Below are 81415 nucleotides of genomic sequence, written 5' to 3'. Positions count from 1 at the left end.
GCCAAGCCACCACTCAGCATCCGGACGGCCTTGCCACTCAGCATCCCGAAAGCCCCGCCCCTGAGAGACCAGGTGGCCAAGCCACTCAGCCTCCCGACCGCCTCGCCACCACGCGGCCCGACAGCCTCGCCGCGGACCGACCGGGCGGCCTCGCCACCAGCCGGCCAGGTGGCCAAGCCACCACTCAGCATCCGGACGGCCTTGCCACTCAGCATCCCGAAAGCCCCGCCCCTGAGAGACCAGGTGGCCAAGCCACTCAGCCTCCCGATCGCCTCGCCGCCACCCCGCGGCCCGACCGCCTCGCCGCCACCCCGCGGCGGCCCGACGGCCTCGCCACCGCTCGCCCAGGTGGCTATGCCGCTCAACGTCCGGACGGCCTTGCCACTGAGTGGTCAGGTGGCCTTGCCACTGGGCGTTCCGACGGTGTGTCCTTGCTCGCCGTCGCGGCCGATGACCGGCGTCTCGGCGTGCTCGTGCGCACCGGGGTCGAGGACCTCGAGGCGTTGCGCCACACCGACGGGTCCGACGTGTACTACGCCGCGGGGAGTCCCTGGTACCTGACGCTCTTCGGCCGTGACTCGCTGTGGGCGGCCCGCCTCGCGTTGCCGCTCGGACCGGCGGTCGCGGCCGGCACGCTGCGTGCCCTGGCCCAACGGCAGGGCGCGCGGCACGATCCGGACACCGACGAGGAGCCCGGCAAGATTCTGCATGAGGTCAGGCCACCTGACGCCTCGTACCATCTGCCGCCCGTCTACTACGGCACCGTCGACGCGACCGCGCTCTGGGTGAGCACGCTCGCCGACGCTTGGCGCTGGGGGCTGCCACCCGCCGAGGTAGAACCGCTACTGCCGAACGTGGAGCGGGCCCTGGCCTGGCTGGGCGGGCACGAGGGCTTCATCGCGTACCGGGCCAACGGCAAAGGCCTGACCAATCACGGCTGGAAGGACTCCGGCGACGGCGTCCAGCACGCCGACGGGCGCATCGCCGAAGGTCCGCTGGCGCTGAGCGAGGTCCAGGGATACGCGTACCGGGCCGCCGTGGACGGCGCGGCCCTGCTCGACGCGTTCGGCCGCCCCGGCGCCGCACGCTGGCGGGCGTGGGCGGCCGAGCTGGCCGAGCGCTTCCGCAAGGCGTTCTGGTGCCCGGGCGGCTACCCGGCGATCGCCCTGGACGGCGCGGGCGCGCAGGTGGACAGCATCGCGTCGAACATGGGCCACCTGCTCGGCACGGGCCTGCTCAACGCCGACGAGAGCCGCACGGTCGCCGGGCACGTCGCGGCGCTCGCCTCGCCGTTCGGGCTGCGCACGGTGTCGCCGGCCTCCGCCGGGTACAACCCGCTGTCCTATCATCTCGGCTCGGTCTGGCCGCACGACACCGCGATCACGCTGCTGGGGCTGGCCCGCGACGGGCACCCGGCCGAGGCCGCACGGCTGGTGCGGGCGCTGCTGGCCGCGGGCGAGCGCTTCGGGTTCCGGCTGCCGGAGTTGTACGGCGGGGACGAAGCGGCCACCGCGTACCCGGCCGCGTGCCGTCCCCAGGCGTGGTCGGCGGCCGCGGGGCCGGCGCTGCTGACGGCGCTGCTCGGCCTCGACCCGGACATTCCCGCGGGCCGGATCGCGCTGCGCCCCCTGGCCCCGTCCCCCGTCGGCGCCTACCGCGTCAGTGGCCTGACCATCGCCGGCGCCGAACTGGACGTGTCAGTCACCGCCGACGGCTCGGTCACCGTCCACAGTGCACCGCCGGGCGTTGAGGTGCTCAGGTAGCCGACACGTCGCACTCGTACCAGGTGCCGGGCTGGCCCCCGGGTTCGGCCGGGCCGACCGGGACGAACCCGTTCTTGGTCAGGACCTTCTGCGACGCGACGTTCGGGTGCGAGGTGCCCGCCCGCAGCGTGCGCAGCCCGTGCTGGGCCGCCGCCAGCCGGCACAGCTCCCGGACCGCCGCGGTCGCCACGCCACGGCCGGCGACGTGCTGCGCGACCCGGTACCCGAGATCCGCACGCCGCGCTTCGATGTTGTACAGATTGAACCGTCCGAGTACCGAGCCGTCCTCGGCGACGAGCACGTAGTACGCACAGACACCGGCATCCTGCTCGGCCAGCGACTCGGCGTACCGGTCGGCGAACTGCTCGAAGAAGTCGTCGCCGCGATCGGAGATCGACGCCGCGAAGTAGGCGCGGTTCGCCGACTCGAAGGCCAGGACGGCCGGGGCATGACCGGCGTTCAGCCGCTCCAGTTCGGGCACGGCCCGACCTTACCGACGTCGCCCGCCGTGGTCACCGCAATTACAGCGCCGGCCGCGTCCGGCGCGAAGTACCGCCGCGGTAGCGTGGGCCGGTGCTGGAGAGCGTCGATGCGTCGGCCGACCGGATCTTCGGGTGGCTGCGGCAGCACGCGCCTGGCACGGCCGCGACGCTCGAGCCGCCCGCGGGCCCGGACGCGGCGGCAGCACGCGCCTGGCACGGCCGCGACGCTCGAGCCGCCCGCGGGCCCGGACGCGCTCGATGCGGCCGAGCGCGAAGTCGGCACGGCGTTCCCGGACGACGTGCGGCGGTGGTACGGCCGGGCCGACGGCATGGAGTGGACGTACCCGTGGCGCGGGGCGCTGATCCCGTCGTTCCACCGGCCGTACCCGCTGGCCATGGCCCTCGACATCCGCAACATGATGCTCGAGGTCGCCGCGCAGTTCCCCCAGGAGCGGCCGCCGAGTGCGGTCGCCGGTGAGCCGAGCGCGATCTGGCAGCCGTCGTTCCTGCCCATCGCCGCCGACACCGGCGCGGTGAAGCTCTTCGTCGACCTGCGCGACGGGGAGCGGCGTGGCTGCGTCATGGAGTACGACAAGGTCTTCGCGTGTCAGGGCCGGGCTTCCTGGCCGGGCGTCGCGGCGATGCTCGCCGACGTGGCCGGGGCGCTGGTGCACGACCGGGTCGCCGGCGGCTACCGGCCGCACGTCGACGAACAACGCTGCCTGCATTGGCGGTACCCGGAAGGGCTCTGGCTCGGCCGCGACGCCGGCCTCTACACCCCCGGGCTGGCCCGCGACCTCGCCGAGCTGGCCGACGTCAGCCCTTGCGCAGCGCGTCGGCGAGCAGTTCGACGAGGTGCTTGCCCGGCTTGTCGGCCAGGTCGGCGGCCTGCGTACGGCACGAGAAGCCGTCGGCCAGGAAGACGTCCCCGGGCTCGGCCTTGTCGAGGGCCGGGAGCAGCTGCTGCTCGGCGACCTGGACCGACACCTCGTAGTGGCCGCGCTCGACGCCGAAGTTGCCGGCCAGGCCGCAGCAGCCGCCGAGCCGCGTGACGGTCGCGCCGGTCGCCTTGAGCAGCTTGGCGTCGGCCTCCCAGCCCATGACTGCGTGGTGGTGGCAGTGCGGCTGGGCCACGACCCGCACGCCTTCGAGGGAGGGCGGGGTCCAGCCGGGCGTACGGGCGAGCAGCTCGGCGACGGTGACCGTGGCGGCGCTGACGGCCCGGGCGGCGTCGGTGTCGAGCAGTTCCACGAGGTCGCTGCGCAGCACGCCGGTGCACGAGGGTTCGAGGCCGACGATCGGCACGCCGCGCTCGACGGCGTCGGTCAGCTTGGCGACGGTCGAGCCCAGGATGCGCTTGGCCGCGTCGAGCTGGCCGGTGGAGATCCAGGTGAGGCCGCAGCAGGTGGACTCGCTGGTCAGCTCGGGCGCGTAGCCGGCGGCGGTGAGCACCTCGACGGCGGCCTTCGCGATGTCCGGGGCGAAGTGGTCGGTGAAGCTGTCCACGAACAGCAGGACCGGCTTGCCCTCGAAGGCGCGGCCACGGTACCAACGCCGGAACGTCTGGCGCGCAAAGGCGGGAATCGAGCGGCGCGAGTCGACGCCGGCGGCGAACAGCGCCAGGTTGCGCAGTCCGGGCGCCGTCGTGAGCGCATTGGCGAGGCGCGGCAGCCGGGACGCCAGCCGCGACCACATGGGCAGGCGACCCAGCGAGTAGTGCGAGCGCGGGCGGACCCGGCCCTTGTAGCTCTGGTGCAGTACCTCGGCCTTGTAGGCGGCCATGTCGATGCCGGTCGGGCAGTCCGACGCGCAGCCCTTGCACGACAGGCACAGGTCCAGGGCGTCGTGGACGGCGGGGGCGCGCCAGTCGGGGGCCAGGTCGCCGTCGAGCATCTCCTGCAGCACGCGGGCCCGGCCGCGGGTGGAGTCCTTCTCGGTACGGGTGGCCAGGAACGACGGGCACATCACGCCGCCGAGCGCGGTGGTGTCGGCCCGGCACTTGCCGACGCCGGTGCAGCGGTGCACGGCCTGGTTGAAGTCGCCGTGGTCCGAGTGGTACCCAAACGCGAGCTTCTGCTTGACCGGGCGCGCGGCGGCGACCCGCACGTCGGCGTCGACCGGATCGGGGTCGACGAGCACGCCGGGGTTGAGCAGGTTCCCGGGGTCGAAGGCGTGCTTGACCGCGCGGAAGAGGCCCATCGCCTCGGCCGAGTACATGCGGGGCAGCAGCTCGCTGCGCGCCCGGCCGTCGCCGTGCTCGCCGGAGAGCGAGCCGCCGTAGCCGACCACCAGGTCGGCCGCGTCCTCCAGGAACGCCCGGAACTTCCCGGGTCCGCCCGGCCGGTCCAGCGGGAAGTCGAGCCGGACGTGGATGCAGCCGTCGGCGAGGTGGCCGTACGGCATGGCGGTGAGCCCGTGCCGCTCCACCAGCACGTCGAAGTCGCGCAGGTAGTCGCCGATGCGCGCCGGCGGCACGGCCGCGTCCTCCCAGCCCGCGTGGGCGGGAAGCCCGGACGGGGCGCGCCCGGCCAGCCCGACGCCGTCCTCGCGGATCCGCCACAGCGGCGCGGCCTGCGCGGTGTCCTCGACCACGAGCGCGTCGACGGCCCCGGCCCCGGCGGCCAGGCGGCGGGCACGGTCGCGGCACTCGTCGAGGTCGTCGCCGGCGATCTCCACGAACAGCCACGAGGCCCCGCCCGGCAGCGGCGGCACGGCGTCCGCGCCGCGGCGGGTGCGCACGACCTCGACCAGGCGCGAGTCGATGCCCTCGCAGGCGGTCGGGGTGAAGCCGAGGATCGCGGGCACGGCGTCACCGGCCGAGCCGAAGTCGGGGTACCCCAGCACCACGAGCAACCGGTGGGCGGGGTCGGCCACCAGCCGTACCGTCGCCTCGGTCACCACCGCCAGGGTGCCCTCGCTGCCCACGAGCAGCCCGGTCAGGTCGAAGCCGCGCTCGGGCAGCAGATGCTCGATGGCGTACCCGGACACCTGCCGCGGGAACGTGGCGAACTCGGTCCGCGCGACGGCAAGATTGCCCTGCACGACGGCCTGAAGGGTGTCGGCGATCGCCTTGGCCCCCTCCAGGGTGGGGCGGCCGCGCTCGTCGCGCCCGGTCGACAGCCGCTCGCCGTCGATCGTGAGCGCGTCCAGCCCGACGACGTTGTCCGAGGTCCGGCCGTACCCGAGGGTGCGCGCCCCGCACGAGTTGTTCCCGATCATCCCGCCGATCGTGCACCGCGTGTGCGTGGACGGATCGGGCCCGAAGCGCAGCGCGTGCGGGCGGGCCGCGGCCTGCAGGGTGGCGTGCACGGCGCCGGCCTGGACCCGCGCCGTGCGGGTGCCGGGGTCGACCGCGAGCACCTTGTCCAGGTACCGGCTGAAGTCGAGCACGACGCCGCGGCCGATGGCGTTGCCGGCGACGGAGGTACCCGCGCCGCGGGCGGTGATGGGCACGCCCAGCGCCCGGCACACCTCCAGCGTCGCCGCGACCTCCTCCTCGGAGCGGGGCCGCACGATGGCCTTCGGCACGACCCGGTACAGCGAGGCGTCGCTGGCGTAGGCGGAACGGTGGGCCGCATCGGTGAGCACGTCGCCGACCCCGGCCCGGCCGAGGCGAGTCACCAGATCATCAGCAATGTCGGCCGTCATGTCCCTGCCACTCGCTCGTGAGCCGGACCGCGTTCGGCCTCTTCGCCGCCCCCGGAACGCTCGTTGGAGATCCCCGCAATCGTAGACGCCCACCCGAACGGGGCCACCTACCACCTACTTCGCGACTGTTGCGACTTTCGTCCAATTTTAGGCGATTCTTGAACGCGTCACCGCCTCGCGCCCGCCGCAGCCACAGCGCGGCAGCGGCGACGGCCACCGGTCCGGCACGGTGTGGTCGAGCCCGATCCGGGTCGGCACGGTGGCGACCGACGCCAATCGGCGACTTCACGGCGCCCGTCACGATTCCGGCGGGCCTGGAGACGGGTCAGCACCGGGTCGTCGCACAGGGCGTGGCGCCGGACGGCACGGCCCGCGCGATGGGTATGGCGGTGACCGTGCGCGCACGGTCGCACGGGTTGGCGGTGCACGGCCCGGACGGGCGCAGATGACGCTGACCGGCCTGGCCCTAGCGGCGTCAGCTCTGGCCGGTGTACCGGTAGACGCTGAACACGTAGTCCGGGCAGACGAGCTGGCAGGCGGTGCATCCGGTGCAGCCCTCGTGCAGCAGTGGGTACCGGTAACCCAGCTCGTTCACCTCGCTCGACATCGCCAGGACGTTGGGTGGGCACGCCGCGATGCACAGCTCGCAGCCTTTGCATTTGTCGGTGTCGATGACGAGCGTGCCTCGGGTGGTGCGGTTCACGGGTCGCTCCCTTCCACGACGTTCGCGACGTCGTCCCAGCCCTCGTCGTGCTCGTGCGCGCGGCCGGGCCCGTGTGCGGTCCCGTGCTCTCCATCGTCTGTGGCCGGGAAGACGCCGCGGCGGTGTAGGGCGGCTATCGCGTTCTCGGCGGTCAGGTGAATGTGGGCCAGGGCCGCCTCCCCCGCCGCGACCGGGCGGCCGCCCCGCAGTGCCATGTACTCGGCGTGCAGCGCTGCCCGTTCGTCGGCCAGGTTGTCGTCGATGGCGAAGCGGGCCGCTACCGGGACCAGGCCCGAGAAGGTGCGCAGCAAGGCCCTCAAGTGGTTGCCGCCGCCGGCTACGTTCACGACTCGGCGGAACTCGCGCGCCAGGGACTCGAACTCGTCCGGGTCGTCGCAGCCGGCCAGGGCCTCGTCGAGTTTGCCCAGCGCCTCGATGACCTCCGGGTCGCGCCGGCGGGCGACGCGGCGGTTGGTCAGGGCGCTCAGCATGCCGTACAGCTGGAACGCCTCCCGGACCGTGCCGTCGTCGAACTCGGCCACGAACGCGCGTTTGTAGTGTGCGCGCTCGACCAGCCCGTCGCGCTCGAGCTGGATGAGGCCCTCGCGCACCGGTACGCGGCTCACGCCCAGCTCCTCGGCGATGGCGTCGAGGTCGAGGCGCTCCCCGCTCTTCAGCTCGCCGGCGAAGAGGCGGCCGAGCACGTAGGCGGCTACGGCCTCGCTGGTGTTGGCCCGTTCGAGTTTCACGGCTTGATGATTTCACCGAGACGGTACGTCTGCTCCATCGTGTCCTGCTGATACGACGGGCCCTCGGCCGTGGGGACGAACCAGCCGGTCGGGCACATGGTGAGGATCTCCACGAGCGAGAAGCCACCGCCGGCGAGCTGGGTTTCGAAAGCCTTTCGGAGCATGCGTTTCGTCTGCAGTACCGCACCGGCCGTCGAAACCGCGCCCCGCGCGACGTAGCCGACGCCGCGCAGCCCGGCGACCAGGTCGGCGACCGGGATCGGGTAGCCGTGGGTCAGCGGGTCGCGGCCCTCGATGCTGGTCTTCGTGCGCTGGCCGAGGACCGTCGTCGCGGTCTGCTGGCCGCCGGTGTCGCCGAAGACGCCGTTGTTGAGCATCACGCAGGTGATGTTCTCGCCGCGCGCGGCGGCGTGGAGTACCTCCTGCAGGCCCTCGTTGGCCATGTCGCCGTCGCCCTGCAGCGTGAACACGGCCACGCCGGGACGCACGCGCTTGATGCCGGTCGCGCACGCGGGCGCACGGCCGTGCAGGCACTGCAGCACGTCGACGTCCATGATGCGCACGAAGCTGCCGTAGCAGCCGTGGCCCACGACGCCGATGGTCCGCTGCACGATGTCGAGCTCCTGCAGTACCTCCAGAAGGATCCGCAGCGCGACGGGCTCGCCGCAGCCGGGGCACAGCGAGTGCTCCCCGAGAATGAGGCTGGGCTTGAAGTCGGCGACCTGCTTCGCGCCGTGACCGGGCGGTTGGGTGGTGTCGATTGTCACAGGGCCTCCAGGATGCGGCGGCGGATCACGGGGGCGTCCAGCAGCGGGCCGTACGACAGCCCCGACTCGGCGATGCTGACCCCGCCGATGAACCGGACCACGCCGCGGTCGTGGGCGTGGATGCGCACGTCGTCGAGCATCTGCCCGCCGTTGAGCTCGAACACCAGCACGCGCTTGGCGGTGCGGGTCGCCGCGGCGAGGGCATCGCCGGGGAACGGCCAGAGGGTCACGGGCCGGAACCACCCGATGTCGTACCCGTCCTGCCGCAGCTCGGCCACGACGTGCTCGACGAACTTCGCGGCCGAGCCGAACGAGACGACGACCGTCTCCCCGGGCTCCGGCGACTGCTCGTGGCGGGCTTCCAGCTCCCCGATGCGGTCGAACTTCTCGGCGATCGCGCGCCAGTGCCCGTCCGGCCCAGGCCCGGGCGCGGTGGCCTTGCCCATCGCCCACGTCCACACCTGCCGGCTGTGCCCGGTGCCGCCGCCGGTGCCGTCGAGCGCCCAGTCCTTCGGCGGCAGCGGCCCGAAGTCGCGGCGCCCGACCTCCACACCGACGCGCGTCTGGGCCAGGAGCGGGTCTGCGTACAGTACAACCGGCGCCCGATGCTTGTCCGCGAGGTGGAAGAGCAACTGGGTGTGCTCGACCGCCTCGGGGATGTCCTTGGGCGCCAGGGTGATGGTCCGGTAGTCGCCCCAGCCGCCGCCCCGCGTGGCCTGGAAGTAGTCCTGCTGGTTGCGGGCCAGGTTGAACACGACGAACGGGGTCTCGTTCAGGGCGGCCTCGGCGATCGCCTCCTGCATGAGCGCGATGCCCTGACCGCACGACCCGGTGGCCGCGCGCGCCCCGGCCGCGGCGGCGCCGAGGGTCATGTTGACGCCCTCGATCTCGCTCTCGGCGTTGAGGCACACACCTCCGGCCGCGGGCATTCGCTGCGACATCTGCTCCAGCAGACCGGTGAAGGGCGACATGGGGTACCCGGCGAAGAACCGGCACCCCGCGACGATCGCGGCCTCGGCGATGGCCGCGGAGCCTTCGAGCAGTTCCAGCGTCATGCGGCAACCCCCTCCAGGGCCCGGGCGCCGGCCTCGAGCGCGCGGGCGTTGGCCGCGGCGTGCTGTCGGCGGTACGGCGGCAAGAGCTCTTCCATCGCCGACACCAGCGCGGCGGCGGCGACCAGGCCGGTCAGCGCGTTGTACGCCCCCAGCAGCACGAACCCCGACGCGTTCGGCGCCTCGACGCCTTTCGCGGTGGCCATGGCGTCGACGGCGAACACGCGCAGGTCCGGGCGGAACGCCTCCGGGTCGACCAGCGGCGTGTTCGCCAGGACCAGCGCCCCGGTGCGCAGCCGTTCCTCGACGCCCTCGCTGTACCGGTGGTGGGCGAAGACGGCCGACCACGCCGACGGGAGGATGGGCAGCGCCTTGAGCGGGGCGTCGCCGATGACGACGCCGGCCTTGGAGGGGCCGCCGCGCATTTCGCCGCCGTAGTCGGCGGCGAGCATCGCGTACCGGCCCTCGCGGGTGGCGGCGAGGGCCAGGGTCTTGGCGAGCAGCTGGATGCCCTGGCCGCCGATGCCCGTGACGAGCACTTCACGCTCCACGCGCGCCTCTTCTCGATCTCATGCCCGGTCGCGCCTTGTCGCGCGCCCGTTCACACCTTTTGCGCCCCCGCCTCGGGCCGGCCGTTCCGGTCGCGCCGTTTCGCGCGCCGCGTTCCAGCCGCCCTTGCCGGTCGCACCCGACGCGCCGCAGTCTTCGTTGCTCACCGGACCGGCCATCCCGCGATCTCTGCCATCCCGGGCGGCCCCCTCGTCTCCGCCCGCGATCCGACCTTGACGCGGTTTGAATATTGAATACAAAATCTAATCCGAGCGTCAAGGGAGGCCGCGAATGCTGGCACTGGTCCTGCACGGCTTCGGCGACGCGGCCGTCGAGGAAGTTCCCGACCCCGTGCCCGGCCCGGGCGAGGTCGTCATCGACGTGACCTGCGTCCAGCCGAGCGTCACCGAATGCATGCTGCTGGCCGGCGAGCCGATCGCCATGCACAACGTCCTCGCCGCGCGCCTCGCCGCCGGCCCGACCCGCTTCGGCGGCCACGAGTTCGCCGGCGTGATCAGCGCCGCCGGCCCACCGATTCCGACAAATACCCCGCCAGGCGAAAAATCCGATAAGTCGCGGCGCGGAGCGCCCGACTTATCGTGCCAACCCGGCGACCTGGTCACAGCCGTCGAGACCGCCGCCTGCGGAAGATGCGCCGCCTGCCGCCGCGACCGCCCCGACGCCTGCCCAAGCCCGAGTGTCCTCGGATTCACCGGACCCGGCGCCTTCGCCGAGCGGGTCGTCGTGCCCGCGCGGACCGTCGTGCGCGTCCCGGGCGGAGTGTCCGCGGCCCAGGCCGCGGCCGTCCAGCCCCTGGCCGGCGCGATCCACGGCCACGCCGTCGCGGCCGTTCGGCCCGGCGACACCGTGCTCGTCATCGGCGCCGGGGTCATGGGCGTGCTGCACACGCAGGTCGCACGGCTCGGCAACGCCGGACAGATCATCGTCACCGGGCGCAGTGCGGCCAAGCTCGAGCTCGCGCGGCACGCCGGGGCCGACCTCGTGCTCGATGCGACCCGCGAGGACGTGGTCGCCCGGGTGCTGGAGGCGACCGAGGGCATCGGCGCCGACGTGGTGTTCGAGTGCGCGGGCGAGTTCGAGCAGGCGGCCCGCGGCGTCCGGCGCGGTGGCACGATCGTCATGGTGTCCGTGCTGCCGAACCACGCCCCGGCCCCGCTCGCCCTGCTGCGCGAGCGGTCGGTCGCGCTGCTGCACCCGCGCTCGGGCGCCGGCGGGTACGCGCCGGGCAGCAGCGTCTTCGAGCACGCGCTGCGCCTGGTGCGCCGCGGCGACGTCGAGCTGCAGGGGCTGATCAGCCACCGGCTCAAAGGTATCGAGGCGCTGCCGGAGGCCTTGGAGATCACGCGGTACAAACACCGGTACGGCGCTCTCGGGCCGGCCCAGGTGGACCTCGCATGAGCGGTCCGGAGCGAAGCGGAGGGGCCGTGATCAATAAGCGCAGCCGTTCGGGCTCAGGCCGACGCCGGAGCGAAGCGGAGGTGGCGGCATGAGCCTGCTGATCGGCGACATCGTCACCACGGCGGCGCTGACGGTGCCGGGTGCGACGGCCGCCACCCTCGGGGCCGACGAGCTGACCTTCCGCGAGCTCGACGCGCGCGCCGACCGCGCCGCCAACGCGCTCGCCGGGCTGGGCGTGGGCCGCGGCGACACGGTGCTGTGGTGCGTGACGCCGACGCTGCGCTCGGTGGAGGTGTTCGTCGCCTGCGCGCGGCTCGGGGCGCTCTTCGCGCCCATGAACCCCGGCCTGCCCGGCGAGGAGCGCGACCGTATCCGGTCCTACGTGGACCCGAAGGTCGTGCTGTCCGATGTGGACTTCTCCGCGGCCGTGCTGCGACCGTCCACGCTGGACGGCGGCGCGCCCGGGTTCGCGCGGGTCCCGCTCGACGACCGGGACGCGCACATCCTGTACCTCACCAGCGGCAGCACCGGCGCGCCGAAGGGAGCCCTGGTCAGCCACCGGGCCAGCTGGCTGCGCGCGGCCCCGGGCGGCGGCACGTTCACCAGCGGCCTGCGCGGCGACGGCGGCGTGGTGTGCACGTTCCCGCTGTACCACTACGGCGGCTGGCACTACGTCATGGAGGCCTGGCAGCACCGCACCGCGGTACACCTGGTCCGCCGGGCCGACGCCGCCGACATGATCGACGTCGTGGAGCGCCGCCGGCCCTCCGCGCTGTACTGCATCCCGGCCGTCTGGGAGCGCCTGCTCGACCCCGAGCACCGCCGCGCCGACCTGCGTTCGCTGCACCACGCCGACACCGGCACGTCGGCCGTCGCCGCCGACCTCGTGCCGCGCATCAAGTCGCGACTGCCGGGCACGACGACCACCATCCTGTACGGCTCGACCGAGGCCGGTCGCATGGCCGCCCTGCACGACTGGGAGCTCGAGCGCCGCCCCGGCAGCGTCGGGCGGCCCGCGACCCCGAACGCGCTGTGGCTCGGCGACGACGCCGAGGTGTGCACGAGCGGCCCGGCGGTCATGAACGGCTACCTGGGCGCCGGGCCCCTCGACGGCGTGTACCGCTCCGGCGACGTCGGCCGCCTCGACGAGGACGGGTACCTCTACCTGACCGGCCGCACGCGCGAGGTGATCCGCACCGGCGGGGAGTCGGTGGGCCCGGCCGAGGTCGAGCACGCGCTGCGCGGCCTGCCGGGCGTGCTGGACCTGGCCGTCGTCGGCGTGCCCGACCCGCGCTGGGGCGAGGTGGTCTGCGCGGTACTCGTCGTGCCGCCCGGCGCCGAACCGCCGGCGGTGGCCGACGTCCGCGCGCACGTGGCCGGCCGCCTGGCGTCGTACAAGCAGCCGCGGCGGGTGTCCATCGTGGACGCCATCCCGCGCACCGCGGCGACGGGCCAGATCCAGCGCACGCGCCTGCGCGGGCTAGTGCTCGGCGACTGAGAACGAGGCCAGGCCGGCCACGTACTCCGGCACGAACTCCGGGTTCCAGCGCGCGAAGTACACCGCCGTCGACAGGTTGTGCACGGCGTGGCCGAGCCGGACCCGGGCCGGCCAGTCGTCCGGGAGCGGCAGCACCGCGTGGTACGCGGCCAGGAAGGCCGGGCGGCCCTCGGGGTAGGCGGCGAAGATGTGCTCGTCCAGCTTGCCGAAGTCGAGGAACCGGTCGGCCCAGCGGCCGTGCTCGAAGTCGAGGACGCACTCGATCCGCCCGTCGCGGAGCAGGAGGTTCGGGCGCCACAGGTCGCCGTGGACGAGGGACGGGGCGGCATCGACCGGTACCGCCGAGATCGCCCGGTGCAGGGCCGCTCCGGTGCGCTCCAGAAGGTCGGGCGGCAGTACACCAGGTGCCTTGGCCAGCTGCTCGTCGACCCGCGCGCGCAGGAACGTGCGCACGTCGGGGTACGACGAGCGGCCGAGGACGTCACCGAACCGCGGGCCGGTGCACGCGTGGATGCGGCCGACCACGGTGCCGAGCTCGGCCGCGAACGCCAGCCGGGCCTCGGCCGGCATCGCGTCCCAGGCCCCGTCCGCGGGCGTGCCGGCCCGGAACTCCTGCACGAGCAGCGGCCCGCCGACGAACGAGCTGAACGGCAGCAGGGCCCGGAACCGCACCACCGGCACGCCTCCGTCGGCGGCGTGGCGGGTCGCGGCGATGAGGCGGCGCATGTGCTCGGGATCGGGGTTGCGGACCGGCGTCTTGGCCAGCAGCGGCCCCTCGTCGGTCTCGGCGACCCACTGGCGGCTGGTGTACCCGGCCTCGAGCGGCCGCACGTCGGCGACCACGAGTCCCGGGCAGGCCTCCAGCAGCGCCGAGCGCACGGCGTCGAGTCCGATCGTCACCGGGCCATGGTAGGCGGTGTCCATAACGTTCCGTGACGCCGGACGCGCGGCCGTGGGCTCCGGGCCACCCCCGGACTTGCGGCCGCGCGCCGGGCGTGGAGGATTGGCCCCGACACATCCGGCGGGAAGGAGCCCCCATGCAGGTCGGCGACGTGGTCGAGGACTTCGAGCTGCCCGACGAGACCGGCGGTCCGCGCCGGCTCAGCACGCTGCTGGAGCAGGGCCCGGTCGTGCTGTTCTTCTACCCCGCCGCGCTCAGCGCCGGCTGCACCAAGGAGGCCTGCCACTTCCGCGACACGGCCGCGGAGCTGCGCGAGGCGGGCGCCCAGCCGGTCGGCATCAGCGGCGACGAGGTCGAGCGCCAGGCCCAGTTCGCGGCCAAGCACAGCCTCGGCTACCCGCTGCTGGCCGACCCGGCCGGCGCCGTCCGCGAGCAGTTCGGCGTCAAGCGCGCGTTCGGCCTGATCCCGACCAAGCGCGCGACATTCGTCATCGACACCGACCGCCGCGTGCTGGCCGTGGTCCGCAGCGAGATCCGCATGGACGCCCACGCCGACAAGGCCCTCGAGGCCCTGCGGGCCAGAACGAAATCCTAGAAGCTCCGGGCTACCGCGGCGTCCGTCGCCGGTCCGGACCGTAACTCCCGTGGCCTCACCGTCCGCCGTTGGGAACGGCGGACGGTGCCGCGCGACCGCGGAGGCGGTCGCGCAGCTGGGACTTGGCGACCTTGCCGCCCGACCCGCGCGGCAGGTCGTCGACGATCTCCAGGCGCTCGGGCCAGTTCTCGCGCGACACCCCGCGGGCGTCGAGATGCCCGCGCAGGTCGTCGAGGTCCAGGGCCGCCCCGGCCCGCAGCACCACGAACGCGCACACCCGCTCGCCGAACGTCGGGTCGGGCACCGCGACCGCCGCCACCATGGCCACCGCCGGATGCGTGCCCACCTGGTCCTCGACGGCCGCGGCCGAGATGTTCTTCCCGCCGCGGATGATGAAGTCGGACTTGCGGTCGACCACCCGCAGGTACCCGTCGGCGTCGACGGTGCAGATGTCGCCGGTCAGCATCCAGCCGTCCGGGGTGAAAAGCCGCTCGTTGGCCTCGGGGTCGTTGAAGTACCCCAGACAGGTCGCCGGCCCCGCGCACGCCGCCTGCCCCGGCCCGCCGGCCGCGGTGACGTCGGTCCCGTCCTCGGCGAAGAGCCGGACCCGCATCCCGTCGATGACCTTCCCGGCGGTGCGCAGCCGCTGCTCGACGGTGTCGGTGACCGACGTCCGCGACAGCGCCCCGGTCTCGTTGGAGCCGAAGAACTGCAGCACCCTCGCGCCGGTACGCCGCTCGAACTCCGCCGCCCGCTCGAACGGCACCGCCTCGCCCCCGGTGAACATGCACCGCAGCGACGACAGGTCCACCTGCTCCAGCACCGGCGAGTTGAGCATCATGATGAACTGGGTGCTGACGCAGCACACCACGGTCACCCGCTCCCGCTCGATGAGCCGCAGCGCCTCGTCGGCGCCGAAGCGCGGCATGACGACCGTCGGGGCGCCCAGTATCGTCGGGGTGAAGTTGGCGGTCCACTGCGCGAAGCCGTACGGCGCCGGGATGAGCGTGAGGAACACGTCGTCGCCGTTGAGATCGCCGCACTCCCGCGCGAGCTCGTGGTAGTAGAACCAGCGGTTCTGGTTGTGCACCACGCACTTCGGCATGCCGGTCGTCCCGGACGTCGAGTTGAGCAGGTGGATGTCCCCGAGCCCCAGCTCCCGCCCGGGAAGCTCCCGGCCCGGCTCGGCCGAGACGTCGTCGATGACGAGGTGCGTCCCGATCCCGAGCCCGTCGATCAGCCCGGCCACCGGTTCGCCGCGGTGCGACTCCAGGCTCACCAAGGCCGAGGCGCCGCCCACGGTCAGCAGGTGCCGCACCTCCAGCCGCGCCGCCCGCGGCCCGATCGCGACCACGACCACGCCGGCCTTCATCGCCGCGAGGTACACCACGTGCACCGCCACCCCGTCGGGCAGCAGCACCCCGACGCGCGCGCCCCGCTCGAGGCCCGCATCCACCAGCCGCAGCGCGAAGGCGGACGACCACGTGTCGAACTGGCGCCACGTCATCCGATCGTCGCCGGCAATGAACGCGAGGCCGCCGGGGTTCCCGGCCGCGTGCCGCCGCACGACGTCCGGCAGCGTCTTGTCGCCCCACCGCCCGACATCTCCGAGCCGGTCCGCGACGTACCGTTCGTGAACGCTGCCGGCCGCCGGAGCCGTACCGGGTGGGAAGTGCACGAGCCGACCCCTCTCGCATCTACCAAACAAGCGCTTGGTTGTGCCATTCTGTGTCGGTCGGAGAGACGGTGTCAAGGCGGGAGAGCGCGCGCGTGGACGACATCTGGCTGGCCCCGATCGGTGAACCCCTGGATCTGGTGGTAACGGCGGGACTGCCACCGGTACCGCTGCCGGATCAATGCCATGTCGAGCAGCTCATCTGGCACGGCGACCCGCTCACGGACCCGCTGCGCGCGCACGTCACGGCGCGGAGCACGGACACGGTCACGCTGCGCATCGGCGCCGCCGGCCGGATCGTCGCCGACGTGCGCATCCGCCGCGGCCCGGCCCGCACGCCGAGGCCCCACGCCCTGCTGGACCCGCACCCGGAGCCGGGGGTGGCGTACACGCGCCTGTTCCCGGTCACGAAGGACGTGACGACGGACCACGTGCCCGACGCCGAGCCGGTGCTGAGCACCCCGTCGATGATCGCGTTCATGGAGGACACCGCGGCCGACATCCTGCGCGCGCGCTTCGCCCCGTCGACGGCGTCGCTCGGCACCTGGATCGGCGTGCGGCACACGGGCCCGGCCCGCACCGGGCAGACCGTGACCGTGACGGCGGTTCTGGCCGAGACGCGCGGCCGCCGGTACCTCTTCGACGTCCGCGCCACCGTCGACGGCCACGAGATCGGCGCCGGCCAGGTGGCCCAGACCCTGATCAGCGTCGCCCGATGAACCCGGCGCCGATGCAACGAATCGGCGGCCCGGCTTCGTGAAGGTCATGTGCGAGGCGAATCGCTCACCTTCGAGGAGTTCCTGGCCGCGCGGCTGCCGGCCCTGAGCCGCTACGCGACGGCGCTCGCCGGCGACCCCGACACCGGCGCCGACGTGCTGCAGGACGTCCTGCTCAAGGCCCAGCCGCGGTGGTCGCGCATCGCGGCGCTGGAGGAGCCCGAGGCCTACGTGCGCCGGATGGTGATCAACGAGCTCGTCTCCGCGCGCCGGCGGATCCTGGCCCGGCGGCGAAGGGAGTCCACGCACGTGCCGGCGCCCGTCGCCGACGGCAGCGACCAGCGCGCCGACCGCGACGCGCTCGTGCGGCTCGTGAGGGCCCTGCCGGCCCGGCAGCGGGCGGATGGCTGCCGGCGGGCTTCGGCGCGACCACCCTGGGGACCGTCGTCGACGGGGCCCGGGCGGTCTCGACGGAGCGGATCTGGACCCGCCCGCAGCGGCCGGACGAGCTGCGGACACCGTTCGTGTCGCTGACGAGCGGCTGGTCGGACACGTACGCCCCGCATTCGGAGGCGGCGCGCACCGAACGCGTCGACATCGGCGGGGTGACCGGCGAGCTGCAGGAGTTCGCCGACGACGGCGGGGTGCTGCTGGGCTGGCAGCCGGCCGACGGCCCACGGCTGTCGGTGTCGGTGGGCATCGGCGACGCCGGGCGGGACCGTGACGTCGCCGTCCGGGTCGCGCGGTCGCTGCGGCGGGACCCGGGCACGTTCGCCGTGGGCCCCCGCCCCGGCTGGACGCCGGAGCTGTTCGCGGGCGGCCCGTGGATGTACACCCTCTCCGCCGCGGATCTCCGGTGGACCCAGAGCGTGCTCATCAACGCCGGCGCCGCCCAGCTGTCCGCCTACGCCGGGCCGGGGGTGCGGCCGTACTTCGACACCGCCACCGCGACGCCGGTCGACGTGGCCGGCGGCCGGGCCTGGCTCGACGGGGCCGGCCAGGCGCTCTTCGCCGAGGCCCTGGGCGGGCGCAACGTCCAGCTCAGCACCACCAGCCAGGGCGTCGACCTGGCCCGGGTCGCGCGCGAGCTCGACTTCGGCCCCGTGCCCGACATGACCTGGTACGGCGGCCGCTGAGGGTCAGGGCGCGGCGAAGCGGCGAGCGGCGTCGGCGCGCAGGGCGGCCTTGTCCACCTTGCCACCGGTACCGAGCGGCAGTCCCGGCAGTTCGACGAGGTGCTCGGGCCAGTTCTGCTTGCCGACCCCGCCCGCGTCGAGGTGGGTGCGCAGGTCGTCCAGGGTGAGCGGGCCGCGGGTCACGACGTAGGCGCAGGCCCGCTCGCCGAGCACCGGGTCGGGCGCGGCGACGACCGCGACCGCCGCCACCGCCGGGTGCCCGGCGACCGCCTCCTCCACGACGAGGGCGCTCACGTTGTGGCCGCCGCGGATGATGAAGTCGGCGATACGGCCGGTGATGGAGAGGTACCCGTCGGCGTCGATCGTGCCGACGTCGCCGGTGAGCAGACGGCCGTCGGGGCGGAAGAGGACGGCGTTGGCGGCTTCGTCGTCGAGGTACCCGGGGGTGCATCCCGGCCCGGCGACCGAGATCTGCCCCTCGCCGACCAGCTCCAGGCGCATAGCCGGGATCGGGCGGCCCGCGGTCGTCAGGCGGCGCTCCGGCGGATCGTCCACCGTGGTCACCGAGATCGGTCCGGCCTCGTTGGAGCCGTAGAACTGCAGCACCTTGCCGCCGGTGCGCTCCTCGAACTCGCGGGCCCGGGCCAGCGGCACCCGCTCGCCGCCGGTGAACATCACGCGCAGCGAGGACAGGTCGGCCGCGGCGAAGCGCGGGGAGTTCAGCAGCATGATGAACTGGGCCGTCACCGCGCACAGGACCGTCACCCGGTGCCGCTCGATCAGCCGCAGGGTCTCGTCCGCGTCGAACTCGGCGGTCAGGACGGTCGGGTAGCCGTACATCGCGGGCACGACGTGGGCGCTCCACAGGCCGAAGCCGTAGGGGGCGGGCAGCACGCTGGCGAAGACCTCGTCCGGGCCGAGCCGGGCCGCGGCGTGGGCCAGCGGGCCGAAGTACTTGCGGTTGTTCAGCGTCTGGCGGACCACCTTCGGCCGGCCCGTCGTGCCCGAGGTGGAGTTGAGGAAGAAGATGTCGTCGGGCCCGAGCCCGGGGCCCGGGAGCCCCTCGGCCGGCAGCTTGTCGAGGTCCAGGACGATGTGGCGGTGAGCGCCGCACGCCGCGGCGATGTCCGCGCCCGGGCGGCCCCGGTGCTCCACGCGGGTGGCCAGGGCGGCGCCGGTCTTCTCCAGCAGGTGGCGGATCTCCGCGTCGCCCGCCCGCGGGCCGATGCCGACCGTGACCAGGCCGGCCTTCTGCGCGGCCAGGTACGCGACGTGGGTCAGCGCCCCGCCGGTCAGCAGCACCGCCAGCCGGTCCCCCGGTGCGAAGCCGGCGTCCACATAGGACCGGGCCAGGCGGGAGGACCGGTCGTCGTACTCGGCCCAGGTGAAGGTGCCCTCCGGGGCGTGGAAGGCCACCCCCGAGTTGCGCGCCACGTAGTCGGCGATCGTCGCCCGGGAATAGTCAGACACCGGCTCCCCCGTCCAGGCGCAGCACCGCTCCGGTGGCGAACCGCGCCTCGGCCGAGCCCAGGTACGCGATGGCCGCCGCGACCTCCGCCGGATCGGCCACCGGCGGGTCGACCAGCGCCCCGCCGAGCGCCGCGAGCCGGGGATGCGGGTTCGGTACCGCCGCGAGCCCGGCCCGCAGCGGCGTGTCCACGGACCCGGGGCACACGCACGTGACCCGGACCCCCGAGGGCGCCAGCTCCACCGCGAGGGAGCGGGTCAGCGACACCACCCCGCCCTTCGCGGCCGAATAGGCGGCGCTGTACCGCCAGCCGCGCACCCCCGCGAGCGAGGCCACGTTGACGATCGCGCCCCGCGCGGCGACGAGGGCGTCGAGCGCGGCCCGCGCGACCAGGAACGTGCCGGTGAGGTTGATGCCGATGATGCGCTCCCACTCGGTAAGCGTCACCTCGGACGTGTGCTGGTAGGAGGCGACCCCGGCGACGTTGGCCACCAGGTCGAGCCGGCCGCCCCAGGCCACCGCGGCCGCGACCGCCGCGGCGACCGCGGCCTCGTCGCGCACGTCGCAGTCCAGCGGCAGCACGTCGTCGGCCGGCGCGACGGGGGCCACGTCGAGGGCCGCGACCCGGGCCCCCTCCCGCAGCAGCCGCCGCACGGTCGCCGCGCCGATGCCGGAGGCGGCCCCGGTGACCAGGGCGACGCTCCCGGCGTACCGGTGTGCGCTCACGAGGACGAGTCGCGCATCGAGCGGGCGTCGTGCCCGGCCAGGGAGTCGCGGCCGACCTCGGCGTTGTGGGCGTGGGCGACGTGGTGCAGGCCGAACACCGAGTCCATCCCGGCCCGCAGGCCCATGAGGTCCTCGGCCTGGTTCACCGCCTTCTTCGTCAGCGCCAGTCCCAGCCGCGGCATGGCCGCGATGCGGGCCGCGATGTCCATCGTGGACGACTCCAGGTCGGCCCGGGGCACGACGCGGTTCACCATGCCCAGCGCCAGGGCCCGCCCGGCCGGGACGCGCTCGCCGAGGAACAGGAACTCCTTGGCGTAGCGGGGGCCCATGACCCACGGGTGCGCGAAGTACTCGACGCCGGGGATGCCCATCCGCACCACCGGGTCGGCGAAGAACGCGTTGTCGGCGGCGACAATGAGGTCGCAGCACCAGGCGAGCATGAGCCCGCCGGCGATGCAGGCGCCCTGCACCATCGCGATGGTGGGCTTCGGCAGCTCGCGCCAGCGGCGGCACATGCCGAGGTAGACCTCGGACTCGCGGGCGTACCGGCTCTCGGCGCCCTCCTTGCCGACGTGGTCCCACCACAGGCCCGCACGCCGGTCGAAGCTGGTGTCGACGTCGCGGCCGGGGGTGCCGATGTCGTGGCCGGCGGAGAAGTGCTCGCCCGCGCCGGCCAGGACGATCACCTTGACGTCGTCGTCGGCGGCGGCGCGGTAGAAGGCGTCGTCGAGCGCGTACGTCATCTGCGAGTTCTGGGCGTTGCGGTACTGCGGCCGGTGCATCGTCACCACCGCGACGGGGCCTTCGGTGCGGTACAGAACGACGTCTTCGCTCATTGGACGTCCTCCAAAAGGGATGTGGCGAGGCGGTCGAGGCGGGTTCCGGTGTCGGCGAGGGACTCCAGGGCCCAGGCGCGTTTGAGGTACCGGTGCAGCTCGTACTCGACCGTGTAGCCGATCGCGCCGTGGCACTGCACCGCATGCCGCCCGGCGTCGTGGGCGGCCTCGGCGGCGAGCACGACCGCGGCGTCGACCGCGCGGTCCGCGTCCACGTCGTGCTCGACGGCCCAGGCGGCGGCCAGCACCTCGGGCGCGGCGAACTCGAGGCCGAGCAGGGCGTCGGCGAGGTGGTGCTTGACGGCCTGGAAGCGGCCGACGGGGGCGCCGAACTGGTGGCGCTGCCCGACGTAGGCGACGGTGAGGTCGAGCATCCGCCGCCCCAGCCCGACGAGCTCGGCCGCGAGCGCGAGCCCGGCCCGCCGCCGCGCGGCGCGGACCAGCCCCGGGTCCTCGGTCAGGATGTCGGCGCCGGTGGACACGACCGCGTCGAGGTGGGGGTCCACGGTGGACACCGGGGCCCCGGCCGCCGCCCCGATCCGGGCGACGTCCCCGTCCAGGTGCAGGATCCAGTCGGCCTTGGCCCCGAACGGGGTCAGGCCGCCCGGGCCGGCCAGCGCGATGCGGGACCCGCCGGTGCCCCGCGGATCGCCGAGCGCGGCCAGCAGCGGGCCGGCGACGAACGCCGTCGCGGAGAAGGGCGCGTCGATCGCCGCGTACCCGGCCGCCTCCAGTACCCCCACGAAGTCGGTCGCGGTGAGCCCGAGGTCGGCGAAGACATCCATCGCGACAAGGGCGTCCCAGTCGCCGGCGGCCAGGGGCGCCCGGACCGCGTCGGCGAGGGCGAGCTGCTCGTCAGTGGGCGCGAATCGCATCGGCAGGCCTATCGGGGCAGGCCGAGCACGCGCTCGGCGACGATGTTGCGCTGGATCTCGTTTGTGCCCGCGTAGATCGGGCCGGCGAGGGAGAACTGGTAGCCGCGGGTCCAGGGCGAGTCGAGCAGCGCCTCCGCGCCCAGCAGCTCCAGCGCCACCTCGTGCAGGTCGATGTCCAGCTGCGACCAGTAGAGCTTGTTGAGGCTGGCCCGGGCCCCGGGCGGGCGGCCCTCGACCAGGCCGGTGACCTGGTGCAGCGTGAAGTGGCGGTACGCGCGGGCGCGCAGCCACGCCCGGGTGACCCGCTCCCGGGTCGCCGGCCGCAGCCGCTCCTTGCGCGCGGCCGCCAGGGCGATGAGCCGCTCGGCGGCGTGCAGGAACCGGCCCGGGGAGCGCAGCGTCAGGCCGCGCTCCGAGCCGGTGGTCGCCATCGCCACCTTCCAGCCCTGGTGTACGCCACCGAGCACGGCGGAGTCGGGGATGTACACGTCGTCGAGGAACACCTCGGCGAAGCCCTCGTCGCCGTCGAGCCGGCCGAACCCGCGCACCGTCACGCCCTCGGCGTCGAGGGGGACGAGGAAGTACGTGAGGCCGCGGTGGCGGGGCGCGTCCGGGTCGGTGCGGAACAGACCGAACAGGTGCGTGCAGAACGCCCCGCGGGTCGTCCACGTCTTCTGCCCGGTCAGCCGCCAGCCGCCGTCGGCGCGCACCGCCCGGCTGGCGATCGCGGCGAGGTCGCTGCCGGCGCCGGGCTCGGACCAGCCCTGGGCCCACAGGTCCCGCGCGGCGGCCATCCGCGGCAGCAGGGTGTCGCGCTGCTCGTCGGTGCCGAACTCGAACAGGGTCGGGGCGAGCAGGAAGATGCCGTTCTGGGTGACCCGCTGCGGGGCGCCGGCGGCGTAGTACTCCTCCTCGAAGACGAGCCACTCCCACAGCGACGCGTCGCGGCCCCCGTAGGCGGCGGGCCACGACACCACCGACCAGCGCGCCTCGAACAGCCGCCGCTCCCACTCCAGGTGCGCGGCGAAGCCCGCGCGGGTGTCGCCGGAGGGCAGCGGCTCGGCGGGCACGTTCGCGCGCAGCCACTCGCGGGCCTCGGCGCGCAACGCCGCCTCGGCGGGCGTGTCCGTCAGGTCCACCGCGGTCATCGGCCGAACTCGTCCCGCACCCGGTCGGCGACGCCCGTGAGGTTCAGCTCGAAGGTGAAGCCCTGCTCGTACCGGTAGCTGCGCTTCGGATCCCACGGGTCGATTCCGTTGAGGGACTCCTTGGCCGCCCGGATCACGTTGGGGTCCTTGGCCGCGATGTCGTGGGCGACCTCGAGGGCCGCGGCCCGCAGCCCGGCGCGCGGCACGACCCGCAGGACCGACCCGAAGGCGTGCAGCTCGGCGGCGGTCGCGGTCGCGGAGGTGTACATCATCGCGCGCATCTTGTGCTGCGGGACGAGCCGGGACAGGTGGGTCGCGGCGCCGAGCGCGCCCCGGTCGACCTCGGGCAGCCCGAACGTGGCGTCCTCGGACGCGACGATGATGTCGGCGTTGCCGCACAGGCCGATGCCGCCGCCGAGGCAGAAGCCCTGCACAGCCGCGACGACCGGCACCGGGCAGTCGTAGACGGCGGCGAACGCGGCCGCGCAGCCCTTGTTGACCTGCACGAGGGCGCCGAAGTCCCGGGCCGCCTGCAGCTCCTTGATGTCGACGCCGGCGTTGAAGCCGCGGCCCTCGGCGCGCAGCACCACGGCCCGCACCGCCGGGTCGGCGCCGGCCGCGTCGAGCGCGGCGGCGAGGTCGAACCAGCCCTTGACCGGCAGCGCGTTCACCGGTGGGTTGTCCATGACGATCTCGGCGACGCCGCGCTCGTCCACTGTGGACTCAATCATCGTTCCTCATCCGTAGCGAAGGTCGCCCAGCCGTACACGGCGACGGTGCCGTCCTGTTTGGTGCAGGTCATCTCGACGTCGAGCTCGCCGGGGCGGCGGGCGGCGACGGTGCCGTCGCAGGTGACCGTGTCGCCGGGGAACACCCGGGCGGCGAAGCGGACCCGGAACGCGCGCACGTTCTCGGCGCCGAACCGGTCGGTGGCCCAGGTGGCCAGGAACCCGGCCTGGAGCATGCCCAGCGACAGCGGGGCGGGTAGCCCGGCCGCGCGTGCGAACGTCTCGTCGTGGTGGATCGGGTTGAAGTCGCCGGACGCGCCCTGGTACCGCACCAGGTCCGTGCGCGTCAGCGGCCCGATCACGAGCGCACTCATGCCGCCACCTCCGCTTCGCTCCGGCGTCGGCATGAGTGACAACTGAGCTTATGATGAGCGGCCACTCCGCTTCGCTCCGTACCGCTCATGCGGTCTCGACCCCCGTCAGCCTCGCGGTGGCGACGAGCCGGCCGGTCTCGTCGCGGAACTCGGTCACCATGACGGCGAACGCGAGCGGCCCCGAGCGGCCCTCCTTGCGGGTCACCGACTCGATCCGGGACACGCCGGTGAGCCGGTCGCCGGCGCGCGGCGGCGGCCCGTGGAACACGAACTCCTGCTCGGCGTGCAGCCCCCGCTGCTGGTCCATGGCGACCGTGGCCCACGGGTCGGCCGCGCCCGACTGCCAGAAGAACGCGGTGGTGAGGAACGTCGGCGGCACGACCGGGTCCTCGGTGTCCAGATAGGACGGGTCGGCCGAGCGGGTCGCCCGGGCGAACTCGCGGATCTTGCCCCGCTCGATGTCGAGGGTGAACGGCTCGCCGGTGCGTCCGGCGGCGCTGTCGTCAACCATGGCAAACCCCTACGGATGCTGACTGCTGACCGAGACGACCTCGCCGGTCATGTACGTGCTGTAGTCACTGGCCAGGAAGACGATCACGTTGGCCACCTCCCACGGCTCGGCCGGCCGCCCGAACGCCTCGCGCCCGGCCAGCTCCGCGAGCAGCTCCTCGGTGGTGACCCTGGCCAGGTGCGGGTGCATCGCGAGGCTGGGCGCCACGGCGTTGACCCGCACCCCGGCCTTGGCCGCCTCGATGGCGGACACCCGGGTGAGCGCCATGACCCCGGCCTTGGCCGCGGCGTAGTGCGCCTGGCCCTCCTGGGCCCGCCAGCCGATGACCGAGGCGTTGTTGACCACCACGCCCCGGCCGCGCGGCATCATGTGCCGCAGCGCCGCCCGGGTGCAGCGGAAGGTGCCGGTGAGGGTGACGTCGAGGACCGCCGACCACTGCTCGTCGGTCATGTCGACGATGTTCGCGGTGCCGCCCAGCCCGGCGTTGTTCACGAGCACGTCGAGGCCGCCGAGGCGCTCGGTCACGGTGGCGAAGAGCCGCTGGACCTGGGCCTCGTCGGTGACGTCACACGGGACCGCGAACGCGGCCGCACCCAGGCGCTCGGCGGCCTCGGCGAGGCGCCGCTCGTGCCGGTCGCTGATCGCGACGGTGGCGCCTTCCTCCACGCAACGCTCCGCGGTCGCGAACCCGATGCCGGTCCCGGCGGCGGCGGTGACGAGCACCGTGCGGCCGGCGAGCAGGCCGTGGGCAGGGGTTTTCTCCACCATGCGATCACTCTACCAAGCGCTTGTTTGGTTTGCTGCCGCCGGCCGCGTCCGGCGAGACCCCGGCGTCGGGCGGGCCGGCCGAACGGGCCACGTCGAGCGGGACCGAGGTCCCGGTGCCGGTCGGGAGCGACGGCCGGTCGGGCTCGGCTTCGGTCAGCGGCTCGACCTCGCGGACGGACGTGCGACTGCGGACGGCCAGCTCCTGGTACACCCGCGTGCCGTTGGCCCTCCAGGCGAGCTCCTCGGGTGTCAGGTCACGCACGATCCGGGCCGGCGACCCGGCCGCCAGGGTGCGCGGCGGGACCACGAAGCCGGCCTTGACGAAGGCGTGCGCGCCGACGAACGCCTCGGCGCCGACCTCGGCCCCGTCCATCACGACGGCGTTCATGCCCACGAGCGCCCCATCGCCGACCCGGCAGCCGTGCAGCACGGCGCCGTGCCCGACGTGCCCGTGCCGGCCCAGCACGGCCTCGGTGCCCGGGAACGTGTGGAAGACGCACGAGTCCTGCAGGTTCGAGCCGTCGAGCATGACGATGCGGCCGAAGTCGCCGCGCAGGCTGGCGAGGGGCCCGACGTAGCAGCCGGCGCCGATGTGGACGTCGCCGATGAGGACCGCGGTCGGGTGCACGTACGCGTCGGGGTGCACGACGGGGATGACGCCCTCGATGGAGTACGCGGGCATCAGGACAGCCGCTTCAGCACGGTCTCGGCCTCGGCCATGATCCGCTCGACCAGCTCGGCGACGCTGGGCAGGTCTTCGATGAGCCCCGCGACCTGCCCGCTGGCCATGACGCCGGCGTCGGCGCGCCCGTCGACCATCGCGTTGCGGATGAGCATGGGGGTGTTCGCGGCGAGGAGCACCTGGTCGTACCGCAGCCCGTGCCCGCGCATCGCCCGCCCCTCGCGCAGCAGCGACACCCACGAGCGGCCGGAAAGTTTTCGAAAGGCTTTCGCGCTGCCGAAAGCGCGGGCGAAACGGCGTCCCGGGAGCGACGGTTTCGCGAGGGCGTCGACGAAAGTTGTCCGCAGGACCCGCTGCGGCACCCCGTCGAGGGCGTCGGTGACGACCGTGTCGGTGACTGACGCGGCGAGGTAGCGGCGCTTGACGTCCTCGGCGATCGGGCTGTCGGTGCTGAGCAGGAACCGGGTGCCCATTGCGATCCCGGCCGCGCCGTAGGCGAGCGCGGCGACGAGGCCGCGCCCGTCGTGGTAGCCGCCGGCCGCGACCACGGGGATGTCCACCGCGTCGACGACCTGGGGCAGCAGCAGGGAGATCGGTACCGGGCCGGTGTGCCCGCCGCCCTCGCCACCCTGCACCACGACGGCGTCGGCGCCCCAGGCCGCGACCTTCTCGGCGTGCCGGCGCGCGCCGACCGAGGGCACCACGACCACCCCGGCCGACTTCAGCTTCTCGATCAGCTCCGGCTTGGGGGCCAGGGCGAACGAGGCGACCCGGACCTGCTCGCGGATGAGCAGGTCGGCACGGCGGGCGGCGTCGGGCGCGTCGGCGCGCAGGTTGACCCCGAAGGGCTTGTCGGTGCGGGCGCGCACGTCGGCGATCGCGGTGACGAGCTCGTCGAAGGAGAGGGTCGCGCTGGCGAGGATGCCCAGGCCGCCGGCGTCGGCGGTGGCGGCGGTGAGCCGGGCGTCGGAGACCCAGCCCATGCCGGTCTGCACGATCGGGTACCGCACCCCGAACAGCTCGCAGATCGGCGTCCGCAGCGCACTGGTCATCCCGCGACCTCCCGCGACCGTGCGCCCTTGGGGTCGATGACCTCGCGAATGAGTTTCAGCTCGTTTTCGGTGGGCTTTCGGGTTTCGGGAACCTCAGCGGGTACCACCAGATCGAAAGCCGTCGCGTCCAGCACGTCGGCGACCGTCACGCCCGGGTGCACCGACACCAGGCGCATGCGGTGGTCCTCGGTGCCGAAGTCGAACACGCCGAGGTTGCTCACCACCCGGCGCAGCTCGTGGAACTTCCCGGCGGCCGGGTGGGCCGCGGCCCGGTCGTAGCCGACGCCGCTGACCATGTCGACGGTCGCCACGAACGAGCGCTTGCCGTGCCGCGGCACCCAGTAGCTCGTCGGGTGGCTCACGGTGTTGCCGGGCGCGCCGCGCACGCCGAGCAGCTGGCGGGTCGGGCGCGCGAAGTCGCCGATGGCGGAGATGTTGGCGTTGCCGTACCGGTCGATCTGGCTCGGCATCATCATGACGTGCCGGTGGCCGGTGTAGAGCAGGTCGAACACGGCCCGGAACGGCATCCAGCCCTCGACCTCCGGCGGGGCCTCGCCGATCGCCCAGGTGCCCCGGGCGAGCATGGCCTCGCCGTCGGAGAGCAGCAGATCGGGCGCGAACGTGGCGCGGGCGAGGCGGGCGGCGATGAGCGGCACCACGCCGATGGGGCTGGCGAGGATCTCGCCGTCGCCGCGCCAGGCCTCGGCGCACGCGACCGCACAGATCTCGGCGCGGGTGACCTCGCTGTCGGCTTGCGTTCCGGCCACGCCGTTTGCGGTTTCGGCCACGCCGTTCTGGGTTTCGGTCATGCCGCCACGCCCCGGTTTTCGACGGCGGCGTGGTACGCAGCCTCGTCGCCGTTGAGGTACCGGTCGTAGAAGGCCTGCCAGAGCTGCGGGTCGGCGGCGGCCTCGGCGTACTCGCGCTGGAACGCCTCGTCGCGGCCGTAGTCCGGGTCGCAGGAGGTGAAGTGCGCGCCGCCGGGGGCCTCGATCACGCCGTGCACCATCCAGCGCTGCAGCAGCAGGCTCTGCACGGGCGCCTCCCGGGTGAGCTCGGCGGTGGGCACGATCCGCTCCACCGACACGTACGCCTGCTCGGCCGCGGTGCAGAAGAGGTCGTCGAAGTACGGGTCGGGCCCGAGGTACTGTGCGTTGCCGTGCACGTCGGCACGGTTCAGGTGCACCAGGGCCGCATCGAGGTGCAGGGCGGGCATCGCGACGAGCTCCTCGCCACCGTACGGCGACGCAACCGTGCGCAGCGCCGGGTTGACCGCGAGCACGTCGGAGCCGAGCCCGACGCGGCTGGGCAGGAACGGCAGCCGGCACGTGGCGGCGTAGAGCCCCCACCGGAGCATGCCCTCGTCGTACTCGGTCACCTCGACCGCCGCCGCCTGCCGCGCCGCGCGGAAGTGCGGTTCGAGCGGGATCGAGTCGAGCGACACGAACCCGTAGATCAGGTGCCGGACCTTCTTCGCGGCCAGCAGCAGCCCCACGTCGGGGCCGCCGTAGCTGACGACGGTGAGGTCGGTGAGATCGGAGCGCAGGATCGCCCGGATCAGGGCCATGGGCTTGCGCCGCGACCCCCAGCCGCCGATCCCGATGGTCATGCCGGAGCGTAACCGCGCCACGACCTCGTCTGGGGACATCTGCTTGTTCGCCATCGCTGTGTTTGGCCGCCTTACTCCCGCAGGCTGACTTGCCCCACGACCGTACCAAGCGCTTGCTTGATTACGCTACACTCGTTTTCTCGCGGGGTCGGTACACTCCGGCGGGATACACCTCCTTCTCTGTAAAGGACATCGGGATGGCGCGGGAGTCTGGGGAAAGGCGCGAACGGATCCTCGCCAGCGCCGCGGCGCTGTTCGCGAACAAGGGCGTCGCGGCGACCACGGTGCGTGAGATCGCCGACGAGGTCGGCATCCTGTCGGGCAGCCTGTACCACCACTTCGAGTCGAAGGAGGCGATGGTCGACGAGATCGTCACCTCCTACCTCGAGGACCTGCGGACGCGGTACAAGCGGGTGCTGGCCGCCGACACGGACCCGCGCACGCGGCTGCACGACCTGATCGTGGCGTCGCTCGAGGTGGTCGAGGCGCATCCGCATGCCACCGAGATCTACCAGAACGACGTCAACTATCTGATCCAGATCGAGCGTTTCGGATACCTGCGCAACGCGGGCAAGGAGGTCCAGGCCACCTGGCTCGAGGTCATCGAGGCGGGCATCACCCAGGGCGTGATCCGCTCGGACCTGGACCCGAAGATTCTGTACCGCCTCATGCGTGACGCGGTCTGGCTGTCGGTGCGCTGGTTCAAGCCGACCAAGGAGTACCCGATCACGCGCCTGGCCGAGGACTGCACGTCCCTGTTCCTGGACGGCCTGGCGCGCACCTGACCGTGCCGCTGCGGCCGCCGTCAGACCCCGGGGAGCCGGCCCACGCCCACCGAGGGCACACGCCCTCGGCACGCCCTCGGCACGGGCCGCACGGAGCGTACACGGGCCGCACAACGCACGGAGTGCACGGGCCGCACAACGCACGGAGTGCACGGCACACGGAGCGTTTACGGGCCGCACAACGCACGGACCGCACGACACACGGACCGCACAGGCCTCACACGGCGCACGGGTTGCACGGCGCACGGCACATGGAGTGCACGGTGCACGGGTCGCGCGGCGCACGGAGGTCGCACAGTTCGACGGCCGCACGGCGCACGGACTACGCCGCCAGGAGCCAGCCCGCGCCGATTGCGCCCGCGACCATCAGCCAGCGCACCAGGTGCTCGGCGCGCCCGCCCGTGCCGAAGCGCAGCGCCCGCGGGGCCCGCAAGCGGCGCCACCGGCGGCCGCCCAGGTTCAGCGGGAACAGCGCCGGCACGCCCGTGTTCGTGAGGGCGTCCCCCGCGATGTGCGCCAGGCACCCGAACGCAACCGGCAGCCCCAGCCACCACCAGCCGTCCGCGGGGCCGAACGTGACAAGCGCCGCGGCGACGACCGCCCCGCCCAGGGTCGCGCCGAGGGTGCCCCGCTTGCGCTTCGGCCACAGAGCGCGAACGGCCAGCCCGGCTGTCGCGAACGTCACCACCGCCGCGGCGACAAGGCCTCCCAGCCACCCGGCGGCCGCCGCGATCAGACCCGTGACGAGCGCCCACAGCACGGTGTGCGTCAGCGTGCGGTGCCCGTCGAGATCGCGCACGTCAAGCGGGGTCCGGGTCCGGGCGTGCAGCACGGCACAGGCGCGACCGATGCGCCGGCACAGGAAGCGGCTGACCGGGCCGAACGTGTACGCGACACAGGAGCTCGGGTGGTCGCAGTCCGGCAGCAGCGCCGCCCCGGCCGCCACGACGGTGCCGACGACCACCACGGGCGGTCCGACCGGCGCCCCGGCCGCGGCCAGCAGCGCACAGCCGCCCAGCCACCCGGCCGCCCCGGACACGGCGTGTGAAGATCCCATCACGAAGTCGATAGTGATCCATCAACGCAAACGGTCATAACGAACAAAAGGTCGTGAAACCAGCGCACGGCGGAACGGTGTGGAACGCCGACCGGGGTAAACCACCCGACGCTACGGAGGATCACCGTGTCGAACCACACCGCACCACGGCGGCTGGCCGTGCTGGCCGCGGCCGTCTCGCTCGCCGCCCCGGCCCTCGCCGTCGTCGCCGCCGAACACGCGCCCGCGCACGTCAGCCACGTGGTCGCCGACCCGCCGCCCAGCACCGGCGGTGCCGGGCCCGGCACCGACAAGCCCTGATCACAGCCGGTGCAGGCCGACCGGGCTCACGGGGCCGACTGCCCCCGCCGCGAAGGCCGCCGCCACCGACGACACGGTCCAGGCCGGGTTGAGCGTGCCGTGGCCCTGGACGGTCGGGTGGGCGATCATCGACAGCTCGTCGCCGTCGATGCGGATCACCTGGCCGTGCAGGGCCGCGGCGGCGTCGGAGAGCAGGTACACCACCGCCGGGGCGTTCTGGGCAGGTGGCTTGGCCACATTCTGGCCCTGGGCCGCCGCGCCCAGGTACGCCTCGTACGCGTCCGCCATGCGGGTGTGCGCGTTCGGGGACACCGCGTTCACGCGCACACCTGTGCCCAGCAGGTCGGCCGCCCAGCAGTACGTCAGCGACGCCACCGCGCCCTTGCTCGCCCCGTAGGCGCCCATCGCCGCCGAACCCGCGTGCGAGCCCGACGTCACGTTCACGATCGAGCCCGTGCCGCGTTGCCGCATGGCGCGGATGGCGTGCAGGCCGCAGTACGCGGTGCCGAGCACGTTCACCTCCAGCACCGCGCGGAACTCGGCCGGGTCCTGTTCGAGGGGGTCGGCGAGGCGGAAGATGCCGGCGTTGTTCACCAGCCCGTCGATCGCCCCGAACTCGGCGACGCACGCGGACACCAGCGCGCCCGCCTGCTCCCAGTCAGCGACGGAGCCCGCGAAGGAACCGGCCCGGCCGCCGGCGGCCCGGATCTCGGCCGCGACCTCCTCCGCGAACGAGGCCTCCACGTCGTTCACCAGCACCGAGGCGCCCTCAGCCGCGGCCAGGCGCGCGTACGCGGCCCCGAGCCCCCGCCCGGCCCCGGTGACGACGACCGCCTTGCCGTCCAGGTGCCCGCTCACGCCGCCACCTCCGCAAGCTCCGGCGCCGACGCGACACAACTGAGCCCATGGTGAGCGGCCCCTCCGCTCCGCTCCGGACCGCTCACGCCGCCACCTCCGCAGGCTCCGGCGCCGACGCGACAACACTGAGCCCATGGTGAGCGGCCCCTCCGCTCCGCTCCGGACCGCTCACGCCGCCACCTCCGCAAGCTCCGGCGCCGACGCGACAACACTGAGCCCATGGTGAGCGGCTCCTCCGCTCCGCTCCGGACCGCTCACGAGAGACGTTCCAGGATGAGCGCCATCCCCTGCCCGCCCGCGGTGCACATCGTCTCCAGCCCGATCGACCCGTCGCGGAAGGACAGTCCATTGAGGAGGGTCGTGGCGATCCGCGCGCCGGTCATGCCGAACGGGTGGCCCAGCGCGATCGCGCCGCCGTGGACGTTTACCTTCTCGGGGTCGGCGCCGATCTGGCGGTACGACGGGATCACCTGCGCGGCGAACGCCTCGTTGATCTCGATCAGGTCGATGTCGCCGATGCTCATGCCGGCGTTGGCCAGGGCGCGCCGGGTCGCCTCGACCGGGCCGAGCCCCATGATCTCCGGGCTCAGCGCCGACACGCCCGTCGCGACGATCCGCGCGTGGGGGGTGAGGCCGAGCTCCCGGGCGCGCTCGGCGCTCATGACGACCAGGGCGGCGGCGCCGTCGTTGAGGGGGCAACAGTTGCCGGCGGTGACGGTACCGTCGGGCCGGAACACCGGCTGCAGCGTGCTCACCTTCTCCAGCGTCACGCCCGCACGGGGGCCGTCGTCGCGGGCCAGCTCGGTGCCGTCGGGGAGGGTGACGGGCGTGATGTCGAGCTCCCAGAACCCGTCGGCCTGGGCCTTCTCGGCGTTGTTCTGGCTGCGCACGGCGAACTCGTCCTGCTCGCGGCGGGTGATGCCGCTCAGGGCGGCGACGTTCTCGGCGGTCTCGCCCATCGCGATGTACACGTCCGGCAGCTCCCCCGCCGCCCGCGGATCGGTCCAGGGCAGCGTCGACGCGCGCTCGGGCCAGCGGGGGTTGCGCGTGCCGGGCATGCCGTCGGCCTTGCCGGCCGGGTAGTGCGAGACGACCTCGGCCCCGGCCGCGACGAACGCGTGGCCCTCCCCCGCCCGGATCGCGTGGAAGGCCATCCGGATCGCCTGCAGCGACGAGGCGCAGTAGCGGTTGACGGTGGTGCCGGGCACGACGTCGAGCCCGAGGTGCATCGCGACCTGGCGGCCGAGGTTGTACCCCTGCTCGCCGGCCGGCTGCGCGCACCCGAGGATCAGGTCGTCCAGGGTGGCCGGGTCGAGCGCGGGCACCTTGGCCAGCGCCCGTCCGACGATCTGGGCGGCGAGGTCGTCGGCGCGCACCCCGGCGAGCGAGCCCTTGTAGGCGCGGCCGATGGGCGAGCGCGCGGCGGAGACGATGACGGCGTCCACAGTGGAGCACCCCTTTCATTGGGAGACGGTCCAGCCCCCGTCCACGGGCAGCAGGACGCCGTTGACATACGCGGCGGCCGGGGAGAGCAGGAAGAGCACGGCCGCGGCGACGTCCTCGGGCCGCCCGGCCCGGCCCATCGGGTTGCGCTCGATCAGGGAGCGGCCCAAAGGCGTGTCGGCGAAGCCGGCCATGCGGGGCGTGTCGATGAAGCCGGGCGCGACCGCGTTGGCCCGCACCCGCGGGGCCGTCCGCGTGGCCAGATGGCGGGTGTACCCGGCGATCGCGGCCTTCCCCGCGGAGTACCAGGCGGAGTCGGTACCGACGAAATTGCCCGCGACCGAGGCGACGTTGACCACGGCCGCGCCGTCGGGTGGCCCGGTGGCGAGCCACGCGGAGGTGACGAGCTCCATACCGCCGGCCGTGGCCACGAGCCCGTCGGAGAACGGCAGGGCCGGGCCGCCGCTGGCCGGTCCCGCGTTGTTGACGAGGTACCGCGCCGGGCCGGCCTCGGCCAGGGCGGCCTCCACCGCGGCCCGGTCGCGGACGTCCACGACCATGTCGCCGCCGCGCAGGTCCCACACGACGGGGCGCAGGCCCTGCTCGGCGGCGAGGCGGGCGACGGCGGCGCCGATGCCGCTCGCGCCGCCCGTGACGATGACGGTGTCCATGTCAGCGGCTCCGGAGGGTGGTCTTGAGCACCTTGCCGCTGGCGTTGCGCGGCAAGGCCTCGACGGGCACGAACGAGCGGGGCAGCTTGTAGTTGGCCAGCCGGTCCTTGCAGTAGGCGGCGAGGTCGGCCGGGTCGAAGGCCGAGCCGGCGCGGGGCACGACGAAGGCGCGGGCGACCTCGCCGAGCCGCTCGTCGGGCACCCCGACGACGGCGACCTCGGCGACGGCCGGGTGCCGGGCGATGACCTGCTCGATCTCGGCCGGGTAGGCGTTGAACCCGCCGACGATGAACATGTCCTTGAGCCGGTCGGTGATGCGCAGGTAGCCGCGCTCGTCGAGCACGCCGACGTCGCCGGTGTGCAGCCAGCCCTCGGCGTCGATCGCGTCGGCGGTGGCGGCCGGGTCGTCGAAGTACCCCCGCATCACGTTGTAACCGCGGACCAGAACCTCGCCGGAGGTACCGTCGACGCGGACCTCGACGCCGGGGACCGCGGCGCCACAGGTGGTCGCGACGGTGAGCGGGTCGTCGTCGGGCCGGCACATGGTGGCCGTCCCGCACGACTCGGTGAGCCCGTACGCGGTGAGCACCGTCTCCAGGGCCAGCTCGGCCCGCAGCCGCTCGATCATCACCACCGGGACCGTCGTCGCGCCGGTGACCGCGACGCGCAGGCTCGACAGGTCGTGGTCGTTGCGCTCGGGGTGGTCGAGCATGGAGGTGTACAGCGTCGGGGGCCCCGGCAGCACCGTGATCCGTTCGCGCCGGACGAGCTCGAGCGTGGTCGGCACGTCGAAGACCGCCTGCGGCACGATCGTGGCGCCGCGCAGCAGGCAGGCGATGACGCCGGCCTTGTAGCCGAAGGTGTTGAAGCAGGGGTTGACGAGGAGGTACCGGTCGCCCTCCCGCAGCCGCGCGAGCTCGCTCCAGGCGACGTAGAGCTCGGTGCTCTGCCGGTGGGTGAGCATGGCGCCCTTGGGCCGGCCGGTGGTGCCGCTGGTGAAGAAGAGGTCGGACAGGTCGTCGGGGTACACCACCGCGTCGACGTCCTTGCCGACGGCCATGAACCGGTCCCACTCGGCGAACGGGACGATGTCCGTCAGCGCCGGAGTCGGCGTCTCGGCCGCGGCCTCGGCGAGCCCGGCGACGTAGCGGTTGCCGAGGAAGCCGTCGTCGACGAGCAGCAGCCGGGCGCCGCTCCTGGCCAGGATGTACGCGGCCTCCGGACCCTTGAATCGCGTGTTCAGCGGCACGAGTACCCCACCGGCTGAGACGATGCCGAGGGCGGCCACGATCCACCGCCAGCCGTTCGGCGCCCACAGGGCCACCCGGTCACCCTTGGCGATCCCGCGCGCGGCGAGCGCCTCGGCGCAGCGGGTGACCTCGGCGCCGAGGTCGGCGTAGGTGAGCCGGACGTCGCCGTCGACGACCGCCTCGCGCTCGCGATGGTGCGCGGCGCCGGCCCGGACCAGGTCGGGGATGGTGCGCGCGTCCAACGGTTCCATGGAGGGCACCTTACCAACCAAGCGCTCGCTTGGTAAGGTCTCGACCATGACGGAGGCTTATCTGGTCGAGGCGGTCCGCACGCCGGTCGGCCGGCGCGGCGGTGGCCTGGCCACTATCCACCCGGCGGACCTGGGCGCGCACGTACTCAACGCGCTGGTCGAGCGCAGCGGCGTCGACCCGGCGGCGGTCGACGACGTGATCTTCGGCTGCGTCGACGCGCTCGGCCCGCAGGCCGGCAACATCGCGCGCACCAGCTGGCTCGCGGCCGGGCTGCCCGAGCACGTGCCCGGGGTGACCGTCGACCGGCAGTGCGGCTCCTCGCAGCAGGCCGTGCACTTCGCCGCGCAGGCGGTCCTGTCCGGCACCGCGGACCTGGTCGTGGCCGGGGGCGTGCAGAACATGAGCGCCATCCCGATCTCGGCGGCAATGCTCGCCGGGCAGCAGTACGGCTTCGACGACCCCTTCCGCGGCTCGGCCGGGTGGCACGCGCGCTACGGCACGCAGGAGATCAGCCAGTTCCGCGCGGCCGAGCTCATCGCGGCCGAATGGGCGCTCACCCGCGAGCAGATGGAGGCGTACGCGCTGGAGAGCCACCGCCGCGCCGCCGCCGCGATCGACTCGGGCCGTTTCGAAAGGGAGATCGCCCCGATTTCGGGAATCGTCTCGGACGAGGGCCCGCGCCGCGACACGACTCTCGAAAAGATGGCCGCCCTGCCCACCCTCAAGCCCGGCGGCGTCGTCACCGCGGCCCTGGCGAGCCAGATCTCCGACGGCGCCGCGGCCCTGCTCGTCGCCTCCGAGCGCGCGGTCGCCGAGCACGGCCTGCGCCCCCGCGCCCGCATCCACCACATCAGCGTCCGGGCCGACGACCCGGTCTACATGCTCACCGGCCCCATCCCGGCCACCGAGCACGCCCTGCGCAAAAGTGGCCTGACCATTGACGACATCGACCTCATTGAGATAAACGAGGCATTTGTACCAGTAGTGCTGGCCTGGCAGCAGGAGACCGGCGCCGACCTGGAACGCGTCAACCCTCTCGGCGGCGGGGTAGCGCTCGGCCACCCGCTCGGCGCGACCGGCGCCCGGCTCATGACGACGCTGCTGCACGAGCTGGAGGCGCGCGGCGGCCGGTACGGTCTGCAGACCATGTGCGAGGGCGGGGGTACGGCCAATGTCACAATCATCGAGCGCCTCTAGTCCCGCGGCCGTCGTCACCGGCGGCACCCGCGGCATCGGCCGCACCATCGCGTCCCGATTGGCCGCCGCCGGCTACCGCGTGCTCACCTGCGGCCGCAACGACCCCGGCGACCTGCCGCCCGGTGTGGCGTTCCACCGCGCCGACGTACGCGAACCGGCGGAGGCCGCGGCCCTGATCGCCGCCGCCGTGGACGCCTTCGGCCGGCTCGACCTCGTGGTCAACAACGCCGGCGGGAGCCCGCCGGCGCCGGCCGCGACCGCCTCCCCGAACCTCGTCACCGCCGTGGTGAGGCTCAACCTGCTGGCCCCGTTCTTCGTCGCCCAGGCCGCGAACGCCGTCATGCAGACCCAGCCCACCGGCGGCCTCATCGTGAACATCGGCTCGGTGTCGGCCTTGCGCCCGGCCCCGGGAACGGCGGCCTATGCGGCGGCGAAGGGCGGCCTCGAGGTACTCACGCGCGCCCTGGCCCTGGAATGGGCGCCGAAGGTGCGCGTGAACACGGTCACGGCGGGCGTGGTACGCACAGCGGACAACGAGGCCCACTACGGCGACGAGGCGGCCCTGGAGGCGGTGGCGGCGACGGTACCGCTGGGGCGCATGGCCACTCCCGACGACATCGCGTCCGGCGTACTCCTCCTGGCCTCCCCCTTGGCCGGGTACATGACGGGCGCGTCCCTGCTCGTCGACGGCGGCGGCCAGCGCCCCCGCTACTCGGACGCCGTGGGCGGCTGACAGTGCCGCTAGCGGTGCGCCGGCTGCCGTCCGTTGCGCTGGCCCGGCACCGCCTGGCCGGGATGCTCCGGAGCCGGCTCGACGGCGTCGGCCGCGGCCGGGGGGCGGTGGAGCGCATCGAGATGCTGCTGCGCGTTCCTGCTCGCCCCGAGCGTCGCGCGAATCAGGACCTCCTGCATCTCGGCCGCGGCCGGGGTGGTCTGATCGGACATGCGCGAGGCGAGCCACTCGGCGTGCAGCAGGTAGCAGTGCACGAGCGGCTGGGCGTAGTAGTAGCTCATCTGCTTCGACGTCGTCTCGAACGTGCGCAGGAAGGTCAGGCTCAGGTACCCCGACAGCATCCCGCCCGCCGCGGTCAGCACGCCGGACGTGATCTGCGCGCTCACGCTGCCGCCGCTGGCCAGCACGGCGGTGGTACCGGCCAGCAACACGAGCAGCGACACGGCGGCGGCGACGGCGCAGAAGACGTACGAGGACCGCGCCTGACCGACCGCGACGCCGACGAACCGGTCCATCAGCCGGAAGTTGAACTCGACCAGCTTGCCCAGCGCCCGGTCCTCCATCGTGCCGGTCGCCTCCTTGAGCAGCCGGAGCTCGTACTGCGCGTGCCGGGTTCGCCGGGCCCGGGCGCGCTGCAGGCCGATGACCGCGATCGGCGCGATGGCCGCGGCCAGGAAGCAGAACGTCGCCGCGAGCAGCATCGCGGGCCTGCAGGATGACGCTGTAGAGGCCGTGGTTGGTGGTGCCGCATCCGCCGTCGTTGGCGATGGTGTACCGGGGGCCGGGCAGGCCGTCGTCCGCCGGCGCGATCAGTAGTCGCCGGGTCGGGCCGGTGATGGTCTGCGTGAAGGTGTACGTCTTCAACGGCAGCGCGCCGGCCGGGTTGACGGAGTCGGCGCTCTCGGCACAGGTGACCGTGGCGTCGGTCGAGCCGATGACCGCATCGTTGCTGGTACGGACGAACGCGCCGCCGTGGTACACGGGGTAGGTGAAGGCGTCCGGGAAGTCGGGCGCGGACATGCCGGCGCCTTGCGGTATCACCCACATGGTGTCGCCCGGCGCGGGCGCTGGGCACGTAATGCCGTTGACCCACGAGACGATGCCCGCCGGCCCGGAGGCGTTGTTGACGGTGAGACCGGTCGGCAGCGGATTGACGACGATGGCCGCCTGCACGGATGTGCTGTGGCCGACGCCGTCGGTCACGGTGAAGGTCGCCGTCGCGGTCAGGGCGGCGACCGGCGTGCCGGTGATCGCGCCGTCGCCGGTGAGCGTGAGGCCGGTCGGGAGCTGGCCGCCGGTGAGCGACCAGGTGTAGGGCAGGGCGCCGCCGTGGGCGGTCAGGCTCGCCGTGTAGGGGGTGCCGAAGGTGGCGGCCGGGAGCTCCTGGGTGTCCACGCCGAGCGGTTGCAGCCCGATGCCGCGGGCCAGGAGCTTCCGCGCGAGGTAGGCGCCCGCCGTTCGGGCGGTGGTACCGCAGTACGCGTGACAGGCGGTGTGGATGAAGATGCCGTTGCCGACCGCGGTCCGGTATCCGTCGGCGGTGTTGATGACGGCGAGGGCACCGGCGTCGCAGACGACATCGCCCGTGTCGCAGCTGGCGACGCCCCGTACGACCCCACAGGGTTGCCGACCTGACCGGCGATCGGCGCGGTGCCGAAGTTGGGCACCGGGGACGCACGTCATGGCACGACGACGCGAACGCCGGCGTCTCCCGCGCGACGACGAGCAGACTTCCAACGCACACGGCCGCGGACCACGCGGCGATACGTCCAAGCGTTCCCATGGCCACACGGTCCGCCCGGCTCTCGCGGAATCGAATGCCCGAACGGACGGTTTGCCCGGGTGACCGGCCGGTCCGGCGCGGCGTCACCGGATCGGGGTCGCCCGTTCGACCGAGCGCGTCTCAGATCGGGAAGTGGCCGCGGCGCCATTGCCAGTGGTGGCCGGACTTCAGGTGGTCGGCCGCCGCGCGTTGGAGGGCGGTGTTGCGCGGCAGCTGGTCCAGTGGCGTGGTCAGGCTGCGGAACACGAAGCGCAGCACCTCGACGTCGGCGTCCAGGCCCTCCGGCTCCTCGTACGGCTCCAGCTCGAACCGCCGCTGGAAGCGGACGATGTTCGAGCTCTCCGGCAGGTACTGCAGCAGCTGCGGGTCGAGCAGCCACGAGCCGCACGCGAACGCCGTGTAGGGCTCGTCCGGGAAGTGGCGCGGGAAGAACGCGCGGGCCTCGTCGAGGGACGCGTCGATCGCCTCCGGGGTCAGCGGGCCCGCTTCGGGGATGTGCAGGTCGATGGCGGTGCCGCCGCGCTGGTGCTGCAGCCGGCCCAGCTCGTAGAGGCCGCCGCGCGCGTGCAGGGTCAGCCAGCTCTGCATGACCGGCCAGCCCTCGCGGTGCATCCGGCGGTCGACCGCCAGGTTGCGGCCCAGGTCCGCCAGGGTCAACCAGGACACCGTGTCGGGGATGTCGTGCTCGCGGTGGTACTCCCGGACGACGTCGACCAGGGCGAGGTACGCATACACATAGAGGTGCCGCCAGGCGAGGCCCCGGTCGCGCGGCAGCTCCGGACCCGGCGCCAGCCAGACGTGGCCGCCGAGGTCGGCGCGGACCAGCGCGATCGAGCGGTCGAGCAGCCAGCGCAGCTCCGGTGTCCACAGTGGAGAGCCGGGGTCGGGCCAGCCGGCCATGATCTCGGCGGCGTCGTCCGGCCGCACCGCGAGGCGGTCGAGGAGTGCGGGGGCGTCGGCCTTGGCGGGCAGCGGGGCCGACGGCCGGTCGCCGGCCAGCTCGTGTACGCGGTCGATCTCTTCGACGGGTACGCCGAGCCGGGCGGCGGTTTCTTCCAGATCCACGCGAACGACTCTAACGGGCTGCGGAGAAATCGCTGTCCGCGGCCGGGCCGCGGTGGTAGACAGCCGGGGTGGTAGAGACTCTCCCGCTCATCGACCAGCGCTCGGCCGCCTTCCGCGCCGCGATCGCCGCCGCGCCCGACCTCGACGCGCCGGTGCCGAGCTGCCCCGGGTGGACGCTGTTCGAGCTGGCGCAGCACCTGGGCCAGGGGCAGCGCCGCTGGGCCGGCATCATCGCCGCCGGGCCCGCCGCGGAACCCCCGGCCGAGGGCGCGCCCGAGCCCGCGCCACGGGAGCGGGAGGAGCTGGCGGGCTGGCTGGCCGCAGCGACGCGGCAGCTCCTTCACGCGGTACAAGTGGCCGGGCCCGACCGCGGTTGCTGGACCTGGTGGGACGGCTCCGAGTCGCCGCTGACGGCCGGGGCCGTCGCGCGGCACCAGCTCCAGGAAGTCGCGGTGCACACCTACGACGCCGAGCTCGCCCTGGGCGCCCCGCGGCCGCTGCCGGGTGCGGTGGCCCTCGACGGGGTCGACGAGTTTCTGGCCACGTGCTGTGCGGGCGCGTACCGCTGGCCCTACGAGCCCGCCACCATCGACTACCATGCCGCCGAGGGCCCCTCGTGGCGCCTGTCGCTCGCGGCCGGCGGCGTCCGGCTCACCCGGTTTCCGGGCGCGGCCCCGGACGCGGCCGACGCCTCCGTCCGGGGCACGGCCGGCGAGCTGGTCCTGGCCCTGTACAACCGCATCACCGTGGACGCCCTGGAGGTCGGGGGCGACCGGCGGCTGTTCGATCTGCTCCTGGAGTGGGACCCGGACGAGTAGATGAAAGTTACGGGATCGGCGGGCTCGTCTGCTTGATCATCTGGAGGCTGTCGAGGCGGTAGAAATCGCAGCGTCCGGTGCCGCTCGCCGACACGTACAGGTCGTGGACGCCGGTGGGGGTGGTGGCCACGCCGAGGCGCAGGCTGGACTGGTACCACTGGGCGCAGTTGCCCGTGGTGCCGATCTGAAACGTCAGGAACGGGGTGGCGGACGGCGAGTCCAGGCGCAGCTCGACCGTGCCGGGGCCGGTCGAGCAGGAGCGCCAGGTCGCGTAGCCGCTGGCCTGGCCGGGCGCGCCGAAGTCGACGGCGTCGAGGCGCAGCTGGTCGCCGGGCGAGAATGCGACCGCGCGGCCGCCGGAGGCCGCCGGGTCGGTGAGAACGCGCACGCCGTGCTGCGCGTCGTACGACTCGGCCTCGACGACCGAGCCGAAGGTCCGCACGGTGGTGGCGGCGGCGGGCGGGGCGGCGGCGGTCACGGCGAGCACGGCGGCGCCGGCGATGACGAGGGTTCGTCTCATGGATCACAGTCCATTGACAAACTCCGCGTGATTGACAGTCGTCAATCAGACGCCTAGCTTGGGGCCGGGGAAAGCGCTTACCTGCCGAAAAAATTGGAATGGGTGGTACCGCCAACACCACTCGCCTGCCCGCCCTCACAAGGGAGGAAGCCCCATGCCATCCATGGCAACCCGCCGCCGCACCCTGATCGCCGCGTTCTCGGCCGCCGTCGTGGCCGTCGGCGGCTCACTGGTGCTCGGCCAGTCCGCGGCCGTCGCCGCGGAGTCCAGCCCCGTCGGTTACGCGAGCCTCAACGGCGGCACGTCCGGCGGCTCGTCCGGCACCGTCGTCACCGTGACCTCGGCCTCCGCGCTCAAGTCGGCGCTGAGCTCGAGCACGTCGCAGACCGTGCGGATCTCCGGGATGATCTCGATCTCCGGGATGTACAGCGTCGCCTCGAACAAGACCGTCATCGGGGTCGGCTCCGGCTCCGGCGTCACCGGCGGCGGCTTCAACCTCTCCGGGGTGCGGAACGTGATCATCCGCAACCTGGTGTTCAAGAACGCGAGCGACGACTCGATCAACCTGCAGAACAGCACGACGAACGTGTGGATCGACCACAACGACCTGTCCAACGGGTACGACGGGCTGATCGACATCAAGCGCGGGTCGGACTTCGTCACCGTGTCGTGGAACCACCTGCACAACCACGACAAGTCGATGCTGCTCGGCCACGACGACGGCAACGGCGCGCAGGACCTCGGTCACCTGCGCGTGACGTACGTGCACAACTGGTTCGACGGCACCAACCAGCGCCACCCGCGCGTGCGGTTCGCCAACCCGGTGCACGTGCTGAACAACTACTACAGCAACATCGGCTCGTACGGCGTGGCCTCGACCATGAACGCGGGCGTGTACGTCGAGCGCAACTACTTCGAGAACGTCGCGCACCCGACCGTGACGCAGACCGGCGACTCGGACCCGGGCAACATCAAGGTGCTCAACAACTACAAGGTGAACTCGGGCACCGAGGAGGTCCGCAACGGCGCGAGCGTCGCGGCGATCCCGTACTCCTACACGCCCGAGGCCAACAACACGGTGAAGGCGACCGTCATGGCGGGCGCCGGCACGGGCAAGATCTGACCCTTGTGGACGGTGCCCGCCCCGGTGCGGGCACCGTTCCCGGGTGGCCTAAGCGAACGCGCGGGCCAGCAGGAGCCGTCGCAGGGCCGGGGGGTCGCCGAAGAGCAGATGGCCGGCGGTGGCGCGTTTGAGGTACCGGTGCGCCGGGTGCTCCCACGTGAACCCGACGCCGCCGAGCAGCTGGACCGCGTCCCGGGTGATCGTCCACGCGGCCTCGGTGGCGGCGAGCTTGGCCAGGGGGGCGGCGATCGCGAACTCGGCGGTGCCGAAGCAGCGCAGGGCGTAGCGGGCGGTCGAGGTCGCCTGCTCGAGCAGCACGTAGAGGTCGGCGACCCGGTGCCGCAGCGCCTGGAACGTCGACAGCGCCACGCCGAACTGGTGCCGGGTGCGCAGATGCTCCACAGTGGAGTGCAGCGAGGCCCGGGCCACGCCGACGGACTCGGCGGCCAGCAGCGCGTGCATCACCGCCAGGGCGTGCGCGGCGCCGGCCGGGGCGACCGGGCGGGCCGGGGCCGCGGTGAGGATCAGCGTCGCCTGGCCGCGCGTGACGTCCAGCGTGGGCACCGGCTGGACGACGGCGGAGTCGGTCGCGTACAGGTCGCCGCCCACCTCGACGAGGAACACGTCCGCGGCGGCGCCGTCCAGGACGTGCTCGACCCGCCCGTCGAGCACGGTGCCGTGCGCGGTCGGCCGGGCCTCGACGGCGCCGCCGAGGGCCAGGGCGCCGATCGACGTGCCCTCGGCCAGCGGCTTCAGCAGGTCGGACCCGGGGTCCAGGGCGAGGATCGCGGCCGTGGTGGACAGCAGCGGCGCCGGGAGCAGGACGGCGCCGGCCTCCTCCAGCACGATGCCGGCCTCGACCGCGGAGGCGCCGAAGCCGCCGTGCTCCTCGGCGACGGCGAGCGCGGTGAGGCCGAGCTCGCCGGTGAGGCGGGCCCAGCTGTACCCGGGCGAGGCGAAGAAGTCGCGTACCGACTCGCGCAGGGCGACCTGCTCCGGGGTGAACTCCACAGTGGACCCTCCTACGCTCGGGGTACGCGGCCGAGGAGACGGTCGGCGATGATGTTGCGTTGGATCTCGTTCGAGCCGCCGTAGATGGTGTCGGCGCGGGTGAACAGGAACAGGCGCTGGGCGTCGGTCAGCTCGTACGGTGCCGCCCGGGCGACCGTCGCGGCCGGCCCCTCCACGGCCAGGGCCAGCTCGCCGAGGTCGCGGTGCCAGTTCGCCCACAGCAGCTTGGCGACGGACGCGGCGATCGGGTCGGGCTCGGTCGCGGACAGTGTGCGCAGCGCGTGGTGGCGCAGGCCCTGCAGTCCGGCCCACGCGGCCACGATCCGGTCGGCGACGAGCGCGTCGTCCAGCGCGCCGGACGCCCGCGCCCGGTCCACGATGGACTCCAGCTCCCGGGCGAAGCCCAGCTGCTGACCCAGCGTGGCCACGCCGCGCTCGAAGGCGAGGGTGCTCGTGGCGACCCTCCAGCCGTCGCCGGGCGCCCCCACCACCATGTCGGCGTCGGTGCGCGCGCCGTCGAAGAAGACCTCGTTGAACTCCGAGGTGCCCGTCAGCTGCACGATCGGACGCACGTCGACGCCGGGTTGACGCATCGGCACGAGCAGGTACGACAGTCCGTTCCTGCGCGTTTGTGCACTGGTGCGAGCGAGCACGAAACACCAGTCGGCGATGTGCGCCAGCGACGTCCAGACCTTCTGGCCGGTGACGCGCCACTGGTCGCCGTCGAGCTCGGCGCGGGTCTGCACGCCGGCGAGGTCGGAGCCGGCGCCGGGCTCGGAGTAGCCCTGGCACCACAGCTCCTCGCCGCGGGCGATCGGCGGCAGGAACCGGGCCTTCTGCTCCTCGGTGCCGTGGGCGATGAGGGTGGGCGCGAGCAGGTACTCGCCGATGTGGGACAGCCGCCCGGGGCCGCCGGCGCGGGCGTACTCCTCGAAGAACGCGACCTGCTCGGCGATGCTCGCGCCGCGACCGTACGGCTCAGGCCATCCGAGCCCGATCCAGCCGCCGGCGCCGAGCTCGCGCTCCCACTCGGCCCGCAGCTCGAGCTGCTCGTGCTCGCGCCCGGGGCCGCCGGTGCCGATCAGCGGCGCGAACCGGCCGGTCAGGTGCTCGGCCAGCCAGGCCCGGATCTCATGCTCCATAGACGGCCGCCGGTGCGGGGGCGCGGGACAGCAGCTCGCGCACCACGGGGCCGAGCTCGGCCGGGTCCCAGCGGCGGCCCGCGTCGGTGGCCGGGCCGTGCTGCCAGCCGTCGGCGACGCCCACGCTGCCGCCGGAGACCTCGAAGACGCGGCCGGTGACGAAGCCGGCCTCGGCCGAGGCGAGCCACACCACGAGCGGCGAGACGTTCTCCGGGGCCATCGCGTCGAAGCCGTCCGCGGGCGCGCGCATGGCGTCGGCGAACACGTCCTCCGTCATCGGCGTGCGCGCACTCGGTGCGATTGCGTTCACGGTGATGCCGTAGCGCGCAAGTTCGGCCGCGGCGACCTGCGTCATGGCGGCCACGGCGGCCTTCGCGGCGCTGTAGCTGACCTGCCCGACGCTGCCCATGAGGCCCGCGCCCGAGGTGGTGTTCACGATCCGCGCGGCCACCGGCGTGCCGGCCTTGGCCAGCGACTTCCAGTACGCGGACGCGTGCCGCAGCGGGGCGAAGTGCCCCTTGAGGTTGACCCGGACTACGGCGTCCCACTCGTCCTCGGTGACGTTCGTGGTCATCCGGTCGCGGGCGAGCCCGGCGTTGTTCACGAGCGCGTCGAGGCGCCCGGTCGTTTGTGTCGCCTTCTCGATCAGAGCGGACGCGAACGACCAGTCGGCGATGTCGCCGGGAACAGCGGTCACCCCGCCGCCCGCGGCCGCGCACTCGCCGGCGACGGCCTCGAGGGCGTCCGAGCTCAGGTCGTTGAGCACCACATGGTGCCCGGTGGCGGCGAACGCGAGCGCGTGCGCGCGCCCGAGCCCCTGCCCGGCGCCGGTGATGATGACCGTTCTCATACCCCGAGAACCTCCCGCTGGTAGCGCCGCACCTTGTCGCGTACCCCGACCAGATCGTCCGGGTCCGCACGAATGACCACCCGGGCCACGCCCAGCGAGCGCAGCAGCTCCAGCTCCCCGCGGTCGCGCGGGGCGCGCGCGGTCACCTCGACGTCGTCCGGGTCGCGGCCCACCGCCGCACACTCCTCGCGCAGGGCCTTGCGCAGCCGGGCGAACTCCTCGCCGCGCACGCCCAGCGGATACCACCCGTCGCCGAGCCGGGCCGCCCGGCGCACCGCGGCCAGACTGTGCCCGCCGACCACGATCGGCACCGTGCCGCGCACGGGCCGGGGCCGTGAATGCACGGGGCCGAAAGACACGAACCGGCCGTCGTACCGTGCCGGCGCACGCGTCCACAGCGCGCGCATGGCCTCGAGGTACTCGTCGGCGCGCGCTCCGCGTTCGGCGAAGGGCACGCCGAGCGCGTCGTACTCCTCGCGCAGCCAGCCGACGCCGATCCCGGCGAGCAGGCGGCCGCCGCTGAGCACGTCGACGGTGGCGAGGCGCTTGGCCAGGTCGACCGGGTTGTGCTCGGGCAGGATGAGCATCGCGGTGCCGAGCTTGAGCGTCGTGGTGTGCGCGGCGGCGAAGGTGAGCCAGTGCAGCGGGTCCGGGACGTCGTCGTCCGCGCCGAGGCTCATGCGGCCGCTGGGGTCGTACGGGTACGAACTGTCGTAGTCCTCGGGCACCACGATGTGCTCGACGGCCCACACCGACTCGCAGCCGAGTTCCTCCAGCAGCCGCACGAACCGGGCGACGGTGGCCGGGCCCGCGCCGCCGTGCGACGGCATGACCCCGAGTTTCAGCTCCACGGTGGGTACTCTACCAAACGCTTGCTTGGTAACGTACCCGCCATGCAGCAGGATTTCGCCGCCCGCTCCGGCGTCGCGGTCGTCACGGGCGCGACCGGCGGCATCGGGTCCGCCGTCGCGCACATGCTCGCGGCGCGCGGTTGTGCGGTCGTGCTCGCCTACCGCTCGGACGCGACGGCGGCGGCCGCCCTGGCCGCTTCCCTGCCGCGCGCTGTCGCTGTGCACGCGGACCTGACCGACCCGACCGCTTGCGCCGCACTGATCGAACGCGCAGGCGAGGTCCACACGCTCGTCCACGCCGCCGGCCCCCACGTGCCGATGGTGCACCTGAGCACGGTCACACCGACACAATTCGCCGAGCAGGTCGCGCAGGACGTGCTCGCGAGCTTCAACATCGTGCACGCCGCACTGCCCGCATTGCGTGCGAGCCGCGGCAGCCTGGTCGCGGTGACGACGGCGGCCACGAAACGCTTCCCGGTGCGCGACGGCCTGTCGGCGGTACCGAAGGGCGCGGTCGAAACCCTGGTGCGCGGCATCGCCGCCGAGGAGGGCCGCCACGGCGTCCGCGCCAACTGCGTCGGCCCGGGCATGCTGACCGACGGCATGGCGACGCGCCTCATGGCCAGCGGCGACCTGAACGAGCACGCCCTGGCGGTGACGCGCGCGAACATCCCGTTGCGCACGTTCGGCACCGCAACGGACGTGGCCGAGGCGGTGTGCTTCCTGGCGAGCGACCGGGCCCGCTTCATCACGGGCCAGAAACTCGACGTCGACGGCGGCTACGCGGCCTGACCGGCCCGTGTCACGGCACGACCAACCGGATCACGCGCGAGATCGGCACGAGGGTGCGCTCGGTTGCGATGTTGCCGGCCGTAGGCGGGACTTCTCACCTTCCGCACGAATGGCTGTCCGTCGCGGCGACCTGAGCCCGGCTCGACCGGATTGGGACCGGCGTCCTTCCAGGCACCGGCCGAGTGCGTGCTCCAACCGGCGGCGGGCGGCGATCATGCCCCGCTCAGCGGTAGGTCAGGTCCAGGGAGTCGGTGTGGCCCGGCCAGGCCAGGGTCAGCCGCCAGCAGCCCGCGCTCGGCAGGTCGACGATCGACGGGCCCGGCCCGCCGGGCACGGTCCGTGTCAGCGTCGTCGTCGTGCCGTCCAGGCGGGCCGTGATGGTCAGGTCGCCCGCGCCGTCCTGGGACTGCGCCACCCAGAGCACCTTGTTCGCGGCACCGTCCGTGCGGTTCGCGATCAGGGGTGCGCCGAACAGCGCGGCCACGATCTCGCCGTGGGCGCCCAGCACGTGCGGCATGCTCGAGTCTCCGCTGAAGCCGTCGAGCGCCCACGGCGGCAGCGGTCCCGTCTCCACCGCGGAGCCGCACGCGGCCGGCGAAGCCGGGGCCGCTGCCGCCGAAGCCGGGGCCGCGGCCGGCGAAGCCGGGGCCGCGGCCGGCGAAGGCGGGGCCGGCGAAGGCGGGGCCGGGGCCGGGGCCGCTCCGGTGCAGCCGGCCAGCAGCAGCGTCGCCGCGAACGGAAGAATCCTCATGCGCCGGAAGAGTCACCGGCGAGCGCCACGGTTCCCCCCGGACACGCGCAGCTCGTCCGGCACGGCGTACCAGTTGTCCGGGCGGTCCACGATCGGCGCCGACAGGCCGGTCTCCAGCACGCGCTCCAGGCGCAGCAGGAACGCGGCGATCCCCGCGGAGCCCTGCATCCAGGTCGTGCCCGGCGGCAGGAGTGGCTCGTCGATGCGGTACTCGATGAAGCGCCAGTTGCGGCCGTCGACCGCGCGGGCGACCAGGGCGTCGCCCATCGTGCGGGCGCCGTCGAGGTAGGACGGGTCGGCCAGGGACTGGGCCGCGTCCAGCAGGACGTCGCCGACGCCCGCGGTACCGCAGCAGCGTCCGTCGTTGTCCCAGAAGCCCGGGCGCAGCCGCTCCGGCAGGCCCGAGGTGAGCACCGAGTGCAGGCAGCGGCGCCGCAGCTCCTCGACCGGATGGCCGCCGATCGCGGAGACACCCGCGCGCTCCAACGAGGCGAACAGCTGGGAGGTGCCCGTCGGGCCGTGGCACCAGGTGTACGTCACCGGCTCCACCTCGCGCTTGGAGCGCGGGATCGTGTGCTCGACGACGAAACCGCCGCTGGAGAGGTCGGCGATCGCCAGGAGGTGCTCGGCGCCCCGCCGGGCGGGATCGGGCGAGCCGGCCAGCGCCAGGGCGGCGGCCACGCCCGCGGTGCCGTGGGAGAAGTTCGGCGAGCTCGACGGGTAGTCCGGCTTCATCCGCCAGTCCAGCCCGCCCTCGGCCGGCTCGGCCCCGCCGGCCAGCGCCGCCGCCGCGGACGGGTACTCGACGCCGAGCCAGGACAGCGCGAGCAGGACGCCGGCGGTGCCCGAGATGACGTCGTGGTACGCCGGCATCGGCAGCGACAGGATGCGTGCCACCGCCGCTGACTCCCGGCCCGGGGCCAGCAGCCGCAGGGCCGTCGCGTCGCCGGCCAGGCCGTCGAAGAGCGACACGTCCGTCCGCGTGGGGACCTGCCGTTCCAGGCGCGCCACGATCCCGGCCGCCAGCGCCGATTCGGCGTCGGTCAGCGCGCGGTACTGCCGGATCTCGGCCAGCACCGGCGCGAGGCCCGCGATCCCGGCGTAGAACGAGTCGCGGTATTCGTCCCGGTCGCCCGGGACCGAGACGGGCAGCCACGGGCCGTCGGACTCGCCGATCTGGTCGAGCACCCACGCCCAGGCCGCCTCGCCCAGCGCTCGGTATGAGGTCACCGAACGGACGGTACCGCATCCGGGAAGAGCCGATCGAAGACTGCGGTCCGCTCGAATGCCATCGCGTAGTCGCGGGCCCGGGCCTCCCGCGCCGACCGCTCGGCCGGCGACATCTCCAGCACCACCCGGTCGAGCGCCGCGGCGAGCCCGTCCACGTCGAACGGCTCGACGATCACCGCGGTGTCGCCGACCGCCTCGCCGGTGCCGCCGGTCAGCGTCGTGACCACCGGGCCGCCGCCGGCCAGCATCTTCTCGGCCAGGGCGATGCCGAACGTCTCGACGAAGTCGGGCTCGGGGCGGGTCGGCAGCGCGTAGGCCGCGCAGCCCCGCATGAGCAGCGGCTTCTCGGTGTCGTCGACGTCGGTGAGGAACACGACGCGGTCGTCGCCCGCGGCGAGGGCCCGGACCTCCTCCAGGGCCGGGCCGGTGCCGGCGACCACGAGCCGGACCACGGAGCGGCTGCGCATCCGCCGGTACGCCTCGACGAGGTCGTGGATGCCCTTGGCCCGGGCGACCCGGGACAGGAAGAGGATGTACCCGTCCCGCTCGAGCCCGCGCCGCGCCAGCGCCCGGTCGACGGCGGCGGGGTCGAGGCCGAGGTACGCGGAGGCGTCGATCGGCGGGTAGCCGATGGTCACCCGGAGGCGGCACTGCTCGGCGAAGCGGGTGCCGCAGCGGGCGTCGACCTGCTCGGCCGCGGCGACGATCTCGTCGCGGGTGTACTGCGACACCGCCACGAGCTCGTCGTTGCCCAGGAACGTGGTGAACAGGGCGATCGCCGCGCCCATCCGCCCGTCGCGCAGGCAGGAGCGGATCACGTTTGTGACGTCGGAGCCGACGGCCTTGGCGACGGTGCGCACGTCCGGGTTGAAGCCGGCGGCGCGCACGGCCGCGACGGCGTCGGCGACGACGGTGGCGTGCGGGACGAGGTACATCGACAGGCACGTGGTCGGCACCGGCTCCAGCAGCAGCTCGGTCAGCCGTCCGGTGAGGCCGGCGAGGTGGCGGCCGTCGGGCACGCGGTAGTCGCCGACCGGCTCGGGCCGCTCGACGGTGATCCCAGGGCTGTACGGCAGCAGCCGGTCCAGCGGCTTGAGCGGCAGCCCGGCCGCCTGCAGCGCCGCGATGGGCCAGGTCAGCAGCCGGACGTCGTCGAAGCCGCGGCGCAGCGCGACCTCCGCGAGGTTGCGGGCCTCGCCGGAGTGGCCGCAGATGACCGGGTCCGCCCGGACCACGATGACGAGGCGGCGGTTGATGTACGTCACCTGGTCTCCTTCGCTGCGAACGCCTGGTCGGACGCCGACGGGGGCCGTTGCCGCCGGCCCTGCCCCCACGCGGACGGCTCGGGGCCGAGGCGGACGTGCAGCCGGCCGCCCCGGTGGATCTCGGCGGCGCTGATGTGGGTGGCGTCCAGCGGCCGGCCGTTGAGGGTCACCGACTGGACGTACTGCGGGGCCGGGTCACTATCGAGCCCGTCGGCGCCGATGGGCGTCGCGCGGTGGCCGCTGGTCTCCACGATGAACTCCCGGTCGCCGACCCGCACGGCGGAGCGCTCGAAGGCGGGCGCGTTGATCAGGAAGAGGTTCTGCCCGGCGACCGGGAACAGCCCGAGGGACGCCCACACGTACCAGGAGCTCAGGCCGCCCGAGTCGTCGTTGCCCGGCAGCCCGCCCGGGCCGGTGCCGAACTGCCAGGTGAGCGCGGCGTGCACGATCTCGGCGGTCCGGTCGGGGCGCCCGGCGTAGTGGTACGCCCACGGCGCCTCCATGTCGGGCTCGTTGTTGAGGCCCTCGAAGCGGTTCAGGGCGTAGCCGGCGAGCATCTCCGCGGGCGGCGGGCGGCGCCCGGGCTGGCTGACCGGCCCGGCCCCGAAGCCGAAGAACCGGTCGAGGTTGCCGAGGAACTCCTCCTCGCCGCCGCCGAGGGCGATGCGGGCGGCCATGTCGTGCAGCAGGCGGAACGAGTAGTTCCACTTGCCGCCCTCGTAGAACTCGGAGTCGCGCAGCAGGCCGGTGACCGGGTCGAAGGCGTTGATCCAGTGCCGGCTGCGCCGCTCGAGGTCCTCGGCGAGGCGCACGTCGTTGAGGGCCCGGGCGACCTGGGCGGTGCAGTGGTGGGCGTAGGCGAGGTCGAGGGTGTGGCTGATCGGGTGGACGATGCCGTGCTCGAAGAAGTCCTCGCCGTACATCCGGCGCAGGTCGTCGACCATGTGCACGAGCGCCCAGTTCCAGTCCAGCTCGGCCCGGCCCAGCGCGTGGGCGTCGGCGAGCACGGTGTGGGCCAGGGCGCTGGCCTGGCGGAAGAAGCGGTCGGCGCCGCGGGCCATGCGGTACCCGATCGGGAAGTTGCCCTCCTCCTCGCAGACCCGGATCAGCGACTCCAGCAGGTCGGCGGCCCGGTCGGGCGCGACCGCGGACAGCAGCGGCAGCTGGGTCTTGTAGATGTCCCACATGGTGCACACGTCGAACGCGAACGGGCCGGAGTTCGGCCAGAACGGGCTCTCGTCGTCGCCGAAGCACGGCTTGATCAGGGAGTGGTACATCGCGGTGGCGAACACGGTGCGCCGGGCCGGGGTGCCGCCGTCGACCGTCACCCGCCCGAGGTGCTCGCGCCAGCGGTCCCGGGTCGCGTCCCGCACCCGCTCGAACGCGTCGCCGCCCGGCCCGCACTCCCGCTCCAGGTTGCGGGCGGCCTGCTCGCAGCCGCGCAACGAGAAGCCGAGGCGGATCTCGACCGTCTGCCCGGCCCGCGTCGGACCGATGAACAGCATGCCGAACGGCCGCAGGGTCGTGTGCCGGATGCTGTCGAAGTCGAGCCGTGTTCCGCCGTCGATGAGGCGCCGGTCGTACCACAGCATCTGCCGCCAGCCGCGGCTGACCACCTCGGCGTGCACGGACAGCGGCACGCCCTCCATGTCGACCGTGCCCTGCACCCGGCCCTGCCCGAGGCTCTCGGCCTGGGCCCGCAGCGGCACCGTGCGGCCCAGGTCGATGGCCAGGCCGCCGCAGGAGAGGTCGACGACGATCCGGGCGCTGCTGCTCTCCGGGAAGGTGTACCGGTGCACGGCGACCTTGGCCCCGACGGTGATCTCGCAGCGGATGCCGGTGTCGAGCGTCGCCGCGTAGTACCCCGCCTCGGCCACCTCGTCGTGCAGCGGCCAGGACTCGCCGAGCGAGTCGAGCGGCTGCACCATCGGGGTGACCCGCACGTAGTTGTAGTACTTGCGGATCGCGCCGGTGCCGGACTGCTGGAAATGGGTGAACCCGGAGGCCTGGAGCCGGTCGAAGAGCAGCTCCGGCACGCCCTCGGTGTTCTTGGCGTACCGGCCGTAGCCGGTGGGGTACGCCCCGGAGTACGCGCAGGCCGAGACCATGCCGAACGGCGACGTCGCGCCCGGGTGGGTGTTGCCGACCTGCGGCTTGGGCCACCACCAGGTGGCGGCCAGACCATGCGCCTTGGGCAGGTCGGTCGCGGCGGTGCCGATGAAGGGGTCAACGTCGTCGAAGATGACGGGACACTACCCCCCGCCGCTGCGAAGTGGGTTTCACGGAGATGAAACCTCACTCCGCCGGCGGCGGGGGGCAGCGGCGGCGGCGATCAGCCTCCCGTGAACGACGGGGTCGTGCCGCACTTGGCCTTGGCGTCCAGGCACACCTTCACGAGCGGGCCGAGGTTCTCGGGCTTCCACGCGTTCATGAAATCGCCGTGCATCGAGGAGGCCATCCCGGAGGAGAGCGCCAGCCCGTCGCCGCCCAGCGAGTCGTAGTTGACCATGAACGACAGGTTGGGGATCGCGACCGGGTAGTCGCCCTGGCACTTGCCGTTGACCGCGTTGCCCATGTGCGACTTGTGGTCGGGCGAGTCGATGTGCCTGCCGTCCCAGCAGTCGGCGAAGGTCAGCTGGAAGATGAGGTTGCCGCCGGCCGCGCAGACCGGCCAGTTGCCGTCGGCGCTGCGGCCGGTCTCGGCGCTGCCGGCGCACCAGAACTGCCCCGACGCGCCCTTCGGCGTCGCCGTCTGCTTCTTGGCGTCACCGGAGATCATGACCAGGCCGGGCGGGAACGGCATCGTGACCGACGGGTCGGGCAGGCGGGACCCGTAGTACACCCGGAAGCTCTTCATCTTGACCGGCTGGCCGTTCTTCTGCAGCTGGGGCACCCAGTACGCACTGTTGTCGCCGGGCGCGTTGCAGTTGGTGGCCTCGCCGAACAGGTCGGCCGGCCTGCTGGTCGCGGTGACCTTCGGCCCGAAGAACGTGTGCATGTGCGACGCGCCCGCCAGGCCCGGGAACACGATCGGGTCGTCCGGGGCCTCGCCCGACACCGCGCAGTCGGTGTGGAACTCCGAGACGCGGGTAGTGCCGGCCGGCACCGGGAGCTGCTGGAGCTTGTTGAACGCGGCGACCTGCTGCTGCCAGGCGGCCTGGTCGACGTCCACCCAGCCGGCGGTGCCGGTGCCGCCGGTGGCGCCGCCGGTGGTCGGCGACGGCGCGGCGGTCGTCGGCGGGGCGACGGTCGCGGTGGCCGGCGGACGCCCGCCGCTGCCGAGGGTGAACCAGTTGACGTTCACGAAGTCGTACTGCTGGGCGCTCTTCATGACCGCGACGACGGTCTGCTTGCCGGCCGGCACCGAGGTGGCGGTAACGGTAACGGTCTTCCACGACTGCCAGTTGCCGGTGTACGCGACCGGGAAGGTGGCCAGCAGCGTCCCGGCGGGCGAGCCCAGGTGCAGCTCGATGGAGCCGCCGGCCTTGTTCTGGGCGGCGATGCGGACGCTCAGGTCGGCGCCGCCGAGGGTCACGTTGTCGTACTGCAGCCAGTCGCCGTTGGCGAGCCAGCCGACGTTCTTGCCGCCGCCGGCGTCGCGGGTGTTCTCGGTCTGCGCGCCGCTCTGGGCCGAGTAGGACTCGGCCTCCAGCTTCGGCGCCGTGTTCTCGTCCGCGCTCGCGGTCGCCATGTAGGCGCCGCCGGCGCCGGCGACGACCGCGACCGCGGCGGCGCCGAGGAGTACTCGGGTTCTGAGGCGCATGTCGATCCTTTTCTGCAGGCTCGGGTGCGCCGCCAGTATTCAAAGCGCCTGTATCCAGGTTCAAGAGGGCAAAGGAAAACTTAGAGAGCGCTCTCTGGAAGATCGTGGCCAGGCCCCGGGAAATCGCTCGATTACATTTTTTCGAAATCCCGTTCTTAAATCTTCTTTAGCGACGGTACGTGTGCGGGCGCACGCATTCAGCGAGCGATCTCGACCCCCTGCACCCCGTCGAGCCGGCGCAGGGCCTCGGCGATCGCGGGCAGCGAGGTGTCGCTGTCGCCGTGGGTCGTGAGCACGATTGACTGGTCGTGCCCGGCGTAGTCGATGCGCAGCACGTGCGCCGTGGGCAGGGCGGCGACCGCGGCGCGCTCGACCTCGTCGAGCGGGTGGTCGGGGGCGAGGGTCAGGGTCACCCGGATCCGGTGCCGGTCGGGCAGCCAGTTGGCCTCGGCCACCTTGAACAGCCACAGCGCGGCGAGCGCGACCGCGGTGACGGCGACCGCGGCCCAGTACAGCTTCAGGCCCGCGGCCACGCCGATCGCGGCGGTGACCCACAGCGAGGCCGCCGTGGTCAGCCCACTGACGTTCACGCCCTCCTTGAGGATGGCGCCCGCGCCGAGAAAGCCGATGCCGGTGACGACCTGGGCCGCGACACGGGTCCGGTCGGAGCCGACCTCGTAGCCCGCGGCCGTGAACAGCGCCGCGCCGACGGCGACGAGCATGTGGGTGCGCAGGCCCGCGGGCTGGGCGCCGAACTCGCGCTCCAGGCCGACGAGGGCGCCGAGCAGCAGGGCGAGCAGCAGCGGCGGGATGACGGTCCAATCCATGACACGTTGTACCGCCGCCGGGCCGTTCCCGCCACTCAGCCGCCGGGGCAGGTGTTGGTGCCGCCGCTGAAGGTGACGCTCTGGCGGCCGGTCGGCTCCGGCTCCGGCGCGCCGAGCTGCCGCGTGCCGACCAGGCTCAGGATGATCGCGGGCAGCAGCGTCACGCCGGCCACGACGAGCGCGATCTGCGGCAGCTTGGCCAGGCGCAGCCAGCGCGCCACCCCGGCCACGACGAGCGGCCCGACGATCAGCACCGCCGCGAGCAGGAACTCCAGGCTGCCGAGGCGCTCGTCGGGCGCCGTGCCCTCGGACTCGAGCACGCGGGCGAGCACCGCCCGGGTCAGGCCGGCGACCGCCACCAGCCAGCCCGCCGCGAGCGCGGTGCAGGCCAGAACGCCGGGCAGTCTCGAGCTCACGCCGCCACCTCCGCAGGCTCCGGCGCCGACGCGACACAACTGTGCCCATGGCGAGCGGCCCCTCCGCTCCGCTCCGGACCGCTCACGCGTCCACGGTAGCGGGCGCGAGAGCGGCATCGATGACCGCCGTCTCCAGGTCGCGCGCGCACTGTTCGATCGCGGCCGGGGTGTAGCGGTGTGTGTCGCCCCACATGGTGTACACGATCCGCCCCGGCTCGTCCTCGACGTGCAGGTAGAACGTGCCGTCGTAGGTGTCCTCGCGCCCGCCCCAGTGCAGGTTGCCCGCCGCGCGGGCCGCGCGGATCGCCTCGGGTGTGGGCGCCTCGCCGCCGGTCTCGTCGGTGCCGCGGCGGCGGTCGTTGAGGTAGCACGACCACGCCTCCAGGTCGCGGGTCGCGGCGGTGCCGTCGAAATAGCCGTGTTTGTACGCCCCGAGCGTCGCCGCCCACGCCCGCGCCGCGATCTCGTCGAAGGGCATGCCGACGTCGATCGCGCAGAGGCCGAACTGGCGCAGGCTCGTCACCGCTTCGCCGAAACCGGGCCGGAACCGGTTGTTCACCACGATCTGCACCACCGCGGTGGGCGAGCCGGTGACGCGGGCCAGGGCGACGGCGTAGCCGGCGAGCAGGATCGGGCCGGAGGCGAGCCCGGTGCGGGCCGCGACCGCGCGCACGGCGAGGGCCAGGGCCGGGGACTCGCAGACGACCTCCCAGTGGCGGGGCTCGCCGTGGCCCGGGTCGGCCGCCGCGGGGTGCGGGACGGCCGGGACGCGGTCGAGCTGGCGCTCCCAGTACCGCAGCGCCTTCTCGCTCTGCCGCAGAGCCGCGGGCTCCTGCTGGAGGGCGGCGAGCTCCAGCGGCCGCACCCCGGCGACGGGCGCCGCGGCGACCCCGAGGTGGGCCAGGTCGCGCACGATCGCGTCGATGCCGAAGCCGTCGATGATGACGTGGTAGTACATCAGCACCACGTGCGTCGGCGTCTCCCCGTCGAGCACGACGCCCATCCGCACCGGCCATTCGCCGAACGGGTCGAAATGCCTGGTCTGGTACCGCACCCGCAGCGCCTCCGCGGTGACCTCCGGGTCCGGCCCGGCCTCGACGAGCTCGAGCCCGATCGCGCCGGACGCGTGCACCCGCTGGCGCGGCGGGCCGCCGTCGACCGGCACCAGCCGGGTCCGCAGCGCCTGGTGCCGGCTCACGATGAAGCGCAGCAGCTCCGCGAGGTGGGCGACGGTCTCGCCGGGCGCGGCCGGGACGGTGCCGCCGATGTTCATCGTCCGGCCGGTGCGCCGCATGAGGTCCCAGACGTCGCGCTGCCCCCACGTCAGCTCCGCGGTCCCGGAGCCCTCGCCCTCGAACTCCACCACGATGTCCACGCGGGCGAGTGTCCCGCCGCGCCCGCCCCGGCCGTCAACGGCGGCCGCCGGCCCGGGGTATCGCCGCTGGTGGCGTGTGAAAGTTTCACGCCCCGTCCGGCCCCGCACCGGTCCGGCGGCCCATCCGGCGCCAGGCGAGCACCGAGCAGAGCCCGAAGCCCAGCGCGTTGGCCAGGCCATGCGTGGCTACCATCCATGACAGCGGCAGGTGCGGCACGCGCACCACATGACCGAGCGCCCAGTCCAGCGCGAGCACCATCGTCGCGGTGAGCACGACCGCGGCGACGGCGAGCAGGGCCCGAGTCACCGGGTCGGACTGGCCGGGCCGGACCGTCCGCAACGTGATCACGGCGGCGATCCACATGCCGGCGGTGAGCACCGCGGCCCCGGCGAGCTCGAGCCAGTCCCCCACGAAGAACCCGGCGAGCACGAGCCCGGTCCCGGCGGGCACGGCGAGCGCCGCGGCCGGCCCGCCCCGCGTCCCGCCGCCGTACGCGCCGACCAGCCCGGCCACGAGCGCGGCGGCGAACCCGGCGTAGTGGAAGTGGGCCTCGGTGAGCGCGAGCACGTCGAGGCGGAAACCGAACAGCCGGTAGCCCACGCGCTCGGCCACGAGCGCACCGGCCGCGATCGAGGGCGTCACGAGCGCCGTGACGGCGGCCGCCGTTGCGGGAGTCTCGAACACCGTCCTCAGCCGGGGCCAGGCTCGGGCGGCGAGGACCAGCGCGACGAACAGGTACGGCATCGCGAGCCCGGCCGCCAGGGGCCCGCGCGGCAGCCAGAGGGACACCGCACCGGGCACGGCCCCGCCGAACCACACCCACCGCCGCCCGGCGGGCCAGGCCCCGGGCAGGAGATCCAGCCCCAGCGGCACGATCACGAGCATGCCGAGCCCCACGAGCGCGGCGACGAGCACGCGCGCCCAGTCCGTAAGCCCCACGACGCCTCCCCTAGTTGAACGTGTTCAACTCAGAGGATAGACCCCTGTCCCCGAGCACGCCCTGGACCCGGCATGGGTGAGCCGCCGCCCGCCGGGACACCCCACAGAAATGTGAGGGCTTGCTCACCGATTTCGGCGCTTAGCTCCCTGCATCTGTTTGCAGTTATCAGGGAGGCAACATGTCACAGTCAGGCCTGCGTGCCCTACGGGTCTTGACGCTCGCCGCCGTCGGCGTCGTCCTGCTCATCGCCGGGCCCGCGGCCCTGCCGAGCTGGTCGGAGACGACGGCTCCGGTCACCGAGGGCCATCCGACCGCGTTCCCCACGAATACGCACCGCACCAAGTCCCCGACGCCCACGAAGTCGCCCAGCAAGTCGCCGTCGAAGTCGCCGAGCAAGTCGCCGTCGAAGTCGCCGAGCCAGTCGCCGTCGAAGTCGCCGAGCCAGTCGCCCACCGTGTCCGCGTCCGCGACCTCGCTGCCGGTGACCGGCGGCGCGACCAGCGGCACGCTCACCGGGCTCGTGGTCGGGGGCCTGGCCGTGACGGGCGTGGGCGGGCTGCTGGTCGGTCTCGGTCGTCGCCGGCTCAAGTTCCGGCCCTAGACGGCGCTCTTCAGCACACCCATCTTCGACTGGTACACCGCGTCCAGGGCCTTCCCACCGTCCTCGCACACGGCCACCGTCTCTCCGCGCACCAGGACGTAGCCGCGATCCACGGCGCCCCGCACCGCGCCCAGGGCCGGCTCGGCCATCAGCACGGCCACGCCGTCGCGGGCCAGCTGGGTCACCGTGCGCAGCAACTCCTGGACGATGAGCGGGGCCAGCCCGGTCATCATCTCGTCCAGCAGCAGTACGCGCGGCGAGCCCATCAGTGCCCGGGAGACGACGAGCATCTGCTGCTCGCCGCCCGACAGCACGCCGACGAGGCTGCGCAGGCGCGTGCGCAGGATCGGAAAACGGTCGATCGCGGTATCCACGGCCGAGCGGGGCAGCCGCAGCAGCTCAGCCATGACCTGGAGGTTGTCGGCGACGTTGAGCTTCGGGAACAGCTGGCGACCCTGCGGTACGACTGCGATGCCGGCCCGGGCCCGCGCGGCGGGCTTGAGCCGGCTCACGTCCTCGCCGTCGAGGAACACCTTGCCGGCGGCGGCCACGGAACCGTAGGCGGCGAGCAGGGCGCTGCTCTTGCCGGCGCCGTTGGGGCCGACGAGCGCGGTGACCTGGCCGCCCGGCGCGGTCAGGTCGAGCCCGGTGACGGCGCTGGCGTGGCCGTAGCGGACCGTCAGCCCCTCCAGGCGGAGCTCATGAGACGACATGCGAGGCGTCCTCCTCATCGGGCTCGTCGGCGGTTACCCCGAAGTACACCTGCTGCATCTCGGGGCTGCCGAGGCACTCCTGCGGGTTGCCGTCGAACACGGCGCGGCCCTGGTCGAGCAGCATGATCCGGTCGACCAGACCGGCGACCAGGTCGACGTTGTGGTCGACCAGAATGACGGCGTGGCCACGGCGCTGCACCGTGCGGACGACCTCGACGATGCCGTGCACGCCGGCCGCGTCGGAGCCGGCGAACGGCTCGTCGAGAAGCAGCACCAGCGGGTCCTGGCCGAGGGCGCGGCCGACCTCGACCAGGCGCTGCTCGCCCAGGGACAGGTCGCCGGCCGGGCGGTCGAGGCGGTCGATGCCGAGCTCCTCGGCGAGCTTGCGCACGGCCTCGGCGTCGGACGGCAGGTGCGGGCGGAAGGCGCCGGCGAAGCTGCCCGCGACCATCTGCCACACCGTGCCGTGGCGGCGCGCGGCCCGGCCCAGCAGCAGGTTGTCGGCCACGGAGAGCTCGAGGGCCAGCTGCGGGTACTGGAACGTGCGCGCCAGGCCGGCCTTCGCGCGCCGGGCGGCCGGGCCGGCGAGGCGCTGCCCGCGCAGGGTCAGCTCGCCCTCGGTGGCCGGCTGGGCGCCGGAGATGAGGTCGACCAGGGTCGTCTTGCCGGCGCCGTTGGGGCCGACGAGGCCGAGGATCTCGCCCGCCCGCAGCTCGAACGAGACGTCCTGCAGGGCGGTGACCCCGCCGTACCGCTTGGTCAGCCCGGAGCCGACCAGCAACGTCTCAGCCACGTCTTCCCCCCACGAGTCGGGCCAGCCGGGTGGCATAGCCGATCACGCCCTGCGGCGCGAGCAGCAGGATCACGAGCACGCCCAGGGCGAGGATCAGCGTTCCGCTGGTCTGCACCGCCGGGAAGTTCAGGGTCAGCTCGACGGCGATGACCGCGCCGAGCACGGCGCCCCACGGGGTCGCGGAGCCGCCGATGAGGGGCATGAAGATGGCCAGGAACACCAGGTTGAGCGTGAACGTGTCGGGCGTGACGCTGCCGGCCGAGTAGGTGAACAGCCCGCCGCCGACGGCCGCGATCGCCGCGCCGATGGCCAGCGAGACGAGGTTCATCACCGACACCCGTACGCCGGCCGCCTCCACGGCGCGGGGCGCGTCGCGCATGGTCCGCACGATCACGCCCCACGGCGACATGCGCAGCCGGTCGAGCAGGAACGCGATGACGCACACGACGACCAGCGAGCCCACCACGACCTGGTAGTGCGAGGGCACCCAGCCGAGGATGTCGAGCTTGCGCAGCGAGCCGAGGCCGCCGGAGCCGCCGGAGAGGCCCTCGGCGTCGACGAGCAGCGCGGTGAAGGCCATGCCGAACAGCAGCGTGACGGCGGCGAGGAAGAACCCGGACAGCCGCCGGGTGGCCAGGCCGAGCAGCACCGCGACGGCGGCCGCGACGACCGGGCCGGCGATCCAGGCCAGGATCAGCGGCAGGCCGGTGCGCGAGGAGAGCAGGCCGACCGCGTACCCGCCGATGCCCGCGTACGCGCCGTAGGCCATCGACAGCGAGCCGGCCATGAGGTACGGCACGTACATGCCCAGCGCGATGAGCGCATAGGTGGCCGTGGTGGTGACGAGGGTCTGCTTGTAGCCGTCGGCGCCGACCCAGAGCAGGATCAGCACCGCGCCGACCACACCGAGGGTCAGCCCGAGGGAGCCGGGGACGCGCTTCACGACACTCTCCTAGGTCCGGATCCGGCGTACGAACAGGCCGCTGGGCTTGAAGGCGAAGAACAGCAGGGCGACCAGCAGCAGCCCGTAGACGTGGGACTGGCCGCCGAAGTAGTAGGGCACGAACACCTCGACCAGCCCCAGCAGCAGGCCGCCGACGAGCGGGGCCCAGACCGAGCCGGTGCCGCCGACCACCATCGCCAGGAAGCCCGACAGCGCCCAGCTCAGCCCGGACAGGGAGCTGACGCCGGCCTTGGGGGCGAACAGCAGGCCGGTGATGCCGGCCAGCAGCCCGGAGACGAGGAAGGCGATGAGCCGCACCCGGTTCACCGGCAGGCCCAGCAGGCTGGCGGCGTGGGTGCTGTCGCCGACCGCCCGCAGCAGCCGCCCGGTCCGGGTGTACCGGATCCACAGGGCGGCCGCGGCGAACGCGACGACGGTGAAGGCCAGCAACAGCACGCTGCTGGGCTGGACCACGGTGTCGCCGATGGACACCGGGTCGAACGTGAGCAGGGCCTGGCCCGGGAGGGTGGTGTAGCCGAAGAGGTACCCGCCGAGCTGCTGGATGGCGAAGAGCACTGCGGCCACCGCCACCAGCGCCGGCAGCTCGCCCCGGCCGGAGCGGCGCTGCACCTGCCGGACCACGGCCAGTTCGGTGACGACGGCCAGCGCGGCCGAGGTGAGCACCGCGATCCCGGCGGCGGCCCAGACGTTCATGTCCTCATACAGCACGAGGTAGGACGTGCACAGGCCGCCGACCATCGCGTACGGGCCGATGGCGAAGTTGAAGAACCCCGCCCCGACCAGCACCAGGTAGTAGGCCAGCGCGAGCAGCCCGAAGAAGCATCCCATCTCCAGCGCGGACAACCACAGCTGCAACTGGCCCACGACGTCGCCTTTCTTGTCCGGACGGGGATTTTCCGGTGGGGTTACTTGTTACACGGGGGCTGGAACGTGGCCCAGGGGCCTTTCGGCTTGTTGTCCGAGCCGAACTCGATCAGGGACAGCCCGCACGGCCCATCGGCGCCCAGGTGCTTGCTGGCGCTGAAACTGAGCGTGAAGTTGGCCTGGCCGAACGTGGCCGGGTACGCCTGGATGCTCTGGATCGCCTCGTTGAGCTTCTTGGAGTCGTCCACGCCGCCGGCCTTCTCGATGGCCTGCTTGAGCACGTGCACGGCGTCCCACGCCTGGGCGTCGTACGCGGTGATGTCGTAGTCCTTGCCGTTCTTGTCCTGCAGGAGCTTGATCAGCTCCTTGGTGCGCGGGTTCTCGCTGTTGATCGAGCCCATGAAGATGAGCCCGTTGAGCGCACCGGGCGAGGCCAGCTTCCACGAGGACGGCTGGTTGCCGATGGAGGCGAGCGAGAAGCGCTTGGTGCCGGCCATCTGGGTGCCCAGGGTGTTCTGCGCGAGCACCTCGAAGGCGCCGCCGACGCTCGTCACGAGTACCGCATCCGGCTTGGCGTTCTTGAGCCGGGCCACCTGGGCCGACAGGTCGCTGGCGTTGGCCGCGCCCTTCTCCGTGGCCACGAACTGCACGCACGTCATCTGCGCGAACAGGGCCTTGTCGAGGGCCGCGATCGTCGTGGTGTCGTCGGTGAGGACGCCGATCTTGGTGATGCCGGCCGCCGCGAATGCGCCGCAGTAGACCTGGGCCCAGTCGTTGGTGGTGTTGGCGAGCATGTAGATGAGCTCGTTGTCCGGCGGCGTGACGAGCGTGGCGGTCACGCCGGTGGGGGCGATGGCGGGCAGGCCGAGCTGGGTGAGCGTCGACTTCGCCTGGAGGATGGCGGCGCTGCCGCTCTGCAGGAACAGCGCCTTGGCGCCCTGGCTGGCCAGCTTCTGCAGCGTCGCCGGCACCTTGGTCGGGTCGGACTCGTCGTTCTCGACGACGAGCTTCAGGGGCCGGCCGAGGACGCCGCCCTTGTCGTTGATGTCCTGGATGGCGAGGCGGATCGTCTTGCCGGCGATCACGCTGTACGCCGCACCGGAACCGGTGCTGTCCTCGTCCATGCCGATGATGATCGGCGCGCCGGTGGCGGTTCCGTTGCTCGGCTTCTGGTCACCCGCCTTGTCGCCGCAGCCCGCCAGCGCGAGCGCCGTGAGCGCCAGGCCGACGACGATACGACGAGACCTCGTCGTTAAAACGCCCATGTGTACCCCTGTCGGAATTATACGAATCGTCAGCCTAGGGAGGAATGTTCGCTCGATTCAAAACCTAACAAGCGCTTGGTTTTTACATCTTGGCGACGGCCGCCGGGCGTGTCAAGGACACGGCGGACACCTGCGCGTAACAGAACTGTGAAAGTCCGAGCGCCCTGAGCTGCGGTACCGGCGGTGCGGTACACATGACGCATGCAGCTGATCAAGACGTTCCCGGCCGACCGGTTCGCCGGTGCCCTGGACTCGTGGCAGTGGATCGGCCTGGAGGACAAGACCCCCGCGTACGCCTCGCTCTTCGGCGACATCTTCCTGCGCGGGCCCGGCGGGGTCTGGTGGCTGGACACGGTCGGCGGCACGCTGCAGCGGCGCTGGCCCAGCATGGAGGCGGTCTCGGCCGAGCTCAACACGGCCGAGGGGCAGGAGCGGTACCTGTTCGCCGGCCTCACCGCGGAGCTGGCCCGCCGCGGCCTGACCCCGGCCGCGGAGCAGGTCTACGACTTCAGCCACCCGCCGGCGCTGGGCGGCGCGATCGACCCGGACAACGTCGACGTCATCGACTTCGTGGTCGGCGTGAACATCGCCGGCCAGCTGCACGACCAGCTGCGCGCCCTGCCGGAGGGCACGCAGATCCGGGGCGTGTCGTTCGACGACGGCCGCCTGGTCGTCGACTACTAGTCGCCGATGCGGCGCACGGTCCCGGTGGCCCAGCGCACGGCGCCGTTGCGGTCGGCCCTGAGCGCCTCCGGCCCGGACCGGAACAGCAGCTCGTATCCGGCGACGGCCCCGGCCGTGTCGTGGATCGCCTGCCGGCCGACGACGACGTCGGGCGCGATCGGCCCGGTGTACTGCTGCTCCAGCATGTTCCGCCTGTCGAAACGCCGCCAACGATGTACCGCCAGACTCCGCCGCCCCGGTTGCGGCCCGGGCGCCGCGCCGGTTGCCGATCGGTTGCCGGCCCATCGGCACGCGGATCAGCGATCGCCTACGCCCGGGCCCCGCGCAGCGCGTAGGCGGCGAGGCCGGCCGCGGCCAGGGCGAGCGCGCACACCAGGGCCGCCGCGGTCGCCGCGGGCTGGACCGGCCACGCGGCGACCTGCATCCGCACGTCGGCGCTCGGCCCCAGCAGCGGCAGCACCGCCACGAGGGTCCACAGCAGCGGGGCGACCCAGGCGTGCGCCGCCCCCAGCACGGCGGCGCCGAGCGCGGCCAGCCCGAGCAGCCCGGCGACGTCGCGCACCACCACGGCCAACGGCTCGAACCGGGCCCCGACCAGCCCGGCCACGAGCACCGCGACCGCGCCGAGGTGCACCGCCCGGCGTGCGGGCCAGTGCACGGCGCCGGTGCGTTCCAGCGCCTCGTCCGGGGCGCCGAGCCCCGCGCCGAAGGCGACCACCGCGAGCATCGCCGTCAGCGCGCCGAGCCGGACGTCGGCGCGCACGAACCAGGCCAGACCGGCGACGGCCACGGCGAGCGCGAGCGCCGCCGGCACTCGCCGGGAGCGGAGGTACAGGCCCAGCCACCTCATGACGTCAGGCCCGCGAACGCGTCCGGGCGGCAGGCCAGCACCGCCTCGCGCGCCGCCACCATCAGGCGGCGCTGCTCGTCCTCCGGGCGGGCCCGGAGCGCCGCGTAGGCCGCGGCCGGCTCCGGGCGGGCCGGGGCCGCGCCCGTCAGCCAGGCCACCGCCAGCTCGCGGCCCTCGTAGGCGCCGGCCGGGGCCGGGTCGCAGGTCTGCTCCCAGGCGGCGCCGAGCACGAGCCCGGGGAACGAGCCGTCGCGCAGGTCGGCGCGGCCGTTCGCGCCGATCGAGGGGGCCAGGAAGACGAGGGTGCCGGCGGCGTGCGGCGGGTCGGCGGGGCCGGTGCCGTAGGCGGGCGCGCGGCTCTCCACGGCGCGCGCCGGCGCGCCCGGCACCCGCGCGGCCAGGGTCGCGAGGGCGGCGCGGACCGGGCCGGCGATGTCGGGCAGCAGGGCGGCGTGCACGCGCGTGACGCAGACCTGCGGGCCGTGGTCGTCGCAGATCAGCTCGACGGCGCCCGGATCGTAGGCGGCCGCCGCCGCATAACCGCCCGAAGGCAGCAGTGGTACCGCGACCGCCGCTCCGAGCACGGCCGGCAGCAGCGCCGGGGCGACGGTCCGGGGCCGGGCGACGGCCAGCAGCAGGCCGGTCGCGGCGAGGGCGGCGAGCCAGAGCGCCTGCACCAGGCTGACCCGGGCCGCGACGGTCTGGAAGTCGTCGATGCCGCCGGCGTACACCGGGGTGAGCAGCAGCGCCGCGGCGTCCGCGCCCGCGCCGGGCGCGACCCGCGCCCACTCGGGCACGATCCCGACGACGGCGACGCCGAGCACGGCCACGACCGGGGCGGTGACGAACCGCGGCACCGCACGGCCCGCGGCCAGGCCGAGCCAGCCCCCGGCGAGCAGGGAAAGCGCGCCGACGCCGGCCACGGCCAGGGCGGACGGCGGGAAGTACCCGGACGTGGGCACGACCCGGGCGAGCCCGGCCAGGAACGTCAACGCGTACGCGGCGAGCAGCCCCGCGGCGAGCGCGCCGGCGGTGGCGAGGATGCGGTGCCGGCGGGGCCGGGGCGTGCCGGCGAAGAGCTCGCCGACCCCGGCGCGGGCCTCGCGGCGGCCCAGCGCGGCGCCGCCGGCGAGCGCGATCGGGAACAGCACCAGGAGCAGCACGCGCAGGGCGGCGGCGAGCTGCAGCCAGCGGCCCGCGAAGGCCTGGGGGAAGGAGAACAGCAGGGCGGTACCGATGACGAAGGACGCCACCGCCACGACGGCCGCGGCCGATCGGCGCAGCTCCAGGCGCACGACCCGGGCGATCACGCCGCCACCGTGCCGCGGTGCTCGCGCAGCAGCGCCGAGTAGCCCCGCTCGGTCGCGCTGTCGCCGGCCTCGCCGGTCGCGCCCCGCTCGGCCAGGTCCGTCGCCGCGCCCAGCCAGACCAGGCGGCCCTCGTCGAGCAGCACCACGTCGGTGCAGGCGGCGGCGACGTCCTCGACGAGGTGGGTGGAGACGAGCACGCAGCCGCCGGCGCCGAGGTCGCGCAGCAGGGCGCGGAACTCGATGCGCTGCTCGACGTCGAGCCCCACGGTCGGCTCGTCGAGCAGCAGCAGCTCGGGGTCGTTGACGATCGCCTGGGCGATGCCGGCCCGGCGCAGCATGCCGCCGGAGAGCGTCTTCATCCGGGCGTCGGCGCGGGCGGTGAGCCCGACCCGGTCGACGGCCCGCTGCACGGCGCCGGGGATGTCGCGGCGGGGCATCTCCTTGAGCCACGCCATGTACTCCACGAACTCCCGCACCGTGAACTGCGGGTAGTACCCGAAGTGCTGCGGCAGGTAGCCCAGCCGGCGCCGCACCGGGCGCAGGTCGGCTCGCCCGGTCACGGGGGTGCCGAGCAGCGAGAGCCGGCCGCCGGCGGGCTCGAGGACCGTGGCGAGGGCGCGCATGAGCGTGGTCTTGCCGGCGCCGTTCGGGCCGAGCAGGCCGTGCACGCCCACGCCGAGGGCCAGGTCGAGCCCGTCGACGGCGAGCCGGCGCCCGGCCCGCACCCGCAGGGCCTCGGCACGGACGTTCATCGCCGAGCCTCCGATCGCGCCCGGAGCCGGGCCACGGCGTTGATGGTCATCGCAAAGCCTCCGATCGGCCCCGGAACAGGGCCACGGCGAACAGGACGGTGGTGACGGCGGCCCAGCCGGGCCCGGCCGGGGCGGCGAGCAGCGCCGGCAGGCGGGCCGCCACGATGCTGGGCGCCACGACGAGCACGGCCCAGCCGGCGGCGAGCCCGAGGGCCGCCCGGTCGACGCCGGTGAGGCCGCCGAGCGCGAGGCTGGCGGCGGTGAAGGCGAGGCACGGCAGCAGCCAGAGCGCGGGCGCGTGCCCGGTCGCCCGGCCCGCGACCGCGAGCAGCGGGATGACGGCGGCGAGGACGGCGAGGGTACGGCGCAGCAGCAGTCCCAGCCCGAACCGCGGCACGGACGCGAGCAGCTCCCAGGCCGGGTCGGTGCGGCGGCTCCACGCGGCGGCGACCGGCAGCAGCGGCGCGACCGGGGCGAGCAGCAGCACGAGCGAGGGCAGGCTGGTGAACGTCTGCTCCAGGGCGACCGCGGCCACCATCAGCGCGGCCGCGGCGGCGAGCCACGGCGCGACCCGCCCGGCGAGCCCGGCCGAACGGAACCGCCGGCCGGGAACCGGCCCCGGGCCCTCGTCGATCCCGGCCGCGATACCGGCGGCCGCCCGGTCCACCAACGCCCGGATGTCGTCGTTCATGACAGTGCCTTCCGCAGTGCGAGACGGGCCCGCCGCGCGCGGGTCTTGACGGTGCCCTCGGGCATGCCCAGCAGCGCCGAGGTCTCCCGGACGGTGAGCCCGTCGAGCACCAGCGCGCGCAGGACGTCGCGCAGCTCCGGCGGCAGGGCGAGCATGGCCCGTCCGAGGTCCCCGTCGAGGTCGGCGGCGAGCGCCTGCTCCTCCGCGGCGGGCGCCACGGCCGGGAGTTCCGGCGGCGGTACCCGCTCCGCCCGGGCCCGCCGCCGGAACGCGTCGACGAGACGGTTGGCGGCGATCGTCCACAGCCACGCGGGCGCGTTGCCGCCGAGCCCGGCGCGGGCCTGGCTGCCGGCCGAGCGCCACACGGCCAGATAGGTCTCCTGGAGTACATCGGCGACGAGGTCGTCGTCGGCGCAGCGCCGCCGCAGCCGGGCCGCCAGCCACGGGGCCGTGCGCCGGTACAGCTCGTCGAACGCGCGCCGGTCGCCGCGGGCGGTGCGCCGCAGCAGCTCCTCCTCGTCGAGCGCGTCCAGACCTCGTCCCACATCTCTCCTGACGACCGCCGCGGAAGCCCAGGTTCTCACCCGTGTGTGATCCGGGCCACAAGATGTTCCCGCCAGCAGGGTGGTTGCCCGGGTGAACCCGCTGGCAGCCTCGTCGGGATGCGCCGAGCCGTTCCTATCCTCGCGTTCGTAGCCGTGCTCCTCGTCGCGATCGGAGTCGCCGTCGTGAAGCCATCGCGCCCAGCCCGCACCGCGCCCACGGGCGGGTTGCACGTGAGCGGGGCGAGCATCGTGGAGGCCGGCGGACAGCCGCTGGTGATGCGCGGGATCAGCCACCCCTACGCCTGGTACCGCGACCGCACCGGGGCGTTGGCCGACATCAAGCGCCTCGGCGCCAACACGGTGCGCGTGGTGCTCACCGGCGACGTGACGGCGGGCGAGGTGGCCGGGATCGTCGGGCACTGCAAGGCCAACCGTCTCGTCTGCGTGCTGGAGAACCACGATACGACCGGCTACGGCGAGCGAGCGGGGGCCGTCACCCTCGACCGCGCCGCGGACTTCTGGACCGGGCTCGCGCCGACGCTGCGCGGCACCGAGGACTTCGTCGTGGTGAACCTGGGCAACGAGCCGTACGGCAACGGCGACACCTCGGGCTGGGCCGGCGCGACCGGCGCGGCGATCGGCAAGGTGCGCGCCGCGGGCCTGCGCCATCTGCTCATGGTCGACGGGCCGAACTGGGGCCAGGACTGGTCCGGCGGCATGCGCGACGGCGCCCCGGCGGTCTTCAACGGCGACCCGCAGCACAACACGGTGTTCTCCGTGCACATGTACGGCGTCTACGGCACGGCCGCGAAGGTCACCGAGTACTTCGACGCGTTCCGCCGCAACGGGCTGCCCCTGGTCGTCGGCGAGTTCGGGCCGCAGCACACCGACGGGCCGGTGGCCGCGGACGCCATCGTGCGCGAGGCCGACGCGCGCGGGATCGGGTACCTCGGCTGGTCGTGGTCGGGCAACGGCGGCGGGGTGGAGTACCTCGACGCGGCCGACGGCTTCGACGCCGGCCGCCTCACGGAGTGGGGCCGCCACCTCTTCGACGGGATCCGGGCCACGTCGAAGGAGGCGGCGGTCTTCGCGCGGGCCGCTTCATGACGGCTTCGCGATGACCAGGAACCGGTTCTCGGCCCGCCGCGCGAACTTCATGAAGCCGCGCAGTCCCGGCAGTCCCTCCATGAGCCCGAACACGGGGATCAGGGCGATCACGGCGACCGGCTCCCACCAGCGGCGCCGGCCGCCGGCCGAGACCCCGGCGTTGACCCGCAGCCCCTCCCAGTACATCCAGATCACGTAGGCCATGTTCACCGCCCACAGCGGGATGATGAGCACCGTCGTCGGCGACGTGTTCGGGTCGGCGATGAGCAGGGCGACCAGCATGACGACGATGACGTTCTGCAGCGGGCCGATGACCCAGGACAGCACCGAGTAACCCAGCAGCAACCGGTTGCGCAGGGGCAGCGTCCGGTTGAAGACCAGCCCGGCCAGGCCCCAGGACCAGCGCTCCCGCTGGCGGAAGAAGTCGCCCAGGCTGGCCGGCGACGCGCCGTAGCAGCGCCCGCCGAACCAGGCGCTGCGGCCCGGGTACCGCTCGCTGAAGACGAGGGCGAACTGGGCGTCCTCGACCAGGCTGCGCGGGCCGAAGTCCCAGCCGATCGTGGCCTCGATTGAGGCCCGCACGAGCAGCAGCTCGCCGTGCACGCCCGCGCGCGGGGTACCGCCGCCGGTCCAGGCCGAGAACCGCCCGACGTCCTCGGCCGGGCGCGCGGAGTCGGCGAGCCACGTGAGCTTGTTGAGCGCGTACTCGCGCGGGTAGGTCAGAATGCCCTGGGCCAGGTGCTTGGCGGCGGCGCCGGCGGCGCGCTGCTCCTCGACGAACCGGGCCATCGCCAGCGCGGTGTCCGGGCCGACACCGGTGTCGTCGTCCATGTGCAGCACCCAGACGTCGTCGCGGGCCTCCCCCTCGTGCATGCGCAGCTCGTGCGCGTACTGCGCGGCCCGCGCCTTGAACCGGGTGCCGTTGGGGGTGCGGTAGTCGGCCGGGACCGCGACGACCCGCACCCGGTCGCTCTCGGCGGCCAGCTCCTTGATCCGGGACTCGGCCTCGCAGCCCTCGTCCACGACGATGTCCACGCGCATGTGCGGAAAGCAGGGCGGCAGCCAGCTGATGTACGAGCGGACCGAGCGATCCAGCGCCGGTTGGGTGTCGTCCCGGCCGACGGTGGGCACGACCACGATGAGCGGCTCGTCGGTGCTGGTCGGCCCGTGCCCGCTCCAGCGCTCCGCCGAGTCGCGGAGCCGTTTTCGGGTGCGGTTCACGCCGAAGATGCCGGTGAGCGTGGTGAAGATGGGCCACGTCCACAGCACGGTCAGCGGCCAGCCGAGCACGCCGGGATGGGGCTGGGTGAGCCAGGTCTCGCTCACCACAATGATCAGGTACGCCAGGATCAATGGCGAGTACGCGGGCCGCCAGCGGGCGAGCCGGCGCTGCGAGGCTCCCACCGTGCGCAGCTACCCGGGACGAGACGGGGGTATGCCGTCGGCACACCCCCGTCCTGGAAAAACGTCAGAACGTACCAGCGGTGTTGCACTTGGCCTTCTGCCGCACGCAGTCCTTGACCCGCTGGCCCATGGCCGTGTTGTCCCAGGCGAGGAACGAGTCGCCGTGGATCGAGGAGGCCATGCCCGAGGCCAGCGTGAAGCCGGCCGCGCTGCCGTGGGTCGGGTACGCGATCACGAACGAGATGTTCGGGACCGCCACCGGGTACGCACCCTGGCACTTGCCGTTCACCGCGTTGCCCATGTGCGACTTGTGGTCCGGGCTGTCCAGGTGGACGCCGTCCCAGCAGTCCGGGAAGACCAGCTGGTAGTTGAGGTACGCGGTCGTGGCGCACCGTGGCCAGTTGCCGTCCGTGCTGCGGCCGATCTCGCCGCCGGCCCCGGCGCACCAGAACTGGTTCGGCGAGCCGGCCGGGGTGGCGGCCTGCAGCTTGGCGTCACCCGAGATGATCCGCAGGCCCTGCGGGAACGGCATCGTCACGCTCGGGTCCGGCAGCCGGGAACCGTAGTACACGGTCACGCCGCTGGGCTCGACGGCCACGCCGTTCTCGTAGAGCGTCGGGATCCAGTACGCCGACAGGTCGTTGGCCGGCCCGCAGCTGGTCTGGGTGTAGCCCAGCAGCGACTCGGTCGTCGAGTTCGCGTTGGCGCTCTTGTTGCCCAGGAAGCTGTGCATGTGCGACGCACCGGCCAGCCCCGGGAACACGATCGGGTCGTCCTTGAACGAGTGGTCGTAGGTGCACGCCGCGTTGAACTCCGAGACGCGCACGGCGTTGGCCGGGAACGGGTGGGTCGGCAGCGCGTTGAACGCCGCCACCTGCGCCTGCCACTTGTTCTGGTCCATGTTCACCCAGCCGGCCCCGCTGCTGGGCGGGGTCGTGGTGCCGCCGGTGCCGAAGACCTGGAACTCCCACAGCGACACGCCGTACTGCGTGGCCCGCTTGGTGGTGTTGAGCTTCACGTAGCGGCCGGAGCCGTTCACGGTCAGCGTCTGGGTGCCACCGGTACCGTCGACGGTGGTGTTGATCGTGGTCCAGGCGGCGCCGTCGGCCGAGGTCTGGATGGTGAAGTCCTTGGCGTAGGCACCCTCCCAGCTCAGCACCACCTTGGTGATGGTGGCGCTCGAGCCCAGGTCGACCTGCAGCCACTGCGGGTCGCTGAACGCGCTCGACCAGCGGGTGCCGGCGTTGCCGTCGACCGCGGCGGAGGCGGGGGTGCCCCCGTTCTCCGTGGACGACGCGGTGGCGGTCTTGCCCTGCGAGATGGGGGTCTCGGCCGCGTCGGCTGAACGCAGCGCGAGGTTGGTCAGGAACGTGCCGGCGAGCGCGGTGGCCGCGGCACCGATCAGGATCGTGCGCAGCCGGGATCGGCCCGCGCGTGCGGGTCGGGTCATGAAGCATCCTCCGGGGTCGGCGGGTCGGCCGGGGGCGGAGTCCGGCCGATCTTGCCAGAGAGCGCTCTCTGTGGAGTTCCCACTGTGAACCCCCCGCTTGACGCATGTCAATGCCTGGCAGAAATGGGAGAGCGCTCTCCCAAGACCGTCGCTCAGGACGCGCGCGGAGAGCGCTCCCCGGCGAATCGCTCCTGCGCGTCGAGGACGGCGTCGCCGTACCGCAGGGCCCACTGCCCCATCGCGCGCATCGGCTCGAGCAGCGCCTCGCCCGCGGCGGTCAGGGCGTAGTCGACGCGCGGCGGCGCCTCGCCGTAGGGCCGGCGGAAGACCAGCCCGTTGTACTCCAGCCGCCGCAGCGCATCGTGGAGGACCTTGGGCCCGAGCCCGCCGATCCGCTCGACGAGCGCGCGCGGGCGCATCGCGCCGTAGGCGCCCAGCGTGAAGACCACGACGCTGTCCCACCGGTTGGCCAGGACCTCGAACGCGATCCGGGCCTGGCAGTCGGCGGTGAACTCGTCCTCGTCCATCCGCCGATTCTGCCCCGCCCGACGGACACCGCGCGGTGTCGATCGGCGCGCCTAGCGTTCGCCGCATGAAGATCGGCATTCTCGGTACCGGCAACATGGCCACCACCCTCGGCGGCGCCTGGACCCGGGCCGGCCACGACGTCCTCGTCGGCGGCCGGTCCACGGGCACCCTGCGCACCGCCGCCCGCCACGGCGAGCTGGTGCTGTTCGCCGTCCCCGCCCCGGCCGCCCCGAAACTGGCCGCGGACCTCGCGGACGTGCTCGCCGGCCGGATCGTGCTCGACTGCACGAACCCCGTCGAGCCCGGCCCGGACGGCCCGATGCTCACCGTGCCACCCGGCTCGTCGGTCGCCGCGCAGATCGCGACGGCGGCGCCGGGAGCCGCGGTGGTGAAGGCGTTCAACGTCTGCCACGCGAGCATCTGGACCCTGGACCCGCCCGCGTTCGAGGGCCTCCCCCTCACGGTGCCCTTCTGCGCCTCCACCCCGGCGGCCGCCGAGCGGGTCGCGGCCCTGATCGCGTCGATGGGCTGCACCCCGGCGCCGTGCGGCGGCCTGGCCCGGGCGCCGTACCTGGAGGCGACCGCGGCCCTGGCGATCGGCGTCTGGTTCGCGGGCGGCGCGGCCCGCGGGATCTTCCCGGAGCCGGCCCAGGTCCAGGCCCTGTCCTAGGCCGAGCGGCGCAGCAGCAGCCGGATGGAGCCGTCGGTCTCGCGCTCCTCGCCGGCCACCTCGAAGCCGTTGTGCTCGGCGTACTCCAGCGTCGCGGCACGCCCGTACTCCTGGGTGAGCCGCTGCAGCCACGGGTCGCCGTACTCGCGCCGGTCGAACTCGCTCACGATCGCCTCGAACGTGCCGTCGACGCTGCGCCGGAAGCCGATGTCGTTGCTCATCTCGCTGATCTGGGCGCGGCGCACGATCACCTCGGCGCGCTCGGGGCGGGCGTCGCCGCGGTAGCCGTACAGCGTCTGCGCGACGTCGTGCACCTCGGTCTCCTCGAAGCCGACGGCGGCGAGCGCCTTGGACAGCAGCGCGGGGTCGCGCAGCGCGGTGCGGACGCGGGTGAAGTGCGACATGGGCTCCCCTTAGGCGAGGCGGACGACCGGGCGGCGGTCCAGCAGCCAGATCTTGCGGTCGAGGTCGAAGGCGGACACGGTCAGGCGTTTCTGCGAGTCGATGCGGAACTCGAGCAGGAAGCGGTCGGCGCCGGCCTCCGCGGGCGGGTCGGCCTCCAGGAACGTCGGGCTGTCCTCGTTGAGCCACAGCGAGGTGCGCTCCTGCCGCTGCTGCTCGCTCACCGGGGTGGCCCGGGCGCCGCCGTCGCGGTCGAAGACGATCTCCAGGTCGGCGCTCGCGTCGCGGTACGTGGCGTGCGCCAGCTCGTAGACGGCCAGGCCCAGGCGGCGCTGGCCGGTGCGCACGCCGCGGATGGTCAGCGACCGGACCGGCGCCTCGGTCGGGTACGGCGTGCCCGCGGCGACCAGCGGCTCGAACTCGTAGCCGCCGGTGCGCTGGTCGACGTGGCGGATCGCGTAGTCGTGCTGGATGTGGTCGTGCAGCTCGCGGCCGCCGGCGATGCCCGCGGCGCCGACCGCGACCGCCTCCAGGGGCCGGTCCAGGTGCAGCACGCCCGGCTCGAACTGCATCCGCAGCAGGTCCTGCACGGCCGGGATCAGGCTGGTGCCGCCGACCAGGAACACCCGGGCCAGGTCTCCCGCCGGGAAGCCGCGCGCGGCGGCCGCGTCCAGCACCCGGCGCAGTGTCCGGTTGACCCGCCCGAGCAGGTCCTCGTCGCGCAGCAGCCGCTCCAGGCCGGCCCGGGTGACCTCGACCGGCCGGGCCGCGCCGGGCACGGCGATGCGGGCCGTGTCCCGGTGGCTCAGCGCCACCTTGGCCGCCTCGGCCTCGGCCAGCACCGCGGCGAACACCTGGTTGTGCCGCACCGGGTCGCGGGGCGCGCCGCCGGAGCGCTCCAGGGCCCAGCGGGCCAGCAGCGCGTCGACGTGGTTGCCGCCGACGTCGGCGCCCGCCTTGGCCACGACCCGCACCCCGGCGCCGCCGGACGCCTCGTCGGGGTCGCGCACGACCACCACCGACACGTCCAGGGTGCCGGCGCCGAAGTCGAAGACGCAGAACGCATCCCCGGGGCTCATCCGGCCGCCGTACCCGACCGCCGCCGCCGTCGCCTCGTCGACGACCCGCAGCCGGGCCTGCGGCAGGTCCCGGCCGACCTCGGTGACGAGCCAGTCGCGGTACGCGTCGAACGTCTCCACCGGCGCCGTCGCCACGATCTCGAGGTCGTCGGCGCCGACCGCGAGGACCGCGAGCGCGGTGACGCCGCGCAGGAATTCGGTCGCGGCCTGCCGCCCGGTGATCGGCCGCCCGCCGACGGTCCGCGGCACGTCGGCGACCCGCCCGGACAGGTTGCTCTTCATCGACCGGAAGACGGTCCCGCCGGGCCCGGGGTCGGCGAGCCCGCCGGCGCCGATCGCGGTGTGTACGCGGCCCTCCGGGTCTGTCCGGTACGCCACGATCGACGGCACGACCCGCTGCGGCAGCCCGGGCACCGGCTCACGGACGACGTCGTACCCGGGCAGCGGCACGGGCTCGGCCCGCTGCGCGCCGGCGTCCCACCCGGCGACGACGGTGTTCGCGGTGCCGAAGTCGATCCCGATGCGCGTGGTCAAGCCGCTGCCTCCCCGGCGAGCAGCGCCCGCAGAAACTCCAGCACCGGACTGCCGCCCGGCTCCAGAAACGCGTCCAGCTCGTCCACGTCCCCGGGGCCGAGCGAGCCGAGCGGGACGTGCAGGAGCGCGTACACCGGCGGGGGCAGCACCTCGACCTGGGACGGTCCGAGGCCGGGGGCCGGGCCGCGCACGACGGCGATCCGGCCGCCGCCCCCGCGCGGGAACGGGCGCCCGCGCTGGGGTCCGATGCCGGGGTCGTCGACGGACTCGAGGGTCTGCGCGTCGTGCCAGTGCGGCGCGTACCGTTCCCGCGCGGTGATGAGCAGCCCGGTGCCCTCGAGCACGTCGAGCTCGTCGTCGTACGGCGCCGCCGCGAACCCGTCGGCCTCGAGCGCGTCGCCGGTGATCCGCCAGGCGCTGAGCCTCTGGGCGTCGTCGGCGACCCCGAGCATGACGAACCGGTCCGCCCCGGTGAACACCGCGGCCGTCCAGGTGCCGGGGTGGCTCAGCACCGGCTCCCCGCGCGCGCCGAGGACGACCAGCGCCCGGCCCGCGCCGGCCAGCACCCGCTCGCCGTCCGGCGACCCGGCGATCCACCGCGCCGAGCCGGGCGGATCGGTGCCCCGGCCGGAGCGCCAGATCACCGCCCCGGCGGCCGAGGCGCGCACGACGACCCCGTCCGCACGCAGCGCCGCGAACCCGTCGCCGCAGGGCGTCACCCCGCACCCGGCGCCGCCGGCGACGAACACGGGCCGCCCGCCGTCGTACACCCGGGCCCCGTCCAGGTCCGCGGCGGCGATCGAGTCGCCGAGGTGCACGAGCCCGCGCAGGCCCGGGCGCGCCGGGGCCGGGCGCCGCTCGTACTCGCCGACGACCCGCCCACCGGGCAGTTCGATGTCGAGAAGCCGGTCCTCGTACTGCACCGCCAGTCGCGCCCCGTCGGCCGACAGCGCGATGTCGCCGACGACGCCGGGCCGCAGCACCAGGGACGACTCGCGCAGCAGCCGCGCCTGCCCGGCCAGCCCGTCGGGAGCCGTGGCGAGCGCACGGGCGATCGCCGCGTCGACCGGGTCCTCGGGGGGCCCGGTGAACCGCGCGACCGCGTCGATCGCCTCGGGCAGCGCGAGGTCCCGCACCCGCCGGGCCGGCTTGACGCCCGCGAACGCGCTCCGCTTCATCGACGCACTCCTCCCGGTGCCGGCGACCGCCACCAGCATGCCATCCGGGCGCTAGGATTTTCGATCGTGCTGAACGAGCTGATCGCCGCCTACCGTCCCGCCGACGCCGACGAGGAGGCCGACGTGGCCCGGGTGCGGGCGCTGCTCGCGGCCGGGGGCGACGTGTGGTCGCGGGCGACGCCGCTGCACGTCACCGCGTCCGCGCTGGTCGTGCACCCGGCGTCGGGGCGCGTGCTGCTGCGCTGGCACGCGCGGCAGGAGGCGTGGCTGCAGGTCGGCGGGCACGGGGACCCGGGCGAGACCGACCCGGTCGCCGTCGCGCTGCGCGAGGGCGCGGAGGAGACGGGCCTCGCCGACCTGGTGCCGTACCCGGACGCGGCCCGCGCCGAGATCGTGCACGTCGTGGTGGTGCCGGTGAAGGCGAAGGGCGACGAGCCGGCCCACGAGCACGCCGATGTGCGGTTCGTACTGGCCACCGGTACACCCGAAGCGGCCCGGCCGGAGAAGCCCGACGCGCCCCTGCGCTGGCTCACGGTGGCCGAGGCGCTCGAGCTCGCGGCCCGGTCCAACCTGCGGGAGACGATCGTGCGGGCGGGCCGGCTGCTCGCCGCGTAGCGTCAGCCGAGCGCGATGTCGTCGTCGGCGAGGTGGTCCCGGCGGCCCAGGGCGACGTCGGCCGCGAAGCGGATCCGCAGGCAGTCGCGCAGCAGGTCCAGCAGCGGGCGGAGGCGCGGGTCGCGCTCGTCGTGCTCGAGGAGGGCGCCGAGGTCGCCGGGCGTCAGCGCCGACAGCGGCCGCTCGGCCAGGCGGTGGACGGCGGGCGGGCGTACCTCGATCGCGTGCTCGGTGCGCAGCCAGTGCGCGCTGAGCGCGAGGCGCCCGGCGGCGGCGCGCGGGTACGGGATCCGGGCCGACCCGGCGTCGACGTGCGGGCGGGGCTCCAGGGTCGCGGCGTCGCGCACGTGCAGCCGCTCGCCGCCGGTGTCCAGCACGAGCAGGCGCGCGCCGAGGGCGTCGAGGTTGCGGGCCGCGGGCAGCGCCACGACGTCCTCCTCGACCAGCTCGTTCCCGGCGATCCTCCAGCGGTACAGCCGCGACTCCAGCCCGGCCGGGCCGCCGGGGCGCTCGAGCGCGACGAGCCGGCCCCCGGCGGTGAACGCGATGCCGTCCAGGCCGCCCCGCCACGGCAGCTCCAGCAGCGGGCGCCCGTTGACGTCGAGCAGGACGATCAGGTCGCGGGTGGCCACGGCGATGTGCCGCGCGTCCGGGGCGCCGGCCAGGCGCGCGCCGGCCCGCACGTCGGCGACCGGCGCGGCGGAGGCCCAGACGAGCGCGTGGCGGGCCCCGCAGACGAGCCGGCCGTCCCCGGCCAGCGCGACCCAGCCGCCGCCGTCGCCGAGGGCCGCCAGGGCCGGGAACGCGCGGTCGCGGATCAGGTCGCGGCGGAAGCCGTCGGCGAAGAGCGCCAGGCCGCGGCCGTCGGCGGCGACGACGGCGTCGCCGAGGTGCACGGCCACGTGCCGGGTCGTGCCGATGGCGAGGGTGTCGGCCAGGTTGGCGCCGGTGAGGTCGAGGTCGTACGCGTGCCGCGCCCCGCCGGTCAGCGGCGCGTCGAGGAGCCGGTGGCTGGCCTGGTCGCGGTAGACGGCCGCGACCCGCCCGGCGTCCGGGGCGAGCGTGAGGTCGACGAGCTGGCCGGGTACGTCGATGGTGATCACGGGCGGCAGCGCGCGCACGGCCGCGGCGATCCCCTCGGGGTCCTCGGCGGCGAGCCGGTCGAACAGGGCCGGGTCGGCCGGGCGCCAGGACCCGAACCCGGCGACCGCGGCGACCGCCTCGGCCACGGGCAGGTCCCCGACCATCCGGCCGCCGCGGACCCGGGCGGCGACGGCGGCGGGGTCGAGGTCGCCGGCCATCGCCTCGATGAGCCGTCCGCGCCGTTGCACGCCCGCGGCGGCCAGGGCCTCGGCGAGCAGGGCGGCGTCGGGGTCGAGCGCGCGGTACCGCCGCAGCTGCCCGGTCAGCAGGAACAGCGCGGCGGCCGTCCCCGGGTCGGCCGGGACCACGTCGTTGCGGGCGCACCAGGCGGCCAGTCCCGGCCGGTCCAGGGCGAGGGCGGCGAGCCGCTCCAGGACGTCGGGGTCCCGCCCGGCGAGCACGACCCTGCGGGCCAGGCGCGTCAGCGGGTGCCGTTCGCCGCGGGCCGCCGCCGCGACGAGCGAATCCCCCTGCAGCCGGCGGCCGAGGATCACGGCCACTCGCCGCCCAGCGCGATCCCGTCGCCGAAGCGCAGCCGCAGGCAGTCGCGCAGCAGCTCCAGCAGCTCGCGGACGTCGGCGGGCGGGTGGCTGCCGGTGAGGTACCGCTCCAGCACGCCCAGCTCGACCGGCGTCAGCTCGCCGAGGGGCCGCTCGGGCAGCTCGCACAGGTCGACGACCCGCGGCGGCCCGCCCGGCAGCGGTACCACGGCGACGGGCGGGCCGAGGCGGATGAGGGCGAAGGTGGCACGGTCGAGCCGGCCCGGGTCGGCCGCGGCGAGCAGCTCGAACAGCCGCGCCTCGGTGGAGCCGTGCGGCGGCCCCGCGCCGAGGCCGAGCACCGCGTCCGCCGCCTGCGCCACGGGGAGCCGCCACACGAGCCCGGCCCGCCCCGAGTCGGCCCCGGCCACCAGCACGGGCTCGACCCCGGCGGCGGCCATGGCGGCGAGCAGCGGCCCGCGGTCCTGCAGCCCCGGCGACTCCAGCACCGCCCGCAGCGCGCTGCCGTCGGGATCGACCGCGTGGTACTGCTCCGCCTGCCCCGTCACCAGCAGCAGCATCGCGGCCACGGGCGGGCGCACCGCCTCCGACGCGTGCTGCGCGCACCAGGCCGCCAGCCCGGGCCGCCCGGCCGCGCGCAGGCACAGCGCCTCGAGGTCCGCCCCGCCCCGCTCCAGGACCCGCTGCCGGGCGGGGGCCGCGACCGGGTGCCCGTCGTCGCGGGCGGCCGCGGTGAGCAGCTCGTGGTCGTCGAGCGCCGCGAGGCAGTCGGCCCGGACGGCCGCCCAGAGCGCGGGATCCGGCGACGGTACCGCGAGCAGCGCCCGCCACACCGCCTCCGTCAGCTCCGCGCTGACCCGCTTGTCCAGCAGCCACTGCAGGGTCAGCCCGGCCGCGCGGTCCCCGGCCGCGGCGTCCTCCACCAGGCGCCGCCAGGTCGCGTTCACGCCCCGCCCCCGATCTCGATGTCGTCGTCGGCCGCGACCGGGCCGTCCCCGAGCGCCACCTCGGTGGCGAAGCGCAGGCGGGCACAGTCGCGCAGCAGCTCGTACAGCTCCCGCCGCCCGCTCGGGGCTTCCCGCGCGGCCGCGTCGAGCCGGCCGGCGTCGGCGGGGGTCAGCTCGCGCAGCGGCCGCCGGGCCAGGTGGTCGGCCCTCGAGGGCAGCACCCGCAGGCCGTACCGCGGCTCCTCCGCCCGCCGGGTGACGAACGCGAAGCGGCCGGCCGCGTGCCGCGGGTACACCTGGATCGAGGCGTCCTCGATCGCGGCCGGCGCGACCGGCTCCAGGCTTGTCGCGTCGTAGTAGCGCGGCCCGCTCTCGCGCGCCACGAGCAGCCCGGTGCCGTCGACGACATCGAGGTTCTCCGAGTGCGGAGCGGCCGTCTCGGCCACGGCCTCGAGCCGGTCGCCGTCGATGCGCCACCGGATGAGGCGCCCGTCCGCCAGCGCCACGAGGTATCCCGGCTCGGCGAGCGCGACGCCGCCGTACCCGGAGCCGCCGGCCGGGCGGGCGAGCAGGCGGCGGCGCCGCCCGTCGAGCACGACGAGGGTCTTCTGGGACGCGGCGGCGATGTGCTCGCCGTCGGGGGACGCGGCGATCCACCGGCCCGGGGCGCCGCCGAACGCGGTCTGGGCCGCGACCGAGCGGCTGGTGACGCGGCGCGGATCGCCGAAGATCAGCAGGCCGTCGATGCGCAGGGCCACGAACCCGGCGCCGAGGCGGACCACGCCGCAGAACTGGGCGCCGGAGTGCAGTGCGACGTGCTGGCCGCGCTCGTACCGGGACAGGCCGAGACGGTCGATGCCGACGACGGCGTCGCCGTAGTGCACGAGCATCCGCGGGCTGGACGGGAAGAAGCCGGTCCGGGCGGTCAGGGTGTAACCGCGGTAGTCGCGGCGGTACCGGCTCAGGACCCGCCCGGTGTCCGCGTCGACGTCCACGAGCCGGTCGCGCCGGCCGTCGCCGCCGTCGAAGGCCAGCCGTTCGCCGTCGGGCGAGAACGCCACGTCGATCGGGCTTTCGAGCAGCGGGATGTCGTACGGCTCGGGCAGTGCGGCGACCGTGGCGGCCAGCGCGGCCGGGTCGGCCGCGGCGAGCCGGTCGAACAGCGCGGCGGCCGCGGCCGCGGCGGGGCGCCAGGCGCCGAACCGGGCCACGGCCGCGGCCGCGTCGGCGGCGGGCAGCTCCCAGAGCGGCCCGGACCCGAGCCCGCCGCCGGCGACGACGGCCGGGTCGAGGCCGGCCGCGGCGACCCCGGCGAGCAGGCCGCCCTGCCGGGCCGGGCCGCCGCCGGTGAACGCGGCGCGCAGCAGCGCGTGGTCGGGGTCCAGGGCGTGGTACCGCGCCCGCTGCCCGGTCACGAGCAGGAACCCGGCCGCGGTCGGCGGGTCGGTGGGCTCGAGGTCGTGGGCGACGAGCCAGGCGGCGAGCTCGGGGCGTTCGGGCGCGAGCCGCCCGAGGTCGTCGACCGCGGTCTCCGGCACGTCGTGGCCGCCGCCGAGGACGCGCTCGCGGGCGTACTCGGCGACCGGGTGCCCGTCGCCGCGGGCGGCCGCGGCGACGAGGCCGGCTCCGGTCAGCGTGTGCCGCCGCAGGGGCGCGATCCTCCGCCACAGCCGCCGATCCGGCCGGGGCGCGGCCAGCAGCTCGGACCACAGCCGGTCGACGAGCGCGGTCCGGCCGGGCAGGTTCGGGGTGAGCTCGGCGACCCGGGCCGCGAACCAGTTCAGTTCAGCTCACCCTCCCACCCGTCGGGGTCGCCCGGCAGGTCCAGCTCCAGCCCGGGGCCGGGGCCGGGGCCGGCCGGGTCTCGGCGGTCGGCGCCGGCCGAGGCGGGCTGGGCCCGGCCCTGGCGCAGCCACGCGCGCAGGTGCTCGATGACCTCCCGCTGCGACCGGCTCAGCGGCACGGTGCGCAGCAGGGCCTCGGTGACGTCCGCGGTGCGCACGTCGCGGTCCTCGGCGAAGGCGTGGTACATCGCGTCGATGACCGCCTGCTCCAGCTCGGCGCCGACGAAGCCGTCGGAGATCTGGGCCAGGTGGTGCACGTCGAAGGCCTCGGGGTCGCGGCGGCGCTTGCGCAGGTGTACCGCGATGATCTCCCGCCGTTCCCGCTCGGTCGGCAGGTCGAGGAAGAACACCTCGTCGAACCGGCCGCGGCGCAGCGTCTCGGGCGGCAGCGCGGCGACGTCGTTCGCGGTGGCGACCACGAACACGGGCGCGGTCTTCTCCTGCATCCAGGTGAGGATGGTGCCGAAGACCCGCTGGGATGTA

At 74.0% G+C, this 81415-nt stretch carries 85 protein-coding genes and 2 pseudogenes (1 of these 87 only partly in view); 22 read left to right on the top strand and 65 right to left on the bottom strand.

Annotated elements, in window-relative coordinates; all coding sequences use genetic code 11:
* Window positions 1-431 precede the first annotated feature (431 nt).
* Window positions 432-1763, top strand: a complete 1332-nt coding sequence (locus AB0B76_RS20290; RefSeq protein WP_360377117.1) for an amylo-alpha-1,6-glucosidase — start codon at window positions 432-434, stop codon at window positions 1761-1763.
* Here AB0B76_RS20290 and AB0B76_RS20285 read toward each other — a convergent pair.
* Complete coding sequence (locus AB0B76_RS20285; RefSeq protein ID WP_360377114.1) at window positions 1756-2244, bottom strand: GNAT family N-acetyltransferase; 489 nt, start codon at window positions 2242-2244, stop codon at window positions 1756-1758. The two genes, AB0B76_RS20290 and AB0B76_RS20285, sit on opposite strands and share 8 nt — an antisense overlap.
* On the opposite strand from AB0B76_RS20285, the pseudogene AB0B76_RS20280 reads away from it, so the two are divergent.
* A pseudogene (locus AB0B76_RS20280) lies at window positions 2212-2775 on the top strand (SMI1/KNR4 family protein); the annotation flags it as partial. The gene AB0B76_RS20285 and the pseudogene AB0B76_RS20280 overlap by 33 nt on opposite strands.
* 286 nt (window positions 2776-3061) lie before the next feature.
* On the opposite strand, the gene AB0B76_RS20275 reads toward AB0B76_RS20280, so the two are convergent.
* The 6 genes from AB0B76_RS20275 to AB0B76_RS20250 all read right to left on the bottom strand — a co-directional run bounded on the left by AB0B76_RS20275 (window position 3062) and on the right by AB0B76_RS20250 (window position 9715).
* Entirely contained in the window at window positions 3062-5893 is a 2832-nt protein-coding gene (locus tag AB0B76_RS20275) for an FAD-linked oxidase C-terminal domain-containing protein (RefSeq protein WP_360377111.1), read from the bottom strand.
* Window positions 5894-6368: 475 nt separating this feature from the next.
* Window positions 6369-6596 (bottom strand): 4Fe-4S binding protein, encoded by a 228-nt coding sequence (locus tag AB0B76_RS20270; protein ID WP_360377108.1) that lies wholly within the window; start codon window positions 6594-6596, stop codon window positions 6369-6371.
* Window positions 6593-7345 (bottom strand): GntR family transcriptional regulator, encoded by a 753-nt coding sequence (locus AB0B76_RS20265; RefSeq protein WP_360377105.1) that lies wholly within the window; start codon window positions 7343-7345, stop codon window positions 6593-6595. The genes AB0B76_RS20270 and AB0B76_RS20265 overlap by 4 nt, the downstream gene beginning before the upstream one ends.
* Window positions 7342-8112: a thiamine pyrophosphate-dependent enzyme gene (locus tag AB0B76_RS20260; protein WP_360377102.1), complete on the bottom strand. Its 771-nt coding sequence runs from the start codon at window positions 8110-8112 to the stop codon at window positions 7342-7344. Before AB0B76_RS20260 ends, AB0B76_RS20265 begins: the two co-directional genes overlap by 4 nt.
* Window positions 8109-9167 carry a hypothetical protein gene (locus tag AB0B76_RS20255; protein WP_360377099.1) on the bottom strand — a complete coding sequence of 353 codons (1059 nt, stop codon included), beginning with the start codon at window positions 9165-9167 and terminating at the stop codon, window positions 8109-8111. The genes AB0B76_RS20260 and AB0B76_RS20255 overlap by 4 nt, the downstream gene beginning before the upstream one ends.
* Window positions 9164-9715: a 2-oxoacid:acceptor oxidoreductase family protein gene (locus tag AB0B76_RS20250; protein WP_360377096.1), complete on the bottom strand. Its 552-nt coding sequence runs from the start codon at window positions 9713-9715 to the stop codon at window positions 9164-9166. Before AB0B76_RS20250 ends, AB0B76_RS20255 begins: the two co-directional genes overlap by 4 nt.
* A gap of 289 nt (window positions 9716-10004) precedes the next feature.
* On the opposite strand from AB0B76_RS20250, the gene AB0B76_RS20245 reads away from it, so the two are divergent.
* Together AB0B76_RS20245 and AB0B76_RS20240 are read left to right on the top strand one after the other, a co-directional pair.
* A complete protein-coding gene (locus tag AB0B76_RS20245) occupies window positions 10005-11132 on the top strand; it encodes a zinc-binding dehydrogenase (protein WP_360377093.1) in 1128 nt (375 codons plus the stop codon).
* Between the two features lie 88 nt (window positions 11133-11220).
* The gene (locus tag AB0B76_RS20240) at window positions 11221-12630 is read left to right on the top strand and encodes a class I adenylate-forming enzyme family protein (RefSeq protein WP_360377090.1); all 1410 of its coding nucleotides are present in this window, start codon (window positions 11221-11223) and stop codon (window positions 12628-12630) included.
* On the opposite strand, the gene AB0B76_RS20235 is transcribed toward AB0B76_RS20240, so the two are convergent.
* The gene (locus AB0B76_RS20235; protein ID WP_360377088.1) at window positions 12613-13530 is read right to left on the bottom strand and encodes an aminoglycoside phosphotransferase family protein; all 918 of its coding nucleotides are present in this window, start codon (window positions 13528-13530) and stop codon (window positions 12613-12615) included. The genes AB0B76_RS20240 and AB0B76_RS20235 overlap by 18 nt on opposite strands.
* A 137-nt stretch (window positions 13531-13667) precedes the next feature.
* On the opposite strand from AB0B76_RS20235, the gene AB0B76_RS20230 reads away from it, so the two are divergent.
* Window positions 13668-14126, top strand: a complete 459-nt coding sequence (locus AB0B76_RS20230) for a peroxiredoxin (RefSeq protein WP_360377085.1) — start codon at window positions 13668-13670, stop codon at window positions 14124-14126.
* 55 nt (window positions 14127-14181) lie between these two features.
* Here AB0B76_RS20230 and AB0B76_RS20225 read toward each other — a convergent pair whose 3' ends face one another.
* Window positions 14182-15804: a class I adenylate-forming enzyme family protein gene (locus tag AB0B76_RS20225; RefSeq protein ID WP_360377082.1), complete on the bottom strand. Its 1623-nt coding sequence runs from the start codon at window positions 15802-15804 to the stop codon at window positions 14182-14184.
* 92 nt (window positions 15805-15896) lie between these two features.
* Here AB0B76_RS20225 and AB0B76_RS20220 point away from each other — a divergent pair, with 92 nt between their 5' ends.
* The 3 genes from AB0B76_RS20220 to AB0B76_RS20210 are packed head-to-tail and all read left to right on the top strand — an operon-like array spanning window position 15897 to window position 17653.
* On the top strand, window positions 15897-16520 hold the full coding sequence (locus tag AB0B76_RS20220; protein ID WP_360377080.1) for a hypothetical protein: 624 nt from the start codon (window positions 15897-15899) through the stop codon (window positions 16518-16520).
* Window positions 16521-16568: 48 nt separating this feature from the next.
* Entirely contained in the window at window positions 16569-17051 is a 483-nt protein-coding gene (locus AB0B76_RS20215) for a hypothetical protein (protein ID WP_360377077.1), read from the top strand.
* The gene (locus tag AB0B76_RS20210; protein ID WP_360377074.1) at window positions 17042-17653 is read left to right on the top strand and encodes a hypothetical protein; all 612 of its coding nucleotides are present in this window, start codon (window positions 17042-17044) and stop codon (window positions 17651-17653) included. The genes AB0B76_RS20215 and AB0B76_RS20210 overlap by 10 nt, the downstream gene beginning before the upstream one ends.
* A gap of 3 nt (window positions 17654-17656) precedes the next feature.
* Here the strand turns inward: AB0B76_RS20210 and AB0B76_RS20205 are convergent, their stop codons facing one another.
* From AB0B76_RS20205 to AB0B76_RS20145, 13 genes are all read right to left on the bottom strand, one after another.
* Complete coding sequence (locus tag AB0B76_RS20205) at window positions 17657-19123, bottom strand: class I adenylate-forming enzyme family protein (protein WP_360377071.1); 1467 nt, start codon at window positions 19121-19123, stop codon at window positions 17657-17659.
* Window positions 19116-19847 (bottom strand): SDR family oxidoreductase, encoded by a 732-nt coding sequence (locus AB0B76_RS20200; protein WP_360377069.1) that lies wholly within the window; start codon window positions 19845-19847, stop codon window positions 19116-19118. The genes AB0B76_RS20205 and AB0B76_RS20200 overlap by 8 nt, the downstream gene beginning before the upstream one ends.
* Window positions 19844-20683, bottom strand: coding sequence for an enoyl-CoA hydratase (locus AB0B76_RS20195; RefSeq protein WP_360377066.1), 840 nt, complete (start codon window positions 20681-20683; stop codon window positions 19844-19846). Before AB0B76_RS20195 ends, AB0B76_RS20200 begins: the two co-directional genes overlap by 4 nt.
* Window positions 20680-21558, bottom strand: coding sequence for an acyl-CoA dehydrogenase family protein (locus AB0B76_RS20190; RefSeq protein WP_360377064.1), 879 nt, complete (start codon window positions 21556-21558; stop codon window positions 20680-20682). The genes AB0B76_RS20195 and AB0B76_RS20190 overlap by 4 nt, the downstream gene beginning before the upstream one ends.
* 8 nt (window positions 21559-21566) lie before the next feature.
* On the bottom strand, window positions 21567-22706 hold the full coding sequence (locus tag AB0B76_RS20185; protein WP_360377061.1) for an acyl-CoA dehydrogenase family protein: 1140 nt from the start codon (window positions 22704-22706) through the stop codon (window positions 21567-21569).
* Window positions 22703-23437: an enoyl-CoA hydratase family protein gene (locus AB0B76_RS20180; RefSeq protein WP_360377058.1), complete on the bottom strand. Its 735-nt coding sequence runs from the start codon at window positions 23435-23437 to the stop codon at window positions 22703-22705. The genes AB0B76_RS20185 and AB0B76_RS20180 overlap by 4 nt, the downstream gene beginning before the upstream one ends.
* A complete protein-coding gene (locus AB0B76_RS20175; protein ID WP_360377055.1) occupies window positions 23434-23808 on the bottom strand; it encodes a MaoC/PaaZ C-terminal domain-containing protein in 375 nt (124 codons plus the stop codon). Before AB0B76_RS20175 ends, AB0B76_RS20180 begins: the two co-directional genes overlap by 4 nt.
* 85 nt (window positions 23809-23893) lie before the next feature.
* Window positions 23894-24319 (bottom strand): MaoC family dehydratase N-terminal domain-containing protein, encoded by a 426-nt coding sequence (locus AB0B76_RS20170; protein ID WP_360377053.1) that lies wholly within the window; start codon window positions 24317-24319, stop codon window positions 23894-23896.
* Between the two features lie 9 nt (window positions 24320-24328).
* Window positions 24329-25087, bottom strand: a complete 759-nt coding sequence (locus AB0B76_RS20165) for an SDR family oxidoreductase (protein ID WP_360377051.1) — start codon at window positions 25085-25087, stop codon at window positions 24329-24331.
* 4 nt (window positions 25088-25091) lie between these two features.
* Window positions 25092-25769, bottom strand: coding sequence for a gamma carbonic anhydrase family protein (locus tag AB0B76_RS20160; protein ID WP_360377049.1), 678 nt, complete (start codon window positions 25767-25769; stop codon window positions 25092-25094).
* Window positions 25769-26821: a nitronate monooxygenase gene (locus tag AB0B76_RS20155; RefSeq protein WP_360377046.1), complete on the bottom strand. Its 1053-nt coding sequence runs from the start codon at window positions 26819-26821 to the stop codon at window positions 25769-25771. Before AB0B76_RS20155 ends, AB0B76_RS20160 begins: the two co-directional genes overlap by 1 nt.
* Entirely contained in the window at window positions 26818-27630 is an 813-nt protein-coding gene (locus tag AB0B76_RS20150; RefSeq protein ID WP_360377044.1) for a CoA-transferase, read from the bottom strand. Before AB0B76_RS20150 ends, AB0B76_RS20155 begins: the two co-directional genes overlap by 4 nt.
* Window positions 27627-28484, bottom strand: coding sequence for a CoA-transferase (locus tag AB0B76_RS20145; protein WP_360377041.1), 858 nt, complete (start codon window positions 28482-28484; stop codon window positions 27627-27629). The genes AB0B76_RS20150 and AB0B76_RS20145 overlap by 4 nt, the downstream gene beginning before the upstream one ends.
* Window positions 28485-28627: 143 nt before the next feature.
* On the opposite strand from AB0B76_RS20145, the gene AB0B76_RS20140 reads away from it, so the two are divergent.
* The gene (locus tag AB0B76_RS20140; RefSeq protein ID WP_360377038.1) at window positions 28628-29215 is read left to right on the top strand and encodes a TetR/AcrR family transcriptional regulator; all 588 of its coding nucleotides are present in this window, start codon (window positions 28628-28630) and stop codon (window positions 29213-29215) included.
* Window positions 29216-29537: 322 nt separating this feature from the next.
* Here AB0B76_RS20140 and AB0B76_RS20135 read toward each other — a convergent pair whose 3' ends face one another.
* A complete protein-coding gene (locus AB0B76_RS20135; protein ID WP_360377035.1) occupies window positions 29538-30272 on the bottom strand; it encodes a metal-dependent hydrolase in 735 nt (244 codons plus the stop codon).
* A gap of 126 nt (window positions 30273-30398) precedes the next feature.
* Between AB0B76_RS20135 and AB0B76_RS20130 the strand changes: the two genes are divergently transcribed.
* Window positions 30399-30572 carry a hypothetical protein gene (locus tag AB0B76_RS20130; protein WP_360377033.1) on the top strand — a complete coding sequence of 58 codons (174 nt, stop codon included), beginning with the start codon at window positions 30399-30401 and terminating at the stop codon, window positions 30570-30572.
* On the opposite strand, the gene AB0B76_RS20125 is transcribed toward AB0B76_RS20130, so the two are convergent.
* From AB0B76_RS20125 to AB0B76_RS20110, 4 genes are all read right to left on the bottom strand, one after another.
* Window positions 30573-31430, bottom strand: coding sequence for an SDR family oxidoreductase (locus AB0B76_RS20125; RefSeq protein WP_360377031.1), 858 nt, complete (start codon window positions 31428-31430; stop codon window positions 30573-30575).
* A gap of 254 nt (window positions 31431-31684) precedes the next feature.
* Entirely contained in the window at window positions 31685-32875 is a 1191-nt protein-coding gene (locus AB0B76_RS20120) for an acetyl-CoA C-acetyltransferase (RefSeq protein ID WP_360377028.1), read from the bottom strand.
* 15 nt (window positions 32876-32890) lie between these two features.
* On the bottom strand, window positions 32891-33544 hold the full coding sequence (locus tag AB0B76_RS20115) for an SDR family oxidoreductase (protein WP_360377025.1): 654 nt from the start codon (window positions 33542-33544) through the stop codon (window positions 32891-32893).
* A gap of 1 nt (window position 33545) precedes the next feature.
* On the bottom strand, window positions 33546-35045 hold the full coding sequence (locus AB0B76_RS20110; protein WP_360377022.1) for a FadD3 family acyl-CoA ligase: 1500 nt from the start codon (window positions 35043-35045) through the stop codon (window positions 33546-33548).
* Window positions 35046-35091: 46 nt separating this feature from the next.
* Between AB0B76_RS20110 and AB0B76_RS20105 the strand changes: the two genes are divergently transcribed.
* The gene (locus tag AB0B76_RS20105; protein ID WP_360377020.1) at window positions 35092-36243 is read left to right on the top strand and encodes an acetyl-CoA C-acetyltransferase; all 1152 of its coding nucleotides are present in this window, start codon (window positions 35092-35094) and stop codon (window positions 36241-36243) included.
* Window positions 36218-36976, top strand: a complete 759-nt coding sequence (locus tag AB0B76_RS20100) for an SDR family oxidoreductase (protein ID WP_360377018.1) — start codon at window positions 36218-36220, stop codon at window positions 36974-36976. The genes AB0B76_RS20105 and AB0B76_RS20100 overlap by 26 nt, the downstream gene beginning before the upstream one ends.
* Before the next feature lie 8 nt (window positions 36977-36984).
* On the opposite strand, the gene AB0B76_RS20095 is transcribed toward AB0B76_RS20100, so the two are convergent.
* On the bottom strand, window positions 36985-37677 hold the full coding sequence (locus AB0B76_RS20095; protein WP_360377015.1) for a hypothetical protein: 693 nt from the start codon (window positions 37675-37677) through the stop codon (window positions 36985-36987).
* Window positions 37678-37820: 143 nt separating this feature from the next.
* Between AB0B76_RS20095 and AB0B76_RS20090 the strand changes: the two genes are divergently transcribed.
* A complete protein-coding gene (locus AB0B76_RS20090) occupies window positions 37821-37964 on the top strand; it encodes a hypothetical protein (protein WP_360377013.1) in 144 nt (47 codons plus the stop codon).
* A 90-nt stretch (window positions 37965-38054) separates the two neighbouring features.
* Window positions 38055-38291, top strand: a complete 237-nt coding sequence (locus AB0B76_RS20085) for a hypothetical protein (protein WP_360377010.1) — start codon at window positions 38055-38057, stop codon at window positions 38289-38291.
* Here the strand turns inward: AB0B76_RS20085 and AB0B76_RS20080 are convergent.
* Window positions 38189-38659: pseudogene (locus tag AB0B76_RS20080) on the bottom strand (Ig domain-containing protein); the annotation flags it as partial. The gene AB0B76_RS20085 and the pseudogene AB0B76_RS20080 sit on opposite strands and share 103 nt — an antisense overlap.
* 220 nt (window positions 38660-38879) lie before the next feature.
* A complete protein-coding gene (locus tag AB0B76_RS20075) occupies window positions 38880-39824 on the bottom strand; it encodes an acyltransferase domain-containing protein (RefSeq protein ID WP_360377007.1) in 945 nt (314 codons plus the stop codon).
* 68 nt (window positions 39825-39892) lie between these two features.
* Here AB0B76_RS20075 and AB0B76_RS20070 point away from each other — a divergent pair, with 68 nt between their 5' ends.
* Window positions 39893-40642: a maleylpyruvate isomerase family mycothiol-dependent enzyme gene (locus tag AB0B76_RS20070; protein ID WP_360377005.1), complete on the top strand. Its 750-nt coding sequence runs from the start codon at window positions 39893-39895 to the stop codon at window positions 40640-40642.
* Between the two features lie 7 nt (window positions 40643-40649).
* On the opposite strand, the gene AB0B76_RS20065 is transcribed toward AB0B76_RS20070, so the two are convergent.
* Window positions 40650-41162, bottom strand: a complete 513-nt coding sequence (locus AB0B76_RS20065) for a carbohydrate-binding protein (RefSeq protein ID WP_360377003.1) — start codon at window positions 41160-41162, stop codon at window positions 40650-40652.
* A 154-nt stretch (window positions 41163-41316) separates the two neighbouring features.
* Between AB0B76_RS20065 and AB0B76_RS20060 the strand changes: the two genes are divergently transcribed.
* Window positions 41317-42285, top strand: coding sequence for a pectate lyase (locus AB0B76_RS20060; RefSeq protein ID WP_360377000.1), 969 nt, complete (start codon window positions 41317-41319; stop codon window positions 42283-42285).
* Between the two features lie 48 nt (window positions 42286-42333).
* Here AB0B76_RS20060 and AB0B76_RS20055 read toward each other — a convergent pair whose 3' ends face one another.
* The 4 genes from AB0B76_RS20055 to AB0B76_RS20040 are packed head-to-tail and all read right to left on the bottom strand — an operon-like array spanning window position 42334 to window position 46139.
* On the bottom strand, window positions 42334-43296 hold the full coding sequence (locus AB0B76_RS20055; protein WP_360376998.1) for an acyl-CoA dehydrogenase family protein: 963 nt from the start codon (window positions 43294-43296) through the stop codon (window positions 42334-42336).
* Between the two features lie 11 nt (window positions 43297-43307).
* Window positions 43308-44438: an acyl-CoA dehydrogenase family protein gene (locus AB0B76_RS20050; protein ID WP_360376995.1), complete on the bottom strand. Its 1131-nt coding sequence runs from the start codon at window positions 44436-44438 to the stop codon at window positions 43308-43310.
* On the bottom strand, window positions 44428-45288 hold the full coding sequence (locus AB0B76_RS20045; RefSeq protein WP_360376992.1) for an SDR family oxidoreductase: 861 nt from the start codon (window positions 45286-45288) through the stop codon (window positions 44428-44430). The genes AB0B76_RS20050 and AB0B76_RS20045 overlap by 11 nt, the downstream gene beginning before the upstream one ends.
* Window positions 45285-46139 carry an LLM class F420-dependent oxidoreductase gene (locus AB0B76_RS20040; protein WP_360376990.1) on the bottom strand — a complete coding sequence of 285 codons (855 nt, stop codon included), beginning with the start codon at window positions 46137-46139 and terminating at the stop codon, window positions 45285-45287. Before AB0B76_RS20040 ends, AB0B76_RS20045 begins: the two co-directional genes overlap by 4 nt.
* A 42-nt stretch (window positions 46140-46181) precedes the next feature.
* Between AB0B76_RS20040 and AB0B76_RS20035 the strand changes: the two genes are divergently transcribed.
* Window positions 46182-46931 (top strand): SDR family oxidoreductase, encoded by a 750-nt coding sequence (locus AB0B76_RS20035; RefSeq protein ID WP_360376987.1) that lies wholly within the window; start codon window positions 46182-46184, stop codon window positions 46929-46931.
* A 223-nt stretch (window positions 46932-47154) separates the two neighbouring features.
* On the opposite strand, the gene AB0B76_RS20030 is transcribed toward AB0B76_RS20035, so the two are convergent.
* The 9 genes from AB0B76_RS20030 to AB0B76_RS19990 all read right to left on the bottom strand — a co-directional run bounded on the left by AB0B76_RS20030 (window position 47155) and on the right by AB0B76_RS19990 (window position 57498).
* Complete coding sequence (locus tag AB0B76_RS20030; RefSeq protein ID WP_360376985.1) at window positions 47155-47682, bottom strand: hypothetical protein; 528 nt, start codon at window positions 47680-47682, stop codon at window positions 47155-47157.
* Between the two features lie 12 nt (window positions 47683-47694).
* Window positions 47695-48912 carry a lanthionine synthetase LanC family protein gene (locus AB0B76_RS20025; protein ID WP_360376983.1) on the bottom strand — a complete coding sequence of 406 codons (1218 nt, stop codon included), beginning with the start codon at window positions 48910-48912 and terminating at the stop codon, window positions 47695-47697.
* Window positions 48909-50177: a glycosyltransferase gene (locus AB0B76_RS20020; protein ID WP_360376980.1), complete on the bottom strand. Its 1269-nt coding sequence runs from the start codon at window positions 50175-50177 to the stop codon at window positions 48909-48911. Before AB0B76_RS20020 ends, AB0B76_RS20025 begins: the two co-directional genes overlap by 4 nt.
* Window positions 50174-52396: a glycoside hydrolase domain-containing protein gene (locus AB0B76_RS20015; protein WP_360377430.1), complete on the bottom strand. Its 2223-nt coding sequence runs from the start codon at window positions 52394-52396 to the stop codon at window positions 50174-50176. The genes AB0B76_RS20020 and AB0B76_RS20015 overlap by 4 nt, the downstream gene beginning before the upstream one ends.
* A gap of 113 nt (window positions 52397-52509) precedes the next feature.
* Window positions 52510-53940 carry a DUF1996 domain-containing protein gene (locus tag AB0B76_RS20010; RefSeq protein WP_360376978.1) on the bottom strand — a complete coding sequence of 477 codons (1431 nt, stop codon included), beginning with the start codon at window positions 53938-53940 and terminating at the stop codon, window positions 52510-52512.
* A gap of 197 nt (window positions 53941-54137) precedes the next feature.
* Window positions 54138-54767: an MgtC/SapB family protein gene (locus AB0B76_RS20005; protein ID WP_360376976.1), complete on the bottom strand. Its 630-nt coding sequence runs from the start codon at window positions 54765-54767 to the stop codon at window positions 54138-54140.
* 35 nt (window positions 54768-54802) lie between these two features.
* Window positions 54803-55183, bottom strand: coding sequence for a hypothetical protein (locus AB0B76_RS20000; protein WP_360376974.1), 381 nt, complete (start codon window positions 55181-55183; stop codon window positions 54803-54805).
* 82 nt (window positions 55184-55265) lie between these two features.
* Window positions 55266-56558 carry a condensation domain-containing protein gene (locus tag AB0B76_RS19995; protein ID WP_360376971.1) on the bottom strand — a complete coding sequence of 431 codons (1293 nt, stop codon included), beginning with the start codon at window positions 56556-56558 and terminating at the stop codon, window positions 55266-55268.
* Window positions 56559-56643: 85 nt separating this feature from the next.
* Window positions 56644-57498, bottom strand: a complete 855-nt coding sequence (locus tag AB0B76_RS19990) for a YndJ family protein (RefSeq protein WP_360376969.1) — start codon at window positions 57496-57498, stop codon at window positions 56644-56646.
* Between the two features lie 179 nt (window positions 57499-57677).
* On the opposite strand from AB0B76_RS19990, the gene AB0B76_RS19985 reads away from it, so the two are divergent.
* Window positions 57678-58100, top strand: a complete 423-nt coding sequence (locus tag AB0B76_RS19985) for a hypothetical protein (protein WP_360376966.1) — start codon at window positions 57678-57680, stop codon at window positions 58098-58100.
* Here AB0B76_RS19985 and AB0B76_RS19980 read toward each other — a convergent pair.
* From AB0B76_RS19980 to AB0B76_RS19960, 5 genes are read right to left on the bottom strand one after another with little or no spacing between them, the layout of a single operon-like run.
* Window positions 58097-58813: an ATP-binding cassette domain-containing protein gene (locus tag AB0B76_RS19980; protein ID WP_360376964.1), complete on the bottom strand. Its 717-nt coding sequence runs from the start codon at window positions 58811-58813 to the stop codon at window positions 58097-58099. The genes AB0B76_RS19985 and AB0B76_RS19980 overlap by 4 nt on opposite strands.
* Window positions 58800-59606 (bottom strand): ATP-binding cassette domain-containing protein, encoded by an 807-nt coding sequence (locus AB0B76_RS19975; RefSeq protein ID WP_360376962.1) that lies wholly within the window; start codon window positions 59604-59606, stop codon window positions 58800-58802. The genes AB0B76_RS19980 and AB0B76_RS19975 overlap by 14 nt, the downstream gene beginning before the upstream one ends.
* Window positions 59599-60549 (bottom strand): branched-chain amino acid ABC transporter permease, encoded by a 951-nt coding sequence (locus tag AB0B76_RS19970; RefSeq protein ID WP_360376959.1) that lies wholly within the window; start codon window positions 60547-60549, stop codon window positions 59599-59601. The genes AB0B76_RS19975 and AB0B76_RS19970 overlap by 8 nt, the downstream gene beginning before the upstream one ends.
* Before the next feature lie 9 nt (window positions 60550-60558).
* A complete protein-coding gene (locus tag AB0B76_RS19965; RefSeq protein WP_360376956.1) occupies window positions 60559-61434 on the bottom strand; it encodes a branched-chain amino acid ABC transporter permease in 876 nt (291 codons plus the stop codon).
* Window positions 61435-61475: 41 nt separating this feature from the next.
* Window positions 61476-62699, bottom strand: coding sequence for an ABC transporter substrate-binding protein (locus tag AB0B76_RS19960; protein ID WP_360376954.1), 1224 nt, complete (start codon window positions 62697-62699; stop codon window positions 61476-61478).
* A gap of 201 nt (window positions 62700-62900) precedes the next feature.
* Between AB0B76_RS19960 and AB0B76_RS19955 the strand changes: the two genes are divergently transcribed.
* A complete protein-coding gene (locus AB0B76_RS19955) occupies window positions 62901-63383 on the top strand; it encodes a hypothetical protein (RefSeq protein ID WP_360376951.1) in 483 nt (160 codons plus the stop codon).
* Here the strand turns inward: AB0B76_RS19955 and AB0B76_RS19950 are convergent.
* The 6 genes from AB0B76_RS19950 to AB0B76_RS19925 all read right to left on the bottom strand — a co-directional run bounded on the left by AB0B76_RS19950 (window position 63380) and on the right by AB0B76_RS19925 (window position 67531).
* Window positions 63380-63568, bottom strand: a complete 189-nt coding sequence (locus AB0B76_RS19950; protein WP_360376949.1) for a hypothetical protein — start codon at window positions 63566-63568, stop codon at window positions 63380-63382. The two genes, AB0B76_RS19955 and AB0B76_RS19950, sit on opposite strands and share 4 nt — an antisense overlap.
* Before the next feature lie 122 nt (window positions 63569-63690).
* A complete protein-coding gene (locus tag AB0B76_RS19945) occupies window positions 63691-64233 on the bottom strand; it encodes a hypothetical protein (protein WP_360376947.1) in 543 nt (180 codons plus the stop codon).
* Window positions 64230-65543 (bottom strand): hypothetical protein, encoded by a 1314-nt coding sequence (locus AB0B76_RS19940; RefSeq protein WP_360376945.1) that lies wholly within the window; start codon window positions 65541-65543, stop codon window positions 64230-64232. The genes AB0B76_RS19945 and AB0B76_RS19940 overlap by 4 nt, the downstream gene beginning before the upstream one ends.
* Window positions 65540-66295, bottom strand: coding sequence for an ATP-binding cassette domain-containing protein (locus AB0B76_RS19935; RefSeq protein WP_360376942.1), 756 nt, complete (start codon window positions 66293-66295; stop codon window positions 65540-65542). Before AB0B76_RS19935 ends, AB0B76_RS19940 begins: the two co-directional genes overlap by 4 nt.
* 46 nt (window positions 66296-66341) lie before the next feature.
* A complete protein-coding gene (locus tag AB0B76_RS19930) occupies window positions 66342-66986 on the bottom strand; it encodes a hypothetical protein (RefSeq protein ID WP_360376939.1) in 645 nt (214 codons plus the stop codon).
* Window positions 66983-67531 (bottom strand): RNA polymerase sigma factor, encoded by a 549-nt coding sequence (locus AB0B76_RS19925; RefSeq protein ID WP_360376936.1) that lies wholly within the window; start codon window positions 67529-67531, stop codon window positions 66983-66985. The genes AB0B76_RS19930 and AB0B76_RS19925 overlap by 4 nt, the downstream gene beginning before the upstream one ends.
* A gap of 183 nt (window positions 67532-67714) precedes the next feature.
* On the opposite strand from AB0B76_RS19925, the gene AB0B76_RS19920 reads away from it, so the two are divergent.
* Window positions 67715-68638 (top strand): glycoside hydrolase family 5 protein, encoded by a 924-nt coding sequence (locus AB0B76_RS19920; RefSeq protein WP_360376933.1) that lies wholly within the window; start codon window positions 67715-67717, stop codon window positions 68636-68638.
* Here AB0B76_RS19920 and AB0B76_RS19915 read toward each other — a convergent pair.
* The 3 genes from AB0B76_RS19915 to AB0B76_RS19905 all read right to left on the bottom strand — a co-directional run bounded on the left by AB0B76_RS19915 (window position 68633) and on the right by AB0B76_RS19905 (window position 72019).
* Entirely contained in the window at window positions 68633-70042 is a 1410-nt protein-coding gene (locus tag AB0B76_RS19915) for a glycosyltransferase family 2 protein (protein ID WP_360376931.1), read from the bottom strand. The two genes, AB0B76_RS19920 and AB0B76_RS19915, sit on opposite strands and share 6 nt — an antisense overlap.
* 64 nt (window positions 70043-70106) lie before the next feature.
* On the bottom strand, window positions 70107-71492 hold the full coding sequence (locus AB0B76_RS19910) for a DUF1996 domain-containing protein (protein WP_360376928.1): 1386 nt from the start codon (window positions 71490-71492) through the stop codon (window positions 70107-70109).
* 152 nt (window positions 71493-71644) lie between these two features.
* Window positions 71645-72019 carry a helix-turn-helix domain-containing protein gene (locus AB0B76_RS19905; RefSeq protein WP_360376926.1) on the bottom strand — a complete coding sequence of 125 codons (375 nt, stop codon included), beginning with the start codon at window positions 72017-72019 and terminating at the stop codon, window positions 71645-71647.
* Window positions 72020-72084: 65 nt separating this feature from the next.
* Between AB0B76_RS19905 and AB0B76_RS19900 the strand changes: the two genes are divergently transcribed.
* The gene (locus tag AB0B76_RS19900; protein ID WP_360376923.1) at window positions 72085-72690 is read left to right on the top strand and encodes an NAD(P)-binding domain-containing protein; all 606 of its coding nucleotides are present in this window, start codon (window positions 72085-72087) and stop codon (window positions 72688-72690) included.
* Here the strand turns inward: AB0B76_RS19900 and AB0B76_RS19895 are convergent.
* The 3 genes from AB0B76_RS19895 to AB0B76_RS19885 are packed head-to-tail and all read right to left on the bottom strand — an operon-like array spanning window position 72687 to window position 75883.
* On the bottom strand, window positions 72687-73094 hold the full coding sequence (locus tag AB0B76_RS19895; RefSeq protein WP_360376921.1) for a DUF1257 domain-containing protein: 408 nt from the start codon (window positions 73092-73094) through the stop codon (window positions 72687-72689). The two genes, AB0B76_RS19900 and AB0B76_RS19895, sit on opposite strands and share 4 nt — an antisense overlap.
* 9 nt (window positions 73095-73103) lie before the next feature.
* A complete protein-coding gene (locus tag AB0B76_RS19890; RefSeq protein WP_360376919.1) occupies window positions 73104-74705 on the bottom strand; it encodes an Hsp70 family protein in 1602 nt (533 codons plus the stop codon).
* Window positions 74702-75883, bottom strand: a complete 1182-nt coding sequence (locus AB0B76_RS19885) for a hypothetical protein (protein ID WP_360376916.1) — start codon at window positions 75881-75883, stop codon at window positions 74702-74704. The genes AB0B76_RS19890 and AB0B76_RS19885 overlap by 4 nt, the downstream gene beginning before the upstream one ends.
* A 66-nt stretch (window positions 75884-75949) precedes the next feature.
* Here AB0B76_RS19885 and AB0B76_RS19880 point away from each other — a divergent pair, with 66 nt between their 5' ends.
* Window positions 75950-76498, top strand: a complete 549-nt coding sequence (locus tag AB0B76_RS19880) for an NUDIX domain-containing protein (RefSeq protein WP_360376914.1) — start codon at window positions 75950-75952, stop codon at window positions 76496-76498.
* Window positions 76499-76500: 2 nt separating this feature from the next.
* Here the strand turns inward: AB0B76_RS19880 and AB0B76_RS19875 are convergent, their stop codons facing one another.
* The 4 genes from AB0B76_RS19875 to AB0B76_RS19860 form a co-directional block, all read right to left on the bottom strand.
* Window positions 76501-78135: a hypothetical protein gene (locus AB0B76_RS19875; protein ID WP_360376911.1), complete on the bottom strand. Its 1635-nt coding sequence runs from the start codon at window positions 78133-78135 to the stop codon at window positions 76501-76503.
* Complete coding sequence (locus tag AB0B76_RS19870) at window positions 78132-79088, bottom strand: hypothetical protein (protein WP_360376909.1); 957 nt, start codon at window positions 79086-79088, stop codon at window positions 78132-78134. The genes AB0B76_RS19875 and AB0B76_RS19870 overlap by 4 nt, the downstream gene beginning before the upstream one ends.
* Entirely contained in the window at window positions 79085-80626 is a 1542-nt protein-coding gene (locus AB0B76_RS19865) for a hypothetical protein (RefSeq protein ID WP_360376906.1), read from the bottom strand. The genes AB0B76_RS19870 and AB0B76_RS19865 overlap by 4 nt, the downstream gene beginning before the upstream one ends.
* A gap of 242 nt (window positions 80627-80868) precedes the next feature.
* On the bottom strand, window positions 80869-81415 hold the end of the coding sequence (locus tag AB0B76_RS19860) for an AAA family ATPase (RefSeq protein ID WP_360376904.1). It continues 1049 nt past the right edge of the window; only the last 547 of its 1596 coding nucleotides appear in the window; its start codon lies off the right edge, out of view; it ends in the stop codon at window positions 80869-80871.

This window comes from Dactylosporangium sp. NPDC049140 (assembly GCF_040648435.1).
The sequence above is the reverse complement of the archived record's forward strand: the minus strand, read 5'-3'. Positions and strand labels throughout refer to the sequence as shown.

Bases quoted from the DNA above. Each gene is read 5' to 3' on its own strand.
- AB0B76_RS20275 (WP_360377111.1), bottom strand. From the start codon at position 5,893: ATGACGGCCGACATTGCTGATGATCTGGTGACTCGCCTCGGCCGGGCC.
- AB0B76_RS20255 (WP_360377099.1), bottom strand. From the start codon at position 9,167: ATGACGCTGGAACTGCTCGAAGGCTCCGCGGCCATCGCCGAGGCCGCG.
- AB0B76_RS20245 (WP_360377093.1), top strand. From the start codon at position 10,005: ATGCTGGCACTGGTCCTGCACGGCTTCGGCGACGCGGCCGTCGAGGAA.
- AB0B76_RS20240 (WP_360377090.1), top strand. From the start codon at position 11,221: ATGAGCCTGCTGATCGGCGACATCGTCACCACGGCGGCGCTGACGGTG.
- AB0B76_RS20230 (WP_360377085.1), top strand. From the start codon at position 13,668: ATGCAGGTCGGCGACGTGGTCGAGGACTTCGAGCTGCCCGACGAGACC.
- AB0B76_RS20195 (WP_360377066.1), bottom strand. From the start codon at position 20,683: ATGAGCGAAGACGTCGTTCTGTACCGCACCGAAGGCCCCGTCGCGGTG.
- AB0B76_RS20190 (WP_360377064.1), bottom strand. From the start codon at position 21,558: ATGCGATTCGCGCCCACTGACGAGCAGCTCGCCCTCGCCGACGCGGTC.
- AB0B76_RS20185 (WP_360377061.1), bottom strand. From the start codon at position 22,706: ATGACCGCGGTGGACCTGACGGACACGCCCGCCGAGGCGGCGTTGCGC.
- AB0B76_RS20180 (WP_360377058.1), bottom strand. From the start codon at position 23,437: ATGATTGAGTCCACAGTGGACGAGCGCGGCGTCGCCGAGATCGTCATG.
- AB0B76_RS20175 (WP_360377055.1), bottom strand. From the start codon at position 23,808: ATGAGTGCGCTCGTGATCGGGCCGCTGACGCGCACGGACCTGGTGCGG.
- AB0B76_RS20170 (WP_360377053.1), bottom strand. From the start codon at position 24,319: ATGGTTGACGACAGCGCCGCCGGACGCACCGGCGAGCCGTTCACCCTC.
- AB0B76_RS20165 (WP_360377051.1), bottom strand. From the start codon at position 25,087: ATGGTGGAGAAAACCCCTGCCCACGGCCTGCTCGCCGGCCGCACGGTG.
- AB0B76_RS20160 (WP_360377049.1), bottom strand. From the start codon at position 25,769: ATGCCCGCGTACTCCATCGAGGGCGTCATCCCCGTCGTGCACCCCGAC.
- AB0B76_RS20155 (WP_360377046.1), bottom strand. From the start codon at position 26,821: ATGACCAGTGCGCTGCGGACGCCGATCTGCGAGCTGTTCGGGGTGCGG.
- AB0B76_RS20150 (WP_360377044.1), bottom strand. From the start codon at position 27,630: ATGACCGAAACCCAGAACGGCGTGGCCGAAACCGCAAACGGCGTGGCC.
- AB0B76_RS20145 (WP_360377041.1), bottom strand. From the start codon at position 28,484: ATGGCGAACAAGCAGATGTCCCCAGACGAGGTCGTGGCGCGGTTACGC.
- AB0B76_RS20140 (WP_360377038.1), top strand. From the start codon at position 28,628: ATGGCGCGGGAGTCTGGGGAAAGGCGCGAACGGATCCTCGCCAGCGCC.
- AB0B76_RS20135 (WP_360377035.1), bottom strand. From the start codon at position 30,272: ATGGGATCTTCACACGCCGTGTCCGGGGCGGCCGGGTGGCTGGGCGGC.
- AB0B76_RS20115 (WP_360377025.1), bottom strand. From the start codon at position 33,544: ATGGACACCGTCATCGTCACGGGCGGCGCGAGCGGCATCGGCGCCGCC.
- AB0B76_RS20110 (WP_360377022.1), bottom strand. From the start codon at position 35,045: ATGGAACCGTTGGACGCGCGCACCATCCCCGACCTGGTCCGGGCCGGC.
- AB0B76_RS20105 (WP_360377020.1), top strand. From the start codon at position 35,092: ATGACGGAGGCTTATCTGGTCGAGGCGGTCCGCACGCCGGTCGGCCGG.
- AB0B76_RS20100 (WP_360377018.1), top strand. From the start codon at position 36,218: ATGTCACAATCATCGAGCGCCTCTAGTCCCGCGGCCGTCGTCACCGGC.
- AB0B76_RS20095 (WP_360377015.1), bottom strand. From the start codon at position 37,677: ATGCTGCTCGCGGCGACGTTCTGCTTCCTGGCCGCGGCCATCGCGCCG.
- AB0B76_RS20085 (WP_360377010.1), top strand. From the start codon at position 38,055: ATGCCGTTGACCCACGAGACGATGCCCGCCGGCCCGGAGGCGTTGTTG.
- AB0B76_RS20065 (WP_360377003.1), bottom strand. From the start codon at position 41,162: ATGAGACGAACCCTCGTCATCGCCGGCGCCGCCGTGCTCGCCGTGACC.
- AB0B76_RS20060 (WP_360377000.1), top strand. From the start codon at position 41,317: ATGCCATCCATGGCAACCCGCCGCCGCACCCTGATCGCCGCGTTCTCG.
- AB0B76_RS20050 (WP_360376995.1), bottom strand. From the start codon at position 44,438: ATGGAGCATGAGATCCGGGCCTGGCTGGCCGAGCACCTGACCGGCCGG.
- AB0B76_RS20045 (WP_360376992.1), bottom strand. From the start codon at position 45,288: ATGAGAACGGTCATCATCACCGGCGCCGGGCAGGGGCTCGGGCGCGCG.
- AB0B76_RS20035 (WP_360376987.1), top strand. From the start codon at position 46,182: ATGCAGCAGGATTTCGCCGCCCGCTCCGGCGTCGCGGTCGTCACGGGC.
- AB0B76_RS20030 (WP_360376985.1), bottom strand. From the start codon at position 47,682: ATGAGGATTCTTCCGTTCGCGGCGACGCTGCTGCTGGCCGGCTGCACC.
- AB0B76_RS20010 (WP_360376978.1), bottom strand. From the start codon at position 53,940: ATGCGCCTCAGAACCCGAGTACTCCTCGGCGCCGCCGCGGTCGCGGTC.
- AB0B76_RS20005 (WP_360376976.1), bottom strand. From the start codon at position 54,767: ATGGATTGGACCGTCATCCCGCCGCTGCTGCTCGCCCTGCTGCTCGGC.
- AB0B76_RS19985 (WP_360376966.1), top strand. From the start codon at position 57,678: ATGTCACAGTCAGGCCTGCGTGCCCTACGGGTCTTGACGCTCGCCGCC.
- AB0B76_RS19980 (WP_360376964.1), bottom strand. From the start codon at position 58,813: ATGTCGTCTCATGAGCTCCGCCTGGAGGGGCTGACGGTCCGCTACGGC.
- AB0B76_RS19960 (WP_360376954.1), bottom strand. From the start codon at position 62,699: ATGGGCGTTTTAACGACGAGGTCTCGTCGTATCGTCGTCGGCCTGGCG.
- AB0B76_RS19955 (WP_360376951.1), top strand. From the start codon at position 62,901: ATGCAGCTGATCAAGACGTTCCCGGCCGACCGGTTCGCCGGTGCCCTG.
- AB0B76_RS19950 (WP_360376949.1), bottom strand. From the start codon at position 63,568: ATGCTGGAGCAGCAGTACACCGGGCCGATCGCGCCCGACGTCGTCGTC.
- AB0B76_RS19945 (WP_360376947.1), bottom strand. From the start codon at position 64,233: ATGAGGTGGCTGGGCCTGTACCTCCGCTCCCGGCGAGTGCCGGCGGCG.
- AB0B76_RS19935 (WP_360376942.1), bottom strand. From the start codon at position 66,295: ATGAACGTCCGTGCCGAGGCCCTGCGGGTGCGGGCCGGGCGCCGGCTC.
- AB0B76_RS19930 (WP_360376939.1), bottom strand. From the start codon at position 66,986: ATGAACGACGACATCCGGGCGTTGGTGGACCGGGCGGCCGCCGGTATC.
- AB0B76_RS19910 (WP_360376928.1), bottom strand. From the start codon at position 71,492: ATGACCCGACCCGCACGCGCGGGCCGATCCCGGCTGCGCACGATCCTG.
- AB0B76_RS19905 (WP_360376926.1), bottom strand. From the start codon at position 72,019: ATGGACGAGGACGAGTTCACCGCCGACTGCCAGGCCCGGATCGCGTTC.
- AB0B76_RS19900 (WP_360376923.1), top strand. From the start codon at position 72,085: ATGAAGATCGGCATTCTCGGTACCGGCAACATGGCCACCACCCTCGGC.
- AB0B76_RS19895 (WP_360376921.1), bottom strand. From the start codon at position 73,094: ATGTCGCACTTCACCCGCGTCCGCACCGCGCTGCGCGACCCCGCGCTG.
- AB0B76_RS19885 (WP_360376916.1), bottom strand. From the start codon at position 75,883: ATGAAGCGGAGCGCGTTCGCGGGCGTCAAGCCGGCCCGGCGGGTGCGG.